This window comes from Achromobacter sp. B7, from assembly GCF_003600685.1.
In the GTDB taxonomy this organism is placed as follows: Bacteria; Pseudomonadota; Gammaproteobacteria; order Burkholderiales; family Burkholderiaceae_B; genus Achromobacter; species Achromobacter spanius_B.
The window spans coordinates 2,224,588-2,339,930 of the sequence record NZ_CP032084.1 but is presented as its reverse complement, the minus strand read 5'-3'; the positions used below and the strand labels follow the sequence as shown (position 1 = coordinate 2,339,930).

Genomic DNA, 115,343 nt, shown 5'->3' with positions numbered 1-115,343 from the left:
TGATCTCGTCCACGCCACGGCGCACCGTCGCCACCGTACGCGACAGGCTTTCCTGCATGCGCTTGACGGCAGCCATCAGCTGGCCGATTTCATTATGCGATTTGACTTCCACGCGGCTGGTCAGGTCGCCGGCGGCGATCTTGTCGAAGTGCTGGCCGGCTTCCACCAAGGGGCGCACCACCAGGCGGCCGAACAGGATGCGGCAGAACACCATCAACAGCAGGGCCAGGCCAACGGCGACGCCCACGGCAACCATGGCGCGGTTGAAGTTGGCTTCGGCCTGGTCGATCGTCGCTTGCTGCTGGTCGCCGATGTACTTGCTGAAGTCGCTGATCGCCTCGATGAAGGCGGCGCTGCGCGGCGTGCCGTATTCGTTGTTCACCATGTAGAACGTCGAATAGTCTTCGCTGCGCAGGGCTTCGACCATCGTGTCGACGCCGTCGTCAATGTACGAGCGATAGCGGCGCACCAGGTTCATCGACAGCTGGCGGCCGGTGTCGTCCTGAAGCATGTTTTTCTGGAAGTCCGAGAAGCGGCTGCGCACGCCCGTCAGCAGGTCCGTGGCGCCCTTGAGCGCGGCGGCTGCATCGCGTGCCGAGTTCTCGCCGCTGCCCCAGCCCGATTCCTGCAAGTGGCGCGCGGCCACCATCAGGCTGACGCGGGCGCGCAGCATGTCGCTGTTAATGACCTCGACCTGCTTGGCACGTTCGGTCAGCGCGTTGACTTCGCGAATGGACTCGTAATTGTGCTGCAAGAAGAATGCCGCCAGACCGCCGACGGCCGCGATCAAGATCGCGAAGAACGCCATGACCCACAGCAGCATCGTGCCGACGCGGGCGTCGCGCAGCCGTAGCTTGCGTTTCACCTTGGGTGCGCGCGCGGCCTTTTTCTTGCCGCCTTTGCCGGCCTTTGCGCCGGATTCGAGACTCGCTTCCATATTATTTCCCCATCCCTCAGGAACTGCTCTGACCAAATGAAAAACCACCTTGTGGACACGCCCTGTTACACGGCGGGTACATTCAAGGCGACGTACATTGCGGCGTGAGCCGCAATGCTCTCTACCGGATTTCCAGCGCTACTTGCCTTTCGGCGCCAACACGGCCGGTTCGCCCGGACCAGGTATGTAGATGGTTTGGACCTCGGGTTCGGCCACGGGCTGCGCCCAGTCCTGACGCACGTCGGGCATGGGCGCGGGGCCCAGCAACTTCTGGCGTTCCCAAGGTTCCAGCAGAATATTGGTGCTGTCGACCAGCCGCATCAAGCGGCCATCCGGGCCGAACTGCAACAGCGCTTCCTTGCGGCTGTACAGCCCATCGGCGACAAACGTGATCTTGAAGGACCAGAGGGCAAGCTGCGTGCCGTCGGTCTGTCTGTATAGCTTGTCAGGCGGCGCGGTGAGCGCGCGCGAGGCTTCTTCCAGCGTCGTCTGGCCCGGGGTCAGGGTGCCCAGCTTGCCCGGATCAAAGTTATGACCCGTGGCCGCGCAGCCGCCCAGCAACAACGCGATGGCGGCGGCCGCCAGAAGATGTCTATAGCCTCGCATACCTTACCTGTTCGCCGGCTGCGCCGGCATCAAAAAGATTCCCAGTCGTCGTCGGACGGCGCGGTACGGCGGCTCGGCGCGGGGGCCGGTTTGGCCTCACCTGCCGGGGCGGCGGCGCGCGGTGCCGGACGACGCACCGGACGTGTCGCGGTGGCGCCTTCAGCGGCGGCGGCCGGCTTGGCTCGCGTGGCATGCGTCAGGCGCACGGCCGGCGCGGCGCGCGTGGGTGCCGGCGCTTCGGCGGGCGCCTCGGGCGCGGCAGCCGGTGCGGCCACGCGCGGCGCGCGACGCTGCGGTTGCTGCTGCGCCAGCTGGCGAGCCGGCACTTCGATGACTTCACCCGCATTGATCTTGAACACGGCCACGGCCTGGACCAGGCGTTCGGCCTGCTCTTGCAGCGAACCGGCCGCCGCGGCGGCTTCTTCCACCAGCGCCGCGTTCTGCTGCGTCACTTCGTCCATCTGCGACACGGCGCGGTTGACCTGGTCGATGCCGCTGGACTGCTCGTCCGAGGCCGCCGAGATCTCACCCATGATGTCCGTCACGCGTTTCACCGACGCGACGATTTCCTGCATGGTCGCGCCTGCGCGTTCGACCTGCTGCGAACCCGCGCCAACCTTGTTGACGGAGTCTTCGATCAAGCCCTTGATTTCCTTGGCGGCCTGCGCGCTGCGCTGCGCCAGCGAGCGCACCTCGCCCGCCACCACCGCAAAGCCCTTGCCCTGCTCCCCCGCACGCGCCGCTTCCACGGCGGCGTTCAGCGCCAGGATGTTGGTCTGGAAGGCGATGCCGTCAATGACGGACACGATTTCCGAGATCTTGCGCGAGCTGGCTGAGATGTCGTGCATGGTGTTGACCACTTCCGACACCGCCGAACCGCCCCGCTCCGCCACGTCCGACGCGCTGGCCGCCAACTGGTTGGCCTGGCGCGCGTTGTCGGCGTTCTGCTTGACGGTAGATGCCAGCTGCTCCATCGACGCGGCGGTTTCCTGCAAGGAAGCGGCTTGCTGCTCGGTGCGGCTGGACAGGTCCGTGTTGCCAGCGGAGATTTCACGCGAGCCCACGTTGATTTCGTCTACACCACGGCGCACGGCCGACACGGTGCGCGTCAGGCTTTCCTGCATGCGCTTGACCGCCGCCATCAAATGGCCAATTTCATTGGACGAGGTGGCTTCCACGCGCACGGTCAGGTCGCCGCCCGCGATCTTGTCAAAGCTCTCGCTGACGGCGCGCAAGGGGCGCAGGATGACGCGGTTCATGAACAGGAAGGCGCCCAGCGACACGGCCAGGATCAACGCGGCCAGGCCCAGGTACACAAACGTCATCGTGGACGCCTGCGAGCGCGCGGCCTGCACTTCTTGTTCGCTGAAGGTATTGATGTTGCCGGCGAAATCGCTCAGCTGCTTGAAAAAAGCACCGCTGGCGGCGCCCGCCTTGGTGTTCTTCAGCGTCAGGTACGTCGCGGCGTCGCCCTTGTCCAGCGCGCCCATCATGGCCTGCAAGGCCCCCGAGAAGGCGTTGAACGTCGCAATCAGCTCGCCTTCCGCCGTCTTGCCCATGGTCGTGAGCTTGGGCACGGCCTTGAACGCTTCCATCTTCTTGTTCGCATCGCCGATCAGTTGCTGCACGGTGCGCGAGTTGTCGGCGGCGCCGTTCGCGTCGCCCGCCGCACGTTGCGCAGCGGCGATATCCGCACGGATCGTGGCGCGCAACATCTGCGTGTACGCGTCCTTGATCAGATTGCTTTGCTGCACGCTCAGCGAATCCAGCGCGTTGATCGTGACAGCACTGGCCTGCATGCTGTTCCAGCCCAAACCAATTGCAACCAGTGCGGCCAGGGCAACTGCCAACTGAGCGAGCATCAAGCCCGTGCGCACCTTCAGATTGCTAAACATGTTCCAAGAGTTCCGGTAGTCGTCCCGGCGGCACGCTGTGGCCGCCGGTCCGTAAAGGGGGGGTACTGTTCGTAATCGACTGCCTGTTCAATGCACTGACGTGGGTTGCGTCAGAAGGACTCCCAATCATCATCCGCGGGCGGCGGACGGCGGCTGGCGGCGGGCGCGGAGGGAGACGTTGCCGCTCCGCCCGCGCCGGCGCCATCAGCGCGCGTCGCCGGGCGGCGCAACGGGCGCACCACCGTGGCGGCGGTAGCCGCCGGCTTGGGGCGCGCCACCTGGGTCTTGCGCGGCGCGGGCGCAGGCGCGGCCGCCGGGGCGGGTGCGGGCTGCGTCGGCGCTTCGTATTCGTCGTCCGACTCTTGCGTTGCCGGTTCGGTAGCGGCCGGCATCGGCTTGGCCAGGCGCGCGGCAGAGGCGCGAGGGGCGGACGATGACGGGGTCGATGCGCGGGCGTGGGCCGAGGCGTGGGTGGAAGCTTGCGGCGGCGATTGCGGCGACGACACGCGCGGCGCGCTTTGCTGCGCGGCAAGTTGACGCGCCGGCACTTCGATGACTTCGCCCGCATTGATCTTGAACACCGCCACGGCTTCCGCCAGGCGTTGGGCCTGCTCTTGCAGCGAGCCCGCCGCAGCGGCCGCTTCTTCCACCAGCGCCGCGTTCTGCTGCGTGACTTCGTCCATCTGCGAGACGGCGCGGTTGACCTGGTCGATGCCGCTGGATTGTTCTTCCGACGCTGCCGAGATCTCGCCCATGATGTCCGTCACGCGCTTCACCGAGGCCACGATTTCCTGCATCGTCGCGCCTGCGCGTTCGACCTGCTGCGAACCCGCGCCAACCTTGTTGACGGAGTCTTCGATCAAGCCCTTGATTTCCTTGGCGGCCTGCGCGCTGCGCTGCGCCAGCGAGCGCACCTCGCCCGCCACCACCGCAAAGCCCTTGCCCTGCTCACCCGCGCGCGCCGCTTCCACGGCGGCGTTCAGCGCCAGGATGTTGGTCTGGAACGCGATGCCATCAATGACGGAAACGATTTCCGAGATCTTGCGCGAGCTGGCGGAAATGCCCTGCATCGTGCTGACCACTTCCGACACCGCCGAACCACCGCGCTCGGCCACGTCGGACGCGCTGGCAGCCAGCTGATTGGCCTGGCGAGCGTTGTCGGCGTTCTGCTTGACGGTGGACGCCAGTTGCTCCATCGACGCAGCGGTTTCTTCCAGCGAGGCGGCTTGTTGTTCCGTACGGCTGGACAGGTCGGTGTTGCCGGCGGAAATTTCCCGCGCGCCCACGTTGATCTCGTCCACGCCACGGCGCACCGTGGCCACCGTGCGCGTCAGGCTTTCCTGCATGCGCTTGATGGCGGCAAACAGCTGGCCGATTTCATTGGTGCTGCGCACGTCGATACGGCCCGTGAAGTCGCCACCGGAAATCTTGTCGAAGTGCTCGCCCGCCTGATGCAGCGGACGCAGCACGGTGCGGTTGATGAACAGCCAGCAACCCAGCGCCAACAGCAGCGAAATGGCCAGCAGCGCAATGGTGACCGTGCGCGAGATGCGGTGGTCGACCTCGGCCTGCACCACCAATTCGTCGGTGCGCGCATCGACAAACTGCAAGACGCCATACACGCCTTCGCGGAACGCCGTGTTGGCGGCGCCGCCGGCATCGTTCAGGTCCAGATAATCTTGAATGGCCAGGTTCGCCAGTGCGGCGGCCTGACGCTTGTAGACGTCTTCGAACTGCTTGTAGCCGGCTTCCAGCTTTTGAACCACGGCGTCCGAGCCCGGCATGCGGGGGTTTTTGCGGAAGGCGTCCAGCTGTTGGTTGCCTTCCTGCATCAGCGCGTCTGCGCGCTTGGCCTGCGAGGTGGCCTGCTCGGTCTTGCCCTGCTGCATGTCCATCAGCGAATTGGCCAGCAGCAAGCGGCCCCGCAGGAACGCGGCGTAGGCGCGATTGAGCTGGGTCGCCTGATTGGAATAGGCGTCATTGACCTGTTCCAGCTTGGCGTTGCTGGAATTGAGCCCCATCCACGCCACGCCGTTCGACGCGAACATGGCGGCCGTGAAGAGCAACAGCACCAGGACGATACAGGTGCGGACTTTCAAATTGACAAGCATGAAATACCCGAGCGTTAAGCAGCGTGAAACGACACAACCTACCCTGAACGCAACCACGGACGCCCCGGTCCTTGACCGGAAGCGTCCGAGAGTGGCGCACTAGGCCCAAGCCCTATCCTGGCCCCGCCTGGAAAACCTGCCGCTTATTTGCGGCTGAAAAGGCTGGATCCCTGGATGGTCAGGAACGCGCCGGACGCGGCTTGCAGCGCCACCTGGCGCAAGGCAAGCTGGCTGGTGCCGGCGTAGTAATCCAGATCTTCCAGGTCCGACAACGTCTTGGAATACGTCAGCCCCTTCTTCGTGCCGGTTGCGTCCAGCGCTTCCAGCTCGTTCATGCGGGCGCCGACCGAAGCCGCCACGGTCAGGACGTTGTCGTAGTTGTTCGACAACTTCTTGTTGGCCGTGGCCAGTTCGTTGTTCAGCTTGGCCAGGGCAACTTCATCACCGGCGATCGGCGAATCCAGCACCTTGATCAGGCTGTCCAGCGTGTTGAACATATCCAGGTCCGCCGACTGCACGGACTCGACATTGATGACATCGCCGTTGGCCGGCGTGCCCTTGATCACAACCGACACGCCACCGAAGTCGATGGCCGCGCCATCGGTATAGGGCGTGGCGGCGGCGGGCGGCGCGGGCGTGACGACGGGCGGCACGGGCGGGTTGGCATTCGGGTCCGTCGTGGTGACGCGGTAGCCCATGCTGCCCGTGGTGGGGTCCGCTTCGAACTGGACCTGGAAATTCTTGCCGATGTTGGCCGAACCCGGCGTGACCGACACCGTGCTGAACTGCGCCGTGCCGGTGTTGCCGTTGGCGGCGGTGCTGACGTAAGCCTGCGAACCGGGGTTGGCGCGGCCGAACACATCGCTGCCCAGATCGCTGGTGGACAACTGGCGCGATTGGTCTACCTGCACCGTGCGTTCGCCGGTGGCGCCGCTGTAGACGATCTTGCCCGTGGTGTCCTGCGAGTAAGGCACCACGCCGCCCTGATAGCCGGAGAACACGTACTGGCCGTTGCCGTCCGTACTGTTCGCCAGGCCCAGCAGTGCGTCGCGGGCGCTTTTCAGCGCGGTCGACAAGGCTTGGCGGTCGCTGTCGGCAAACGTGCCGTTACCGGCCTGGATGACGCGGGTGCGCACGTCCTGCAACGCGGTGGTGATGGACTCCAGGACGTTGCTTTCCTGCCCCAGGTTCGTCATGGCCGTGTCACGGTTCATGCCGTACGTGCTGTTCATGCTCTTGGTCTGCGCCACGCCGATGGACAGCGAGGCCGACAGGGGATCGTCCGCGGGCGTCAGAAACTTGCGACCGCTGCCGACCTGTTCAACCAGGCGGTTCATGTCGGATTCCTGAGCCATAATGCCGCTCAGGCCGTTCGCGTACATCATCGAGGTGCTCAAGCGCATGGTCCAACTCCGAATTGCTTTTTAGTCATCACAGTAAAGATCGCCTTAGCCGCGCAGGCCCAACAGCGTGTCGAACACGGTGCTGGCCACATCGATGATGCGGGCGCTGGCTTGGTACTGCTCTTGATAGATCGACAGGCTGACGTATTCTTCGTTCAGGTTCACGCCCGACACCGCCTGCTGGGCAGCCGTCGTCTGCTTGATCAGGTTGGCCTGCGCCGTGGCGGCCGTCTTCACCTGGGCGGTCTGCACACCCACCGTGTTCACCACCAGGGCGAACATGTCCGTCGTGCTCATCGTGCCGTGGCCCAACACCTTTGCGCTTTGCAGTTGCGCCAGCTTCAGGGCGTTCTTGCCGTTGGCGTCGCCGCCATCGGCGTCGGCCGCGGCCACTTTTTCCGGGTCGGTGATCAGCACGTTGATGTCACGCGCGGCATCGCGGGTGGGCGACAGCGACCACTTGTCGCCGGCTTGCGGCGGCGCGTCGATCGTCAGCGTCACGCCCATCTCGGCGTCCAGGTTCAGCGTGGCGTTCGGCGGCGTGCCGGTCGCGGGGCCGTTGTACACGCGCGCGCCTTCCGGCATGCGCAGCACCTGGTAGTTGGTGCCGTCGAACGAGATCTCGTAGTCCTTGGCGTTGATGTTGTTCAACGTGGTGAACTGGCCGGTCAGCTGCGCGTTGCTCTTGTTCGCGGTGTTGGGCACGCCCGTGGGCGAGCCGATACTGAAAAAGTCGGTGCCCGGGTTGCCGTTCTGGTCCAGGCCCTGCTTGTGTTGCTCGTTGAACGACAGTGCCAGGCCAACGGCCATCTGGCCCAGCTGGTTCTGCATCGTGTCCAGCGACGTCGCGCGAAACTGCAACAGGCCGCCCAGGCTGCCGCCCGTGACGTCGCTGTCGTTCATTTCAACGGCGACGGTCTTGCCCGAACCGGCCGGCAGCGTGTAGGCCACGACCGTGCGGCTGGCGTCCTTGGACGAGGCCACCGCTTGCAGCGGATACAGCGTCGTGCCCGACAGCAGCGACTGGCCGCCCTTGGTCAACGAAATATTGATCTTGTTGCCCTGCTCGTAGGTGGTGATGCCCACGATCTGGTTCAGTTCCAACACCGCCTGGTCGCGCTGGTCGAGCAAGTCGTTGGGGGGGCTGCCGTTGGCCTTGCCGGCCGCCAGCGAAATCTGCGTGTTCAGGTCGTCGATGCGGCTCAGGTAGCTATTGACCTGATCCACCGTCGTGGTGATCTGCGTGTTCAGCCCTTCACGCTGGTTCTGCATCTCGGAATAGGCCGAGCGGATCTGCGTGGTCAGGCTGTTGGCCTTGCCCAGCAGGTCGGCGCGGGCCGCCGGGTCGGCAGGCTTGCTGGCAACCGTGTTCATGCTGGTGAAGAAATCGGTCAGGCCCGGGGCGATGCCCACGGTGCGGTCGGCGAACAGATTGTTGATCTGCGACACCTGTGCAAACTGCGTCTGCAATTGCGCACCGCTGCCTTGCGCGCCGACCAGCTGCTTGTACAGGAAGCTGTCGTAGCTGCGCTCAACCGTGTCCACTTGCACGCCGCGGCCGATGTAACCGTTGGCGGTGGCTTGGGCGCCGGCGGTCGAGGTCAGGACGCGCTGGCGGTTGTAGCCGACCGTGGTGGCATTGTTGATGTTGTGGCTGGTGGTTGCCAGGCCGGCCTGGGCGGCGTTCAGCCCGCCCAGCGCTGTTTTGTACAAGTTCATGCTGACAATGCCCCGTATGTAACCGCAGCTGATATTTCTGGATACTCCAATAACGGCAGGAGATCGTCCAAATTTAGAGTCCTTCCAACATCTGGCGAGAAATTTCCACGTTGGAGGCCGCGCCGCGCAATTGGCCCATGATGCCGATTAGTTTTTGTGCGTAACGCGGGTCGGTTGCGTAGCCCGCGTCCTGGATCTTGCGTGCCGCGTCGATCTCGTTGCGCGCCTGGGTAACGGCCTCGTAGCGGGGGCTGTTGCCGATCAGGCGGGCGTAGTCCGAGAACGATTCCTCGTAAGAGGAATAGGCACGGAACGGCTGCGTCACCTTTTTGGCAACGCCGCCTTCGTATTCGGTGGTCAGCACGTTGACGACCTTGCCGTTCCAGCTTGCGCCTGCCTTGATACCGAACAGGTTGTAGCTGGTGCTGCCGTCCGGGTGCTTGATTTCGCGCTTGCCCCAGCCCGATTCCAACGCCGCCTGACCCATGATCAGGCGAGCCGGCACGCCGCTTTGCTGCGACGCCAGGTTGGCCGCGCGCGACATCTTCGACACGAAGTCCACCACGTGCTCGGGCGCGCCTTCGGCGGCGGCCAGCGCGCGGTCGCTGGGACGGTTGTTGCGCATCACGTTCAGCAGTGCCGACACCTCGCGCGAACCGCCCGTGCGGAAGTCCAGGTCGCCGCCCTGCCCGATCGCGCGCACCGCCTCGTCGGACATGTCCGCCGGCTTGCCTTGCTGCATCTGCGACAGGATGGATTGCGTCAGGCCGATGCCGGGCGAAGCCAGGTGCAGCGCCAATTGCTCGTCGGCCATGGACTGCATCATTTGCGTCTGCTGCGAATCGAACAGGCCTTCCTTGGGCGTGGCCTCGCGCATGCGCTTGACCATCATTTGCAGGAACAGGGCTTCGAACTGCTTGGCGACCTGCTTTTGCTGCTCGGTGCCGGCGGGGTCTTTCTTGACGTCGCGCTTCAGGTCCGACAAGCGGCCCATGTCAAAGACCGATTCCTGGCGGCCCGCGCCGCTTGCCGCATCTTGAGTAATCGCCATGGCCGTCAGATGATTTCCAGTTCGGCGCGCAAAGCGCCCGCGCTTTTCATGGCCTGCAAGATGGCCAGCAGGTCCTGCGGCGTGGCGCCCAGGGCATTCAAGCCCTTGACCACATCAGCCAGGTTGGCGCTGGTGCTTACGCGCTGCAACGAGCCGTTGTCCTGGCGCACTTCGATCTGCGTGTTGGGCACCACCACGGTCTGCCCTTCCGTGAACGGGGTGTCCGGTTGCGACACCTGGTTCTGGCGGTTGATGATGACCGACAGGTTGCCGTGGGCCACGGCCGCCTCTTCAATCATGACCGTGCGGTTCATCACGACAGAACCGGTGCGGGCGTTGATGATGACCTTGGCCACCGTGGGCGCGCGCGCCACCTGCAAGTCTTCCACTTGCGACAGGAAGCGCGCCTGCGAGGACTGCTCCATGGGCGTGCGCACCTGCACCACGCGGCCGTCCAGCGCGGTGGCCGTGCCTTGGCCGAACTTGCGGTTCAGGGCCTGCGCCACGTTCTGCGCGGTGCCGAAGTCGGTGTTGTTCAGTTCGACGTGGATGTAGCCGTCGCGCGAGAACGTGGTGGGCACGCCGCGTTCGACGATGGCGCCCGCGCTGATGCGGCCGCCGTTCAATTGGTTGATCTGCACGCTGGAGCCGCCGGCCGATGCGCCCGCGCCGCCGACCAGGATGTTGCCCTGGGCGATGGCGTAGACCTGGCTGTCCGCGCCCTTGAGCGGGGTCATCAGCAAGGTGCCGCCGCGCAGGCTCTTGGCGTTACCCATGGACGACACCACCACGTCCAGCGTCTGGCCGGGCCGCGCGAACGCGGGCAAGGTGGTGGTGACCATGACGGCCGCCACGTTCTTCAACTGCATGTTGCTGCCGGCGGGCACGGTGATGCCCAGCTGCGACAGCATGTTGGTCAGGCTTTGCTGCGTGAAAGGCGTCTGGCGAACCTGGTCGCCGCTGCCGTCCAGGCCCACGACCAGGCCGTAGCCGATCAACTGGTTGCCCCGCACGCCCTGGATCGAGGCCAGGTCCTTGAGCCGCTCGGCGTGCGCCGCGCCGGCGCCGGCCACCAGCCCTACCGCCACGCACACACGGGCGAACAGGGACAGCATGGCGGATATGGAGGTGGGTTTTGTCATGGTCAGAACGGCGAAGCAAGCAGGAAGAAGCGTTGCAGCCAGCCCATGGTCTGAACTTCGTCCATGACGCCCTTGCTGCGATATTCGATGCGGGCGTCGGCCACCTGCGTGGACGACACGGTGTTCGTGCCGGTGATGGAGCGCGGGTCGACCACCCCGGCGAAGCGTACGTATTCGCTGCCGCGGTTGATCGCGATCTGCTTCTCGCCAGCCACCTGCAAATTGCCGTTCGACATCACGCCCACGACCGTCGTGGTGATGGTGCCGGTAAAGGCATTGTTGGCGGTGCTGTCGCCCTTGCCCTGCGCCACGTTGCCGCCCTTGGCGTCGGTGTTCAGGTTGGCGCCCGCCCAGCTGTCCATGAAGGACGGCGCGGCGGCGATACCCAGCGTGGCCGATCCGGTGCGGTTCGTATTCGTCGCCACGTTCTTGGACGCATTGGTGCGTTCGTTCAGCACGATGGTGACGATGTCGCCCACGTTGCGCGGACGACGATCCTCGAACAACGGATAGTTGCCGTACGTGGTGGGCTGATAGATCGAGCCCGTCGGCTGCGCCATCGGCATGGGCGGCGGCGGCGGCGCGGCCGTGGTCGGCCCGGTCACGATGGGCTCGGGCGGGATCATGGCGCAACCGGCCGCCAGCATAGCCAGCGCCGCAGCGAATACCAGACGCAGGACAGACATGGGCATCACAGTTGGGTCAGGCGGGCCAGCATCTCGTCAGAGGTCTTGACGGCCTTGCTGTTCATTTCGTAGGCGCGCTGGGTCGTGATCATGTTGACCAGTTCCTCAGCCACGTTCACGTTGGACGTTTCAACGTAGTTCTGCATGATCGAACCCGCGCCGTCCACGCCCGGTTGCAGCAGGTTGGCGGGGCCCGATGCATCCGTTTCCAGATACAGGTTTTCGCCGATGCTTTGCAGGCCGGTGGGGTTGATGAAGGTGGCGATCTGCAACTGGCCGATCTGCACGTTCACGCCGGCGGCGCCGGGCTGGGTCACCGAGACGATGCCGTCCTTGCCGATGGAGATGGACAAGGCGTTGTCCGGCACGTTCATGGGCGGCTGGATGACGTAGCCGCTGACGGTGGTCAGCTGGCCGTTCTGGTCGCGTTGCAGGGCGCCGTCACGGGTGTAGCCCTGGGTGCCGTCGGGCAGTTCGACTTGCAGGAAGCCACGGCCGTTGATGGCGATGTCCATTTCGCCGCCCGTGTTGTTCAGGTTGCCGGCGGTGTGGATGCGCTCGGTGGCGGCCACGCGGGCGCCCGTGCCCAATTGCAGGCCGGACGGCAGTTGCGTGGCGTCGCCCACTTGTGCACCGGGCTGGCGCAGCGTTTGGTACATCAAGTCCTGGAACACGGCGCGGCCGCGCTTGAACCCGTTGGTGGAAACGTTGGCCAAGTTGTTCGAGATCACGTCCATGGAGGTCTGTTGACCTTCCAGGCCCGTTTTGGCAATCCACAACGAACGCATCATGATGAAGTACTCCTGGTGCCGCGGCAGCGCCGCGCGCGAAATTTGGGTTGAATCAGCGGCCGAGTCAGCTGACGGACAAGATGCCGTTGGCGCGTTCGGCGTTACGGTCCGACTGCTGGATCACCTGCATCTGCTGCTCGAAGCGGCGGGCGTTTTCAATCATGCCCACCATCGCTTTCATCGGATTGGTGTTGCTGCCTTCCAGCACGCCGGACAGCAGGCGCAGGCTGGGGTCCGCCGGCGCGGGCGGCGCGGGCTGGCCATTGACCGGCGCCAGGCGGAACACGCCGTCGTCGCCATGCACCAGTTGCGCGTTGTTCGGGTTGGCCAGCTTCAGGCGACCGAGGTTCAGAATATTGTTCGGGCCGTCGCCGGCGCCGATGGCCGTGATGGTGCCGTCGGACGTGATCGTCAGCGAGGCCTGGTCGGGCACATCGATGGGGCCGCCCTGGTCGGACAGCACCGGTTGGCCCAGCGAGGTCTGCAACAGGCCGTTGATGCCCACTTGCAGGCTGCCGCCGCGCGTATAGGCTTCGCCTTGCGGCGTCTGCACGGCGATCCAGCCGTTCTCACTGGCCAGTGCCACGTCCAGGTCGCGGCCCGTGGTCTGCATGTTGCCCATTTCAAAGCTGTTGCCCGGGGTCGAGGCCACCGTCGAAACACGCGTGGGCAGGCTCACTCCGTCCGTCACGGGAACCGAGCGGTACAGCGCGATCTGCTCGCGAAAGCCCGTCGTGTTCACGTTGGCCATGTTGTTCGAAATCGCGGCCTGCTGCTCAGTGATACGTGCCGCGCCATTCATGGCGGTGTAGATGATTCTGTCCATTGCCTATTCCGTCGGTGTCGTCGCGAGCCAGCTTTACTTCAGGTTCATCAGGACTTGCATGATTTCGTCCTGAGTCTTGATGGTTTGCGAGTTGGCCTGGTAGGTGCGCTGGGCAATGATCATGTTGACCAGTTCCTTGCTCATGTCGACGTTGGACGCTTCCGTCGCCTGACCCACCACCTTGGACATGCCGTTGGTGCCGGGCTGACCCAGGATCGGCTGGCCCGAGGCGGACGTTTCCGTCCACGCGTTGTTGCCCACCGGTTGCAGGCCTTGCAGGTTGGCGAAGTCGGCCAGCACGATGTTGCCGACCACTTGCGTTTCACCGTTGGTGTAGCTGGCCACCAGGCTGCCGTCGCCGCCGATGTTGATGCCGCTGAATTCACCGGAGGTGTAGCCGTCGGGCTTGGCAACCAGCTTGTAGTTGCTGCCGTACTGCGTGGTGCCGGTGTAGTTCATGGCGATGCTGATGGGGTCGGCGGGCGTGGTGGCGCCGCCGGGCTGGGCAAAGCTCAAGGTCACGACCGGGGCGCTGGTCAGCGCGCCGGCCTTGTTGAACGTGAACTGCTGGGGGGTGCCCCAGACGCCGCCCGCTTCGGTCGTGGGCGCCATGGCCTGGCCGTCCATCGTGTAGTAGACGTCGTACACGCTGTTGCCGGCGGCATCCGCCGGGCGCTTGACGAAGTACTGCATCACCTGGTGCGAGTTACCCAGCGAATCGAACACCGTCATGGGCGACGCGTTGGTGTAGCTGTTGGACACCGTGGGGTCGAACGGACGGCCGATTTCGGTGACGGCGGCGGTGTAGTTGACGTAGCCCGGAACCTGGCTGATGTCGCCAGCCGTGATGGCGCCCGTGCCATCGACCGTGATGACGTTCGGCGCCGCGCCGTAGTTACCGGCGGGCGGCGTCGCGCCCGACCACACCACCACACCCAGCGGATCGCGGGTGAACGTATATGCCGTGCCGCCCAGGGACACGCTGCCGTCGACGGCCGGGGCCGTGACGGTATCAACCGGGTAAACCACCTTGGCGTTGGCGTCCAGGTTGGCCACGGTCGTGCCGGTGGCGGTGGCGCGCGGCGCCACGTTGGCCGTCGGCAGTTGCAGTTCGACCGGGTTAGCGCCAATGGCGCCTGCGGGGTAGCCCGTCAGGCGGTAGCCCTGCGCGTTGACGATGAAGTTGTTCTTGTCGACCAGGAATTCGCCATTGCGCGAATACATCACCGCGCCGCTGGTGTCCGTCAGGCGGAACATGCCCTTGGCGCCGTCGATGGCGATGTCGTATTCGCCACCACCGCCCTGCACCGTACCGACGGTGAAGCGTTGATTGATGGCGGCGACCTTGACGCCCAGGCCCACGCGCGAGCTGGCGTACACGTCAGCAAACGAGGCCGTGGCCGACTTGAAGCCGACGGTGCCGGAGTTGGCGATGTTGTTGCCGATCACGTCCAGGTTCTGCGCAGCGGCGTTCAAGCCGCTTAGTCCTTGTCCGAAGCCCATGTTTTCTCTCGCTAATTAATGATGTGGAGCCGTCGCCCGTGCGCCGGCATCGATTCAAATCCGCCCGGTTCAGGCGCCGATAACCTTGCGCACGTCCAACATGCTGGTCTGGCCTTCCAGGCCCAGGTCCAGACGCAGTCCGTTCGTCGAGTAAGCCACGCTCTTGACCTGGCCGTAGCTCAGGACTTCCGCGTTCACCTTCTTGCCGTCGCCGTCGGTTGCCAGCACGGACACGGTGTAAGCACCCGGCTCCAATGCCACGCCGCCGTCGTTCTTGCCATCCCAGTTCAGGGTGTAGACGCCAGTCTTCTGTTCGCCCATTTCAATGGTGCGCACCACGGCGCCGTTCGCGTCGGCGATACGAACCTGGACCTTCTGCGCATCGCTTTGCAGATCCAGGCCGTAAGGGGTGACGACGCGCTCGGCGGCGTTGTCGCCGTCCACGCCGACCTTGACCTTGGAACCCGGGATCAACACGCCCTTGCCGATCATCGACACGGCGTTCATCGACTGGGACACATCGATCTGGCCGCTGATGGCCAGGATGGTGCTCTTCAGGTTGGTGATGCCTTCCACCGTTGCGATCTGCGCCATCTGCGAGGTCAGCTCGGCGTTTTGCATCGGGTTCAGCGGATCCTGGTTCTGCAGCTGCGTCATCAGCAGCTTCAGGAACTGGTCTTGCAGGCCCTGCGACGTAATGGAGCTGCCGGCGCCCGCCTGGGCCAGGCCCAAGCCGGTGGTGCTGGTGTTTTGATCGACGGTGGTCATGGATTCACTCTGAGCGGAAATTAGGATTGACCGATGGTCAACGTCTTTTGCATCAAGGACTTGGCGGTGTTCAGCACTTCGACGTTCGCCTGGTACGAGCGCGACGCCGCGATCATGTTGACCGTTTCGGCCACGGGATCGACGTTGGGCATGCTGACGTAGCCCTGGGCGTCGGCCAGCGGATGCTTGGGGTCATAGATCTGCTTGAGCGGCGACGGGTCCTGGATGACGCCGGCAACGCGCACGCCGCCAATCTCCTGCCCCATGGCCTGGCCGGCGGCCGGGTTGACCTGGAATACAACCTGGCGCGCGCGATACGGCTGGCCGTCCGGGCCCACCACGCTGTCGGCGTTGGCCAGGTTGCTGGCCGTGACGTTCATGCGCTGCGACTGCGCGCTGAGCGCCGAACCGGCGATATCGAAAATGCTCAACAAGGACATTGCCTGTTGCTCCCTTTATGGATCAATCCTGAATGGCGGTCTGCATGGTCCGGATGCGGCCGGAGATCATTTGCATCGTGCTCTGGTAGTGCAAGGTGTTGTCGGCGAACTGCACGCGTTCGATGTCCATGTCCACCGTGTTGCCGTCCATGCTGGGCTGGTAAGGCAAACGGAACAGCAGGTCCGTCGGGCCCTGCGACACGGCCTTGGCCGGAATGTGGCGCGCGGAGGTCAGCGTCAACGACGTATCGGCCAGGCGCTTGGAATCTTCCATCGCGTTCTGCATCGCCGTCTTGAAGTCGAAATCGCGGGCCTTGTAGTTCGGCGTGTCGGCGTTGGCGATGTTGGACGACAACACTTCCTGGCGCTGCGCGCGCAGTCCCAAAGCCTGCTGGTAGAACCGGAAATCTTCGTTAAGCCTGTCTAGCATCGTGGCGCCTTCGTGCGTTGCAATACGGATAGAGCACGGGACTTCGGACGCACCGTTATCCCATTGGATGACGGAATCATAGGGGCCGGCGGTGAAACACAATCAGCCAAATAACCCGCCATTTCTCATCCAATTCACGTATTGCCAAGCGGCTCGGACTCTTACAATTCAGTCATCATGAAAATCTCCGCACGACTTCTCCTCGCGCGCGCAAGCGGCCTTCTTGTCCTGGCATTGGCAGGCAACGAAGCCGCGCTGGCGCAAGACGCCGCCAGCCAGCCGCCCGAGGCCATCGTGAACGCGGCGCAAGACTATCTGCTTGAACAATTGGCCGGCCTGCCCGGGCAGCCCTCGGTGGCGATCGACCCGCCCAGGGTGGACCGCCTGGCGCCCTGCGACGCCATGTCCCCGTTTATGCCGTCGGGCATGAAGCTGCGGTCGCGCATGACGGTGGGTGTGCGATGCAACGCGCCCAAGCCCTGGACGACGTATGTGCAGGCCACTGTCAGCGTGCCCGGGTACTATTACGTCGCTTCGCGCATGATCGCGGCGGGCCAGGCGCTGACGCCGGACGACCTCTCCCCCCGGGACGGCGACCTGGTGTCGCTGCCGCCGGGTGCCATCACCGACCCGCAAACGGTCGTGGGCATGTCGGCCGCTTACCGCATCAACGCCGGCCAGCCGGTGCGTGGCTCGTCGCTGCGCAACGCGCAGTCGGTCATGCGGGGCGCCAACGTTCGGATCAACGCGCGCGGCAACGGATTCGTGGTCAGTAGCGAGGGGCAGGCACTGGACAATGCAGCGCCGGGCGCCACGGTGCAGGTGCGCACCGCCAGCGGCCAGGTGGTCAGCGGTGTGGTGCGTAACGCGGGCCTGGTGGAAATACAACTGTAGGGTCTGTTACAAATCGCGCGACACCATTGGGCAAGCTGCCCTAAAGTTCCTTCCGGCCCTGTCGTTACAGAGACAATAGTAGGCGTATCCGTCGCAAACCGACCCAGGACGCCCTGCGGAGAAAACCTTGAAAATCAATTCGACCACCAACCGGCCTCTTTCGGCCGACGCCGTGAGCCAGCGCCCGGATTCCGCGGTTGCGCAAGCCTATGGCGCAAGCACCCCCTCGGGCTCCAGCAGCTCGCAAGTGGCGTTGAGTTCGGCGTCGCGCAAGATGCTGGCCCTGCAAGACGGTTCGAACGACATCAACGTCGAGCGCGTGGCTGCCATCCGTGCCGCCATTGCCTCGGGCCAGTTGAAGATCGATACCGGCCGCATTGCCGACAGCCTGATCGCCAGTGCGCGCGATCTGCTGAAGTAATCCCGTCCACCGCCCTATCCTCCTTCGAAGCATGACCATGAACCCCGTCGACTCCCTCCAGGCCTGCATGCGTCAGGAAGACGCGCTGATTACCGAGTTTTCAGCCATTCTGGAAGAAGAGACCGAGGTTCTGGTCGGCCCGGGCAACGTCGGCGCGCTGCAAGCCATTACCGAACGCAAGTCGCGCGTGGCACAGCAGCTGGTTGACCTGAGCGGCACGCGCGACGGGCTGTTGGCCGAAATCGGCCTGCCCATCGGCCACGCCGGCACCGAACAGGCTGCCGTGCTGCATCCGCAGTTGTCGGGGATCTGGCAAGCGCTGTTGACCAAGTCGGCATCGGCGAACGAGATCAACCTGCGCAATGGGGCGTTGATCGATGTGCATCTGCGCTACACGCAGCAGTCGCTGGACGCGCTGCGCGACGTGAACGGCGCAGGCAGCAAGAACGCGACCTATGACGCGTACGGCCGAGGTGCGCGCGGCGCGCCTAATCGCAAACCGATCGTCGCCGGCTGATCCGGCGTATAGTCCCTGGCGCGGCATGCGCGCCAAAATACGCGAATTCTTGTGAAAAGCGCGCGGGATCCCTAACGGGATACCACGCGCTTTTTGCTGGACAGGAGTGCCGGGGCTTCGGCTGGGCTTGAGCCTGGCGCTGGGGCGCTGGGGCGCTGGGGCTTTGGGGCTTTGGGGCTTTGGGGCTTTGGGGCTTTGGGGCTTTGGGGCGCTGGGGCTCTGGGGCGCTGGGGCTTTGGAGCTTGGGAGCTTTGGGGCTTTGGAGTTTTGGAGCTCTGGGGCCTTGCCTTGGCTTCGGCCCTGGACTTCAGCCCCCCGCGGCCATCTCCAGCATGGCGAACATTTTCAGGATTGCCACGGGCAGCAGGCGGCCAGACAGCTTGCGTTCCGAGCCCATGATGCCGGACAGCGGGCCGCGCACGACGGCGGCGGACGGCGAATGCGCCATCTGCCAGCAGGCCGCGCCCAGTTGGCCGGCCATCAATGACTGGCGCGCCAGCGTGTGGGCGCCGTCGACGGCGGGCAGCGCCTGCCACGCGTTGGCCATGTAGCGGAAGCCGGCCTTGGCTTCGTCCTGCAATACCAGCCAGCGTGCGACGGTGGCGGCGTCGGCCTGGGACGCGGGCAAGTTGGTCAGCCCGAACAGCTGTACGGCAATTTCGCCGCTGACCGTATCGATCAGTCGCGCGCAGACCAGGCGGATCGGCGCGGTTTCGGAGCGGCCCGGCAGGGTGATTTCGGTGCCCGAGGCCCACAGCGCCAGCGGCACGGTCTGGCCGCCCTGCTCGCGCGTCAAACCGGGCATGTCGCCGGGCTGGCCCACGGGCAGATAGCCCACGCTTTTGCCGACGGCATTCAGATTGGTCGGGCATTCGTCCTGCACCACGCGCATGCCGCCCGGGCAGCGCGCCACCCACGAGGCGCCCTGCTCGCTTAACGACTGCCACAAGGCCGACGTGCCGGCCTCCAGCAGATGCACCATCGGCAGGCGCGGCAGCTGTTCGCCCAGCCAGCGCACGCGCGCTTGCAGCGCCGGGCCGGCATCCGCCAGACCCGCCGCGCCGGGCGCGAACGAGGTCAACATGCCGTGGGCCAACGCCAACTGCTGCGCGGGCGCGGCCAGGGCCACGCCCCGGTCGCTCATCAGCAGCGACCCCATCAACACACCACCCGGCAAACCTTCGCCCTTCATGCTGGTCTTGCCATGCATGGCCAGCAGATGGCGGTTGCAGGTGGCCGAAAATTCACGCCGCACCATGGCTAGCGGGTCGTCGCCCAACGCCGCCAGACTGGCGCCCGCGCCGTCGCCGACATAGTCGCGCCAGGACGCCCGGGCTTGTACGCAGGCCGGATCGCTGTCCAGCATGGCAATCGTGTCGTCCAGATGTTGTGCGGCGGCGATCGACGCCGATCCGCCTTGCGGGCGCAGGATGGCCGAGGCCAGCAATTGGCGGCGGCGGGCAGGATCAACGGCATCGGCCTCGCGCGCGGCCGGCACCAGCGACGCCAGGTCCGCCTCGCTGGGCGTGTACAGGGCGCGCGCGCGCTCGACCATGGCAAAGGCCCGGTCGATCAGCACGTCGGCGCGCGCCAGTTCCATATGTTCCGGCACCTTCTGCCCCACCGACATGTAGTGGATGGGCAGGCGGTGGCGGATGGCCGTGTCCAGCGCCGCGCCCAGGCGGGTGGCTTCGTCCAGCTTGGTGATGATGCAGCCGGCCACGTCTTCGCCCACGCCGTTGCGATAGGCGTGCGCCACTTCGTCCAGCGTGTCGCCCTGGCTGGCGGCGTTCAGCACCAGCAGGCGGCGCACGGGCTTGCCGGCGCTGGTCAACATCGCGGCCTGCTCGGCCACCAGGCGGTCGCGCTGGCTGATGCCGGTGGTGTCGATCAGCACGATCTTGCGGTTGCCCAGTTCGGCAAGAATACGGCGCAGTTCGCCGGCGTCGCGCACGGAATGCGCGGGCACGCCCATCAGGCGGCCGTAGATCTGCAATTGTTCCAATGCGCCGATCCGGAACAGGTCGGTCGTCAACATCGCGACCTGATCGCGGCCTTCGCGGGCTACGCAACGGGCGGCCAGCTTGGCCAGCGTGGTGGTCTTGCCGACGCCCGTCGGGCCGACCAGCGCGTACACGCCGCCGGCCAGGAATTCGTCTTCCGAGGCCACCACGGGCAGGTGGGTAACCAGTTCATTACGCGCCCACGCCTGCGCGGCGTCGGACGACAGCCCTTGCGGCAGGCGGTCCACCAGCGTGCGCACCAGCTTTGTGCTGAACCCGGCATCCAGCAGGCTGCGGAACAGCGCGGCGGCGGCGGCTTCACGAGTCGCGCCGGGGCGACCACCCCAAAGCAGTCCGTCCATCCGCGTTTCCAGCGCGCCGCGCAAGGCGCTGATGGCATCCTGCAAACCGGCCGTGGTGTCCGGAGGCAACGACGGCGGTGCCTGACGCAACGGCGCATCCGGCATGCGCGCCATGGACGGCGCGGGTGCGGACGCAGCGGCTGCGGTGACCGCGGCGCGCGCGGTGGTCGAAGACGCGGCGGGCGCGGCGGCCGGGGATGCGGCGGGCGCATAAGCGGCGGGTGCATTGGCCGACGATGCAGCATGCGCGGGGGCCGACGATGCGGGCGAATACGCGGCGGGTATCGCGGCGGAAGTCGCAGCGAGCGGCGACGCGGCAGCCATCGGCGTGGCGTGCGTCGGCGCGCCTGGACGGGCGGGTGCCAAGGCCGGCAGCTCGACGCGGGTCGCGGCGCCTACCAGCGGGGTGACCGGCGTGGAAGCCGGTTGCGAAGCAACAGGTTGCGCGGCCGACGATTGCGCAGTCGCGGGTTGCAGCGGCGTGGGATACGACGCCGCCAACGGCATCGCTGCCGCACTCGCCTCAACAGGCGAGCCTTCTTCTTCCGGCTGCGCCGACGACGCAAATGCCGATTGATACGCGGCAATCGAACGCGACGGGGTCGTGTAGCCGGGTTGCGGCATGGCGGGCGGCGCCGCCGTGTAGGGGCGCGCTTCTTGCCGCTCGGGCGCGGCGCCATAAGCTGCGGGGGACTGCGCGCCGTAAGGTGCAGTGGGCTGCGCGCCATAAGCTGCTGCGGGCTGCGCGCCGTAAGCTGCGTCGGGCTGCGCGCCATAAGGTGCGGCGGGCTGCGCGCCGTAGGGTGAGACCGCCGGCCCCTGCGGACGCGAACCCGAAGGCGCGGCAGCCGCGGCCCCGGACGCCCCGGCGTGCGACGACATATCGCGTTGCGGCGTGTCCGACGCAGAATCCTCGAACGCGCCGTCCAACGTGGCCAGCACTTCCACCCCGCCGTCCACGCTGCGGTTCGATACGATCAGCGCGTCCGGCCCCAGGGCCAGGCGCACCTGGCGCATCACGTCACGGCTATTGGCGCCTACAAAGCGGCTTATCTTCATTACCCATTACTCCCGCCGATCAGCGCGGTCACGCGGACCATGCGCTCATCCGGTATTTCCGTATTCGACAACACGCCCAGCTGCGGCAAATGGTGGCGCAGGAAGCGCGACAACGGCGCGCGCAAGACTGGCGACACCAGCAGCACCGGCGCATTGCCCTGCGCTTCCTGGCGCTCGACCGCCGCCTGCGTTTCGCGCAGCAGCGTGTCGGCCAGGCCGGGCTCCAGGCCACCGCTGGTCGTCATTGCCTGCGACAGCACGCGTTCCAGCTTCACGTCCAGCCCAATGACCCGCAACTCGCCTTCGCCCGGGAACCACTGCTGCGTAATCGCGCGGCCGAGCGAGCGGCGCGTCAGCATGATCAGTTCGTTGATGTCGGGTTGACCGCCCGTGGCCGCCGCCTGCGCCGCCAGGCGCGGGCCGTGCTCGGACAGCGTATCGATAATGGTGCGCATGTCGCGGATCGGCACTTCTTCCGACAGCAAGCCTTGCAGCACCTTCTGCAACGCCGTCAGCGACAGCGTCTTGGGCACCAGGTCTTCCACCAGCTTGGGCGCGTCGCGGCCGATGCGGTCCAGCAACTGCTGCACTTCCTGACGGCCCAGCAGGTTCGAACCGTGGCGGTGCATCAGGTGATTCAAGTGCGTGGCCACCACCGTGCCCGCGTCCACCACCGTGTAACCGGCCACCTGCGCCTGATCGCGCAAGCCCCCGTCGATCCACAGCGCCGGCAAGCCGAACGCCGGATCGGTGGTGGGCGTGCCCTTGATCTGGATGGTGACGCCGCCCGGGTCGATGGCCAGCCACTGGCCCGGCATCGCCACGCCATGGCCCACTTCCACACCGGACAGCAGGATGCGGTAATCGTTGGGCTTCAGCTCCAGGTTGTCGCGAATGTGCACGACAGGCGGCAAGAAGCCCACGTCCTGCGCAAACTTCTTGCGCAGGCTGCGGATGCGATGCAGCAGCTCGCCGTTCTGCGCGTGGTCCACCAGCGGGATCAGGCGATAGCCCACTTCCAGCCCCAGTTGGTCCACCATGGACACATCGTCCCAACTGGCTTCGGCGGCTGCCGCCTGCGCTTGTGTGATCGCGGCCGGCGGCACCACTTCCGCGGCCTGCGCAGCAGCCAGGCGCCGCTTGTGCAAGGCCCAGCCACCGTAGCCCAGCGCGCCAGCCAGCGTCAGGAACGCCACGTGCGGCATGTTCGGGATCAGGCCCATGATGCCGATGATGCCGGCCGTCAGGAACAGCACGGCCGGGTTCGAGAACAGCTGGCTCATGATCTGCTGGCCAACGTCCTGGTCGGTCGACACGCGCGACACCACCACACCGGCCGCCGTCGAAATCACCAGCGCCGGAATCTGCGCGACCAGGCCGTCACCGATGGTCAACAGCGTGTAGACGCGGCCCGACTCGGCCATCGACATATCGTGCTGGGCCACGCCCACGATCAGGCCGCCGATCACGTTGATCACCATGATCAGCAGGCCCGCAATCGCGTCACCGCGCACGAACTTGCTGGCGCCGTCCATCGAGCCGAAGAAGTCGGATTCCTGGGACACTTCGGCGCGGCGCTTGCGCGCTTCGTCTTCGCCGATCAGGCCCGCGTTCAGGTCGGCGTCGATGGCCATCTGCTTGCCGGGCATCGCGTCCAGGGTAAAGCGCGCGCCCACTTCGGCAATCCGGCCCGCACCCTTGGTGATAACGATGAAGTTGATGATGGTCAGGATCACGAACACGATGATCCCGACCGCAAAGTTGCCGCCCACCAGGAAGTGGCCAAACGCCTCGATCACCTTGCCCGCCGCGTCGGGGCCGGTGTGGCCGTGCAGCAGCACGACGCGGGTGGACGCCACGTTCAGCGACAGGCGCAGCAACGTTGCAAACAGCAGCACGGCCGGAAAGGCGGCAAAGTCCAGCGGCTTGCGCGTGAACATGGCCACCAGCAGGATCATTACCGACAGCGCAATGTTGAAGGTGAACAACAGGTCGAGCAGGAACGTGGGCAGGGGCAGCACCATCATGCCCAGCACCATCACGATCAGGATCGGACCTGCCAGAAGCCGCGCATGGCCGGCCCCGCTACTCTTCAACATGGTGAGCAAAGCGCTCATACCTTAGACTCCTTGTGCTGCGGTTTTTGCTTGCGGGTCCAGCTCGGCGGGCACGGCCAGGCGGGTCGGGGCCGTCGGTTGGACGCCCCATCCCGACCGCCACGAACGCAGCTGGAAGACCCACGCCAGCACTTCCGCCACCGCGGTATATAGCTCGGCCGGGATTTCCTTACCCAGGTCGACGTGTTGATGCAATGCGCGCGCCAACGGCGGCGCTTCCAATGTGGGAATGCGGTTTTCAGCAGCCAGTTCGCGGATCTTGGCCGCGATCAGGCCGGTGCCCTTGGCGATCACGCGCGGGGCGCCGCTTTTGTCCTCGTCGTACTTCAGCGCCACGGCGTAGTGGGTCGGGTTGGTCACGACCACATCCGCCTTGGGCACTTCCGACATCATCCGGCGCCGCGCCGCCTGGCGCTGCTGCTGCCGGATACGCGCCTTCACGTGCGGATCGCCTTCGCTTTCCTTGTGTTCCTGGCGCACATCCTCTTTGGACATGCGTAGCTTTTTCAAATGGCTCCAGATCTGCCATGGCACATCCAGCAGCACAATCACCAGCAGCGAGGACACGATCAACGCGCAGCAGATCGCCACCAGCGACAGCGCCTTGATCAGCGCGGCCGACGGGGCCACGTGCATCAGGCCCAGCATGTCGTCGTGGTAGCGCCAGATGACCCAGACGGCCACACCACCCACCAGCAACGCCTTGGCCAGCGCCTTGATCAGTTCCACCACCGTCTGCGACGAGAACATCCGCTTCAGGCCGGCGAACAGGCTCAGCTTCGAAAAATTGGCTTGCAGCGGCTTGCCGGAAATCACGATACCGCCCAGCAACACGCTGGACAGCACGGCCACCACCGCCAGCACGCCGAATACGGGCAGCAAGGCGGTCAGGGCGTGGCCGAAGCCGATCACGGCCTGCTCCACCATCACGCCCGGGTCCGTCACGATGCGCTGGTCGAAGGCCAGGCCGTTGTGCAGCACGCCGCTCATGCCCTGGTACAGCGAACCGCCCAGCGCCCAGATCACCCCGACACCGGCGGCCAGCATCATGAACGTTCCCAGTTCGCGGGAACGCGCAATCTGCCCCTCCTCGCGCGCCTTTTCCAGGCGCCTGGGAGAGGCTGCTTCTGATTTCTCGAGGTCGCTTTCTTCAGCCATGCTCTGCGGTGTCGTTGCGGCTCGCGGATTTTCGGATTACGAGCCGCCCGCCGAGATTCTAGGATCGCCCGGGGTTGGGCGATAAGCCAAGAAGCGGGAAGAAAGCGGCGCTATTCGCCGTTGCGCCCGATGGCGGGCGCGCGGCCCCCGTCCAGCGCTGCCTGGAAGCGCACGTAGTCCAGCCCGATACGGACGGCGCCCCAGTGTTCCGACCCCAGATAAAGCGGGACGGAAATGTCGTTGACGATCTCGCCGGTATCCCGAGAATAGGTCTGGAACAGCATCGCGCCGGTATTGGCCGCCAGCCGCGCGCCCACCGGATCGTCAAAGATGCGCTTGTGCCGCGACCGCGCGATGTCCTGCTGCGGGTCGCCCGTGGGCGGATGCGAAAAGCGCCCGTTGTGGGCCGGCGCATAGCCGCGCGCATCCACCACCAGCGTGTAGATGCCGCCCGGCACGGCGTCCAGCACCTCGTCCAGCAACTGCGTCAAGGCGTCGTCGATGGCCCGGTCGTAACGCGTGTGGTAGCGCGGCGGCTCGCTGCCCGCGATGCGCTGGTAATGGCGGTCGAACACATCCACGCCCCGGCGCCGGGCGTCGTCCAGCAAGCGCGTGGCCGCATCGCGGAAACTCTCGACCGCCTCGCACAACTGGTCAAAGGCAGTGCGGCCGGTGCGCACGTCCGCCAGCACTTCCTGCACGCTTTCCGTCTGGCGGCGGATGCGGTCGATCTCGTCCGACATGCTGCCCACCCGGCCCAGCACATCGGCGCTCAAGGCGGCGATGCGGCTCACTTCCTGGCTCATGCCGTGGTTGGTGGCGTCGACGTCGCCGATGGCCTGCACAACTTCGTTCACTTGCAGGTTCATGCTGCCGAAATCGCGCACGAAGCGTTCGAAGTCGGTGCAGGTGCGGTCCAGCACCGCGCCGGACGCGTCCACATCTTCGCGCAGCGTGCCGGTTTGGCGCTGGGTGGTGTCGACCAGGTCCAGCATTTCAACCGTATGCCGGCCGATATCGTTGGTCGCGGCGTTCACGCGCTCGGCCAGCCGCCCCACTTCGCTGGCCACCACCGCAAAGCCCCGCCCCGCGTCCCCTGCCCTGGCCGCTTCCACGCCCGCGTTCAAGGCCAGCAGCTGCGTTTGCAGGGCAATGTCCTTGATGAGCTTGCTGATGTCCGCGACCGAACGCGCGCGCAGGGTCAGCTGACCCACTACTTCGGTAAATGCGGCCATCTCGCGCGTCATGCGGTCGACCCGGGATTTGACGTCGGACAGCTCGGACAGCGCCGCTTCGGCCGCATGCAGGTTCTTGCCGGATACGTCGGCAATCTGGCGTGCATGTTCGGATGTGGATGCGGACAACGCGGCAATCTGCGCGCCGCTGTCCGCCAGCGCACCCGCCGCCCGCGCCTGCTCTTGCGCCAAGACCGAACAGCGCCCCGCCTGGTATTGCGTGCGGGCCGCGTTCAGCGCGATTTCAATGCTGGATTGCCTGACGGTGACCACGCGCCCGCGCATGCGCGACAGGAAACGATGCAGGGGAAATACCGCGGGACTTAAGGAAAAGGTGCGTTCCGACAGCGTGCCGTCGCCCCGGTTCAAGCGGCGTAACAGTGCCCACATGCCGCCGAGGCGGAATACGGATCTGGCCATGATGGACCTCCTTGTGCTGGCCCGGACCGCCTTCTGTGGGCGTCCGTTGCCTGGCGCGCGGCGCGCGCCTTGTCTCGTACTGCAAGGCCCCCCTGCTTATTCTTCTATGCACGCGCCGCCGGCGGCCAGGCCGGGCGGCGCGATGGGTCGATCAGAACCCCAGGCTGGCCAGCAGGTCGTCCACCTGGTCCTGGCTGGTGACCACATCGGTCTTGCCCTGCGGACTGATCTGCGGACCGTTCAACAGGCTGTTGGCCTCGTCGCGGCGTTCCTGCGGCACGTTGTCCAGCAGCACCTGCAACAGCTCGCGCTCAATCGCGCCGACCACGTCCATCATGCGCATGATGACCTGGCCCGTCAGGTCCTGGAAATCCTGCGCCATGATGATTTCCATCAGCTTGGACTGGGTCTGCTGCGTCTGCTTGGGCACGTCCGCCAGGAAGGCGCGCGTGTCCTTGACCAGTTCACGCGCTTCGGGCATTTCCAGCGGCTGGTCGTACCATTGTTGCCAGCGGCTATCCAGCGCCTGCGCCGAACGCGACATGCCGTCCTGGATGGGGCCGGCCTGCTCGGTGGCGTTCAGCACGCGGTTGGCGGCCTGCTCGGTCATCTGCGCCACATAGCGCAAACGATCGCGCGCATCGGGGATGGCGTTGGCGGCGTCTTTGATGGCCTGATCCAGCCCAAGCTCGCGCATGCTGTCGCGCAACATACGCGTCAACGAGGCGATCCGATGAATCAGGTCAGGATTTTCCCCAGCGGGTTCTACATGTTCCGTTGTGCTCATTGCACACCTCAGCCCGCAATTTTCTCGAAGATCTTGGTGAGCTTTTCTTCCAGCGTTGCCGCGGTGAAAGGCTTGACCACGTAACCGTTGGCGCCGGCCTGGGCCGCCGCGACGATGTTTTCCTTTTTGGCTTCAGCCGTCACCATCAGCACCGGCAACGAAGCCAGCGATGCGTCGGCGCGGATCTGCTTGAGCATTTCCAGGCCGTCCAGGTTGGGCATGTTCCAGTCGGACACGACGAATTGGAAGCCGCCGTTACGCAGCTTTTCCAGACCGATCGCGCCGTCTTCGGCCTCGTCGACGTTCTCGAAACCCAGCTCTTTGAGCAGGTTGCGGATGATTCGTCGCATGGTGGGGAAGTCATCCACCACCAGAATCTTGATGCCCTTGTCTACCATCTTTCACTCCAGAAGAAATTTGCTTGAGATCGATCGGGGTGCAGTCGCGTCACACGCGGTGCCCACGGTCGCCCAGGCGAGTCAGAATGCGTTCGCTAATCGCCGACAGCGTCACCACTTCGTCGGCTGCGCCAATGGCAATGGCCTCGCGCGGCATGCCGAACACCACGCAGCTGGCTTCGTCTTGCGCGATGGTGTGCGCGCCCGCGCGGTGCATGGCCAGCATGCCCGCCGCGCCGTCCTTGCCCATGCCGGTCAGGATGACGCCGATGGCGTTCTTGCCCGCGGCCACGGCAGCGGAATTGAACAACACGTCCACCGACGGGCGGTGGCGGTTGACCGGTTCGCTGGCTTCCAGTTCGATCACATAGTTGGCGCCGCTACGGCCCAGGCGCATGTGCGTGTCGCCGCCCGGCGCCAGATACACGTGGCCCGGCAGCACGCGGTCGCCATGGACGGCTTCGCGCACCGTGACGGCGCACAGCGCATCCAGCCGCTGCGCGAACGAACGCGTGAAGCCGGCGGGCATGTGCTGCGTAATAAGAATGGCGGGGCTGTCCGGCGGCAAGGGTTGCAGCACTTCGCGGATGGCCTCGGTGCCGCCCGTGGAGGCACCCACAATCACCAGCTTTTCCGAGCTGGCCAGCGGCCGGCGCAACATCGGCGCGGGCGCTGCCGCCGCGGCGTGCGGCGTGGGCGCGCGCAGCTTGGCGCGCGAGGCGGCACGGATCTTGTCGGCGATGATCTCGGTGTATTCCAGCAGGCCGTCGCGAATGCCCAGCTTGGGCTTGGTCACGAAGTCGATGGCGCCCAGTTCCAGCGCGCGCAGCGTGATTTCACCGCCGCGCTCGGTCAGCGACGACACCATCACCACCGGCATCGGCCGCAGGCGCATCAGCTTTTCCAGGAAATCCAGCCCGTCCATGCGGGGCATTTCCACGTCCAGCGTCAGCACGTCGGGGTTGTGGCGCTTGATCAGGTCGCGCGCCACCAACGGGTCGGGCGCGGTCGCAACCACTTCCATGTCCGGCTGGCTGTTGATGATTTCGGTCATCAGCCCGCGCACCAGCGCGGAGTCGTCTACACACAAAACGCTTATTTTTTTCATTGTTTGCTGCCTCGACCCGTTCAGGCCTTACTCGCACATTCGTAGACGGTCTGCCCGCGCAGACGAAAATCACGGCTGATGTAGGTGAAGTTCTCGGAGTGCCCCGCAAACAGCAGGCCGCCCGGCTTGAGCAGCGGCGCAAAGCGCTCCAGGATCTTCGCCTGTGTCGGCTTGTCGAAATAAATCATGACGTTGCGGCAGAAAATCACGTCGAACTTTTCGTTGATCGGCCAGCTGGGCGCCAACAGGTTCAACGTTTCGTACCGCACCATGTCGGCAATCTCGGGGCGCACGCGGACCTGGCCGGCGTTGGCGCCACGACCCTTCAAAAAGAAGCGGCGCAGGCGCTCGTCTTCCATCTTGGCCACGCGTTCGGCCGGATACACGGCGGCGCGCGCGCGGTTCAGCACGTTGGTGTCGATGTCGGTGGCCAGCACCGTGGACGAGGCCGCGCGCGGGCCCAGGGCCTCGACCAGCGTCATCGCAATCGAATAAGGCTCTTCGCCCGTGGACGCCGCACAGCACCACACCGACACCGGGCCGCCGCGCTTTTGGGCGAAGTCGGCCAGAATGGGAAAGTGATGCGACTCGCGGAAAAACGCCGTCAGGTTGGTCGTCAGCGCATTGACGAATTCTTCCCACTCGTGCGCGTCGGGCTCGTTTTCCAGCTGGTCCAGATAGCTGCCGAAGTCGTGGCGGCCCAGCGCGCGCAAGCGTCGGGCCAGGCGGCTGTAGACCATTTCACGCTTGTGCGTGCCCAGCGAGATGCCCGCGCGCGCGTGGATCATCTTGCGGACGCGGGAAAAGTCCGCGTCACGAAAATCGAATTGGCGGTCCACCGAGATGGACGGCGCCTGGGTTGCCGCAGTTGCCACGCGATTCCTCAGTGCCCAAGCGCAAACGCGTCAGGCGCTTGCAAACGAGAGTCTTCATCGGACGGGCGCGCCGAAGACAGGCGATGCGCCGGTACTTCGATGACTTCGCCCGCATTGATCTTGAACACCGCCACGGCTTCCGCCAGGCGTTGGGCCTGCTCTTGCAGCGAGCCCGCCGCGGCGGCCGCTTCTTCCACCAGCGCCGCGTTCTGCTGCGTGACTTCATCCATCTGCGACACGGCGCGGTTGACCTGGTCGATGCCGCTGGATTGTTCTTCCGAGGCCGCCGAGATCTCGCCCATGATGTCCGTCACGCGCTTTACCGACGCGACGATTTCCTGCATGGTCGCACCCGCGCGTTCCACCTGCTGCGAACCGGCGCCCACCTTGCTGACCGAGTCTTCGATCAGGCCCTTGATTTCCTTGGCGGCCTGCGCGCTACGCTGGGCCAACGAGCGCACTTCGCCCGCCACCACCGCAAAGCCCTTGCCCTGCTCGCCCGCGCGCGCCGCTTCCACGGCGGCGTTCAGCGCCAGGATGTTGGTCTGGAAGGCGATGCCGTCGATCACGGAAACGATTTCGGAAATCTTGCGCGAGCTGGCCGAGATGTCGTGCATGGTGTTGACCACTTCCGACACCGCCGAACCGCCCCGCTCGGCCACGTCCGACGCACTGGCGGCAAGCTGATTGGCCTGGCGCGCGTTGTCGGCGTTTTGCTTGACGGTGGACGCCAGCTGTTCCATCGACGCGGCGGTTTCTTCCAGGGACGCCGCTTGCTGCTCAGTGCGGCTGGACAGGTCGGTATTGCCGGCCGCGATTTCATGCGAGCCCACGTTGATTTCGTCCACGCCCCGACGCACGGTCGACACCGTGCGCGTCAGGCTTTCCTGCATGCGCTTCAAGGCGGCAAACAGCTGGCCGATTTCATTGGTGTTGCGCACGTCCACGCGCGCGGTCAGGTCGCCGCCCGCGATGCGGTCAAAGTGATGGCCGGCCTCTTTCAGCGGCAGCAGCACGCGGCGGCGCAGGAACACGTAGGTGGCGAACACCAGCAGCGCGGCGATCACGCCACCCGCACCCACGGCGATCAACACAAATTGGTAACGCACCTGCGCCACTTCGTGCGCGTCCAGCATCTTGCTGGCGCGCCAGAAATCAAAACCTTCGACGGCGCGGGCAAAGCGCCCTTCCAGCGCGTCCTGCACCGTCTGCACCTGCTTCTGGTAGGCCGGCATGTCGGCCTTTTCCAGCGCGGCGACCAGCGGGGTCAAGCCCTGCTGCACCAGCGCGGCGTACGACGCTTCGATTTCTTTCAGCGATTCGGCGGCTTCCGCTGGTTGCGGCAGGCTCTTGTAATACTCGTATTCCGCCTGGCCCTTGTTCATGGACGCCTTGGCGCGTTCCAGCAAACCGGTGGCTTCCGCCGACAGGCCCGTCGTCAGCAAGGTGGCCTGGCCCACGCTGCCCACGATGTCGGCATAGTTGGCGGTGGCGGCGCGGCCCAGGCCGCTCATCGTGTCCTTGTAGCTGTACACGACGCGGCCCACCGCGTCGTCCAGTTCCTGCGCTTGCTTGATCTGGGCAAGGGTGCCATTGCTGATGCGCAGGGACAACACGCCCAGCGCCGCCCCGATCACCAACATGAATGAGAAGAACGCCAGCACCCACAACAGGCTGCTGCGTATCGTCATGTTCGCGAAAAACTTGCGCATCTCAAGAACCACCCTTTGACTGCAATCGTTAAAGGAAAGCGCCACATCGGATTGAATATGGCGCCTCTACCCCGCGTTCCGGCCGGATTCCGATCAGGAAGCGACCTTCTCCACCAGCGCCATTTCATCGCTGGTCATCATCTTTTCGATGTCGACCAGGATCAGCATGCGCTCGTCCACCGTGCCCAGACCGGTCAGGTATTCGGTGGACAAGGTGGCGCCGAATTCCGGCGCCGGACGAATCTGGCCGGCGTTCAACATCAGCACGTCGGACACGCCGTCAACCACGATGCCGACAACGCGGCGATCCAGGTTGAGGATGATGACGACGGTCTGCTCGTTGTAGTCGACGCGACCCAGGTTGAACTTGATGCGCAGGTCCACGATCGGGACGATGATGCCGCGCAGGTTCGTCACGCCCTTGATGAACGTGGGAACGTTGGCGATACGGGTCACCGTGTCGGCGTCGTAGCCGCGGATTTCCTGCACCTTCAGGATGTCGATGCCGTACTCTTCGTCGCCCAGCGTGAAGACGAGGAATTCGCTGCCGACATCTTCGTTGCGCGCGGATTGCGCTTGCGGTTTGGCTGCCATGATTTTTTATTGCTCCATCAATTCAGAATGGCTTCGGGCTGCGACCAACGCTCACGGTTGGCGCGCGCAAGCGCAAATACGTCGACAATCAGGGCCACGCTGCCATCACCCAGGATGGTGGCGGCCGAGATGCCAGGCACCTTGCGGTAGTTGGATTCCAGGTTCTTGACCACCACCTGGTGCTGGCCGATCAGGTGATCCACCAGCAGCGCAAAACGGCGGTCTTCGGCCTGCATGATGACCGCGATGGCTTGCGTGGGATCGGTCTGCGCCTGCGCAACCGAGAACACGCGGTGCATCTCGACCAGCGGCAGGTATTCGCCGCGCACATGCATCACGCGTTCGTTGCCCGCCACCGAGTAGATCTGGTCGTTGGTCGGTTGCAGCGATTCGGTAACGTGGTTCAGCGGCAGGATGAAGGTTTCTTCGCCCACCCGAACCGACATGCCGTCCAGAATGGCCAGCGTCAGCGGCAGCACGATGCGCGTGGTGGTGCCGTTGCCCGGCTCGCACGACAGCTGCACGTGGCCGCCCATGTCCTGGATGTTGCGGCGCACGACGTCCATGCCCACGCCGCGACCCGAGATGTCCGTGACCTTTTCCGCCGTGGAGAAACCCGGCGCGAAGATCAACTGCCAGATTTCATCGTCAGGCGAATTTTCGTTGACGGCCAAACCTTGCGCCATCGCCTTCTTCAGGATCTTTTCGCGGCTCAGGCCACCGCCGTCATCGCTGACTTCGATGACGATGTTGCCGCCGTTGTGTTGCGCGGACAGCACCAGTTGGCCAACCGGGTCCTTGCCGGCCGCGATACGCTTTTCGGGCGTTTCGATGCCGTGGTCCAGGCTGTTGCGCACCAAGTGCGTCAGCGGGTCGATGATGCGTTCGATCAGGCTCTTGTCCAGCTCGGTCGCGCGGCCGTAGGTCTGCAATTCGATCTGCTTGCCCATCTTGCCGGCGATATCGCGCACCAGACGCGGGAAGCGGCTGAACACGTAGTCCATCGGCATCATGCGGATCGACATCACCGCTTCCTGCAGGTCGCGGGCGTTGCGTTCCAGCTGTTCCATGCCGTTGAGCAGGCGGTCGTGAAGCACCGGGTCCAGCGTGGACGCGGTCTGTGCCAGCATGGCTTGCGTGATGACCAGCTCGCCCACCAGGTTGATGACCTGGTCGACTTTCTCAACGCCCACCCGAATCGACGTGGATTCCTTGTCGGCATGCGCGGGCGCAGCCGGACGCGAGGCGCGGGCGGCGGCTTGCGTGATGGCTTCGGCCGCGGCGGCGGTGTCGGCGACCGACGGCACGGGCTCGGCGGCGACGGGCGCCGGGGCGGCTGCCGGTGCCGCTGCCACGGGTTCAGCCACGGGCGTGGCGGCCTGGGCGGCGGGCGCGGCTTCGCGGGTGATGGACAACTGGTCGCCGTCAACGATGAAGCAGCACACCGCTTCGATATCGTCCGGCGTGCACGTGCTGTCCATCCACACGGTCAAGGCGCCGTTGGCACGTTCGCTGGCGCGCACGTTGCCCAGGTTGCCCATTTCTTCGAGCAGCGACGCGGCGTCCTTGTCGGACACCTTGGTGATCCTGACCTTGAGCGGCAAGTCGCCGGCGTCAGCCGCCGGCGTCTGTACGGGTTCGGGCGCGGGGGCCGGCGCAGCGGCGACAGGCGCGGGCGCAGGGGCCACGACGGGCGCGGGGGCCGCCGGCGCGGCCACGGCCGCGGCGGGGTCCTTATGCTCCAGCGCCAACTGCCTCAATACGGCGCAGATACGCTCAAACACGGCTTCATCGGGCTCTTCGGAGGCCCGGTAGGCATCCAGTTGGCTTTTGAGCACGTCTTTCGTTTCCAAGAAGATATCAATCATGTCCGTGCGCAGCGCCATTTCGCCGCGACGGATTGCGTCAAGAAGGTTTTCAAGCAGGTGGGTGGTGCCCGCCAGCTGCGTAAAACAGCCGAATGTCGCCGCGCCGCCCTTGATCGAGTGCGCCGCGCGGAAGATGGCATTGAGCTGTTCAATGTCGGGAGACCCTACGTCGAGCTCCAGCAGCAGCTGCTCCATCTGCGCGAGCAGCTCATCCGCCTCGTCGAAAAAGGTCTCGTAAAACTGACTGAGGTCCAAACCAGAACTCATGACCCGTACGCCTTCATAAATGAACCTGCTTTACGCGCCGGCCTGCTCATCGAGCAGCTCGGTCGCCAATTCCACCAGCACATCGGGGTCGACCGGCTTGGACAGCCAGCCACAAACGCCCAGATCCCGAGCGGCCATCTTGCTACCCACATCGTCTTCGGTGGTCAGCACCAGCACCGGCACATCCAGGTACTGGTCCAGCTCACGCAGGCCTTGAATCAATTCAAGCCCGCCCTTGACGGGCATATTCCAGTCGCTGACCACGAGGTCCACCGGATGGCTCTTGGCCACCTCCAGCGCTTCCTGGCCGTTGCCGGCCGTCAACACTTTCCACCCCGCGCCCGTCAACGTCGCCTGGACGATCATCCGCATCGTCGCCGAGTCGTCCGCCACCAGAATCGTTGCCGCCATTGCTATCGAACCCCCTGAACCGGCGGCGCGTTCGCCGCTTCGCCTTGATTGGTTGCCGTCGCGGCCTGGGCGGCGGCTTGCACCGCCTCCACGGCCGTCCCCACCTCGCGAGCATCTTTGGCGCTTACGTCCGCGGCTGCGGCGTTCTCGTTTTCGATGCGCTTCTGGGTGTTCATATTGAGCACCACGAGGCTGATACGTCTATTAACGGCTGCATACGGATCATCTTTAACCAGACTCATGCTGGAAGACAGACCCTGGATGCGCATGACCTTGCTTTCGTTCATGCCGCCGGCCACCAATTCCTGACGCGAGGCATTGGCGCGGTCCGCCGACAATTCCCAGTTGCTATAGGCGCGCTCACCGCGCGCGTACTGCGAGGCGTCGGTGTGGCCCGAGATACTGACGCGGTTGGGCAGCTCGTTCAGCACCGGCCCCAGTTCGCGCAGGATGTCGCGCATGTACGGCTGCACTTCGGCGCGGCCGGTGGCGAACATCGGGCGGTTCTGGTTGTCGATGATCTGGATGCGCAGGCCCTCGGTCGTCAGGTCGATCAGCAGCTGCGGCCTGAAGCTTTTCAGGACGGGGCTGGTCTCGATGACGTTTTCAAGGCGGCGCTTCAGGTTTTCCAGGCGGTGCTGTTCGCGCCGTTCGGCGTCGCCCATGGGTTGCGATTCGACCCGGTTGCCCTGCCCTTTGCGCACATCGCCCTCGCTGCGCAAGGGGTCGCGGCCGCCGCCGGGCACGGCGCTGGTCTCGGCCGAGCTGCTGGGCCCGCCCGTGATCGCCACGCGCAGCGGCATGCGGAAGTATTCCGCGATGCCCTTGAGCTCTTCGCGCGGCACGATGCTGATCAGCCACATCACCAGGAAGAACGCCATCATCGCCGTGATGAAGTCGGCGTAGGCGATTTTCCAGCTGCCGCCATGATGCCCGCCGCCCTTGACCTTCTTGCGGCGGATCACCACACGGTGGTTGTTTACGGTGCTCATCGCCCGCTCCGTCAGGCCTTGCCGGTCGACTTGGTTTGCCGGACGTGCTCTTCCAGCTCACCAAAGGTCGGACGCACGGACGAGAACAGCACCTTGCGGCCAAATTCCACCGCCAGCTGCGGCGGGTAGCCGTTCATGCTGGCCAGCAGCGTGGTCTTGATGCATTCCAGCACTTTCATGGCCTCGTCATTGCGGCGCTCGACCCGCGAAGCCAGCGGCCCCACGAAACCGTACGCCAGCAAGATGCCCAGGAACGTGCCCACCATGGCCTTGGAGATCAGGTCGCCCAGGATGGCGGGCGGCTGGTCCACGGCGGCCAGCGCCTTGATCACGCCCAGCACCGCGGCCACGATACCGAAGGCCGGCAGGCCGTCAGCCATCTGTTGCAGCGCGTGCGCGGGCACTTCGCGTTCATGGCGATAGGTCTCGATTTCCTCGTCCATGAGCGTCTCGATTTCAAACGAGCTCATGTTGCCGCTGATCATGATGCGCAGGTAGTCCGTAATGAACTCCATGAGCTTCGCGTCTTTGGCAATGCGCGGATATTCGCTGAAGATCGGGCTGGAAGCCGGGTCCTCAATATGCGATTCGATGGCCATCAGGCCTTCACGGCGCGCTTTATTCAACAACACGTACAGCAGAGCCATCAGCTCCATGTACACGTCCTTGCTGTAGCGCGAGCTTTTAAGCGCGTCGGGCAGCGCCTTCTTGACCAGCATCAGCGATTTTTTGCTGTTGCCGGCAAGAAAAGCCCCAAAGGCCGCACCAAAAATCAGTGTCAGCTCGAAGGGCTGGTAAAGCGCGCCCAAATGGCCGCCCAGCGCTATAAAGCTGCCGACGACCGACACGATCACCACGAGAAAACCGATAACAATCAACACATCAGGCCCCTGCCAACGAAGTCTAAAACTGGCGTCAATGATCCCCTGTTCCCCCCGACCCAAAAAGGCGGGTTACGGGGAGTTTTCCAGGGCTTTTGATGTATTTGGACGCGCGCCTGGCGCGTCCGGGTCACGGACGGGCAGCGCCGAGCGCGGGCACCGGACGGGTGCCGGCACGGGCTTTGGCGGCCGCGCGCGTCTTGCCGGCGCGAGGAGGCGGGCGGCAGATCGCGCACACGAAATCCGAGTGCGGATCGTGGGCATGGGCGATGAAATGGCCGCCACATTGGCGGCAGGCGGACAGCTGGAGCATGCCGCTGTCAAAGAAGCGCACAAGCATCCAGGCACGGGTGAAGCTCAACACCGGTTCCGAGCTTTCGGCCGTGTCCAGGCCGGCGTTTTCCAGATAAAGGCGGTAGGCGTCGATGATGGCGCGAATGCCTTTGCTGCTGGTGCGCGCGTTCAAGAACGAATAAACGTTGTAGAACAGCGACGAGTGAATATTCGGCAGCCAGGTCATGAACCAGTCCACCGAGAACGGCAGCATGCCCTTGGGTGGCGAGCAGCCGCGGATTTCGCGGTACAAGCGTGCCAGGCGGTCGTGGCTGAGGCTGGTTTCAGCCTCCAGAACCTGAAGCCGCGCTCCCAGGGTAATCATGGAGCTGGCAAGCAGGATGTCGTCCGCTTCCTGAGATACGCTTTTGGAGGCCATTACACGAGTCCGAGTGGGTGTTGGAGCGGCCGTCAGGCCAGTTCTTCTACAGGTTGCTTGGCCAGCAAGATTGTTGCGTGAGCTTGTTGCAGCGCGCCGCCCAGAACATCATGGGTCAGGGCCGACAACAGGCTGTAGTCATCAAAGCGGAAACGGCACAGCAGCGAGCTCGAGCTGGCCAGCTTGACCAGTTGCGCCGGCGACAGGCGCATCAGGATGTCAGCGACTTCGTTGCTGAATCCCAAACGAAACATGGATGCTGCAAAGTCATCACGCAACATACGTTGCGCAAGTAACAGGTATGACAGATTCACTTCGCGAATGTCTGCCAGCAAAGAATTTTCGACTTGTTGCACGCCCTACTCCCTATCCCAATCCCACCCACGGGGGCTCGATAACCAAAAGCACCGGTGTCTTAGTGACACCTGATTGCTGCTGCATCCTGTTTTAATGCGAAATGTATCATTTGTTCGCAATTTAAGTAAAATTTACCACAGGTGATGTCATTTTCTATGACTTATATGACAAATCTTTGTTGATATTGCGCAACCTGTGAGTTTCGATACACATTGACATAGAAACTCGTGACGAATTTACGTCAATTTGGCAAATAAGCATTCAAAACGTTGCGTACTTCCAGGAATGAAATGTTGTGCAGTGCCGACAATGTCACCTTGCCGATCACTAAATCCTGGTCGCTTTAGCGCAGCCGCGCGTTTGTCGACAATGTCGCAAATTGACAACGTCTGACGATGCGTCACGATGGACACCGCCTGACATTCCCGCAATGCCCCACGCAGATGACAGCTTGGTCGAATATGCCCCGCTAGTGCGGAAGCTGGCCCTGCAATTGCTCGCACGGCTACCCGCTAGTGTGGAGCTCGACGACCTGATACAGGCCGGCATGATCGGCCTGCTTGACGCCGTAAGGCGCTATCAGGAAACGGCAGACGCCCAATTCGAGACCTACGCCACGACCCGTATTCGTGGCGCGATGCTGGACGAGCTTCGCGGCCAGGACTGGCTGCCCCGCAGCGTCCGCACCAAGGCGCGCAAGATCGAGCAAGCTATCCAGCAGCTTGAGCAGCGCCTGATGCGCGCGCCTTCCGAAGCCGAGATCGCCGCCCAGCTTGAAATGCCGATCGGCGAATACCAGTCGCTGCTGCACGACGCCCAAGGCGTGCAGATCGTGCATTACGAAGACTTCACCACCGAACCCGATTCCGCCTCCGGCCAATCCGACTGGACCGCCACGCTGAACCACGGCTCGGCCGGTGGGAACCCGCTGGATGCGTTACTGGCTGGTGATTTCCGTCAGGCGCTGGTGCAGGCGATTGATGCGCTACCTGATCGGGAGAAGTTGTTGCTGTCGCTGTGTTACGAGCAGGGGCTGAATCTGAAAGAGATCGGCGCCATCATGAATGTGACCGAGGCACGGGTGTGCCAGTTACGGTCGCAGGCCACGGCGCGGATCCGGGCGAAGCTGAAAGAGATGGCTTGGCAGGACCTGCCGCTGGAAGGGCAGATCGCGCAGATTATTTGATGGGCTCCGTAACGCAGTCGGCACTCGCCCCTGCGCTGCGGAAACCCCTGCAATTCTGGCGCTATTCGGCGCATTTGCGGTAGCGGCCCGCTGCTAGGCTATCGCCATCATTCACCTAGTTACCCGCAGGCCAGGCTACCCGCCGGCACAGCCTCTTTTCGCCCTGGAACCCGTTATGAATCATTCCGATGACCTCGTGCAGGCGCTTTCCGACGCCTATGACGAAACGCCTTACGAATCCTATGCTTTTCCGCTTACGGCGCCCGGCCACCTGCGTGCCGTGGCGGCGTTGTACGGCCTGAATGCGCCGGCGGTAGAGAACGCGCGCGTCCTGGAGCTGGGGTGTGCGGCGGGCGGCAACCTCTTGCCGTTTGCCGCGGCGCATCCGGGTGCGCACGCCACGGGCGTCGACCTGTCGGCGCAACAGATCGAGTCGGGCCAAGCGGTTATCAAGGCCATGGGGTTGAAGAACATCGACCTGCGCGCCATGAGCATTACCGACATCGACAAGGATTTCGGTCAGTTCGACTACATCATCGTGCACGGCGTATTCAGCTGGGTACCGCCCGTTGTGCGCGATGCCATCCTGCGCGTATGCCGTGAAAACCTGGCTCCCGATGGCATCGCCTACGTTAGCTACAACACCTACCCCGGCTGGAAAGCGTCCGACGTCGTGCGCGACGCGATGATCCTTAACAGCTTTGGTGCTGAAACGCCGCAGGATCGCCTGGTGCGCGCGAAGGACATGCTGAGCATGTTGGAAAATGGGCTGTCGAACACCAACCCGTTGCGCTCGGCGCTACAACACGCGTCGCGCCAATTGCGCAGGCATTCCGACTATTACCTGGTGCACGAGTATCTTGAGGCAGTGAATTCGCCCTGCTATTTCCTGGAATTTGCAGCGGCCGCACAACAAGCGGGCCTGGCTTATCTGACTGACGCCGAGCCGCAATCGTGCATGGCCAGCAATTTCGGCGACAACGTTGCCGTCATGCATAACGCGTTGGCAGCCGATGCCTCAAGGGAGATGCGCGAGCAGTATCTGGACTTCGCCGTAGGCCGCCAGTTCCGCAAGAGCCTGCTGATTCATGAGGAGCGCGCGCAGCAGATCCTGGAAACGCCCGAAGTCAACGTGTTTGAAAAAATGCACTTTGGCGCGCGTCTGACATCGTCCGCCGCTCCGGCCGGGGCTCCGTCCAAAGAACGTCACTACCGGACCGCGCGCGGCCGAGGCATCGCCAGCAGCGATCCCACCTTTGTCGCGGTCGCGGAAGCGCTGCGCCAGGCCTGGCCGCACGCACTCAGCTTTGCGGAACTGCTGGACGCGGCCCGCGCAAAAGCCAAGAAGTCGACCACGCCGGATGAGTTGACGATTGCGGTCCTGACCCACCTGGTCGTGTTCCTTAATGCAAACGCGCTGGAATACCGCCATGAACCGCTGGGCTATGTTGCGGATGCCGCGAAACCGCAGTGGATTCCCGGGCTTGCTGCCTTGAGCCGGCTGGCCGAGCAAGACGCCCTGCCCTTAGGCACCTATAACCTGTGGCATCAACATGTGCTGTTTCCGTCGGATGACATCGGCAAGTTCGTGATTCGCCACATCGACGGCCAGACCCCGGTGGCGGACCTGCGCACCAAGCTGCGTGATGCATTGGCCAGCGGAGACGTTGCACATCCTTCCGGCAAGTCGCTCAAGCGCGTGCGCAATCTGGACTCCATCGCCCAAACGCTGGTGGCCGAGGCCATGAGCAAGCTGCGCGCGAACGGCCTGTTGATTTAAAGCCTGCCTTGTTACAGGTGACGTGGCCACGGTTGGCCCTTAATTATTGGCCCGTCACCCCCCCTGTTTAGCGAGTAACCGAGTTTCCCAAGAGCAAAAATTTACGGATATCGAAAAAATGCCCTAAAGAATGTTTGGGCCCTGTCGTTATCCTGGCAACGGAAGAGTTTCAGCAACATCGTCGATACCTTCTCGTTACGTTTGGGCGGCCTAGCTGCCCGGTTTGAAGAAGCCTTTCTCTCTTGGGAGCCTAAACATGGCTGCAGTTATCAACACCAACTACTTGTCGCTCGTTGCTCAGAACAACCTGAACAAGTCGCAATCTTCCCTCGGTACCGCCATCGAACGCCTGTCGTCGGGCCTGCGCATCAACAGCGCCAAGGACGACGCCGCCGGTATGGCCATTGCCAACCGCTTCACCGCGAACGTCAAGGGCCTGACCCAAGCCGCTCGTAACGCCAACGACGGTATCTCGCTGGCTCAGACGACGGAAGGCGCTGCCTCCGAAATCAACACCCACCTGCAACGTGTTCGCGAACTGGCCGTGCAAGCCGGTAACAGCAGCTACTCGCAAGAACAGCTGAACTCGATGCAAGACGAAATTAACCAACGTCTGTCGGACATCGACCGCATCTCGCAACAAACCGACTTCAACGGCGTGAAGGTTCTGTCGGATTCGGCCAAGCCCCTGACGCTGCAAGTTGGCGCCAACGACGGCGAAACCATCACCCTGAACCTGTCGGAAATCAGCGTCAAGACGCTGGGTCTGGACGGCTTCAACGTGAACGGCAAGGGCGTGACCCAAAACCGTTCGGCTACCGTTACCGACGTGATCGCCCAAGGCGGCGCCCTGCAAGGCGACGGTTCCTACAAGGTCACCACGACGTTCCAAGCTGCTTCGGCCGAATCCGTGCTGGGCAAGCTGAGCGATGGCAACACGGTCGCAGTGGGCGGCGGTGCCACCTACACGTACGACGCTGCCAAGGGCAACTTCACGTTCACGAAGACGGTTGACACGACCGTTGCCGCTGACGTTACCGCCTTGGCCAACAAGATCAAGCCGACCAGCGGCACGGTGTCGGGCAGCTACGAAATCACGACGGGCAAGACCGCCACGTTCGACGTTGACGCCGCAGGCAAGATCACCATCGGCGGCAACGCTGCCTTCTTGAACGCTGATGGCGAACTGACCACCAACGACAAGAGCGGTGCTCTGACCCAAGCCACGCTGGACGACGTCCTGACCTCGGTCGGCACGGAAGCCAACAGCTCGGTCACCATCGGTGGCACGAAGTACAGCAACAGCAACACTGGCGAGCTGTCGTACACCGCCGTCGCTTCGACCGCTGACGTCCTCAGCGCCCTGGGCTCCTCGACCGCCGCGTCGACCGTGACCATGGGCTCGGGCATCACGTCCGCCTCGGTGACCTTCGCTACCGCCACGACCGACTCCGACAACACGTGGACCGACAACAAGGGCGAACTGACCAAGGTCCAAACGTACGACACGTCGTACAAGATCAACGCCGACACCGGCGAAGTGACCGTGGTTGGCGACAACAGCGCCACCGCCAAGGAATACGCCTCGGCTGCTGGCGCCAAGGTCCTGGTGGGTTCGGACGGCAAGCTGACGACCTCGACGACCTCGGCTGGCGACAAGACCACCGATCCGCTGAAGACGCTGGACGCTGCCTTCACGAAGCTGGACAAGCTGACCGGTGAACTGGGTGCCGTGCAGAACCGTCTGGAATCGACGATCTCGAACCTGAACAACGTGGTCAACAACCTGTCCAACGCTCGTTCGCGTATTCAAGACGCCGACTACGCCACGGAAGTGTCGAACATGTCCAAGGCTCAGATCCTGCAACAGGCTGGTACCTCGGTTCTGGCGCAAGCCAACCAAGTGCCGCAAACCGTTCTGTCGCTGCTGCGTTAATCAACCAGCAACGCCTGACGGAAGGATCGGTGATACCGCAAGGTTGAAACCGATCCACCCTGGCACTAGATCGCAGAAAAGCCGGCGCAAGCCGGCTTTTCTGCTTTTTGCTTTTGGGACCGTAGTCGGCAACATCCTCGATAGGCCCAGACGTCCCACGTGCGTTGTCATTGCCCAGTTTGCACTGCCCGTGATCGGAATATGCGTCGCAATCTCCGGCGCGCGATCAACCAAATATAGAAGGCCGCTTTTTGCCGCCTGCTCGCTTTTTTGAAACGCGTTGCGCACCCTCATAATTTGCCACCGCACCGCCTTTGTATCTATATTTTGCAGCCCCATGACCGCCACGCCTCCCGATCCCTTCGCTACGCAGCATGACAGCACCACGGATCCTGATGCCACGGCGCCCGTGGATGCGCAGACGCGGCGTCTGCGGGAAGAGAATCGCGCGTTGCGGGAATTGCTGGCGGCCCAGGTGCAGGCCGCGATGCCGCAGCCTCAGCCTAGTTGCCTGCGGCGTATCGGCTGGGCGCTGATCTCGGCGCCCGGCGCTGCGCTGGTGGGTTGGCGCGCCCTGTTGGGGCGGGATGAAGGCCAGCCGATGACGGGTCGGCGTGTGGGTTCCGCCACGTTGACCGTGCTGTACACGCTGGCAATCTATGGCGCCTTGGTGCTGCTGGTGGTGTCGTGGAATGCGCCTAACAACGGGATCACGGGCGCCAGGTCGGCCAGCCCGGTACGCGTGCCGTTGGCGCCGCTGCCGGCACTGCCCACGGAAGAAGCGCCCAGCGAATGGGAGACGACGAAGCCCGAGGCGGGCGTGTCCGTGGATGCGCCACAGACGGCTGCGCCAGCGCAATCAGCGCCGGCGGCAAGCGCCCCCGTGCCCTCCGCTACCAGCCCTGATGCCGCGTCCGATGCTGACGCTTCTGCGGCCTCTGGTGCCCCAGCTGCTGCCGGCACTTCTGATGCTGCTGGCGCTGCTAACGCCGCCGCTCCCGCAACTGCCGCCCCTAGCGCTCCGCGATCAATGCTGCGCATCACCGAAATTCCTGCCCGGAACCCGATGGCGTGGGTGGACGCACTGGACCGAGAACTGGCGCGTTGCGCCGAGCTTGGGTTTTTTGAACGTCCGGAATGCGCGTGGGCGGCTCGCAAGCAATACTGCGAACCGAACCATGGCTGGGGCGCGGTGAAGGAATGTCCGGCGCAGCCTTAAGGCCGCACACCGTACCGCAGCGATGTTGTCTTGCCCGATGCAGCGTCCAGCACCGTCCCTGTCACATCCCAGCCACGTAAAACACCCACAATCTTTTGCACAAGAACCGCAAACCTGCGCAATAATGCGACATGTTTGAAGTAGGTTAGCTAATCGAGCCAAGCCGATCGACCCCAGCTTATCGACCCAAGCGATCGACCCAAGCTTATCGACCCAGCCGTATCGCCTGCCGCAAGCACTCTTCCACAAGGACACAAAGACCATGGATTCCATCAGCAGCACCGTCAACGCCGCACTGGCTTTGCAAGACGTGAACCTATCGCAGGAAATCCAGGCCCGCGTGCTGAAGAAGGCGCTGAACGCGCAAGCCGATACCGCGCTGACGCTGATGCAGTCGGTGGCCCCGATGGCCGTTGACGCCACGCTGGGTTCGCGCATCAATACGCACGCCTGATATCGCACGCCTGATATCACACGTCGGATATCGCAAGCCTGATATGTCCCGGCTGATATCCCACCCCTGATATCCACCCCTGCCCCGGACGCCGGACGCCACGCGGCGGCATCCCAAAAAAATAGCGCTGGTCCTTTTACAAGGCCAGCGCTTTTTGCATTGCGGCGTCATCGCGTGCGACGACGTATGCGGCGATGTATGCGGCGACGTGTGCAACGACAACCGTCGCAACACGCTACCCCCACACACTACTTCTTCTTCATCGGCGGCAAGTCCGTGCAGACGCCTTCCGCCACTTCCGCCGCCATGCCCACCGACTCACCCAGCGTCGGGTGCGGGTGGATGGTCTTGGCGATGTCGACGACGTCGGCGCCCATTTCCACGGCCAGGGCCAGTTCGCTGATCAGGTCGCCGGCGTGGGTGCCCACGATGCTGCCGCCCAGGATGCGATGCGTTTCCGCGTCGAAAATCAGCTTGGTGAAGCCTTCGTCGCGGCCGTTGGCGATGGCGCGGCCGGAGGCGGCCCACGGGAACACGCCCTTCTCGATCTTGATGCCTTGCTTCTTGGCTTCGTCTTCGGTCAGGCCCACCCATGCCACTTCCGGATCGGTGTAGGCCACCGACGGAATGACGCGCGCGTCAAAGAACGACTTCTGGCCGGCGGCGGCTTCCGCTGCCACGTGGCCTTCGTGCACGGCCTTGTGCGCCAGCATCGGCTGGCCGACGATGTCGCCAATGGCGTAGATGTGCGGCACGTTGGTGCGCATCTGGCGATCGACCTCGATGAAACCGCGGTCGGTCACGGCAATGCCCGCCTTGTCGGCGCCGATCTTCTTGCCGTTGGGGCTGCGGCCCACGGCTTGCAGAACCAGGTCGTAGCGTTGCGGTTCCTTGGGCGCGCCCTCGCCTTCGAACGTGACGTAGATGCCGTCTTTCTTGGCTTCGGCGCCCACGGTCTTCGTCTTCAACATGATGTTGTCGAAGCGATAGGCGTTCTTCTTCTGCCAGACCTTGACCAGGTCGCGGTCAGCGCCTTGCATCAGGCCGTCCAGCATTTCCACGACGTCCAGGCGGGCGCCCAGCGTGGAATACACCGTGCCCATTTCCAGGCCGATGATGCCGCCGCCCACGATCAGCATCTTCTTGGGTACTTCACGCAGCAGCAGCGCGCCGGTGGAGTCGACGACGCGGTCGTCCTTGGGCATGAAGGGCAGCTTCACCGACTGGCTGCCGGCGGCGATGATGGCTTGCTTGAAGCGCAGCGTCTGGCTCTTGCCGTCGGCCGACGTCACGGTCAGGTGGTTGGCATCGGCGAATTCGCCCACGCCCGTCACCACGGTGACCTTGCGAGCCTTGGCCATGCCGGCCAGGCCGCCGGTCAGCTTGGCGACCACGCTGTCCTTGTAGCCGCGCAGCTTGTCCAGGTCGATCTTGGGCTCGCCGAAGCTGATGCCGTGGGCAGCCAGCTCGCGGGCTTCGTCGATGACGGCAGCGTTGTGCAAGAGCGCCTTGGACGGGATGCAGCCCACGTTCAGGCAGACGCCGCCCAGCGTGGCGTAGCGCTCGACCAGGACCACGGACAGGCCGAGGTCGGCGGCGCGGAAGGCGGCGGAATAGCCGCCGGGGCCCGCGCCCAGCACCAGCATGTCGTATTCACCGTCGGCTGAACCCTTGAAGGTGGCTGCCGTCGGCGCAGGCGTCGCGGACTTCGGGGCTGGCGCCGCAGCAGCCGCAGCTTGCTTGGGTGCCTCAGCGGCCTTGGGTGCTTCCTTGGCGGCCGGCGCGGCGGCGGCATCCGCCGCCTCCACTTCCAGCACGACCGCGCCTTCGGCAACCTTGTCGCCCACCTTGACCGCAATGGATTTCACCACGCCGCCTTGCGACGCGGGGATTTCCATCGACGCCTTGTCCGACTCAACGGTGATCAGGCTTTGTTCGGCCTTGATCGTGTCGCCCACGGCGACCAGCACTTCGATGACTTCCACTTCCTTGAAGTCGCCGATGTCCGGCACTTTGATTTGAACGGTATTGCTCATAGGGCTCCCCGTTTACAGCGCGATGCGGCGGAAGTCGGCCAGCAAGGCGCCCAGATAGGCGTTGAAGCGGGCAGCGGAGGCGCCGTCGATGACGCGGTGGTCGTACGACAGCGACAGCGGCACCATCAGGCGCGGCACGAACTGCTTGCCGTCCCAGACGGGCTTGTGCGCCGAACGCGACACACCCAGGATGGCCACTTCGGGCGCGTTGATGATCGGCGTGAACGACGTGCCGCCGATACCGCCCAAGGACGAAATCGAGAAGCAGCCGCCCTGCATTTCAGCGGGCGAGATCTTGCCGTCGCGCGCCTTCTTGGACAGGTCCGTCATTTCTTGCGCGATCTGCAAGATGCCCTTCTTGTCGGCGTCGCGAATCACCGGCACGACCAGCCCGTTGGGCGTGTCGGCGGCGAAACCGATGTGGTAGTACTGCTTGAGCACCAGGTTGTCGCCATCCAGCGACGCGTTGAACTCGGGGAATTTCTTCAAGGCGGCGACCACGGCCTTGATCAGGAAGGCCAGCATCGTGACCTTGATGCCCGACTTCTCGTTTTCCTTGTTCAGCGTGACGCGCAGCGCTTCCAGGTCGGTGATGTCCGCTTCGTCGTTGTTGGTGACGTGCGGGATCATGACCCAGTTGCGGTGCAGGTTCGCGCCGGAAATCTTCTTGATGCGCGACAGCGGCTTGGCTTCGATCGGGCCGAACTTGGTGAAGTCGACCTTGGGCCACGGCAACAGGCCCAGCGCAGCGCCATCGGCCGAACCGCCGGCTGCGGCAGCCGGTGCAGCGGCCAGCGCCTGCTTGACGAAACCGCGCACGTCGTCGGCGGTAATGCGTTCCTTGGGACCCGAACCCTTGACCTTGCTGAGGTTTACGCCCAGCTCGCGCGCGAACTTGCGCACGGACGGGGACGCGTGGGGCAGTTGGCCGGGCTTCAGGTTGGGGTCTTCCAGCGCGGCGGCGGGTGCCGGGCGCGAAGCAGGAGCAGCAGCAGGCGCTTCAGCCTTGGATTCTGCTTTCGCTTCGGTCTTAGCTTCGGCCTTGGCTTCCGGCTTGGCGTCGGACGTGGCAGCAGGGGCAGCGCCGGCGTCGCCTTCAACGACGACCACCACCGAACCCTTGGCCACCTTGTCGCCAACCTTGACCTTCACTTCCTTGACCACGCCGCCTTGCGAGGCCGGAATCTCCATCGAGGCCTTGTCGGACTCCACGGTGATCAGGCTTTGCTCGGCCTTGATGGTGTCGCCCACGGCGACCATCACTTCGATGACTTCCACTTCCTTGAAGTCGCCGATGTCCGGCACTTCGATATTGACCGGGCCGCTGGCAGCGGCAGGCGCGGCGGCTTGCGCCTTGGCGGCGGGGGCAGCGGCAGCAGCCTGCTTCGGCGCTTCCTTGGCAGCGGCCTTGGGGGCCTCTTCCTTGGCGGCCGGGGCGGCGCCCGAGCCTTCGGCTTCGGCTTCCACTTCCAGCACGACCGCGCCTTCGGCAACCTTGTCGCCCACCTTCACAGAGATGGACTTCACCACGCCGCCTTGCGACGCGGGAATTTCCATCGACGCCTTGTCGGACTCGACGGTGATCAGGCTTTGTTCGGCCTTGATCGTGTCGCCCACCGCCACCAACACCTCAATGACTTCCACTTCCTTGAAGTCGCCGATATCGGGAACCTTGATTTGCACGATGTTGCTCATGTCTCTTTACCCTCAGGCGTATTGCGGGTTGGCTTTGTTCGGATTGATGCCGTACTTCTTGATGGCTTCCGCCACCTTGGCCATCGGAACCTTGCCTTCGTCTGCCAGCGCGCGCAGCGCGGCGACCACGACAAAGTGGCGATCCACTTCGAAGTGCTCACGCAGCTTGGCGCGGAAGTCCGAGCGGCCGAAACCGTCGGTGCCCAGCACCTTGTATTCGCGGCCCTTGGGCACGAACGGACGGATCTGGTCGGCAAAGAGCTTCATGTAGTCGGTCGACGCGATGATCGGGCCTTCCGTCTTGGCCAGCTGTTCCGTGACGTAAGCCACTTGCGGCTTTTTCTCGTCGGGGTGCAGCATGTTGTGGCGCTCGGCGTCCAGGCCGTTGCGGCGCAGTTCGGTGAAGCTGGTGACGCTCCACAGATCCGATGCCACGCCCCAGTCGGCGTCCAGCAGTTCCTGCGCAGCCATGACTTCGCGCAGGATCGTGCCCGAGCCCATCAGCTGCACGCGGTTCTTGCCCTTGCCGTGCGTCTTCAGCTTGTACATGCCCTTGATGATGCCTTCCTCGTCGCCCTGGGTCAGACCGGGCTGCGGGTAGTTTTCGTTCATCACCGTCAGGTAGTAATAGACGTTTTCCTGGTCTTCCACCATGCGCTTCAAGCCATGCTGGATGATCACGGCCAGCTCATGGCCGAACGTCGGGTCGTACGACACGCAGTTCGGGATGGTGGACGCCAGGATGTGGCTGTGGCCGTCTTCGTGCTGCAAGCCTTCGCCGTTCAGCGTCGTGCGGCCGGCAGTGCCGCCCAACAGGAAGCCGCGCGCCTGCATGTCGCCCGCCGCCCAGGCCAGATCGCCAATGCGCTGGAACCCGAACATCGAGTAGTAGATGAAGAACGGAATCATGATGCGGTTGTTCGAGGAATACGACGTGGCCGCCGCGATCCACGAGCTCATTGCACCCGCTTCGTTGATGCCTTCCTGCAGCAGCTGGCCGTCGGCCGACTCCTTGTAGTACATGACCTGGTCCTTATCGACCGGGATGTACTTCTGGCCTTCCGGGGCATAGATGCCGATCTGGCGGAACAGGCCTTCCATACCGAAGGTACGCGATTCGTCGGCCAGGATCGGCACCACGCGCGGACCCAGTTCCTTGTCGCGCAGCACCTGGTTCAGGATGCGAACGAAGGCTTGCGTGGTGGAAATTTCACGGCCTTCGGCAGTGGGTTCCAGCACGGCCTTGAAGGCGTCCAGCGCGGGGGCCTTGAGCTGCTCGTCGGCCTTGGCGCGGCGGCGCGGCAGATAGCCGCCCAGCGCGGCGCGGCGCTCGTGCAGGTACTTCATTTCGGGCGAATCTTCGGCCGGCTTGAAGTACGGCAGGTCTTCCAGCTTGTCGTCCGGAATCGGGATGCCGAAGCGATCGCGGAATTCGCGGATGGATTCGAGTTCCAGCTTCTTTTGCTGGTGGGTCGGGTTCTTGGCCTGGCCCACGTGGCCCATGCCGTAGCCCTTGATGGTCTTGGCCAGGATGACGGTGGGTTGCCCGGTGTGGCTGGTGGCGGCGTCGAACGCGGCGTACACCTTGTGGGGGTCGTGGCCGCCACGGTTCAGGCGCCAGATGTCTTCGTCGCTCATGCGCGAGACGGCTTCCAGCAGCTTGGGGTGCTTGCCAAAGAAATGTTCACGGACGAACTTGCCGTCGTTGGCCTTGTACGCCTGGTACTCGCCGTCCACGGTTTCTTCCATGATCTGGCGCAGGATGCCTTCCTTGTCGTGCGCAAGCAGCGGATCCCAGTAACCGCCCCAGATCAGCTTGATGACGTTCCAGCCGGAACCGCGGAAGTCGCCTTCCAGTTCCTGGATGATCTTGCCGTTGCCGCGCACCGGGCCGTCCAGGCGTTGCAGGTTGCAGTTCACCACGAAGATCAGGTTGTCGAGCTTTTCGCGCGCGGCCAGGGCGATGGCGCCCAGCGATTCCGGTTCGTCCATTTCGCCGTCGCCGCAGAATACCCAGACCTTGCGGTTGCTGGTGTCGGCAATGCCGCGGGCGTGCAGGTACTTCAGGAAGCGGGCTTGATAGATGGCCATCAGCGGGCCCAGGCCCATCGACACCGTCGGGAATTGCCAGAAATCCGGCATCAGCTTCGGGTGCGGGTAGGACGACAGGCCCTTGCCGTCCACTTCCTGGCGGAAGTGGTTCAGCTGTTCTTCGGTCAGGCGGCCTTCAAGGTAGGCGCGGCCGTACATGCCGGGCGACGTGTGGCCCTGGAAGTAGACCAGGTCACCGCCGTGGTTTTCGTCTTCGGCGTGCCAGAAGTGGTTCTGGCCGCAGCCGATCATGGTGGCCAGCGAGGCAAACGATGCGATGTGGCCGCCCAGGTCGCCGCCGTCCGGCGGGTTGTGCTTGTTGGCCTTGACGACCATGGCCATGGCGTTCCAGCGCACATACGAGCGGATACGCGTTTCCAGTTCCAGGTTGCCCGGATGCGCGGGCTCCAGGCCCGGCGGAATCGTGTTGACGTAAGCGGTATTCGGCGAGAACGGGATGTGGGCACCCGAACGACGCGCTTCGTCGATCAGGCGTTCCAGCAGGTAGTGCGCGCGCTGCGGCCCTTCGCGATCAAGGACTGCCGCCAGGGCTTCGAGCCACTCCTGGGTTTCAAGGGTGTCTTCGTCGTTGGCAGCCTGCGGGGCGCCAGCCTGGGCGAAAGAGGACATCGTGTGTCTCCTGTTGGGGTTCGTCGTGACCACACCCGCTTGATGGTTCAACTCGCGGACTCTGCATGGTAGCCGGGATCATCCGGGCTACCATGTCAGGCATGGGTCGGGGTGTTTTTCTAGAGACCTGCTTTGGGTCGGTTCCCTATCAGCCGGCATTCTAAGAAAGAAGATTAACCGGTCGCAAGGAAAATTTCATGTTGCGGTACGGCATTTCATAATGCGAAATGTTGACCATCCGCTGAACGGCCTCTGACGCGTCTTTTTATGGCCTAGGCCAAAAGCAGGGCTTGATTCCCGGCAATTCCCGCCCAACACGCACTAAAATGCGCGGTCTATCTGGCCCGAATTCCATGTCCAGCGCGCCCAAGTCCAATATTCCTACGCCGTTCCACGATCACGCCCGCACTCGCCGCCGCGGCGTGTATTGGGTCACGCCTGTCATGGTGCTGATCCTGTACATCTGTGTGATGGGGGTGTTCTTCTGGCTGCAACGCATTCATGACGATAGCGTCATGTTTGTGACGATCGACCAGGAAATGCGCCAGCAGCGCCTGATATGGGTGGTGCTGGCATTGTCCTGCGTGATCGTCATCAGCCTGTTGATGCTGTGGCGCTATACCCGCTTTCGTTCCACCGCCGAAGCCGCGCTCATCGCCGAGACCGGCTTTCGCCGCGCTATGGAAAATTCCATGTCCACCGGCATGCGCGTGCTGGATATGGAAGGCCGCATCGCCTACGTGAACCCCGCGTTCTGCCGCATGATCGGCTGGAACGAAGCCGACCTGATCGGCCGCAGCCCGCCCTTTCCTTATTGGGTGCCCGGCCGCCATGAACAACACCAGCACACGCTGGACGTCCTGATGTCGGGCAAGACGCCCAGCAGCGGCCTGGAAGTGGAAGCGCAACGGCGCGACGGGTCGCGCTTCACCGCGCGCATGTATGTGTCGCCGCTGCTGGACCCGAACGGCAACCAGATCGGCTGGATGACGTCGATGACCGACATCACCGAACCCAAGCGCATCCGCGAAGCCCTGACCGCCGCGCACGAACGCTTCATGACGGTGCTGGAAGGCCTGGACGACGCCATCTCGGTCACGGCGGACACCCACGACGGCCTGGAACTGCTGTTTGCCAACCGCACCTACCGCCGCGTTTTCGGCGCGCAGACGGGCGGCCACGACGAACTGCTGGCCGGCCGCCGTGGCCGCTTCACCGATGAATCCGTGGAAGTGTTCGCGCCGTCGGTGCAGCGCTGGTTTGAAGTGCACCACCGCATGCTGGCCTGGACGGACGGCCGCCGCGTGCGCATGCAGGTGGCGCGCGACATCACCGAGCGCCGTGGCCACGAAGAAGCGTCCCGCGTGCAGCAGGAAAAGATTCAGCTGACCAGCCGCCTGACGACGATGGGCGAAATGGCCTCGTCGCTGGCGCACGAACTGAACCAGCCGCTGACGGCCATCGCCAACTACAGCATGGGCGCGGTGGCCTTGGTCAAGGCCGGCCACACCAGCCCCAACATGCTGCTGCCCGCGCTGGAAAAAGCCGCGTCGCAGGCCGAACGCGCGGGCAAGATCATCAGCCGCATCCGCGAATTCGTGAAGCGCAGCGAGCCGCGCCGCCAACGCGTGGCTATCGGCCGCATTGTCGACAACGCCATCGGCTTTGCCGAAATCGACGCCCGCAAGCGCCGCATCCGCATCGACAGCTTCGTGCCGTCGAATGCGCCCGACGTGCTGGCCGACCCCATCCTGATCGAACAGGTGCTGTTGAACCTGCTCAAGAACGGGCTGGAAGCCATGGAAAACAGCGAATCGGACGAATTGAAAGTCGCCGTGATCCTGCACGAGCAACATATAGAAGTGGCCGTGGTGGACCGCGGCCATGGCCTGGCCGAGCCCGAACGCCTGTTCGAACCGTTCTTCAGCACCAAGACCCAGGGCCTGGGCATGGGGCTGAACATCTGCCGTACCATTATTGAATCGCACCATGGCCGCCTGTGGGCGGACCCCAACCCCGCTGGCGGTACTATTTTCCGCTTTACCCTGCCCTGCGCTGCTTCCCAGCCGCAGGCCCAGAATGATCAGTCCGAGGAGTTGCACGCATGAACACGCCCCACCTGTCGAGCACGGTATTCATAGTTGACGACGACGAAGCGGTCCGCGATTCGCTGCGCTGGCTGTTGGAAGCCAATGGCTATCGCGTTCGCGCCTATGCCAGCGGCGAATCCTTCCTGGAAGACTACGACGCCAGCCAGATCGGCGTGCTGATCGCCGACGTGCGCATGCCCGGCATGAGCGGCCTGGAACTCCAGGAGCAGCTTATCGCCCGCAACGCGCCGCTACCCATCGTCTTCATCACCGGCCACGGCGACGTGCCCATGGCCGTTTCCACGATGAAGAAAGGCGCCGTCGACTTCCTGGAAAAGCCCTTCAACGAATCGGACCTGCGCGAGATCGTTGCGCGCATGCTTGAGCAAGCCACGCAGCGCGTGTCCAAGCACCAGGCCCAAAAGGACCACGAAGCCATGCTGGCACGCCTGACCGCGCGCGAGCAGCAGGTGCTGGAGCGCATCGTCGCCGGCCGCTTGAACAAGCAGATTGCCGACGACCTGGGCATCAGCATCAAGACCGTCGAGGCGCATCGCGCCAACATTATGGAAAAACTAGAAGTGACTACCGTTGCTGATTTGATGAAAGTGGCCTTGGCCAAACCCGAGGCGCATGCATGACCGCCAGGATTATTGACGGCGCGGCCCTGTCGCTGCGCATTCGTGAAGAAGTCGCCCAGCGCGTCGCCACCCTGGCGGCCAAGGGCACGCGCCCGGGTCTGGCCGTGGTGCTGGTGGGCGCGGACCCCGCGTCCCAGGTTTACGTGCGCAACAAGGTTGCCGCCTGCGAAAAAGCCGGCCTGCATTCTGTCAAGGAACAGTACCCGGCCGAGATGACCGAGGCCGAACTGCTGGCCCGCATCGCCGTGTTGAACCAGGACCCCACCATCCACGGCATCCTGGTGCAGTTGCCGCTGCCCAAGCACATGGATGCCCACAAGGTCATCGAAGCCATTTCGGCCGAGAAGGACGTGGACGGCTTTCACATCAGCAACGCCGGCCTGCTCATGACCGGCCAGCCGCTGTTCCGCCCCTGCACGCCCTACGGCGTGATGAAGATGCTGGAATCGGAAGGCGTGACGCTGCGCGGCGCGGAAGCCGTGATCGTCGGCGCCAGCAACATCGTCGGCAAGCCGATGGCCATGTTGCTGCTTGCCGCCGGCGCCACCATCACCATCTGCAATTCCAAGACGCGCGACCTGGCGGCCCAGACCCGCCGCGCCGACGTCCTGGTGGTGGCCACCGGCAAGCCCGGCATGATCGACGGTTCGATGATCAAGCCCGGCGCCGTGGTCATCGACGTGGGCATCAACCGTGGCGAAGACGGCAAGCTGTGCGGCGACGTGGACTTCGCGTCCGCCAAGGAAGTTGCCGGCGCCATCACGCCCGTGCCGGGTGGCGTGGGCCCCATGACCATCGCCATGCTGCTGGTCAACACGGTCGAAGCCGCCGAACGCGCGGCGGGCTGACACGTTCCAGACCCATCACAAGGGCAATGCGCAGGCCGCCAACGGCTGCGCGTTGCCCTTGCCGCATGTGGGCTTGACTGCCCTTGCTTTCGGGCGGATCGTCCCTATCTGATCCTTATGTCTTTGCGGCCCCGCGTGCCTTCGTTGGGCACCGTGCTGGGTCCGCCCCCCGCCTTTTCACATCCCGATCCCGGTAACACCATGACCCAGAACCCCTTGCTTGCCCCCGTTTCCGATCTGGTCGACTACGCGGCCGTCAAGCCCGAGCACATCGTGCCGGCCGTGGAAGAACTGCTGGGCATCGCCCGCAAGGCCGTGGACCACGCCGCCGATGCCGCGCTGGCGCCCACCTGGGAAGCCGTGGTGGAACCGCTGGACACCGCCTCTGAACGCCTGTGGCGCGCCTGGTCGGTGGCCGGCCACTTGAACGCTGTCGTCAACACGCCCGAACTGCGCGAAGCCTATAACGCCGCGCTGCCGCTGATCACCGAATTTTCAACCTGGGTCGGGCTGCACGAAGGCCTGTACCAGCAATACCAGCGTCTGGCCGCCGCGCCCGACTTTGCATCGTGGTCGCCCGTGCGCCGCCGCATCGTCGACATGGCGCTGCGCGACTTCCGCTTGAGCGGCGTGGAATTGCAAGGCGCCGATCGCGAACGCTACGCGCAGATCTCCGACCGCGAAGCGCAGGCGTCGCAGAAGTTTTCCGAGAACGTGCTGGACGCCATCGACGCCTGGTCGCTGCTGGTGGACGATGAATCGCGCCTGGCCGGCATCCCGGCCGATGTGCTGTCCGCCGCCCGCGCCGCCGCCGCAGAAGACGGCAAGACGGGCTGGAAGCTGACCCTGAAAATGCCGTGCTACCTGCCCGTGATGCAGTACGCGCAAGACCGCACGCTGCGCGAAGCGCTGTATCGCGGCTACGGCACCGTGGCATCCGAACAAGGCGATGCCAAGTTCGACAATTCCCCCCTGATCGAAGAGCTGCTGTCGCTGCGCGCCGAAGAATCCGGCCTGCTGGGCCTGGGCACCTACGCCTCGCTGCGCTTGCAGACCCGCATGGCGCGCGACGCCGGCGAAGTCACCGTCTTTTTGCGTGACCTGGCCGCCCGCGCCAAACCGTTTGCGCAACGCGACCTGGCCGAGCTCAAGGCCTACGCCACGGGCGAACTGGGCCTGGACGAGCTGCAACCCTGGGACGTGGCCTTTGCTTCGGAACGCCTGCGCGAATCGCGCTATGCGTATTCCGAAGACGAAGTGAAGCAGTACTTCACCGAACCGCGTGTGCTGGCCGGCCTGTTCGACGTCATCGAAAAACTGTTCGACGTGCGCCTGACCGAAACGCCCGTCTCCACCTGGCACAGCGACGCGCGCGGCGTGCGCGTCGAGCGCGCGGATGGCGGCTTGATCGGCTATCTGTACCTGGACCTGTATGCCCGCTCGGGCAAGCAAAGCGGCGCCTGGGTCGACAGCGAACGCGCCCGCCGCGTCGTCGCCGGCCACGTGCAAACGCCCGTGGTCTACCTGACCTGCAACTTCTCGCGCCCCAACGGCGACCGCGCCGCCGTGCTTACGCACGACGACGTCATCACGCTGTTCCACGAAACCGGTCATGCGCTGCACGCGCTGCTGTCCGAGGTGGACGAACCCGGCGCGGCGGCCTTCGCCAGCGTTGAATGGGATGCTATCGAACTGCCGTCGCAGTTCATGGAGAACTTCTGCTGGGAATGGGCCGTGGTGCAAAAGCTGTCGGCGCACGTGGACACCGGTGAGCCGCTGCCGCGCGCGCTTTACGACCGCCTGGTCGCCGCGCGCAATTTCCAAAGCGGCATGCAGGCGGTGCGCCAGATCGAATTTGCCCTGTTCGACATGTTGATGCACGACCGCCCCAACGGCGCCACCATTACGGAAGTGCTGGCGCTGTTGCAGGAAGTGCGCCAGGAAGTGGCCGTGCTGTTCCCGCCGTCGTGGCATCGTCTGCCGCACGCGTTTTCGCACCTGTTCGCCGGCGGCTACGGCGCGGGCTACTACAGCTACAAGTGGGCGGAAGTGCTGTCGGCCGACGCGTACGAGGCCTTCGAGGAAGCCGCGGCCAAGCAGCCGGGCAACCCCTTGGGCACGCTGGACCCGGAAACCGGCGCGCGCTTCCGGCGCGAAGTGCTGGCCGTGGGCGGCTCGCGCCCGGCGGCCGAATCGTTCGCCGCGTTCCGCGGCCGGGAGCCTCGCATCGACGCCCTGCTGCGCCACAGTGGAATGAGCGGCAGCTGATCGCCCTGCCCCGCGCAAAAAAGCCCGCAGCGGTTGCAATCCGCTGCGGGCTTTTTTGCGCCTGCGCCTAGGGCTACGGCTACGGCTAGGGCTTCGACTTCGGCTTCGACTTCGACTTCGACTTCGGCTTCGACTTCGCTTCGCCTTTCCCCGTCACCTACGCCTGCGTCTGCGCAGGCACCGGCTCGTCCGGACGACGCGCCGACACCACCAGCCAGCGTCCATACACCGACTGATCCGACCCGGCCTGCTTCCAGAATCGACGCACGTCTTCGTTCTCGGCCCCCTTCACCCGGCCTCGGTAATACAGGCGCGACGGCACGGCCAGCAGACGCTCGATCATGCGCTTGGGCTTGGGCTCGTTGACTTCATGCAGCGTAATGTCCGTGTAGCCGTAATGCGTCAGCAGCAGGTGCAGTTGCGGAAAGCTGAACGGAAAATACGCGATGTAATCCACGCCGCGCTGCTTGCCCACCATGGGACGAAAGCCGGAATGAAACCCGCGCATCAGAAATTGCCACCTTGACCGCAGATACCACGTATTCGGCGTGGTGACGATCAAGGTACCGCCCGGCCGCAGCGCCTGGTACAGGCTCTGCGCCAGCACGCCCGGGTTGGTCATCAGGTGGATCGCCTCGCAGCACACCACCGCGTCGTAGGCGGTGTCCACCTTCAGGGGCGTGTCCAGATCGTGCTCGGTGACTGACTGATAGCCGGCGTCGGCGGGCGGAAATTCCCACAGGCCTACGCCGTCCACGGCAATTTGCCGGCTGCCCTGGGCCGAGAGCATATCGCCCAGCCAGCCTGTTCCGCAGGGCGCGTCCAGCACGCGGCCGGCGTTGCGGTTATGCAGGATGTCGATTACTGCGGGGTAATACGGGAACAACGGATAACGAATTGCCGTGCCGGATGCCATATCCACGTTCAGGACCTTCCTGTAGCTGCGTTACTGACGAGGCTCTGAATATAGACCGCGCGCATCGTCGATGGAATGACTTTGCGACATCTAAAACACACTCCCCACAAAGCTTCACAAATCGGCCCGGGGCCCCAGGCCGAAGCGGATGTTTGCGCCAGGACAAGAACCGGGCGCGCCCAACGCCCCGTGCCCCTGGCCGGCCGCCGGCCCGCCGCATCCATGCAGGTAGAATCAACGGGTTTGACCGGCTTGATCCGGGACGGATTGCTCCTACAACTCTTTCGGCCTTTCCTGAGACTCATGCGACACCTCATTACCGGCCGCGCCTGGCGTGGTCTGCTGTTGGCCCTTTGCGTGTTTCTTGCCGCCTGCGGCGATCGGAACGTGGACTGGACGCTGTACAACGTCAAGGGGCATCTGCCCGACCTGAAATTCTCGCTGCCCGGCGCGGGCGGCAAGACCATCAGCAGCGACGACCTGAAGGGCAAGACGGTCATGCTGTTCTTCGGCTACGCCAGTTGCCCGGACATCTGCCCCACCACCATGGCGCAGTTGACAGCCGTGCTGCAAAACCTGGGCGACAAGGCCAAGAACGTGCGCATCGTGTTCGTCAGCGTCGACCCGCACCGCGACACGCCCGACATCCTGCAAGCCTACGTCAACGCCTTCAACAACAACGCCATCGGCGTGACGGGCGACGAAAAACAGATCGCGGACCTGGCTCGGCGCTACCGCGTGGCCTACCAGATTGAAAAGCCGCGCCCGGGCGACGACGCCGACATGTACGAGGTCACGCACAGCCGTGGCGTGTACATTTTCGACAAGGACGGCCACGCGCGGCTGCTGGCGTCTGACACCGACAGCGTCTCGGCGCTGACCAAGGACGTCGCCCAACTGATCGACATTACCTCCTGATCCGGACACCATCCAGGCCCGATTGCCCGACTTGTTGCATGGCCGCGCCACATACCAGTTGTTACAGCCGCCCCCCAAAAAGCGTGAGTATCATCAGTGCACATCGCCCCCTTTTTATTAAAGCAAGGAGTATGCGCATGAGCATTATCATCATGATCATCGTCGGGTTCATCGTGGGCTTGATCGCCCGCGCCATCATGCCCGGAGACCAGAACATGGGGATCATCATGACCACCATCCTGGGTATCGTCGGCGCCGTGGTTGCCGGTTTCCTGGGTCAGACGATGGGTTGGTACGCAGAGGGCGAACCGGCTGGCTGGATCGCCTCGGTTGTGGGCGCCATCATCGTGCTGTTCGTGGTTGGCCTTGTCGCCCGCAAGCGCACCTGACGCCCTGCCAGGCAAGCATCAATAAAAAACGGGCCGATCTTTCGATCGGCCCGTTTTGTTTTTGGCGAGTCCGTTGCGGTTACGAACCCGAGCCTGCGCTCGCGCCCCCGCCCGACCCCTGCGCGGTCGTAGCCGTGACCGTGCGCTCGGTCCAACCGCCGCCCAGCACCTTGTACAAGGTAACCAAGTTGGACAGCCGGGCCAGCCGCGTATCCACCAGCGCTTGCTGCGACGTGTACAGCGAACGCTGCGAATCCAGCACGCTCAGGTAGTCGTCGATGCCCTGGCGGAAACGCTGGTCCGACACGTCGTAGGCGCGCTGGTTGGCGTCCACCAGCAGGCGCTGCGCCTGGATCTGGTCGTCCAGCGTGCCGCGCCCGGCCAAGGCGTCGGCCACTTCACGAAAGCCCGTCTGAATGGACCTTTCGTACTGCGCCACCTGGATGTTCTTCTGCACCTTGGCCAAATCCAGATTCGCTTGCAGCGAACCGCCGGCGAAGATCGGCACGGTGATCTGCGGCACGAAGCTCCACGCGCCCGAACCGCCTTCGAACAAGCCGCCCAGGCTGGCGCTGGCGGTGCCCGCCTGGCCGGTCAGGCTGATGGTGGGAAAGAACGCCGCGCGCGCCGCGCCGATGTTGGCGTTGGCGCCCTTGAGCTGATGTTCGGCCGCGCGGATGTCCGGGCGGCGCGCCAACAGATCCGACGGCAAGCCGGCCGGCAAGGTCGTGGGCAACATGCCGTCATCCAGCTTTACGGCCTGGTCCAGCGCCGCCACCATTTCCGGCGACATCGGCTGGCCCACCAGCAGCGTCAACGCATTGCGGTCCTGCGCGGCCTGACGCGTGTATTGCGACAGGTTGCGCTGGGCCGTGCGCAGCGACACTTCCGCCTGGCTCAGGTCCAGCGCCGTGGACAGCCCCTGGTCGTAGCTTTGCTGCGTGAGCTTGAACGAATCTTCCTGGCTCTTTAGCGTGTCACGCGTCAGGCCCAGCAATTCCTGGTCGGCGCGCAAGGTCAGATAGGCATTGGCCACTTCGGCAATCAGCGTCAGCTGCGTGGCCGTGCGCGTTTCGTCCAGCGCCAGATAAGACTCCAGCGCCTGGTCGCTCAGGCTGCGGATGCGGCCGAACAGGTCCAGTTCCCAGGCCGACAGTGCGGCGCCCACCTGGTAGTTGTGGCTGGTGGTGGCGCTGCCGCTGGGCGACAGGTCGGCCGGCGTGCGCTGCGCGGTTTCCTTGCCGGCCACGCCCACGCTGGGCAGCAGGTCGGCACGCTGAATACGGTACTGTGCACGCGCCGCTTCCACGTTCAACGCGGCCACGCGCAGGTCGCGGTTGTTGGCCAGCGACAGTTCGATCAGCTGTTGCAGCAGCGGGTCGCTGAAGAAGTCGCGCCAGCCGACGTCGGCGGTGGACATGCCCTGCGCCAGCTGCGAGCCATCGGCCTTGTAGGCATCGCCCGTGGGATAGTTGGCGCTGACGGGCGCGTCGGGCCGTTCGTAGGTCGGGGCCAGCGAGCAGCCCGCCAGGGCCGCCGCCAGGGAAACAGACAACAAGGTTCTCATCTGAAGTTTCATTACGGTTGTCCTTCGGCGGACACTTCCTGCGAGCCGTTGGCGCTGGTGTCGTGCTTGTCTTGGTTTTCGCTCATGCGCTTGACCTTGAACACGCGCAGCATGATGACGAAGAAGGCCGGAACAAAGAAGATGGCCAGGAACGTGCCGGTCAGCATGCCGCCGATCACGCCCGTGCCGATGGCGTTCTGGCTGCCCGAACCGGCGCCCGACGAAATCGCCAGCGGCGTCACGCCCAGGATGAACGCCAGCGACGTCATCAGGATGGGGCGCAAGCGTTGGCGGGCGGCGTGGATGGCCGACTCCGTCAGGCTTGCGCCAGACTCGAAGTGTTCCTTGGCAAATTCCACGATCAGAATCGCGTTCTTGGCCGCCAGCCCCACCGTGGTCAACAGCCCCACCTGGAAGTACACGTCGTTGGACAGCCCGCGTGCCAGCGTCGCCAGCAGCACGCCGATAATGCCCAGCGGCACCACCAGCATCACCGCCGTCGGGATGGACCAGCTTTCATACAACGCGGCCAGGCACAGGAACACCACGATCAACGAAATGGCGTACAGCGCCGGGGCCTGCGAACCGGACAGGCGTTCTTCGAACGACAGCCCCGTCCATTCAAAGCCCACGCCCACCGGCAGCTTGGCCGCCAGCTTTTCCATTTCTTCCATGGCCGCGCCCGAGCTATAACCCGGCGCCGCCTGGCCCTGGATGTTGTAGGACGGCACGCCGTTATAGCGGTTCAGCTTTTGCGGGCCGAAGCTCCACGTGGCTTTCGAGAACGCCGAGAACGGCACCATGTCGCCCGCATTGTTGCGTACGTACCATTTGTTCAGGTCTTCCGGCAGCATGCGCGAGGACGCCTCGCCCTGCGCGAACACCTTCTTCACGCGGCCCCGGTCGATGAAGTCGTTGACGTACGACGACCCCCACGCCGTGGCCAGCGTGCTGTTGATGTCCGACACGGCCACGCCCAGCGCACGCGCTTTTTCGCGGTCGATATCCAGTTGGTACTGCGGCGCGTCTTCGATGCCGTTGGGACGCACGCCCACCAGCACCGGGCTCTTGGCGGCTTCGCCCAGCAGCTGGTTGCGCGCGGCAAGCAGCTTTTCGTGGCCCACGCCGGCGCGGTCCATCAGCTGGAAGTCAAAGCCGGTGACGTTGCCCAATTCCATCACGGACGGCGGCGGCACCACGAACAGTTGCGCGCGGCGCTCGGTCTTGCCGAAGTGCGCGTTGGCGCGCGCCGCCACGGCGCCGGCCTTGAGCCTGGCGTCGCCGCGTTCTTCCCAGTCGCGCAGCTTGATGAACAGGATGGACGCGTTCTGGCCACGGCCGCCGAAGTTAAAGCCGTTGACGGCGAACACCGATGTCACGGCGTCCTTTTCCTCGGTCAGCAGGTACTTGGTCGCGTCGTCGATGACGGCCTTGGTGGCTTCGGCGGTGGCGCCGGCGGGCGTCTGGATCTGGGCGAACAAGATGCCCTGGTCCTCGGCCGGCAGGAAGGCCGTGGGAATACGCGTGAACAGCCAGCCCATGGCAATGACCAACGCCAGGTACACGATCATCAGGCGCTTGGTGCGGTTCAGCCCGCGCGCAACGGTATTGGCATAGCCGTTGCTGCTGCGCTCGAACGAGCGGTTGAACCAGCCGAAGAAACCCTTCTTCGTACCGTGATGGCCCTTGGGGATCGGCTTGAGCAAGGTGGCGCACAAGGCCGGCGTGAAGACGATGGCAACCAGCACCGACAACACCATCGAGGACACGATCGTGATCGAGAACTGGCGGTAGATCACGCCGGTGGAGCCGCCGAAGAACGCCATCGGGATGAACACGGCGGCCAGCACCATGGCAATACCGATCAGCGCGCCCGTGATCTGGCCCATGGATTTGCGCGTGGCCTGCTTGGGCGTCAAGCCCTCTTCGGCCATCACCCGCTCCACGTTTTCCACCACCACGATCGCATCGTCCACCAACAGGCCAATGGCCAGCACCATGCCGAACATCGTCAAGGTGTTGATGGAATAACCGAACGCGGCCAGCACGCCGAACGTACCCAGCAACACCACCGGCACGGCCAGCGTGGGGATGATGGTGGCGCGGAAGTTCTGCAAGAACAGGTACATCACCAGGAAGACCAGGATGATGGCTTCGACCAGCGTCTTGAACACTTCATGGATCGACAGGCTGACGAACGGCGTCGTGTCGTACGGATAGACGACGTCCATGCCCGGCGGGAAGTACGGCTTCAGATTGTTGATGGTGTCGCGCACCGCCTGCGCCGTGTCCAGCGCGTTGGCGCCCGGGGCCAGCTTGATCGCCAGGCCCGAGGCGGGCTTGCCGTTGTAGAAGCTGTCGATGGCGTAGGTCTGCCCACCCAGTTCAATGCGCGAGACATCGCCCAGACGCACTTGCGAGCCATCGGCGTTGACCTTGAGCAGGATGCGGCCGAAGTCTTCCGGCTTCTCCAGGCGCGACGGCCCGATGATGGTGGCGTTCAATTGCTGCCCGCGCACGGACGGCAGGCCGCCCAGCTGGCCGGACGACACCTGCACGTTCTGTTCCTTGATCGCCGTCACCACGTCCACCGTGGTCAGCCCGTAGTTCACGAGCTTGGCCGGGTCCAGCCAGATCCGCATCGCGTACTGCGAGCCGAACAGCTGGAAGTCACCCACGCCCTGCGTGCGGCTGATGGGATCCTGCACGTACGAGGCCACGTAGTCGGCCAGGTCGTCCTTGGTCATCGTGCCGTCGGTGGACACGAAGCCCGCCACGATCAGGAAGTTCTTCGTGGCCTTGGTGACGCGGATACCCTGCTGCTGCACTTCCTGCGGCAACAAAGGCTGCGCCAGCGCCAGCTTGTTCTGCACCTGCACCTGCGCCGTGTCCGGGTTGGTGCCCTGCTTGAACGTCAGCGTGATGGACATGCTGCCGTCGGAATTGCTTTCCGACGAGATGTACTGCAAGCCGTCCAGCCCGTTCATCTGCTGTTCGATGACCTGCACCACGGTGTCCTGCACGGTTTGCGCGGACGCACCCGGGTAGGTCACCGCGATGCCGATCGCGGGCGGGGCGATGTTGGGGTACTGCGAGACCGGCAATTGCAGGATGGACAGCGCACCGGCCATCATCAGCACAATCGCGATCACCCACGCGAATACCGGCCTATCGATAAAAAACTTTGCCATGCAAGGCTCCCTGATTACTGCTTGGCCGGGGCGGCATTGGCCGCCTGCGGCTGCTGTGCGTTGGCGCCAGCCTCGGTAGCGACGACTTCGACGCCCGGACGCACCATTTGCAAGCCTTCCACGATCACCTTGTCGCCGGCGGCCAGGCCGTCGGTAACCAGCCACTTGTCGCCAATGGCGCGGTCGGTCGTCAGTTGGCGCAGCTCGACCTGGTTCTTGTCATTGACGACAAGCGCCGTCGGCAGGCCACGCTGGTTGCGCGTCACGCCGCGTTGCGGCACCAGCAGCCCGTCGGCGGCCACGCCGTCAGCCAGCCGCGCGCGCACGAACATGCCGGGCAACAGGCGCCGGTCGGGGTTCGGGAACACCGCGCGCAACGTGATGGAACCGGTGCCCTGGTCCACCGTGACTTCCGAAAATTGCAGTTTGCCGGTCTGCTTGTATTGCGAGCCGTCTTCCAGGGTCAGCGACACCAGCGCGGCTTGTTCGCCATCGGCCTTCTTCAGCTGGCCGCTGGCCAGCGCGTCCTGCAAGCGCAGCAGCTGCACGCTGGACTGCGTCACGTCGACGTAGATCGGGTCAATCTGCTGCACCGAGGCCAGGGCGGCGGTCTGGTTGGCCGTGACCAGCGCGCCTTCGGTCACCGCGGAACGGCCGATGATGCCGTCGATGGGCGACAGCACCTTGGTGTAGACGAGGTTGATGCGCGCCGTATCCAGCGCGGCCTTGGCCGACAGCACATCGGCCGCCGCCTGGTCGCGCGACGCCACGGCGTTGTCGTAGGTCTGTTGGCTGACGGCGCGCGTGGCCACCAGCGGCTTGTAGCGTTCGGCCAGCAAGGCGGCCGTCTTCTGCTGCGCCTGGGCGCGGGCCAGCGCAGCCTTCTGGCTGTCGAGGCTGGCTTGGTACAGCGCCGGGTCGATCTGATAGAGCTGCTGGCCGGCCTTGACCTCGCCGCCTTCGGTGAACAGGCGCTTTTGCACGATGCCGTTCACCTGGGGCCGCACTTCGGCCACGCGGAACGCGGACGTGCGGCCCGGCAGTTCGGTGGTCAGGGAAACGGGTTGCGTGGTCAGGGTCACCACGGTCACTTGCGGTTTGCCCGCCTGCGGTGCGTCTTGTTTCTTGCCGCAAGCGGCCAGGGTGAGAGCCGATGCCGTCAGCGTGAGCACTGCCGCGCTGCGCCACATAGCGCTTTTCTTATTCATAGATATTCCCGATTTCCGACAAAAAAGGAGCCCGCCTCCGCCCACGATAAGGGGGAGGTCTTGTGCATCGAATGGGTGGATTGGCATTGAAAACGCAAGAGGGCTTTATTGCATTGCTGCATTGCAGAACCCGCATTCTGAGTTATCCCGCCCCAGAAACAAAGGGGCGGATAAAGAAAACATCATTCCATTTATGGGACAATTTCCCACACCAAGTCTGTGAAAGAATCTCGACATGAAACGCTTACAAGGCATGGAACTCTTCGTCGAAGTGGCCAAGACACGTAGTTTTAGCCGCGCTGCAGCAACGCTGGGCGTGCCGAAATCGACCTTGTCTCGCCAGGTGGCCGAATTGGAAAAATCGGTGGGGCTGCGCTTGTTGAGCCGCACCACCCGCAAGGTGGAGCTGACCGATGCCGGGCGGCTGTACTTCGAACGCTGCCAGCGCATCGTGGCCGAGGCGCAGATCGCCCATGAAGAACTGCAAAAGCTGGTCGACACGCCGGCCGGGCCGCTGCGGGTCAACATGCCCGCGGATTTCGGCACCGACTTCCTGGCTGAATCGTTCATGGAGTTCTCCCGCCGCTATCCCGACGTCACGTTTTTCCTGGACCTGGCAAACCCGGACCACGCCTCGCGCGTATTCCAGACCTGCGATATCTCAATCGAAATCGGCGACCTGCCCGACTCGACGCAAATCGCCCGGCTGCTGGGCATGCTGCCCGCCCACCTGTATGCCTCGCACGACTACCTGGAAAAACACGGAGAACCCAAACATCCCAGTGACTTGACTCGCCATGAGTGCATTGAGTTCCGCGCGGAAGGCGCGGGCCGCGTCACGCGATGGCCGCTCAGCAACGGCGATCAGCACATCGAATTCACGCCGGGCAACCGGTTTTCGGTCAACGGCGTCGCCATGGCGCGGCGGCTGGCCATGCTGGGCGCGGGCATCGCGGTGCTGGTGGGCGGCCAGACGGCTGAACAGCAATCAGGGCAGTTGCGGCGCGTATTGCCGGACTGGCAACTGGGCCCCTTCCCTGTCTATGCCGTGACCGAGACGCGGCTGCTGCCGGCCAAGACCCGGATCTTCATCGAATTCCTGATGGAGCGCCTGGGCAGCAACGGGCAAGCGAAGGATACGCCCGCCTTCATGAAATAACGGCAAGTTCGAAACAGACTGAAAAATCTGCTGACGCCCGAATTCACTTGTCGGCCAGAAAGAACAGCCCGGGCGGGCCCAGGCTGACTAGATGCTGAACGACAGCGGGGTTAAAAGCCCTCGTCGTCGCGCAGATACCGCCACTGCCCCAGCGGCAGGTCGCCCAGCGACACGCGGCCGATGCGCACGCGCTTCAGGCCCACGACTTTCAGCCCGACCAGTTCGCACATGCGGCGGATCTGGCGTTTCTTGCCTTCGCGCAGAACGAAGCGCAGCTGGTCGTGGTTTTGCCAGCGCACATGGGCGGGCTTCAGCGCCTTGCCGTCCAGCGACAGGCCGTGATTCAGCAGTTCCAGGCCACGGTCGGGCAAATCGCCCTGCACCCGCACCAGGTATTCCTTGTCCACGCTGGAGTCTTCGCCGATCAGGTGCTTGGCGATGCGACCGTCTTGCGTCAGCACCAGCAAGCCTTGCGAATCGATGTCCAACCGCCCCGCCACCGCCAGGCCGTCCAGGTGCGCGCGTTCAAAGCGCTGCGGATGGCGGTCGCCGGCAAAACGCGAGCGCGAGTCGATCAACGCCACGGCGGGCGTATAGCCTTTTTCGGCCTGGCCCGACACATATCCCACCGGCTTGTTGATCAGGATGGTCACGCGCGAGGTCTGGCGCGCCTGCGCGGCGCGCTCTAGCGTGATGACCTGATCCGGAAACGCCTTGGCGCCCAGTTCGGACACCACTTCGCCGTCCACGCGGACCCAGCCGCGTTCGATATAGCTGTCGGCCTCGCGGCGCGAGCAAAGTCCGCGCTCGGACATGAGCTTGGAGATTCGTACTTTTTCCATGGCCGGTATTGTATGCGTTGGCGAGCCGCCCTTCGGGCTTGGCATAATACGCAGCCATGATGAAACCCGCCGCCCATCTCCCCCCGCTTGCTCCCGGCTGGCTGGCCGTCGCGCCACCCGTCCTGCCCCCCGCCATGCGCCACTGGCTGTTTCGCCCCGGCGCCCTGACCGCCGGCCTGCGCCAGGTAGGCCAGGTGCGCCTGCGCGTGCTGGCCGAATACGCCGACGGCGCGCCGCCCGACGAAGCCCGCGCCATGGGCATCGCGCCCGGCTCGCCGGTCTGGATCCGCGAAGTGCTGATGTCGGTGAACGGCGTGGACAGCGTGCCCGCCCGCAGCCTGACGCCGCTACGCGCATCGCATGGCGCGTGGCAAGGCATGCGCCGCCTGCTGACGCGGCCGCTGGCCGACATGCTGTATCACGACAGCACCGTCATCCGTTCCCGCTTTGCCTGCCGCCGCCTGGCCTCGCCCGTGCCGTTCTACGCCACGGCGCGCGACGTGCTGCCCACCGACGGCCACTCGCAAGACGCCCACCGCGTGTGGGCAAGACGGTCCGTCTTCTGGCGCCAGGGCCAGCCGCTGCTGGTGGCCGAGTGCTTCCTGCCCGGCTTCTGGGACGTGATCGCCGGCCAGCCCACGCCCCCGCTGGTGCCGCATCAGCGCACGGCGCGATAACAGTAGCCGCCAGCCACGCCGGAACCGCCTGGCGCTATTGCTCGCAACCGTCGGCGCCGCGTTTGCCCAGATAAAGCTCCACGGCGCTTTCCACCGTTGGATGGAAATGATCGTCGCCAAAAATTTCCGCCAGCTCGAAGCGCTTGAGCTTGTCCCGCACCGGATCCTTCATCTCGGCAAAATGCAGTGCCGCGCCTTCCTTGGACAGATGTTGGGCAAGTTCGCGCAACATGTCCGCCGCGGTCACGTCAACGCTGGTGACGGGTTCGGCCGCCACCACCACCCGGCGCACCGGCGTGGGCGAGGCATCGACGGCTTCCAACAGCCGTTGCTGAAACAGCTCGGCATTGGCGAAGAATAGCGGCGCGTCCCAGCGAAACAGCACCAGGCCGTCGATCAGTGCGGCATCTGGATAGCGCTTCAAGTCGTGATAGCCGCGCAAGTTGGGCACACGCCCCAACACCGCGAAATGCGGCCGCCAGCCATCCCACAGAAACTCGATGATGGCGATGACGACCGCCAGGCCGATGCCGGGTATCGCCCCAAACGCCGCCACGCCGGCAAAGCACAACATCGACAGCCAGAACTCCCATTGCTGGATGCGGTGGATACGGCGCAGGTCCTTGATTTCGAACAGGCCGATGGCCGCGGCGATCACCACGGCGGCCAACGCGCTGTTGGGCAGGTAGCGCAGCAGGTCAGGCGCCAACAACAGCAAAAGCGCCACGGCCGCCGCCCCGACCACGCCCGTCAGCTGCGTGCGCGCACCCGCCGCTTCGGCCACGGGCGTGCGTGATGCGCTGCTGCTGATCGGAAACCCCTGGAAGAATCCCGCCGCCAGGTTGGCCACGCCCAAGCCCACCATTTCCTGATTTGGGTCGACATGGGAGTGCGTGCGCGCGGCGTAGGTTCGCGACAGCACGCTTGTATCCGCGAAGGAAATCATCGCCACCGCGCCGCCTCCGACGATGATGGTGAGCCAGTCCGCGTTATCCAGCCATGGCCAGGTGAATGTCGGCAAGCCCTGCGGGATCTCGCCCAGCACTTTTACGCCGTGAACATCCAGCCGAAAAATGCTGACCGCCAATGTGGCCAGGACAACGGCGACCAAGATGCCGGGCACGCGCTTAAAACGCTTAAGCAGCAAGATCGTCACCAAACTGGCCGCCCCTACCGCGAAGGCATAGCCGTTGGTTTTGCCATCGGCCACTGCCCGCCCCAATTGCCACAGCTCGCGCAAGGGGCCGCCGCCTTCGATCGGAATGGCGAACAATTTCGGCAGCTGGCTGACAAGCACGGTGAGCGCAATGCCGTTCATGTAGCCATAGCGTATGGGCTTGGACAACAGTTCGGTGATGAACCCCAGGCGCAACAAGCCCAGAACGATGCAGACCAGCCCGGCGATAACGGCCATCAGGCTGGCCGCGGCCACCGCGCGCACGGGGTCGCCCCCGGACACGCTCAGCACCACCGCAAGAATGGGCGCGGCCAGCGCCGAATCCGGCCCCAGCACCAGGATGCGGCTTGGCCCAAAAATGGCATAGGCCAGCAGCGGCACGATGGTGGCGTAAAGCCCGTAGATGCCCGGCACGCCCGACGCCTCGGCATAGGCGATGCCCACCGGTACCAGCATCGCGGCCAATGCCAGGCCCGCCGCCAGGTCGTTGGGAAGCCAAGCCGCTTGATATGACCGTAGTACAGACAGCCCGGGCATCCAGCGCGTAACCGCCGAGTCGACGGGGGCAGGCGTGGGCGAGGATGCGGGCATGGTGGGCAACGGTCCGTCGCGGGGTCGATCAGTAAAGCAGCCAGACGATCACCGTTCCCCACGTCGTGATCAGAATGTGTCCGAACGCCACCGTGCCGGAATACCCGATGACCGCGACCGGGCTCTGTGATTTTTCCTGCACCGCGGCAAGCCCGGCCGTCATCGTTTGTGCCCCGGCCAGCGCGCCCAGCAGCAACAGGGGCTCAAGCCCCAGCACGTAGCGCCCGAACAGCAAGCCGACAAACTGCGGAACCATCGTGACCACGATGCCCGCCAGAAAAATCGTCAGCCCGACTTCTTGAAGCGCTTGCACGAATACCGGCCCCGCCTTCAGCCCGATCATCGCGACAAAGCCCGCCAACCCGATGGACTTCATGAATTCAAGGGCGCCATGGGATATGCGCCCAAACAAAGGCCTGGCGGAATTTCGCCAGCCCACCAGCAGCCCAAGAATCAGTGTCCCGACACTGCTGCCAATGGCGATATGCATGCTGCCGATGGGCAGCACCAGCGACGTCCCCACCACCGCGCCGACGAATATGCCGAATCCCAGCGCAACAAAGTCCGTGGCGTTCAATTCCCGCACGATGCTGCCCATGCGCTCGGCCACGCGTTCAACCGCGGGCTCAAGCCCGACGATACTGAGCACGTCGCCGCGCAACAGCACCGTTTTGGAACCCACCGGTATCTGCACGCCGTTGCGCCGGATGTCGCGAAGGAACACGCCGCGCACTTCCTGGGCCTGCTCCGCAATCTGAGCCACTGTCTTGCCGACAAGCGCAGGGTTGGACAACACGACGTCGTACATCGCGCTTGGAATATCCAGCAGTTCGCGGTCTGCCTGTTCGACGGCGTGGCCGTCCAGCCATTTCAGTATCACTTCGCTTTTGCCCGAGACCGCCACCACGTCGCCCGCGCGCAGGACCGTCGTGGGCTCGACGGCAAGCAAGCTGCCGTCACGCCGGATGCGTTCCACGAACATCCGGTCCGGGGCATATCGCGATTCGACCAGCGCAACGCTATGGCCCACGGCGGGGTGGTCGGGCTGAAGAAGATAGGCGCGCAAGTCGAATTTACGCCACGCCGAAGCCACGCCGGCTTTCTGACGCTGTATGCCGTACGCCTGCTCAAGCCGCGCGCCCTCCGCCTTCAGGTCCACGCGCAATAGCTTCGGCCCCAGGCTGGAGCAGAACCAGATGATTCCGAACGTCCCGAAGATGTAGCAGAGCGCATCGGCAACGGCGATCTGGCTGATCAGGCGATCCTTCTCGGCAGCGCTGATGGGAAGATTGCGGATGGCTTCACTACCCGTGCCGATAGCGGGCGACTCGGTCAAGCCGCCGGAGATCAAGCCCACGGCATAACCGAGTTCCAGCTTCAGCAAGAGCGCCAGCGCCCAGGCCGTGAGCAGCCCCGCAACGGGTATGACGACGCCCAGCACCGCCCACCGCCAGCCGCCATCCTTCATGCCTCGAAAGAAACTTGGCCCCACCGAGTAGCCGATTCCGAACATAAACAGCAGGAAGAGCACCTGCTTGGCGGTGTCGGATACCGGTATGAGAAAGAAATAGCCGATCAGCAACCCCGCCAGCAAGGAGCCTGTCACCGGCCCAAAGCCGACCCCGCGAATCTTGAATCCGCCGACCCAATAGCCCAGGCCGATCGCCAGGAAAACGGCAAGCTCGGGGTAGCGCTGCAGCAAGTTGCCTAAGAAGTCCATGGCGTTCGGCCCTCGAAAGACGACGTTCTGGACCCCCGACCTACCACCTCCGGGGAAGCCCCCTCAAGTGCGAAACCTGCATGGCATTGTTGCTACCGACGGATCGCAAAGTCCATGCTATATCCGGCAAAATTCCGTCAGACCGGGGATCGGCCGCGTCCGTGGGTGTGCGCGCCGCCCAGGCCGGCCAATCACGGGTTTGACGCCGAACCGATCAGCGGTCCGCGCGATCATCCGATACTGCCGGCACCGCCGGCGCCGTATACCATTGCGCCGGCGCCACCACCTTGGGCTCGTCCGGGTCCCCTTCGTAGGCAGGCGTCATGATCTGCACGCCGTATTCGTTGAAGACGTCAAGAATGTGGCGGTGCAGTTCGGCATAGGTCTTGGCGATTCTTTGCGTATCGCGGGTGTAAGCGTTCAGCTCGTAGGTAACCGCAAAGTCTCCCAGCTTGGTCAGCAGCACGAAGGGGCCGGGCTCGGCCAGCACCACCGCGCACCGCGCGGCCGCGGCGTGGAGCATGGCTTCAACCTGCCGCCACGGGACTTCGTAGCCGATGCCGACACTGGTGTGAAGAATCAAGCCTTGGGAGGCGGCCAGCGAGCTGTAGTTGGTGACGTCGCTGTTCAGGATCTGGGAGTTCGGAATCGTGATTTCTTCATTCTTGTTCGTGCGGACGTGGGTCACCTGTAGGCGCACCGACACCACTTCCCCCACCACGTCACCCACCTTCACCCTGTCCCCCACCTTGAACACGCGTCGATAGGTCATCAGATAGCCGGCGATAAAGTTGGAGATTGCCGTGGAAGATCCCAGCGACACCACCAGGCCGATGAAGATCGAAATGCCCTTGAACGCGGCAGTCTCGGAACCGGGGATATACGGGTATGCAACGATCAGCGCAAACGCCAGGATCAATATCCGCGCAAGCTTGTAGGTGGGGATGGCCCATTCCGGCTCGAATTGGGCGAAGCTCACGCGCCGGTGTTCGACCGCATCGAAGAAAGTGCGGACCCGTCGCAGCGCGAAACGGGCCACGTAATAGATAAGGACAAGGATAAGAATGTCGGGGATCACCGCGGCCGCGGATTTTCCCAGCCTTTCTGCGGTGCCGGTGGCCAGGTCGAACAGGTCGTTGGAAAGCGAGCGCGTCCAGGGAAACAGCGCAAGCACGTATTGCAGGTACGCATACACCGATATGACGATGGTGGCGGCGCCCACCGCCAGCACCAGCGCGTGCAACGCCTTCCAGATGGTGTCCGATCGCAACAGCTCGAATGACTGGATATCCACCGCGCGGACGCGGCTTTTCAAAAGCCGGGACACCGCCTTGTCCAGCCAGCGGTTAAGCAACAGCAGAACGGCGATACCCAGGGCCAGCAATACCGTTGCGCCGGCACTGTAAAGGCCGGACCTGAGCAGGGCTTCGGTGCCGCGCGCCCGCCGGAAGTCGTCTATGGCTTGCCGGATTCGCAGCAGATGCAACGCCGCGAGATTGTCACGGGTAGTTTGTTCAAGCTGGGCGTCGGCGTCGCTGACGATGATCAGCGCGGTTGCCCCCGCCATGATGACGGTGCCGTTATCAACGGGCTCGGTCCGAAGGCCGGCGCTTGAAAACGAGGTATCCGCCGCGACCTTCGTGATTCTTTCCCGGATGGCCTCGGCGCGCCGCTCGGCGGGAAATGAGGACAGCCCTCGTACCCGGAAGAGCACCTGGCCGTCCACCTCGACCGGGGCGGTCTCAAGCGCCAGCTCAAGGGGAGAGGGTTCCGGACGCGCGTCCTCTGCCCCAGCGGACAGTGCAGGCGTCAGGATCAGCAGCAACACAGCAAGAATGGAGACTCGGATGATTCCAGTCATGATTCCCTCTCGCGCCGATGCCGCCGTCTTCGTCTTGCGATGACGGCGTTTGCCTGGCCAGCACGATAGTTGGCCCGGCGGTTGCAGCGAATCCATCTTAGCGCTATTGATCCGCGAAATGCGATGCGCTTTGGGGAATTTATGATCGGGCCGCGCGCGTGGCCTACCCTTGCCCTAGCCCTCGTACTGTCGCCCCTGCTCCAGCAGTTCAGGCGTACCGATCACCGCGTTCAAGCCGTCAAAATCCAGCATCCGGTCCTGCCATGGCGCAGTCGTGCCGTGCTGGCGCAGGCTGCCGTAGTAAGCCTGCAACGTGTGCGCCACGGCGCGCGCCGTGCCGCCGGGAAAGATGACGATGCGAAAGCCCAGGGCGGTCAGCGCGTCCGCGCTTTGCACCGGCGTCTTGCCGCCTTCCACCATATTGGCCAACAGCGGCACGCGCCCGGCAAATCGGTCGCAGGCCGCCTGCATCTGTTCTGGCGTGCGCAAGGCTTCAATGAACAGCGCGTCGGCGCCGGCTTCAAGATAGCGCTCGGCGCGGTCCAGCGCGGCCTCCAGCCCTTCAACCGCCACCGCGTCGGTGCGCGCCAGTATCAGCGTGGACGCTGACACCCGCGCGTCCACGGCGGCGCGCAGCTTGCCGCACATCTCGGTCGCGGGTATCACCGCCTTGCCATCCAGATGCCCGCAGCGTTTGGGAAACGTCTGGTCTTCCAACTGGATCATGGCAGCGCCCGCGCGTTCGAAGCCGCGCACGGTGCGCTGCGTGTTCAACGCGTTGCCAAAGCCCGTGTCGGCATCCACGATCACCGGCGTGGCGACGCGTTCGGTGATCCGAGCCAGCGTGTCCTCGACCTCGGAATACGTGGTCAGGCCGATGTCTGAACGGCCCAAGCGGGTGTAGGCGATGGAAGCGCCCGACAGGTACAGCGCGGCAAACCCGGCCTGCTCGGCGATCAGCGCCGACAGGGGGTCGTAGATGCCGGGGGCCAGCACGGCGCCCGCTGCCAATTGCGTTTTCAGGGTTTGCTTCATGAGGGTTCCTGTACAAGTTCGTGCCCCAGCAGCGATGCGGCGGTCGCGGCGGCGATATAGCCGCCCGCCACCGCACTGAGCAATCCGTTGCCGGACAGATAGCCCGACACGTCGTTGCCCGACACGCCGCGCGCGGCGCCACCGGCAGCCAGCAAATTCGGCAGCGCCTGCCCATCGCGGGTCAACACGCGGCATTGCGCATCGATATCCAGGCCACCTTGCGTATGAAACAGCGCGCCCGTGACCTTGACGGCGTGGTACGGCGCTTGCAGCGTGCGTTCAAAGCGGCGGCCAAGGGGGTCCGCCCCATCCGGGCCGACGGCTTGCAAGGTCTGTTGCAACACGCCGGCATCGCAGCCGATCAGCGCGGCCAGGGCGGGCAGATCCGCACAGGTTTTCACTGCTTGGCCCGCTTCGGCCGCCACAAAATCCGGAAAGCCACGTGCCAATGCCAGCGTGCGGTCGTCGAACACGTTCCAGGCCACGCCGCCCGGCTGGGACAACACATGCACGGCGGCTTCGGAATAGCCCTGCGTTTCGTCATGAAAGCGCCGACCATCGCGATTGATCTGCACCCCGCCGTCCATCATGACGGCCCAGGAGATCAATGTGCCTTGCGGTGTCGCCCAGGACCCGTGCCCCTGGTAGGCGCCCAGGTCGGCCAGGCGTGCGCCCAAGGCCTTGCCCCATTCGATGGCGCTGCCGTCGTTGCCGACGTGGCCGCCGTAGACGGCCTGGCTCATGGCGGGCAAATGCTCGGCCACCATGGCCGCGTTGCCGCCAAATCCGTTGCAGGCCAGGATCAGCACCTGGCAGCCGATCACGTCCACGGACCCGTCCGGCCGTTCGCAGCCCACGGCGGTGATGCGGCTGCCGGCGTCCACGCCGCCACGGTCGCCCTCGCCCGCTTCCACCCAGATGTCGCGGGCCAGCGCGCGCGTCAACAGATGCGCGCCCGCGGCCGTGGCGGCGCGTTCCAGCGCGGTCACCAAGGCCACGCCCGTGCGTTCCGGCAAGGCATGCATGCGACGCGCGCAGTGTCCCGGATACAGGAAACCGTCCAGGACCTCGAACGCCAGGCCATGTCGCGCCAACATATCCATGGCCGGGGCCGCCGCGCCCGTGTAGGCGGCAACCAGATGCGGCGCGGCCGTGCCGTGGGCCTTGGCCTGGATGTCGGCGGCGAAACGCGCCGCGTCATCATCGATGCCGGCGGCGCGCTGCACCGCCGACCCCGCTGCCGGAATAAACCCCGAGGACAACGCCGACGAGCCACTGGGCGCGGCGTCGCGTTCGATCAACACGGTTTCAATGCCCGCCTGCGCCAGCCGCAGCGCGGCGGTCAGCCCGCAAGCGCCCGCGCCGATGATCAGCACCGGCACCTGCATCATTTCGGCGTCCGAAGGGCCGCCGGGCTTTCCGCGTTTGACGACAGCCGCGCTCACGACGCCAGCCTGCCGATGAAATCCTTGCACGTGATCACGTCCGCCACCGTGCGCAGGTCCGCCAGCGCGGCATCGTGCATGGCGGGCGTGGGCGCGGCGCAGCCGTCGGCCAGCACGGTCACGTGATAGTCGCGCATGTGCGCATCGCGGGCGGTGCTGGCCACGCCGCCGTTGGTGACGATGCCCGCAATCACCACGCTGGAGATGCCCGCGCGGCGCAACACCCAATCCAGCTGCGTTTTGAAGAAGGCCGAATACGCCACCTTCCACACCGCCACGTCCACCAACCCGTCCAGCTCGGCCACATTGGCCTGCCCCGTGGTGCCGGCCGCGAAATCGCCTTTGGCCAGGAACGGACGCAGTTGCTTCAAATGCGGCGAGATCATGGGCTCGCCGTGCGCGTCGGGCCACAGCGTGAACTGGCTGGCCGCCACAAAGCCGCCTTGCAACTTCAACGCGCGGGCAACGGGCGCCACGCGGGCCGGCAAGGCCCGCGCCTGTGGGCTGACCGCGCCGCCCCGATCGTAGGCGCCGCCGGGCGCCAGGAAATCGTTTTGCAGATCGATCACCAGCAAGGCGGTGGTACGAGGGTCCGGAACCTGCATGCTTGTCTCCTAGGCGTCCTGCCGGGTAATCAGCAAATTGCCCAACGCGTCGACGCGGCCGGCAAAGCCCGGTTCGATCCAGATGGTGGTGTCGGGCTGTTCAAGAATCGCCGGGCCGGCCACCTCGGCGCCTACCGGCAGGTCCAGCCGCGCATAGCGCACGGCGTCGCGCCACTGGCCCGCGTGAAACACGCGCTGCGTGCCCAGCGCGGCCGGCATGTCGCGGCAGGTGGGCGCCAGCAGCGACAAATCGAACTTGGGGCGCTGGCCGATCCGCGCATAGCGCAGGTTCAGGATGCGCACGGCGATGCCGCTCAAGCTGCGGCCGAATGCGGCGCGGTAGGCGCGGTCGAAGGCCGCTGCAATGCCTGGCCGGGTCAATGCATCGCGCGTGACTTCCACGCAGACGGTGTGGCTTTGGCCCACATAAAGCATGTCCAGTTCGATGCTTTCACGCACGCCTTCGAATGCCACGCCCGCCGAATCCAGGCGTTCCTGGCAGGCCGCGGCCAGGGCATCGATACGCGCCAACAGGTCGTCGGTATCCAGCGCGTCCAGCGCGGTGTTCAAGGTCTGCACGCCGTCGTGCCGCATGTCGGCCATGACGCAGCCCAGCGCGGACGTCACGCCCGGGTAGCGCGGCACGATGCCGTGCGCGGCGTCCACTTCATTCATCATGGCGCACACATGCAACGCGCCCCCGCCCCCGAAAGGCATGTACGCGAACTTGCGCGGATCGTGCCCGCGTTCGATGGACACCACGCGTATCGCGCCGGCCATCTTGGCGTTGGCCACGGTCAGGATCGCCTCGGCGGCCGCGTGCACCTCCAGGCCCAGCGGTTTGGCCACATGGTCTTCGATGGCCGCGCGCGCCAGCTCCACGTTCATGGTGGCCAGCAGGCCGCCGCCCAACGGCCGCTCTGCCGAGATGCGGCCCAGCAGCACATTGGCGTCGGTAACGGTGGGCCGGGTATTGCCGCGCCCATAGCAGGCCGGGCCCGGAACGCTGCCCGCGGATTCCGGCCCCACCTGCAACAGGCCGCCCGCGTCCACGCTGGCGATCGACCCGCCGCCCGCGCCGATGGTCTCGATCTGGATCATCGGCGCGCGCACCACCATGCCGAAGTCGATCACGGTCTGCGCCGACAGCGAGGCCTCGCCGCCCGCCACCAGCGACACATCGAACGAGGTGCCGCCCATGTCGCCGGTAACGACGTTGGGAAAGCCGGAAGCGCGCGCAATCGCCGCGCACGCAATCACGCCCGCCGCCGGGCCCGACAGCGCGGTGCGCACCGGCACGTCGCACGCCGTCTGCCGCGACATCACGCCGCCATTGCTCTGCACGACCAGCAGCTCGCCGTCAAAGCCGTGCTCGCGCAAATCGGATTCCAATCGCGTCAGATAACTGCCCACCACCGGCTGCAACGCGGCATTGAGCACCGCCGTCGAGCAGCGTTCGAATTCGCGAATCTCGGGCAGCACTTCGGTGGCCGCCGTGACATTGGCGTTGGGCCAAATCGCGCGCACGCGCGCCACCGCCTGCGCCTCGTTCACCGGGTTCGCATACGCGTTGACGAAGAACACGCACACGGCCTCGCAGCCCTGCTCCAGCAGCGCGCGCGCCGCGGCCTCCACCTGGCCCAGGTCCACCGGCGTATGCACGGTGCCGTCGGCCAGCACGCGTTCGCTGACTTCCAGGCGCAGGTCGCGCGAGACGACCGGTTCGTAATTGCCGCGCAGGCCCCAGGTCTGGGGTCGGTCGCGGCGGCGCATCTCCAGCACGTCGCGGAATCCCGCCGTGGTGATGATGCCGGTGCGCGCCACCTTGCGCTCCAGCAGCGCGTTGGTGCCCACGGTGGTGCCATGGACGATGGTGTTGATGGCGCCCGCGCCGTCGGCCACGCGCGCAATGCCGTTCATGAAGCCACGCGCTTCTTCGCCGCGCGTGGACGGTACCTTGACCACGCGCGCCGTGCCGCCTGCCTCGTCCAGCACGAACAGGTCCGTGAACGTGCCGCCCACGTCCACGCCCACCACGAGCCCCCGCGACGCGTTGTTGCCTGGGACGAAACCCCGATCTGCCGTGCTCATGCCAACTGCTCCTTCTTGTTGCCGGCGATATCGCCCACATAGCCCATCTTGCGGTCGTGTTCACGCGCGGCCGTCGTGCGGCCGGCAGGATCGCCGTAGCCGCCACCGCCCGGCGTTTCCAGCCGCACGCGGTCGCCGCGCTGTAGCTGAATGCCCAGCATCTTCGAACTCATCGGCGGGGATGCCCATTGCCCGTCCTGCTGATACCGGAACACGTTCAGTGCAGCCTGGCCGCCGCCCGCGATGCCCTTGGGCGCGCTGCGCCCGCGTTCCCCGAAGATGAACGCTTCGGCGCTGTCTTCCAGCAATTCGATTTCATAGATGGCGCCCAGCCCGCCGCGATGCTTGCCGTCGCCCGCCGAATCCGGGCGCAGCGCCCACTGCGTGAAGCGGACGGGATAGGCGGCTTCCAGGATCTCCAGCGGTGGAATGGTGGCGGTGGAAATCGGCGCATTGCCGTGGCTCAGCCCGTCGCCATCGGCGTGCCCGCCGTGCCCGCCACCGAAAAAGCTGAACATCACCCAGCGCTGCCCTTTGCGCGCGGCGTCGCTGCGATAGCCCGCGATGGACAGCGCATTGATCGTGCCGTAGGCCTGGGCCATCGCGCGCTCTGGGGCGGCTTGCGCCATCGCGCAGAAGATCACGTCGATCATGCGCAGGATGGTTTCGGTATAGCCGCCCACCGGGCGCGGCCGGTCGGCCGAGATGACCAGGCCGTCGGGCAACACCACGTCCACCGCGTCCAGCACGCCCGCGTTGGCCGGCACGTCGGGAAACAGGTGCTTCAGCGCCACGTAGCACGCGGCGATGGCAGTGGCGCGGGAGATATTGACGGGCCCCGCGCAGGCGGGCGACGTGCCGTTGAAGTCCAGCGTCAGCCGGTCACCATTGATCGACAGCTTCAGCGCGATGCGCAGCGCCACGTCGCGCACACCGTCGTTGTCCAGCATGTCTTCGAACGCGTAGTCGCCGTCGGGCAGGCGCGCGATGTGGTCGCGCATCAAACGACGCGCACGCTGGCGCAAGGTGTCCAGCGACTCCAGCACGGTGGCGTCGCCATATTCGTCCAGCAGCCCGTCCAGACGCCCCGCGCCCAACTCCAACGCGGCCAATTGCCCGTTCAGGTCGCCCCACAAGCTGTCCGGCAAGCGGGTGTTGGCCTTCAGGATGGCCAGCACGTCCAGGTCCAGCACGCCCGCGCGCACGATGCGCACCGGCGGGATCTGCACCGCCTCTTGCCAGCATTCGGTGGCGGCCGGGTTGTAATTGCCGGGCACCGCGCCGCCTACGTCGTGCCAATGCGCGGCCGACGCCAGAAAGCAGAACAGCTTCTGGTCGCGGAACACCGGACGCACCAGCTTGAAGTCGTTGGCGTGCGTGCCGCCTTCGTACGGGTCATTGAACAGCCAGACGTCGCCGTCCACCATGCCGCCGCGTTCGGCCGCCACCTTGGCCGCCGCCTTCACGGCAAACGCCATCGCGCCCACGAAGACCGGCAGGCCGGACTTGCCCTGGATCAGCGTGGCGCCCGTGGCCGCGTCGTACATGCCGTGGCAGGCGTCGTGGGCCTCGGCAATGATGGGGTTGAACGCGCTGCGGTACAGCGTCGCGTCCATCTCATCGGCAATCTGTTCCAGACGGCCCTTCAGGACCGCCAGGGTGACGGGATCTAGCATCGTGTTCTTCCTAGGAGGTTTGGCGCTGTTTCAGCAGATTCAGCAGCCCGCCGGCCCGCACCATGTCCATCAGGAAGTCAGGTACGGGCTCGCAAGGCAATGCAGCGGGGTCGGCGGCTTGGGCGCGGCCGATACGCCCGGCGATGGGGTCGAACGTGATGCGTTCGCCTTCGGCCAGCGCATCCGCCTGCGCGCAGGTCAACAGCAACAGGCCGACATTGAAGGCGTTGCGAAAATACAGGCCGTTGAAAGACGGGGCGATGACGGCGGCCACGCCCAGGCGCACCAGCGCCGATGCGGCTTGCTCGCGCGAGGAGCCGATGCCGAAGTTGTGCCCGGCCACCAACACGTCGCCCGGCTGCACCCGCGCCGCGAATTCCGGGCGGACGCGTTGCAGGCAGTGGCGCGCGATTTCGTCGATGCCGAACTTCATGTAGGCGCCCGGGGCCAGCGCGTCGGTGTCGATATCGGCCCCCACGCGCCAGACGCGATGGGTCGATGTGGCGGGCGTCGACGTGGTCCGCCCCGCGCCGGCTTCGACGGCGGTGGAAGTTGTTGCAGTGCGGTCCGTCATGCCATCACCTCGCGCGGGTCTGCAATGCGGCCGGCAACGGCCGAGGCCGCCACGGTGTAGGGCGACGCCAGGTAAACCCGCGCCGTCTCGGAGCCCATGCGGCCCTTGAAATTGCGCGCGGTGGTGGAGATGACGCTGGCCCCGTCGGGAATGGACCCGCCATAGCCCGCACAGGCCCCGCATGAAGTGGCCAGCACCTCTGCGCCGGCGTCTTGCAGCACTTGCATCACGCCTTCCTGTTCGGCCTGTTGCTGGTCCAGGCGGCTGGCCGGCGCCACCATCAGGCTCATGCCCGGCGCCAGGCGGCGACCGCGCAAGACGCTGGCCGCGGCGCGCAGGTCCTCAAGCTTGGCGCCCGTGCACGCGCCGATATAGGCCACTTGCACCGGCACATCGCGGTACTGGTCCACGTCGCGCGCGTTCGCCGGGCTGTGCGGCGCGGCCACCTGCGGCGCCAGCAAGGCCGCGTCAAAGTCGTGCCATTCAGCGTCGGCGTCCGCGTCGCTTTGCCAGCGCGCCAGGTCCAGGCTGTCGGTCACCCCCGCCTTGCGCAAGTAGGCGGCCGTGGTCTCGTCCGGCGCGATCAGGCCCACCTGCGAGCCCAGTTCGGCGCTCATGTTGGACAGGGTCATGCGTTCCTGCATGGGCAGCGCGCGCACGGCCTCGCCGCAGAACTCCACGGCTTGGTAGCGCCCGCCGTTCATGCCGTAGCGGCCAATCATGTGCAGCATCATGTCCTTGGCGGTCACGCCGGCGGCCAGCCGCCCGTTCCAGCGCATCATCAACGTTTGCGGCACCTTGACCCAGATCTTGCCGGTGACGGCCACGCCCAGCATTTCGGTGCTGCCGATGCCGAACATATACGCGCCGAACGCACCGCCCGTGGGCGAATGCGAATCCCCGCCCACGCAGAACATGCCGGGGCGGATGTGGCCATGCTGCGGCACGACCACATGGCAGATGCCAACCGAGTCATACACATTGGGCAGTTGCTGCCCCGCCGCCCAGTCGCGCGCAATGCGCACGATGCGGCGCGATTCGTCGTCGGATTCGGGCACGTAGTGGTCGATGACCAGCACGATCTTTTTCGGGTCCCACAGCGACGCGCCCAGCTCTTGCAGCATGGGCTGCAAGCGGCGCGGCCCGCTGGAGTCATGGAACATCGCCAGGTCCACGGCGCAGGTCACGATTTCGCCCTGCTGGACCGAGGCACGTCCGCAGGCGGCGGCGATCAACTTCTGGGCCAGGGTCTGCGGTGAGCGCTGCGGTGAATCCTGGGGCCGGAGGGCTTGGTCAACAACAGGCATCGCTACATCCCCAGATAGGCCCGGCGCACGTCGTCGCTGGCCATCAGTTGCGCACACGATCCGCTATAGCGCACCGCCCCGTTTTCCATCACATAGGCGCGCTGCCCGGTTTCCAGCGATTGCCCCACGTTCTGCTCGACCAGCAGAATTGCCAACCCATCGGTGTGCAGGCGCTGGATCAGGCCGAACAGTTCTTCAACCATCAAGGGCGACAGGCCCAGCGAGGGTTCGTCCAGAATCAACAGGCGCGGTTCGGCCATCAGCCCGCGTCCGATCGCCAGCATCTGCTGCTCACCACCCGACATGGTGCCGGCCAGCTGCGCCAGCCGTTCGCGCAGGCGCGGAAAAATATCCAGCACCTTGTCCAGGTTGGCCGTGCGATGCTCGCGCGCCCGGGTGAACGAACCCAGTTCCAGGTTTTCGCGCACGCTAAGGTTGGGAAAAATGCGGCGGCCTTCAGGGACCTGGATCAGCCCGGCGCGCACCACGTCACGGTAGTGCCTGCCGGTCAGGTCGTGACCGTCAAAACGCACCGACCCGCCCCAGGGCTTGCACAGCCCGCAGACGGTGTTGTTCAACGTGGATTTGCCGGCGCCGTTGCTGCCCAGCAGGACGACGATTTCACCTTCGCCCACCGCCAGGTCCACGCCGCGCAGCACTTCCATGCGCCCGTAGCCCGCCCGCAAGCCGGTCACTTCAAGCAGCGCGCTCATGCCGGCGCCCCTTGTGCGGCCAGCCGCGCGGCCGCGCCATGCCCCAGGTAGGCCTCCACCACCGTCGGGTCGCGGGTGACTTCGCCCGGCGTACCGGACGCAATCAAACGCCCCTGCGCCAGCACCCACACGTGTTCGGCCAGACTCATCACCGCGCGCATCACGTGTTCGATCATCAAGACGGTAACGCCATCGTCCACCAGCTTTTTCACCACCGGAATCATCTCGTCGATCTCGCTTGGATTCAGGCCGGCCAGCACTTCGTCCAGCAGCAGCAGGCGCGGGCGCGTGGCCAGCGCGCGGGCCAGTTCCAGCCGCTTGCGCCCGGCCACGGTCAAGTCGGCGGCGGGCTTGTCCAGCACCTTGTGCAGGTTCACGCGCGCGGCCACGTCTTCGGCGGCGGCCAGGGCGGCGCGCCGATCGCGCAGGCGCAGATGCGCGCCCACGGCAATGTTCTGGCGCACCGTCTGCGCACCGAACGGCTGCACGATCTGGAAAGTGCGGGTCAGGCCCAGCTGCGCGGATTCATGCGGTGCGCGTCCGGTGATGTCTTGCCCGGCAAAGCGCACCGACCCGGCGCCCGGTTTCAAAAAGCCGGACAGCAGCGCAAACAGCGTGGTCTTGCCTGCGCCGTTGGGGCCGACCAGCGCGGTCAACGAGCCCTCGGGCACGGCCAGGTTCACGTCCTGAACGGCCTTCAGGCCGCCGAACGAAATCGAGAGATTGCTGGCTTGCAAAAGGATGTCAGGCACGGGCGCGCTCCTTGCCGAACAGCCGGCCCAACGATTGGCCGCTGCCACTGATGCCGCGCGGCAGGAACATCACGATCAAAATCAGCACCACGCCGTAGATCACCATGCTGATGCCGGGCAATTCACCAAACAGATTGCGCGTCAGGTCGGCCAGCCCATGCAGGGCGACGGCGCCCAGCACCGGCCCCCACAACGTGCCCATGCCGCCCACGATGGCCCCCACCAGCGCTTCCACCGATACGGCGGAACCGAAGGCGATGCCCGGGTCGATGTACTGGAACACCTGCACATAGAACGCGCCCGCCGCGCTCATGAACGCCGCCGACAGTGCAATGCCGCCCAGCTTCACCCGCAAGGGGTTCACGCCGATGGCCCGCGCGGCGTCTTCGTTGTCGCGCACCGCTTGCAAGTACGCGCCAAAGCGCGAGTGCCGCAGCCACGCCGTCACCAGCAACGCCAGCACCACAAACGCCAGCAGCAGATAGATGTAGCCCCGGCGCGACGCAAACTGCATGTTTGCCGCGCCCTCTTGCAACGGCACCATCAGCCCCACCCCGCCGCCCGTGAAGGACGCGGACAAGGCCAGGATGCGAAACACTTCGGCAAACGCCAGCGTCACCAGGGCAAAGTAAGACCCCTTCAGGCCGTAGCGAAACGTCAGCCCGCCCACCGCCAGGCCGACCAGCGCACCCAGTGCAATCGCCACCGGCAACGCCAGCCACGGATTGATGCCGAAGTTCAATTGCCCCAGCGCTTGCGCATAAGCGCCCACGCCGAAGAACAGCGCATGGCCGAACGACAGCTGCCCGCCATACCCGCCCAGAATGTTCCAGGCCTGCGACAGCAGCGCGGCGTACAGCGACATCATCACGAACGTCAGCAGCACGCCCGACTGCGCAAACGTTGCCAAGGCGGCCAACGCAAGGCCGAACAGCGCGATGGCGCAAAGATCCCTATTCATGTTCAGCCCCTCGCCCCGAACAGCCCCTGCGGGCGAAACAGCAGCACCGCGATAAAGATCGCGAAGATGCCCATCTGGCCTAACGAATCGCCCAGGAAGAGGCCGCCGATGGATTCCACCACGCCGATCAATAGCCCGCCCACCAGCGCCCCCACGAAGCTGCCCATGCCGCCCAACACCACGATCGTGAAGGCCACCAGCACGAAGCCGCTGCCCACCTGCGGGTTCACGTAATAGGCCGGCAGCAGGAAACAGGCCGCCGCGCCCAGGCAGGCCATGCCGATGCCGAACGACAGCGCATAGACTTTTTCCACGTCGATGCCCATCAGCTTGGCGCCCTGCTTTTCGCGCGCCACCGCGCGGATGGCGCGGCCCAGGTCGGTGCCGCGGATGATCCAGAACAGCACCGTCGCCACCGCCAGCGCGCCGAAGAACGCAATGACCTTGGGCAGCGCGATCATGGCCGGGCCGATTTCAAGCGTGGACAGGGTGTAGGCGGTGTCGATGCTGCGCGTGTCGGACTTGAACCACACCAGCGCCAGGTTCTCAAGCACGATGGCCAGGCCCAGCGTCACCAGCAGGATGTTCTCGTCCTTGCCATGGCTGGCCCGGTTGATGACGAAGCGCTGTAGCGCATAGCCCAGCCCGAACATGCCCGCCACCACCAGGGGCAGCGCGGCATACGGGTCGATACCCAGCCGGTCCTTCAGCAGATAGACGGCGTACAGCGCCACCATCAGCGCGGCGCCGTGGGCGAAATTGATGATGTGCAGCACCCCGTAGATCAGGGTCAGCCCCAGGGCGATCAGCGCGTACACCGCGCCGGTCGTCAGGCCGTTCAGCACCGACGAGAAAAGGATGGCCGGGTCCAGCATGCTTGCGCTCAGCCCTTTAACGGAAAAATCGCGTCGGCCTGGCGATACTCCGCCGGGATGATCACCTTGATGTCGCCGCCGATCACCTGCGTCAGCAGCGGCTGCGCGCCCGTGTTCTGGCCGTTGACGAACTTGGTCGGGCCGTAGGGCATCAGGTTGTCGTGGAAGGTGCTGGCGGCCAGCGCGTCGATGATCGCGGCGCGGTCGGCGGACTTCGCGCGTTCGATGGCATCCGCCAGCAATTGCACCGCCACGTAGGTCATGAACACTTCGTAGCTGAAGTACGCGCCCTTTTCCTCGACGCGCGCCTTCAACGGCGCGACACGCGGGTCTTTTGGATTGAACCAGTGGTTGCAGTCGATGATGCCGTTGGCGATATCCGGAAATTCCTTCAAGAACTTGTAGCTGGACGCCGCGCCCCCCAGCACCGAATAAATCGCCTTGGGCTGCACCTTTTGCTGCTTCATGGCGCGCAGCAACAGCGCGTATTCGTTGTAGTAATTGGCGGGGATGACGATGTCCGGATTCACGGACTTCATGCGCAGCACGATGTTGTTGAAGTCGCGCGTGGGGTTCGGGTGCTTGACCACTTCCTTCACGTCAAAGCCGTGCTGCGGCAACGACTTGGACAAGAGGGCCGCCGTGCCGGTGCCGAACAGCGAATCCTCGTGCACGATCATCACCGTCTTGGCCGGCTTGCCGGCCGCCTCGTTCAACGCCACCAGGTCGGTAATGGCGCGCTCGCTGCAAGCCCGGTAGCCCGGCCCGAAGCGGAAGGTGTTCTTGAGCCCGCGCTCGACAATCTGATCCGCCACGCCCACGTCCACCACATGCGGCAGGTTGTACTTGGCCGCCGTCTGCGTGGTGGCCAGGCAGATCGCGGACGCATACGCGCCGACGATGGCCGACACGCCCGCCTCATTCATCTTTTCCACCTCGGCGGAACCGGCCTCGGGGCGCGACTGCGCATCGCCCAGCACGGCGGACAGCGGCGCGCCACCCAGGGACTTGATGCCGCCGGCCTTGTTGATGTCTTCAATGGCCAGCAGCGCGCCCAAGCGGCATTGCTGGCCCGAATACGCCAAGGCGCCCGTCACCGGATGCAGCACGCCGATCTTGACCGGCGCGGCGCCTTGCGCGCGCGCCACCCAGGGCGCGGACAACAGCGCCGTGGCGGCGGCGGAACGATAGAGGAAGGTGCGGCGCGAATTCATGGGTGATCTCCGAAGGGTTCAATGAAATTGGGCCGACAGCTCTTCGCTGACCCAGACCTTGGCGTCGATGCTGCCGACGCGCGACAGCTGCAATTGGTATTGGTATCGGTCGGGCCGGTACAGGCCCTGCAACAGCTGGACGGGGCGATCATTCACGTCGCGCACGACTCGCGTCACGGCCAGCAGCGCCGAACCCACCGACACATCCAGATGGCGCGCCACCTGCGCATCGGCCAGACGCGCCGAGATGGTCTGCGTGGCGCCGCCAAATTCCACGCCGGCCGCTTCCAGCAGCATCAGCAAGGGCTCGCGTTCCAGGTCTTGCCGCGTGAAGTCGGCCACCGCTTGCGGCACGTAGGTGGTGATGTGGGACAGCGGCCCGGCCTCGGTGCTGCGCACGCGCAGGCTTTTGTGAACGGGCGCACCCGCGGGAATGCGCAACGACTCGGCCACCGTTGGCGGCGCGGACACGAGCGTGCTGTCCAGCACCTGCACCGAGGTGCGCAGGCCCATGTTGACGATGTTCTCAAGCAGCCCGGTCAGGTGCGCCTTTTGCGACGCATTGGCGGCGGGCACGGCCTGCGCGGCGGGGGACGCGCGCAACGGCCAGGTGCCCAACCCGGGGCGGCGAGACACCAGCCCGTCGGACACCAGCATCTCCATCGCCTTGCGGATGGTGATGCGGGCCACGTCGAACTGCGCCGCCAGCGCGTGCTCGCCCGGCAGCCCGTCCTGATCGAAACGACCTTCTTGCAATTGCTCGCGCAACACAAGGTAGATCTGGTGGTACTTCGGCAGAGGCAGTGTGGTTCCCATGCCGGAAACTCTAGGGGTGTCCTAATGTACCGTCAATGGAACAAATAGCCGGATGGGTTGTTCTATCGGGAAAACACCGAGGTCGGGTTCGAGCGACCCCGCCTCGAGCCCGCCTCGGTCCCGGCTCAATACCGCCTCAATACCGCCAGCGCACGTTCAACGACCCTGCATGTTCCCAGTTGCCGCCGCCGTACTGGCCGCTGTAGTTCAAGCCCAGCGTCGCATTACGCGACACGGCCACTTCCCCGCCCAGTTCGGCGATGGCGGCGTTGCGGGCGATGGGCGCGCCCGACACCGTGAACGCTTGCCCGCCATCGAACGCCATGGTGGACCGCGGCAGTACATCGCCCAAGGCATGGCGCCAGCCCAGCGTGGCTTGCAAGCGCGCTTCGGCACCCGCCAACGAGACGTTCGTTTGCGTGCGCACGCCCAGCGTGCTGCTGGTCTGCTTGTGGCTGCTGCTTTGGCCGCTAAGCGCCGCCGAGCCGCCCGACTCGCTGAAGCTGCGGCTGCGCAAGTCGCTCCAGGCCACGCCCGCGAAGGGTTCCAGGGTGGTGCGGTCGGACAAAGGCAGCGCATAGCCCAGCTCGGTAAAAAGCTGCGTCGTGCTGGCGCCGTAGTCGGCGGTCAGCTTTTGCGAGGCGCCGGCTACCGAGGCGTAGCGCTCGCTGGCGACGTCGTGCCAGGTGTAGGACGTGCCGACCAGCAGGTTCAGCTTGCCCGAGCCGGCGTCAAACGATTTGCCGCCATAGACAGCGGCGCTGTAGCCGGACACGTCCGCCTTCGAGGCGCGGTCGTCGACGCGGATCTTGCTGTCCGTGTAGCCCAGGGCCGCACCCAGCCGCCATCCGCTACCCACGGCATGGTCGGCGCCCACAAACAACCCGCCGGTGTGCTGACGCACTTGCGCCGTGTTGTCCGTGGCGTTCTGCGTTTGCCAATTGCCAACCAGCTCGGCCCAGGCGGGCTGCGCGTTTGACGACGGCAAGGCAGAGGCGGACAGCGTGCCGCCCGCCTGCGCCGTGGGAGACCCCGGGCGCATGCCGGCGTTCAGGTTTGCGCGCAGGTGCGACAGCGGCAGCGTGCGCGTCGTGCCGGCCGAACCCATCAGGCTGGACGCGACGCTGGCGTGCGCTTCGCCGGACAGGCTGTTGAACGCGGCGGGCGGAGCGCCGTCGGGCAAGGTCAGGATGTACTCGTGCAGCGCATTGCCGGCTGGCAGGCTGTCCAGCGCGTTGGCGACGGCGCGCTGGTTGCCGGTGCGCGCGGCGTCGGCAAAGGCAATCGGACGGCTGGGCGGGGTGGGCGCAGCCGGCTCGGTGGGTGGGGTTGGCAGGTGCGCGCAAAAATTTAGGGATCGCGGCCAGGTTTTTATCGAAGGTCGCCTGCCAGACCTGTCGCCAAGAAACCGCCGTCCCCGCCGAACTCGGCGGTATCATCGCTTTCCTATGCGCACCCGTCCCCCCTTCCCCCTTTCCGCCCCCCGCCCCTGGCTTTGGCGCATCGGCATGTTCGCCTTGGTCGCATGGTTCGCGCTGGTTGCGGGCGTGGTCCGGGCCGAGTCGTTTGACCGCCAGCTTGAGAACCAGCGCTACCAGCAATGGCTGACCGACTTCCGGCAAGACCTGCAAACCTTGCGGCAGTCGCCAGACCCGAGCAACGCCGACATCGACAAGATGTTTGCCAAGACGCTGGTGCCAGGCTCGCGCGCGACGCAGCTGGTCAAGTCATTGGCGAAGGCGCCGGGCGGCAGCACGCACGGTGAAATTCGCTTCGTGGGGGTCCAGCGGGTCTTCATGGGCGCGTTGGCCCAATCGGTGGTGGCCGGCGATGGCGGCGTGTACCCCGACACGCACGACACGTACAAATTGCAGACCTTGCGCGTGCGCTACATGCACGTGGACGGCGGCGGAAGGCTGGAGCGGTATTTCAATAACCCGGAAATCTTCACGCCCTACCGGCTGCCGGACAACGGCGTGTATGCGCGTAATGCTTACCCGTTCCTGTTGTTCGAAGATAGCCAGGGCGGGCTGCGCCTGGGCGGGGTGTCGAAGGAATTCTGGGATCTGGTGAAGTTCATGGACTCGCTGCAATATGCATAAGCCGCCCAGTAGCCTGCCTATGCCGCACAGTTTGCACACCCCGCGTACTTCGCACCCCCCGCATATTTCGCGCAGCCCGCCTATTTCGTGCACCGCGCACGTGCGGCCCATCCCGCGTTTGTTGATGCTGTTGTGCGCGGCCGCGCCGATGTTCTTCGCCGCCCCGGCCCACGCCGCCTGCGGCCCGACCGAGACCGACTTCTCGGTGCCGTCCACCCTGCCCGCCGTGCCGGTCACCCTGGCGCTGGACGATGAGCGCGTGCTGCTCGGCAAGCGCGGAGAACGGGTGCCGACCAACGGCAGGCTGGCCTGGATAGACGACAGCGGCGACCTGATGCCGCACACCTGGGCGGACAAGGTCGACTGGTCCGCGTACCGCGCCGGCAACAAGGTGGCGGGCTCCGCGCCCACGCGGCTGTACTTCGACGCCGACGGGCGCCTTTGCCGCATAGAGCGCTATCGGCCAATACGCGGCAAGGCCGTGCTGGACGGCGGCTTTACGCTGGCGTACGACACCACCGGCGCATTGACGGCGTATACGGAATACGGCGAGGCCGGCGCATCCGGCGATCAACCCTACCAGCCAACGCGTCGCGCGTGCGTGCAGCGCGACGCCCAAGGCCGGCTGACGGCGTTCATCGACGACGGTTGTAGCCTCGGCAGTGCCGGCAGCACTGCCAGCGCCACGACCGGCACCGCCGCCGGGGCCAGCCGTCACTATGTGCGCGATGCGTCCGGCGGCTTGCTGCGCGTGATCGATCTGGCGTCACCGGGGCAGCCCGTGGCCGTTCAGACCGTGGATGCGCAGGGCAAGCCCGGGCCGCGTTACGTTCTTCAGACCCTTGGCGACTTCGCGCCGGGCGGCGATACGCTGGCCGCCTATGCCGCGCCGCCCGGCAAACCGTCTGATCGATTGTTCCCCGTGCATCGCGATGCGCTGGCGGCGCTGCCCGTCGACGTGCCGGACAACCCGTGGCTCGTTGTCCGCATCAAGGACGACGTGCCGCTGGACGACGACATGCTGTCCTGGGACCCCGACGCGCAGATCGTGCTGGCCGAAGGCGCGCAAAGCACGCCCGGTGGCGCGATCCTGACGCCGGCTCAACAGCAAGCGGTATGGCAAGCGATGGGGGAACACCCATGGCGCGTGTACTTCTACCGGGACCCGGCAAGCCGCGTCATGCTGCTGCCCGCCATGCCGCCGGAAAAATGGAAGGCATGCAGCGACCCGGCCAACCCGGCCCCCGACGCCTGCGCAAGCTGAGGATCGGCCCGCCCGGGCAATCAGCCCTTGCCCGGCCGCGTATCGACTGCCAAACACAGCAACGCCGTCACCAAGGCCAGCGCCACATGCCCCACATACAGCGGCGAAAACGCCGCATGGTTCACCGCGCCGTGCCCCAGCAACAGCACCGTGATCGCCACCCCCATCACGCCGCCGATCTGCCGCGTGGCCTGGTTCACGGCGCTGCCCACCGCGTAGTGCTGCGCCGGTAAACGGCTGACCGCCGCCGCCGACAAGGACGGCAGCACCATGCCCACGCCGATGCCGCTAAGCAACAGGCCCGGCAACCATTGCGTCAGATAAGCCGGCTGCTCGCCCGGCACCAGCAAGAACCACAGGCCGCTCGCCGCGTAGATCAGCGCCCCCGTCACCAGGAACGGCCGATGGCCCAGACGCGCGGCCAGCCGCCCCGTCAGGATGGCCGTGGGCACCACCAGCAAAGGCCCCGGCGTTACCGCCAACCCGGCACGCGGCAGGCTGTACTGCCACACCCCGGTCATGTAGAAAAAGAACGCAAAGAACATCATCGCGAACGCGATGCCGAAGCTCAACGTCGCCAGGTTCACGTAGCGATACGTGCGATGCGAAAACAGCGACAGGTCCACCAGCGGATGCGGCGTCGCCCGCGCCCACGCCACGAACGCGCCCAACGACACCACGCCCACCGCCGCCACCACCCCCAATTCCAGCCGGCTCCATGAAGGCGATTCCGACTGCACCGTCGCCAACGCCAGCGCACCCACCGCCAACATCAACAACGTCATGCCCACGCCATCCACCCGGCGGCGCGCGTCCGGCTTGACCGATTCACGCAGCAGCCCCGCCCCAAACCACAGCGACAGCGCGCCCAACGGCAAGTTGATATAAAACGCCCACGGCCAACCCGCCGCGTCCACCACGAACGCCCCCAGGCTGGGGCCGACCGCCGCCGCCAGACCACCCACCGCGCCCCACAGGCTGACCGCCACCGCGCGCTTGGACACCGGAAACGCCGCCAGCACAATCGACAGCGACGCCGGCGTCAACAACGCCGCGCCTATCGCCTGCAACACGCGCGCGGCAATCAGCCAGCCCACGCTGCCCGCCAAGCCACACGCCGCCGACGCGGCCAGGAACAACACCACCCCCATCATGAACATGCGCTTGCGCCCATGCGTGTCCGCCAACCCGCCCGACGGAATCAACATCGCGGCGTACACCACCGTGTAGGCGTTCAGCACCCACGACATATCCGCGGCGGACGCCTCGGGAAAGCCCGCCCGCAACGCGCCGAACGCCGCGTACAACATCGTGCCGTCCAGCGACACCAGAAACACCGCAATGCTGGCCACCCAGAACACCGGCCAGGGCGACGCCGCCACCGGTTCGGCCGCGGGCGACGTAGAAGAATGAGTCGTAGCGTGCATGACAGCCTTAGCCCCGCGCCTGCAAGTACACCGCCGGCTCGGCGGACAAGCCCTGCTTGACCTGACGCGCCACCGCATCGGCCAGCACTTCCTCGGCGCCCTTTTCCAAGCCGTCAAACGCTTGCACCACGATGTCTTGCGGCGTGGACTTCGGCGCGTCGATGCCCTTGGTGAAGTCGGTATCGACAAAGCCCATGTGCAGCCCCAAGACCTGCGTCCCTTGCCCACGCAGATCATGACGCAGCCCGTTCGTCATCGCCCACGCGGCTGACTTGCTCATCGCATACAAACCCAGCGGCTGCCCATTGACCCAGCTGGCCACCGACAGCACATTCAGCAACGCCCCGCCACCATTGGCGCCCAGCACCGGCGCAAAGGCCTGCGCCACACGCAATGACCCGTACAGGTTGACCTCCAGATGACGTTGGGCCGATTCGATTGCATCCGCATCCAGAAAACCACCCAGCGCCGCGATGCCCGCATTGTTGATCACCAAAGTCACGTCCGTGGCCAGCGCCGCTGCCGCCGCCACATCGGCCGCGTTCGTCACGTCAAGCTTGATGGCCTGGACGCCCGGCAACGTCACCATGGACGGGTCCCGCGCCCCGGCGTAGACCTTGCGCGCCCCCCGCGCCAACGCTTCGCGCGCAAACGCCAGGCCAAGCCCACGATTGGCGCCGGTAATCAAAACGACTGCATTCTTTAAATCCATGATGATTTCTCGATAAGGCCTGCACACCGCTGGTGACAGAAGGCACAAATATGACGATCATCATATTTGTGTCGGGTAAAAAGGCCGCGCATGGCGGCCCTTGGAAATGTGGGATTCAGTGCGCCGGGCCGACTGCCTTGCGCTCGTACTGATCCAGAATCGATTGGCGCGCCGACGCCAACACCGCCCGCCCGTCATCGTTATCGCCCAACGCACGCGCCAGCTGCAACGCGCCCACCATCGTGCTGGTCACTGCCACAGCCGCATGCTCGCCCGCCTCCGCCGGCAACACCGCCCGCACCGCTTGTATCAGGCGCTGCACACGCACCGCCGACACCTCGCGCACTTCGGTCGACTGACGCGGCATCTCGGAGGCCAGCGCCGCTACCGGGCAGCCGCTTTCGCAGCCTTTCAGATGCGCATCGCCCAGATACGCTTCCACCCACGCACGCAGCGTGCTGGCCCCCTCGGCCTCGCGCCGGGCCACGCTTTGCTTCATCCGCGCCGCGCCGTCGCTGCCCGCCCGCTCCATCGCAGCGGCCAGCAACGCATCCCGCGATGGGAAGTGCGCATAGAACCCGCCATGCGTCAGCCCCGCTTCCTTCATGATGTCCGCCACGCCCACCCCGGCGTACCCCTCTCGCCGGATCGCGCGCGCGGCGGCGTCAACGATCCGTTCGTGGGAAAGCGCTTTGCGGTTGGATGGGCCAGGCATGATCGGGCTTCTGAAATATGATGGTCGTCATATTAATCCCGCAAAAAAGCGGCGAGCAAGAAAAATCGCCGGAAAATGTGTAACGCCGGGTTCAGGCGCAGCGCTTAGCGCCACACCTCGGGCTCGATGCTGACCTCGCCCTTGTCGGCCGAGAAATACACGATGCCATCAGAAATGTTTGCATTCAGCTGCATGGTGCGTTCCGCCAGCTTCGCCAGCGCCCGGCTCTGCTCCGAAGGCAGATTCACCACCTTCAGGTTGCGCGTGCGTTCCAGCTTGTTGCGCACGCCGTCCCACCAGATCTTGCTGGCAGACCCGCCGTAGCAATAAACGATGACCTCGTCCGCGCGCCCACAAGCGCGCAAGATGCGCCGCTCTTCCGGCTGCCCGACCTCGATCCACAGCTTGACCGCCCCCGTCAGATCCTTGACCCACAGATCGGGCTCATCGGTATCGCTCAGCCCTTTGGTAAACGCCAGGTCTTCCTGCGCATGCAACGCAAACGCCACCAGCCGCACCATCATCCGTTCATCGGTCTCGGAGGGATGACGCGCCACCGTCAGCGCGTGGCTGCCGTAGTAGTGGCGATCGGTATCGGCAACGTTAAGTTCGGCCTTGTAGATAGTGGCGCGCAGGGCCATGGCAAAAATCCGTATAAGAAAGGGCAAATAGCGTGAAGCCCGCCATGATACCGCCTGCGCACATTCGTCAATAAACCCCGACCGAATGCCGGGCCACAAAATGCCCCTCTCCGACGGCCACCAACGGCTCCACCAACGGATCGTCCCCCAGCTTTCTCATCGGGCTGGGAATCTCATCCACCAGCAACGACCTCTCGCGATGCCGCCTTTGCGGATCCGCGATCGGCACCGCCGCCATCAGCTTCTTCGTATAGGGATGCTGCGGATTTTCGAAGATCGCCCGGCGCGGTCCGATCTCGACGATCTGCCCCAGATACATCACCGCCACCCGATGGCTAACGCGTTCCACCACCGCCATGTCGTGCGAGATAAAGAGGAACGACACCCCCAGTTCCCGTTGCAGATCCAGCAGCAAATTCACGATCTGCGCCTGAATCGACACATCCAGCGCCGACACCGACTCGTCGGCAATCACCACCTTCGGGTTCAGCGCCAATGCCCGCGCAATGCAGATCCGTTGACGCTGCCCGCCGGAGAACTCATGCGGATAGCGGTCGATCATTTCAGGCAGCAAGCCGCACTTATCCATCAGCCAGCGCACCCGGTCTTGCGCCGCCTTGCCCTTGGCCACGTTATGAATCAGCAGCGGTTCCATAATGGAATAGCCCACCGTCATGCGCGGATCCAGCGACGCAAACGGGTCCTGGAAAATGAACTGAATGTGCTGGCGCAGCGTCTGCATCGCGCTACCGCGCAACGCCCCGATATTCTTGCCGTCGAATTCAATCGTGCCGCTCTTGCTCTTGACCAGCTGCAACAGCGACCGACCCGTCGTCGTCTTCCCGCAACCCGACTCACCCACCAGCGACAAGGTCTCGCCCGGGTACAGATCGAAGCTGACCTTCTCCACCGCATGCACGCGCTTCTGCACGCGCCCCAGAATGCCGCCCGTGATGTCGAAACTGGTCGTCAGATCCCGCACCTTGAGCACCGGGCCATTCTCGCGGCGCACCGTTGACGGCGCCGCCACCGGCGCATCCACCAGCGCCGCCGGGTTTGCCACATGCGCCGCCTCTTCCACCTTCAACAGCGGAAACGGCGCCGGCTCATCCGTGCCATGCATCGCGCCCAAGCGCGGCACCGCCGACAACAACGCCCGCGTATACGCATGCCGCGGCCGCGCAAAAATCTCGTCCGAGCCGCCCTCTTCCACCTTGTCGCCGCGATACATCACCAGCACACGGTCGGCCACTTCCGCCACCACGCCCATATCGTGCGTGATGAAAATCACCCCCATGTCCATCTCTTCTTGCAGCTGACGTATCAGTTGCAGAATCTGGGCCTGAATCGTCACGTCCAACGCCGTCGTCGGCTCATCCGCAATCAGCAATTGCGGCTTGCACGACAACGCCATCGCAATCATCACCCGCTGCCGCATGCCACCCGACAACTGGTGCGGATAACGGTCAAGAATCGCGCGCGCCTCGGGAATTCGTACCCGTTCCAGCATCCGCAACGTTTCCGCCCGCGCCGCCGCCGCGTCCAGCCCCTGGTGCAACTGCAACGCCTCGGCAATCTGGTTGCCCGCCGTAAAGCTGGGGTTAAGCGACGTCATCGGCTCCTGGAAAATCATCGCCACGTCCGCGCCACGCACCCGTTGCAGCGTCGTGTCGGGCGCATGCGCCAGGTCCAGCACCTCGCCGTTGCGGCGGCGCAGGAACATATCGCCATTGACGATCTTGCCACCGCCGTATTCCACCAGCCGCATCAGCGCCAGCGAGGTCACCGACTTGCCCGAACCGGACTCGCCCACAATCGCCAGCGTCTCGCCGCGATCAACGTGGAACGACACATTGCGCACCGCTTCCACCGTGCGTTCGGGCGTCTTGAAGCGCACCGTCAGGCCGCTGACATCAACGACGCGTTTGGGATCCATTGTTGCCATAGTCATTACTTTTCCTGACGCGGATCGAGCGCGTCGCGCAACCCGTCGCCCAACAGATTGAAGCCCAGCACCACCAGGAAAATGGCCGACCCGGGGAAGATCGACATCCAGGGCGCCTGGGTCATGAAGTTCTTGGCCGTGTTCAGCATCGAGCCCCACGACGGCGTCGGCGGTTGCAGGCCCAGCCCCAGGAACGACAGGCTGGCCTCGGCAATGATCGCCGTGGCGATGGTGATCGTGGCCTGCACGATCAGCGGCGGCATCACGTTCGGGAACACGTGCCGGCCGATGATGCGCAAGTCCGACGCGCCCAACGCCCGCGCGCTTTGCACATAGTCTTCGTTCTTGACGGCCAGCACCTGCCCGCGCGTCAAGCGCACAAACTTCGGCGCGGCCGACACGCCGATGGCGATCATCGCGTTTGTCAGGCTGGGCCCGAGGAAGGCGGCCAGCGCAATGGCCAGGATCAGGAACGGAATCGCCAGCAACGCCTCCGTGGCGCGCGAAATGATGCTGTCCGTCCAGCCACCGAAGTAGCCGGCGGCCAAGCCAAACGGCACCCCGACCACCAAGGCGATCAACACCGACACCAGGCCCGCCATCAACGACGCCCGGGCGCCATAGACCATGCGGCTGAAAATGTCGCGACCCAGCTCGTCCGTGCCCAGCCAGTACGACGCCGACGGCGCCTTGCGGATGGTGGTGAAGCTGGTCTGCAAGGGGTCGTGGTTGGCGATGAAAGGCGCCAGCACGGCCAACAGCACAAAGAACGCGACGATGGCCAGGCCCAGCATCGCGATGTGATTACGTTTGAATTTTCCCCAGGCGCGGTTGCGGCTGCGGGGCGGCGTGACGGCAGCGGCCGTTGCAGTATTTGCGCTCATGAATGCCTCAGGCGGGGATTGACCAGGATGTAGAGAATGTCGGCCAGCAGGTTCATCAGAATGAAGCCCACCGCCACGCAGAGCACCACGCCCTGCACCACCGCGTAATCACGCGTGAACACCGCGTCCACCACCAGCTTGCCGAAACCCGGAATCGTGAAGACCTGTTCCGTCAGCACCGCACCGGCCAGCAATTCGCCGAACAGCAGCGTCACCAGCGTCACGATCGGCATCAACGCATTGCGCAGCGCGTGACGCAACACTACCTGGCGCGGCGACACGCCCTTGGCGCGCGCCGTGCGTACGTAGTCAGCCGACAAGGCTTCCAGCATCGACGAACGCGTATGCCGCATCAGGTACGCCGCGATGGCCGTGGACAGCACCAGCGACGGCATCAGCATGGTCTTGATCGACAACCAGAAATCTTCGGCGGGCGACACATAGCCCGATGCCGGCAGCAGCTTCCATTGCACCGACACCACCATGATCAGGATGATGCCCAGCCAGAAGTTGGGTATCGACATGCCGGAGAGCGCCGCGATGTTCGCCCCCATTTCAATCGGCTTGCCCTTGCGCACCGCGGCGACGATCCCCATGGGAATGCCGACCAACAGCGCAAAGAACATCGCCATGGCGGCCAGTTGCAAGGTCACCGGCAGCTTTTGCGCGATCAGCGTCGTGACCGGCACGTCGGTGCGCAGCGACTTGCCCAGGTCGCCTTGCAGCACCTGCCCGGCCCACGCCGCGTACTGCATCGGCAAGGGGTCGTTCAGGCGGTATTTGTCGCGCAGATAATCCAGGACGGCCGGGTCGCGCTCTTCGCCGGCCAGCGTCAGCACCGGGTCGCCCGGCAGGATTTTCTGCAGCATGAAGACGATCATCGACACCAGTATCAGTGTCGGTATCGCGACGATCACGCGGCGCAAGATAAGTTTGAGCATGTGGGAAAAACCGTATAACAGGAACGGCGGACGGCATCAGGCCTGCATCACCTGGCGCGCGTCCGCCGCAAAAAGCCAAAGGACGCGTTGCCGCGTCCAACGCGCGCGGCAGCCCTGGGGCCGCCGCGCCTCGTTCTTACTTCTGAGCGAACGTCACGCCCTTCAGGCGGATCATGCCATCCGGGTACGGCGTGAAGCCCTTGACCTTCTTGCCCATCGCGAAGGGCCACGGCTGGTAGTAGTTATACACGCCGGGCAGCTCGTCCTGGATGATGGTCATCGCCTGCTCGTAGATGGCCTTGCGGCGCGTCTCGTCAGGAACGGTGCGCGCTTCGTTCAGCAGCTTGTCCACTTCCGGGTTGCAGTAGTGGCCGTCGTTGAGCGCGCCCTTGCACGTCACGAAGGCGTAGATATTGCCGTCCGGGTCCACCCGGCCCGACCAACCCAGCATGACGATCTGGAAGTTGCCGCCCGACGCTTCCTTTTGCAGCGCCGCGTACTCCGTGGGGCGCAGCGACAGGTCAAAGCCCGCCTCGGACGCCATCGCCTGCACAATCTCGGCAATCGACGAGGTAGTCGTGTTGTTGCCGAACACCAGTTCCGCCTTCACGCGATCCATGCCGGCCTGCTTGAGCAGCGCCTTGGACTTCGCCACGTCGCGCTGGGTGACGGGGAATTTGTCGCTGTGATAGGGGCTTGCGGGCGGGAACGGCTGCTGGGCGGGTTCAAAGATGCCGCCGCCGGCCACTTCGTTGATGGCGTTGCGGTCGATGGCGTACTGGAACGCCTGACGCACCAGCTTGTTCTTGAACGGGTTGTCTTCGGCGCGCTTGCCGTTGCCCACGTTGAACATGAACTGCTGGAAGCCCAGGCCGGCCACCGGCGCGAACGTCAGGCTGGCGTCGGTCTTGACTTGGGGCGCGTCGGACGGGTTCAGGCGTTCAAGCATGTCCAGGTCGCCCGCGCGCAGGTTCGACAGGCGCACCGTCGTGTCGGGGATCGGCAGGAACGTGACGCGCTTGAACGCGTAATCCTTGGCGTCGTAGTACTGGTCGAATTTTTCCAGCACGATGCGGTCGTTCTGGATGCGTTCAACGAACTTGTACGGACCCGAGCACACGGGCTTGCGGCCCACGGCGGCCACGTCGGCGTCGGTGAAGGTCTTGGGCGACAGCATCATGCCGGCGCGGTCGGACAGTTGCGCCAGCAAGGTGGCGTCCGGCTTCTTCAAGGTCAGCACCAGCGTCGTGGCATCAGGCGCGTCCACTTTTTCAACCGAGCCCAGTTCGCCCTTGCGCAGGCTGTCCGGCAGCGTCATCGCGCGTTCCAGGTTGGCCTTGGCGGCCGCGGCGTCGAACTTCGAGCCGTCATGGAACAGCGCGTCGTCGCGCAGCTTGAACGTCAGCACCTTGTTGTCGGGGCTGAACGACCACGAGGTGGCCAGTTGCGGCACAAAGTGCAGCTTGGGGTCGATGTCCACCAGCTTGTCGCACAGCGACGTGAACACGATGCGGCCCACATAGGTGCGGGCGCGGTGCGGGTCCAGCACGTCCGGATCTTCCTGCAGGCCGATGCGGATGTTCTGCGCGCACGCGGCGCCGGCGGCAAGCGCCAGCAGGCTGGCGCCGAAGGTCAAGGTCAAGCGTTTCATTGTGAGTTTTCCCCTTGTAGCTTGCGAGCGGTTTGGTCTTAGAAGCCGACCGCCTGGCCGTCGCGACGGCTGTCGCTGGCGGCGACGTAACCCAGTTCGTTGTCGTTTTCCGACATGCGCCAGATGAATTGGCCGGCGCCAAAGTCCATGTACGGATCGTCAACGGACTTCAGAGCATGCCCCAGGTCTTTCAGGCCCGCAATGGTGGAAGCCTTCATATTGGTCTCGATGTCCAGCGTGAAGTCGCGGTTGACCTTCCAGCGCGGCGCGCAGCACGCGGCCTGCGGGTTCTGGTGGTAGTCGATCATGCGCACAACCGTCTGCATATGGCCTTGCGGCTGCATGTCGCCACCCATCACGCCAAAGCTCATCACCGGCTTGCCGCCGCGCGTGAGGAAGCCCGGGATGATGGTGTGGAACGGGCGCTTGCCGCCTTCCACCACGTTGGCCGACTTGGGATCCATCGAGAAACCCACGCCCCGATTCTGCATGCTGATGCCCGTGCCCGGCACGACCACGCCCGATCCGAAGCCCATGTAGTTGGACTGGATGAACGAAATCATCATGCCGTTTTCGTCGGCGGCGGTCAGGTAGATCGTGCCGCCTGCATGCGGGCGGCCCGCTTCGAAATGGGTGGCCTGGTCCAGGCGAATCAGCTTGGCGCGGCTGTCCAGGTAGGCGTCCGACAGCATCTGTTCGGGCGTCACCTGCATGGCGCGCGGGTCGGCCACGTACTTGTACAGGTCGGCAAACGCCAGCTTCATGGCTTCGATCTGGATGTGCTGCGACTGCACGGAATCCACGGGGATGTCCGACATATCGAAGCGTTCCACGATGCCCAGCGCGATCAGCGCGGCAATGCCCTGGCCGTTCGGCGGGATCTCGTGCAGCTCGTAGCCACGGTACGACTTGGAAATGGGCTTGACCCAGTCCGGGCGGTAGTTGCGCAGGTCTTCCAGCGTCATCGCGCCGCCGCATTCCTTGCTGAAGGCGGCGATGCGTTCGGCCAGCTCGCCTTCGTAGAAGTCGCGGCCCTTGGATTCGGCGATGCGGCGCAGCGTGTTGGCGGCATCCGGAAAGCGGAAGTGTTCGCCGACCTTGGGCGCGCGGCCCTCGGGCATGAAGGCGGCGGCATAGCCGGGCTGCGACTTCAATTCGTCAGCGGCGGCGGCCCACTTGTGCGCCACCACCGGCGGCACGGCATAGCCGCGCTCGGCAATTTCGATGGCGGGTTCGAACAGTTGTTCAAACGGCAGCTTGCCCAGCTTTTCGTGCAGCGCGGCCCAGCCGGCCACCACGCCCGGCACCGTCACGGCGTCCCAGCCGCGCTTGGGCTGGATGGCCAGGCCATCCGGGCCCGTGCCGTACTTGGCCTTGAAGTATTCGGTATTCCAGGCTGCCGGGGCCACGCCCGACGAATTCAGGCCATGCAATTCCTTGCCGTCCCAGACGATGGCAAAGCAGTCGCCGCCCAGGCCGCAAGACACCGGTTCCACCAGCACGATGGTGGCGGCGGCGGCAATGGCCGCATCAACGGCGTTGCCGCCCTTGAGCAGCATGCGCAAGCCCGCCTGGGCCGCCAGCGGGTGCGACGTGGACACCACGTTGCGCGCGAACAGCGGAATGCGTACGGAAGGATACGGATTGACCCAGTCGAAGGTTTTCATGGCTTGTCTCTAAACGGTCTGAACGGTTAAGCAGGCGAAGGTACTCTCGTGATCTAATTAAATCAATTTGATTTTTTGTTCCGTCATAAAAGAAATTTTTATGGATCACGGCGATGAGCACCATCCGGTTTTTACGCACTTTCCTGGCCGTCGCGCACCATGGCTCTTTTTCCGAAGCGGCCGAGCAGGTGGCGCTGACCCAGGCCGCCGTCAGCTTCCAGATGCGTTCGCTGGAAGCCGAACTGGGCCGGGAACTGTTCGACCGTAGCGGCCGACTTGCCATTCTTAACGCAGCTGGCCGCGAATTGCTACCCGAAATCAAGCATTTGCTGGATTTATACGACCGGATGCGGCTGCCCCGAACCGTGCCGGGCGAACTGGCCGGGTCGGTGTCAGTGGGCAGCATCGTGTCCTGCATGGGCACCTTGTCCAAGGTCGTGTCCGGGCTGAAAAAAGCGCACCCCAAGCTGGACGTGCGCATTTTGTCGGGCAAGGCCAGCGAACTGGCGGGCAAGGTCGAAGACGGCGAGCTGGACGCGGCCTTTCTGGTGGAAGCCGGCCGCAAGATGGCCAGCACGCGCTGGACCCCGCTATATGAAGAACAGCTGGTGGTGATTGCGCCGGCGTCAGCCACCGGCAAGGACGCCCGCCAGGTGCTGGCCAACAACCCCTTCCTGCGCTTTGACCGCACGCAGCGCACCGGGTTGCAGATTGACCGGGTGCTGCGCCGCCTGGCGGTGCCGATCAATGAATTCCTGGAACTGAACGCCATCGAAACGCTGGTGGAACTGGTGCGCCAGGAAGTCGGCGTCACCCTGCTGCCGCTGATCAACGGGTCCAACTGGCAGCACAGCCCCGAACTGCGCATTCTGATGCTGCCGCAAGATTTAGGCCCGCTGTCGCGGGCCATCGGGATGCTGGAGCGGCGCGAACACGCGCGCCAGAGCATTACGGCGGCGATCTGCGAAGCCTGCGCCACGGCCTTCCGGGCGCGCGAACCGCAAACCGCCGCGTAAGGCTAGTTACATGCCCATCGCCGGATCGGTGACGGACGGCTTGCCCGTTTCGACGCGGCCGGCGAAGCGGCGCAGGTAGGACGGGTCTTGCGCCAGGCGGGCGGTGAAGTCGTACCAGTGGCCGCTGCCTTCCAGCGCCCAGTGTTGTTCGACCTTGCTGCCGGCCGGCACGGTCAGCGTCCAGCGCTCGTTATTGCTGTAGTAGGCGTTGGGCGTGACTTCGAACGTGCAGGCGTCCTTGCCGCTGTTGATGAAGCTGACATAGACGTCGCCATTGGCGATGTCATAGCAGACACGGATTTCCGGGTCCAGCTGCGACGTGCGGGCCAGCGCCAGGTCGCCCGCGAAATGCCGGTGATAGCCGTTGGGGCCCAACACCCACAGGTCGTACTTGCCGCCGTCGGCCGCCGTGTCCCAGCTGCCTTCCAGCTGCTTGCCCGGTTCCACGGTATAGCGGCGCGGCAGGCGGTCCAGGTGCAGGCGGTCATACACATGAAAAACCGCCGCCTGCTTGCCCGTGTTGGAAAACAGCAGCCACATGTTGCCGGTGGTGGGCTGGCTGCGGCCGCTGGTGTGCAGCTCGTAGGGCAAGGCGCGCGAATAACGCACGCCCTGCTCCTGCACCGGCTTGGCCTGCGTCGTCGTGTCGGGCAAGGGCACGGCGGTCAGCGCCTGCTGGTCGGCGCGCAACTGGTCGGCGCCGGACCGGGTCAGGATATTCAGGTCGGGCAGCTTTTCATCGTTGGGCGTGGCGAAGTTGAAAGCGGACGTCAGGTCGCCCAGCACGGCGCGGCGCCACGGGCTGATGTTGTCTTCCGGCACCCCGAAGCGCGCTTCCAGGAAGCGCAGCACCGAGGTGTGATCGAACGCCTGCGAATTGACCCAGCCGCCACGGCTCCACGGCGACACCACGTACATCGGCACGCGCGGGCCGGGGCCATAGACGCGGTTGTCGGCCGCGTCCTGCGCCGAGGCGTGCGTGTGGCGATCCAGGTCGGTGTTGACGGTGGACGCGCCGGCCATCGAGCCGTCGGGGTTCAGCGACGGCGCGGCGGGCGACGGCACGTGGTCGAAGTAGCCGTCGTTCTCGTCGAAGTTGATCAACAGGACGGTCTTGCTCCAGACGTCGGGGTTGGCCGTCAGCGCGTCCAGCGTTTCCTGGATGTACCACGCGCCCTGCACCGGGCTGGACGGGCCGGGGTGTTCGGAATACGTGGCGGGCGCCACGATCCACGACACCTGCGGCAAGGTGCCGTTGTTGACGTCATCGCGCAGCGATTGCAGGAAGCCGCCGTCGGGCATGGTGTTGGCCGTGCCCTTGTACAAGGGGTTGGCGCCGTCCATGCTTGGCGTCCAGGCCGGGTACGGCGAACCGTCGGCGGCGTTGCCCGCCTGTTCGTTGGCGCGGCGGTATTGCTGGAAACCGGCCAGCGAGTTGTCGCCGAAGTTCTCGGGCAGGTTCTGGTAAACCTTCCAGCTGACGCCGGCCTTTTGCAGGCGTTCGGGATACGTCATCCAGGTCCAGCCGGTGGTGGACGCGCCGAGGCTGTCCCACTGGTTGCGGGTCGACGGGCCGTTGCCCTGCGCCAGCGGATCGTTGGTGCCGGTCCACAGGAACAGGCGGTTGGTGTTGGTGCCGCCGTGGGTGGAACAGTGGTAGGCGTCGCACAGCGTAAAGGCTTCGGCCAGCGAAAACTGGAATTCCACCTCTTTCTGGCGGTAATAGCCCATGGACTGGTTCTGCTTGTAGCGCGGCCACTGATCCATGCGGCCGCCGTCCCAGGCCATCTGCGCGTCCATATAGTCGTGCGGCGTGCCGGACACGCGCTGGGCATTGCCCTGCGTGCTGTCCAGGTGATACGGCATCACCACGCGAGTGCCGTTGGTCTGTTCCCACACCGAACGGTTCTGCGGCAGCGGGATCGTCATGCGGTCGCCAAAACCGCGCACGCCCTTGTACGTGCCGAAGTACATGTCGAACGAGCGGTTCTCCTGCATCAGGATCACCACGTGTTCAACGTCGTTGATCGTGCCGGTGCGGTTGTTGGCGGGAATGGCCAGCGCGCGGCGGATGGCCGGCGGGAACATCGACAGCGCGGTCAGGCCGGCAGTGGATGCGGCGGCATTGCGCAGGAAGCGGCGCTTGCCGGCGTGGATCGGGTCTTTTTCGGACTTCACGGATGCTATTCCTAGTGATCGATAAGAAGCGCGGCTCAGGGCGCGCAACGCAGTTCGGGCTTGGCCGGGGTCGGCGGCGTCACCGGCGTTTCGGTGCCGCCGTTGCCGGGCGTGCCGGCGCCGTTATCCGGCTTGCTGTCATCGCCGTCGTCGCCGCCACACGCGGCCAGGGCCGCGGTCAACATCAGCACCGCGCCGGCGCGCACGAAACCGCGCAATATCAGGGACTTGCTCATGGTTTTTCTATCCTTGCCACATCAGGGAAACAGGTCGGAAACGGACTTGCCGGACAGCGCCAGGGACTTCACTTCCGTCTCGGTCAGGGCGCGCGACCAGAAGGCCAGGTCGTCAAAATTCATCGTGTACGGGCCCTTGGTGCCGGCGCAGCAGATGCCGTAGGTGCCCTTGCCGTCTTCGTTCAGGCCGATGTGCGGACCGAACAGGCCGGCCACTTGCGCCAGGTTCACCGAGCCCGTGGTCACGTTGCGCCGCAGGAACCCGATTTCGCTGTCGTACACGTACGCCGTCATCATCTTGGCGGGCTTGTCGATGGTCATGGCGATGTACACGGGCTTGTTCGGCGTGAACTTGATGCCGTTGATATCGGCGCGCACGCCGCCACCGGCCAAGTTGAAGCGCAGCTCGGGGCCGGCCCACTGGGCGATGGTGATACCGGGGTTGCCGCCCGAGTTGTAGTCCTTGTTGCCCAGGATCGAACGGTCGTTCGCCGTGCCGTCCGACTGATACCAGAAGCCGATGGTGAACACGGACACGCTGTCGAGCATGCCTGCCGGGTAATCGAGCTTGAACGCGCCCAGGGCGGCCGAGCCACGCTCGTTCTGGAACATCTTGCCGAACACGCCGCCGTCCGCGAATGCGGGCGCCTGCACACCGTCATACGGGGTGATCGCGCCGCCGCCTGCTGCAACGTCGGTCAGGTTGCCTTCAAACGGAAACAGCATCGTCAGCCCCGTGCGCAGTGACGCCAACAGCGGCACCGGCTTGGCATACACCACCGACGCATGCGTGGCGCTGCTGGCGCGGCCCGCCGACACGGTGTAGTTCAGCGTGTGCACGCCTTCCGTGTCGAACGTGAAACCGCTGTCGGTATAGGTGGCGTCGGTGCCGGGCAAGCGCGCAACTTCCACGCCGTCGCGGCTGACCACGATCTGGCCGTCGGGTTCGCCCACGCGCACCCAGGACAGCGTCACGCTCTTGTTGTCCATGGACGTGCGGGCCGACAGGCGGCGCAGCGCCAGGGCTTCGGACAAGGGCGTGCCCGCCATGTCGTACTGGCCGGCGGCGGGCAAGGCGCCCAGGTGCGCCAGCATCGTGGGGGCCACGTCGGCGGCGCTGGGCAGCGCGTACCAATTGCTGTCCCACGCGCCGTCGAACGAGGCGTCATCCGCGCTGCCGCCCAACATTGTCGGCTGGTTGCTGGCCAGGAAGATGGTCTTGTTCGGGGACAGGGGCAGGCCATCGGCCACGCCGGTCTTGCCCAGGCCATGGCTGGAGGCCACCACCATCAGCCAGTTCTCGTTCGGATGCGCGGCGCGACGCTCGGCGATCTGCTTGGCCAGCACGCCGATGGCCGCGTCCGTCTGGCGGATCACCGCATCGTAGTTACCGGTAAAGCCGTTGTCCGAGGCCGCGCGTTCGGGTGCGCCGAACTGCGCAACCACCACGTCGTAGCCTTCGGTGATGCGGTCGCGCGCTTGCGAAGCCACGCAATCGTCCACGCCCGCGCAGTCCGTCAGGGTTTGCAGGTAGCCCGCGTCGCGATCGCCGCCGACCAGGCCGGCCAGCAACGGCGAATTGAAGGCGCCGGCCGTGCGCGCCTCGGGGTGCGCCAGCTTGATGCGCTGGAACAGGCTGGCCGCCTTCATCCCCTGCCCGGCCACGTTGGAGCGCACGCCGTGTACGTCCGCCCACTGGCCTGTCAACAAGGTGGCCCAGCCGGGCGCGGACAGCGTCGGCTGCTGCGTCACGTCGCCGGTCACGCCGCCCGTCCAGGCGCGGGTTGCGGTCAACTGGCCGATGTTGGCCAGGGACATGTCGGCCACGCCACGGCGCATGGCGTCATAGGTCAGGCCGTCCACGCCGATGAACAGCACCTTGTCGGCGCGCGGCGCGGCGGGTTCGCTGACCGGCGGTTGCGTGGGCGGCGGCGGCGCGGTCGTGCCGTCATCGTCGTCATCACTGCCCCCACAGCCGACCAATGCGCTGGTGGCCAGCAACATGGCGCACCATTTTCTCCAATCCATTGTTCTCATGCTTCTCTTCTCGTTTCATGAACACGGTTTACGCTGCGCACAGTGTGGCGAGCGAACGTGAAAGGCCCATGAAACAAAGAGCAGAAAGCTTGATCGACGGATCAGGAATTTTTGCAAGGCGGCGGGCGGCGCCGCCTTGCCACGGACTCAGGCGTTGATCTTCACCGCCGTCAGATATCCGACCGAGGCGCCCCGGCCGTTGCGGTACTTGGCCTTGACCAGCGGCTCCAGCACCGGGCGCACCACATCATGCACGTCGTTCCAGTCCGCCGTGTGCTGAAAATTGCTGGTGATGTAGGTCCAGCCATTGATGTCGTCCACCGCGTGCAGCCCCGTGGATTCCGCCGCCACCGGGCAGGACAACAGGCGCGACAGCACCCGCGTATCGACGTTGAACGCCCACAGGAAACTGTTGACGCGGCCCATGCTGTCTTCGCCCACGAACAGCGTGCGCAGTTTCTCCGAGAACTTCAGGTTGTCGGGGTTGGATATCCGGTCGCTGCGGTGGCGGTTGCCCAAGGCGTCGGGCGCGGCCAGCATCGCGCCCACCAACTCGGGCACCGCGCCCATGTCCACCGGCACCCACTCGCTGTCGATGCCCTGCCCGTCCGTATCCACTTGCCCGGCTTGCAGCCGCAGTTGATAGACCGCGCCCGCGTCCGGGCCTTCTACGTGCAGGTGCGGCGAGGTGCCGTCCACCATGGACGTTTCGATGTGCGCCATCGCGGTGTACGCGATCTTGTCCTGGGCGTTTACCGTCGTGCCCTCCATCTTGGTGAAGGCCAGCGTGCCGCCCACCAGTGCCGCGTAGCGGTGCGTTTCCAGGAATGCCGCGGCTTGGCGGCGGCCGGGCTTCAGACGCACCCAGTTGTTCTTGCCGTCAAACCGAATGCGGGTGTAGGCGGCATTCTTGGGGTCCGCCGTGCGCACGTCCATGATGTCGGCGGCGACCAGGTCGTCGGCCAGTTCCTTGACCTCGGCGCTGGTGGCATGGCCCAGCCGGATCCAGGTCAGCGTCCCGGCGCCGGGCCCCGTGCCTGATGTCTGCGTCCAGCGGGCCACGTACAGCGTGCCCGAGGACAGATCCGCGCGGCGGTCCGCCACGAACATGAACAGCCCGCCGTTGGTGGCGTCGTCGCCCATCAAGGCGGTGCGCTGGTCGGGCATGATCTGCACCAATTCATGCGAGATGCGGCCCATGCAGTAGTGTTTTTTGATGCTGCCGGTGCCGTCCGGCTGCACGGTGATTTCGGGCAGGTGGCCGTAGTGATAGGGGTTGGCGCGGCGGGCGTCGCCATACAGGTGGCGGCTGAACGCGCGGAACGACGCCGAGGTGCGCGCCGTGGTGGCGTCGGGCTCGTATTCTTCGCTGGACAGATGCGTGTTCCACGGCGACAGGCTGGCGCCACAGGTGACCCACAGGCCATGCACGGGCGCGGTGTTCACGTTGCTGTAGCGCACCGGGGTCAATTGGCCGGTTTGCAGGTTTTGCGACAGCGTCAGCACCGCGATGGGCGATGGCAGCCGCGCCCACATGTCCTGGCCGGCCCGGTCGCGCGACAGATATTCGAACTGCACGACGGCGTAGACGGTGGCGGTTGCCGGTTTGGTGACGGTGGGCGGACCCGTTGCGCCGTCGGCCTCGCCAAGCGGGCCGGCCAGCGTCAGCAGCGACATGCCATCCGGGCAGTCCGAAAAGAACGGGCGCGCGCGGCCGGGCACGGACGTATCCATGATGGGTGCGCCATGGATGTCCAGATAGCCGCCCGCCAGCACCATGCCGCCCTTGCCGTCCGGCACGCGGTCGCCGGTCATGAAGAAAGCCTCGTAGCCCAGTTGCACGCGGCGCCGCGAGCCATCGGCAAAGACCAGGTCCATCGCGGATTCCACCGTCGTGCGCGCCATGCCTTCCGGCTCGGACAGGCCGGGCGCGGGCATGGAGATGAATTCGGCGGATACGAACGGCGCGGCGCCCGGCGTGGCGACGGATGGCCGGGCGATGGGTTTGGTGCTTGCCAACGCGGGGGTGCCGTCCTCCGAGGCTCGCGCGGGGTGGCCGGCCAACAACCCGGCCAAGCCCGCCGCGCTTGTTGCGCCTGCGGCGCCCAGCGGCAGCATGGGCGCGCCGGCCAGCATCTTCAATAGTCGGCGACGCTCTGTGTGATCAGGATTTTTCATGTGAACGCTCCCAGGTTCAAAGCCGAACAACGAACCGGCAATGCGCGCACAGACACTGGCGAAGGTGCAGGTGCAGGCGCAGGTGCAGGTGCAGGTGCAGGTGCGGGTGCAAGTGCAAGTGCGGGTGCAAGCCTAATTGCACGCCCGACCGCAACGCCACCGCAACGCCACCGCAAACGCAATCACGCCTGGCAGCGCATGCCGGAAGACGCATCAACTGCATCAGGCAAGCCTGACGCCGCCGAGTGTAGGAGCGAGCCGACGCGGACATGGCCGGCGTTACACCTGTGAAATGATTGCCGATGCCCACAATGCATAAGGGACCGGCTAGCCGGTCCCTTATGTCTTCCCTTACGCCGCGCGGCATCCCGATGGGCGATGCCGCGCCCCGGCGTGCGGGCTATTGGCGGTTGCGTTGCGCCTGGCGCTTACGCGCCGATCTTCACGCCGGTCAGGTAGCCCACCGCCGCGCCAAAGCCGTCCTTGTAGTTGGCCTTGACCAGCGGCTCCAGCGTCGGGCGCACCACCGCGTGCACGCTGCCCCAGTCGGCCGCGTGCTGGAAGTTGCTGGTGATGTAGGTCCAGCCATTGATCTCGTCCACCGCCTGCAAACCGGTGGATTCCGCCGCGACCGGGCACGACAGCAACCGCGACAAGGCCTTGGTGTCGATGTTGTAGGCCCACATGAAGTTGTTGACGTGGCCGCCGCTGTCCTCGCCCACGAACAGCGTGCGCAGCTTTTCCGAGAACTTCAGGTTATCGGGGTTCGAGATGAAGTCGGCGTTGTGCGTGTTGCCCAGCGCGTCGGGCGTGGCCAGCGGCTTGCCGATCAGTTCCGGCACGGCCGCCATGTCCACCGGCACCCATTCGCTGTCGATGGCGCCGCCGTCGGTATCGGCCTGACCCGCTTGCAGATGCAGCTGGTACACCGCGCCCGCCGAGTTCGCTTCGACCTTCAAGCCCGGCACCTTGCCGTCGATCATCGACGATTCAATGCGCGACATCGCGCTGTACGCGATCTTGTCCTTGGCGTTGACGGTGGTGCCTTCCATCTTCGTGAAGGCCAGCGTGCCGCCCACCAGCGCCGCATAGCGGTGCGTTTCCAGGAACGCGGCGGCCTGGCGGCGGCCGGGTTGCAGCTTGACCCAGTTGTCCTTGCCGCTGTAGCGGATCTTGGTGAACGAGGCGTCGGCCGGGTCCGTCGTGCGCACGTCCATGATGTCGGCGGCCGTCAGCTGGTCGGCCAGTTCCTTGACCTCGGCGCTGGTCGCATGACCCAGCTTGATCCACTTCAACGTGCCGGCGCCCGGGCCCGTGCCCGACGTCTGCGTCCATTGCGCCACGTACAACGTACCTGCCGACAGATCCGCCGCACGGTCGGCCACGAACATGAACAGGCCGCCGTTGGTGGCGTCGTCGCCCATCAGCGCGGTGCGCTGGTCCGGCATCATCTGCACCAGCTCGTGCGAGATGCGGCCCATGCAGTAGTGCTTCTTGATCGTGCCGGTGCCATCCGGGTGCACCGTTACTTCCGGCAGGTGGCCGTAGTGGTACGGGTTGGCCTTGTTGGGGTCGCCATACACGTTGTTGCTGTAGGCCTGGAACGAGGCCGTCGTGCGCGCCGTGGTCGCGTCAGGCTCGTATTCTTCGCTGGACAGATGCGTGCCCCACGGCGACAGGCTGGCGCCGCAGGTGATCCACAGGCCATGCACCGACGAGGTGTCCACGTTGCTGTACTTCACCAGGCTGAGCTTGCCCGTATTCGGGTCTTGCGACAGCGTCAGCACGGCGATGGGCGACGGCAGCAAGCCGTACATGTCGTTGCCGGCCTGGTCCATCGACTGGTATTCAAACTGCACCACCGCGTACACGGCGTTGCCCGCCACGCCCGGCACCGTGGTGGGCGCGGACAAGGCCAGCAGCGAGGTGCCGTCGGGGCAGTTCGAGAAAAACTGGCGCGCGCGGGCGGGCACCGAGTTGTCCATGATGGGCGCGCCGGCCAGGTTGAAATAGCCACCCGCGACGGTGGTGCCGCCCTTGCCGTCGGGCACGGTGTCGCCGGTGATGAAGAACGGTTCATAGCCCAGCTGCACGGTCCGCTTGGAGCCATCGCTGAACGTCAGCGCCATGGCGGAGCTGACGGTCGTGCGCGCCATCAGTTCGGGGTTGGCCAGCGTGGGCGCGGCCATCGGCGTGAACGATGCCGACGTGAACGTCACCGGTGCGGGCTGCTGCGTGCCGGGGCCGGGATTGGGCTGCGGATTGCCCGTGGCGTCATCGTCATCATCGTCGCTGGAATTACAGCCGGCCAGCAACGCAGCCATGCTGACGCCGCCAATCGGCAGCATCGGCGCGCCTCCCAGCATCTTCAGGAGTCGGCGGCGATTGGCTTGATTCGTGTCTTGCATGCGGGTTCCCATTGGATCGGATGAATGCCCGGCCATTGACGCCGAGCGGTGCCCGCATGCTAGATAGGCGGCGTGTAATCACAATGACAGAAAGCTGTACGCAAGCTGAATCGACACAGCCTCTTCGGCATCGCGCGATTGTCACGAAGCGCCGCTATAGTCAGGCGCGTTGCTTCACCGATTCGCCGCATCGCCGCTTCACCGCATCACCGCATTGCCGCATTACCGCTTCACCGTTTCACCCCATCACCGCATTGCCGCATTACCGCATCGCCGCATCACCGCTGCACCGCTGCACCGCTACCCCGCTTCACCGCTTCACCGCTTCACCGTTCCATCGCTTATCCGTTCCACCGCCTAACCGCCCAACCGTTTCGTGTCCGCCATGCCTCTGTCGTTTCCCCCCACCCTGCCCTCCGCCCCCGCCGCGCTGCGCGTGATTGCCATGCTGGCATTGGCCGCCGGCTTGGGAGTGTGGGCGTCGATCTTGCTGGCCCCGCGTCCGGGCGCGCTGCCGCCCGCCGTGTCCGCGGCCCCGCCGCGCGCGGCCGACAACACGCCGGTGGCGCTATGGTTTGGCAAAGATGAAGTGATGCGCACGCAGATCAGCGTGCTGGGCCTGATCGCGGCCGGCCCGGATGGGGCGGCGGTGCTTAGTGTGGATGGTGGCCCGCCACTGGCGTGGCGCGCCGGCGCCGAAGTGGCGCCAGGCATCGTGCTGCGCGATATCGCAGTAGACGCCGTGACGGTCGAGCAAGGGGGAAGATTGAATCGCCTGGCAACGCCCGCCGCGTTGGCCGCGCCAGCGGGCATTACGCAGGGAAAAGAATGATGCGGGGTTGCAGACCCGGCGGCGCGTCCTTACCGCGCCCGCCGATCAGCGCTTACGGCCTGCGGGACGCCCCATCTGCTTGCGTCCCGCCATGTTCGACAGGGAAGATCCCGTCGGCTTTTGCGTGGCGGCAGCCAGCTTCTTCTGTTGAAGCGCCTTTTCAACCAACGCTGCCAAACCAGTCGAAGACTTCTCTTTTGTAGCCATTACCGCTCCTTGTAGAAGGGCCATGGTAGCAGGCGCGCCGTTTGCACCGCATTACTGTCATATTTCATGTCCACAATCCCGGGCTTCTACTAGAAGACCGGAGTCGTAAAGTGCGTCAGTTACCGCGCGGGCTTGCCCGTCAGCAAGGTTTCACCCTGATCGAGATCATGGTGGTGATTGTGATCATGGGGATCCTGGCGGCCTTGATTGTGCCGCGTGTGCTGGATCGCCCGGACCAGGCGCGCCAGGTGGCGGCGCGGCAGGATATTGCGGGCATCATGCAGGCGTTGAAGCTGTACCGGCTGGACAACGGCCGCTATCCGAGCACCGCGCAGGGCCTGCGCGCGCTGGCTGAAAAGCCGGATGGCGCGTCGAACTGGCGCGGCTATCTGGACAAGCTGCCCAATGACCCTTGGGGCCATCCGTATCAATACCTGAGCCCGGGCGTCAAGGGCGACATCGACGTGTTCTCGTTTGGCGCCGACAACAAGCCCGGCGGGGAAAGCGGCGATGCCGACATTGGTTCCTGGGAACTCTGAACGCGGCTTCACGCTGGTCGAGGTGCTGGTGGTGCTGGTGATCGTGGCCATCGCGGCCAGCATGGTCAGCTTGTCGATTGGCAAGCGCGACAACGGCCTGCGCACCGATGCGCAGCGGCTGGCGGACGCGTTCACCGTGGCGCAGAGCGAGGCGCGCAGCGATGGCCGGTCCATCCGCTGGTTGGCCGGCAACACCGGCTGGTCGTTTGAACGCGCGGGCCGCCCACCCGGCCCCAGCGCCCAGGAAAACGTGGTCGTGCCAGTGGATCGCCTGGAAGGCGACGACATGCTGCGCCCGCAAACCTGGCGCGCGGGTGCCGTGCAACTGCGGCTGACGCCCGATCGCCCGTTGGTGTTCAACACCGAATGGGTCGCGGATCCGATCACCCTGACCCTGCACGCGGGCGATGCCACGGTCACCCTGCAACGCGACGCCGCCGGCCGTTATGAAATCCACTAGATTTTCCCGCCGCGAGGTCGAACGATGCGACGTGGACGTTCCCACGGACGGGGACGCCTTGCCGGATACGGGCGGCTCGCCAGAGGCCGCCGCCGCCCTCGATATGCCCCGCGCCATCCCCCCCCGCGCGCGCCGTGAACGCGGCTTCACGCTGATCGAGGTGTTGGTGGCGCTGGCCATCATCGCCGTGGCGATGGCCGCCGCGCTGCGCGCCACGGGCGTCATGACGGCCAACAACCGCGCCTTGCAGGACAAAACGCTGGCCCTGCTGGCCGCGCAGAATGCCTTGACCCAATTGCGCCTGGAACAAAGCCTGCCGCGCGCCGGCTCGCAAACCGTGCCCTGCCCGCAAGGCGGGCGCGCGTTGCAGTGCGAACTGGTCTTTACCAATTCCATGAACCGCAGCTTTCGCCAAGTGTCGGTCAACGTCCACGACGCCGGCTCCGCCCGCCCGGACGCCGTGCTGCTGCAATTGGACGGCCTGCTGTCCAGCCTGCGATGACGATGCAACGCCCCATTTCCCGCGCCGCCCGCCAGGCGGGCTTTACGCTGATCGAAGTGCTGGTCGCGTTGGCGCTGATGGCGCTGGTCAGCCTGATGGCCTGGCGCGGGCTGGCCAGCGTGTCCAGCGCGCGCGACTGGATCGAGCAGCAAGCCGAAGACACCGACGCCATCGTCCGCACGCTGGGGCAGATGGCGCGCGATGTGGAACTGTCTTATTCCGGCCCCGGCTTTGACGCAGCAGGCAAGGACGCCGTCACGCTGACCAGCGGCGTGCGCCTGCTGCGCCAAAACCAGGGCGGCCAGACGCTGGAACTGCTGCGCCCCGACCCGGACGGCAACGGCCTGTGGCAACGCGTGCAGTGGCAGGTGCGCACCGACGGCTTGTGGCGCGTCAGCGGCCCGCCCGCGCCGCGCAGCCCGCTACCCGCCGCCGTCAATGGCGTGCTGCTGCTGCCTGGCGTCAAGACATTGAGCCTGCGCGCCTGGGTACCCGGCGTGGGCTGGGCCAACGCCAACGCCAGCTTCGGCGCGCCGCCCACCGGCATCGAAATCGCGCTGGAACGCGGCGCGCCCGGCCAGCCGCAACGCTACACGCGCATCCTGGAGCTGCCATGATGCGCCACCGCGACACGCAGCAAGTTGCCCGCCCACGCGGCCCGTGCACGCAGCAACAGGGCGCCGCGGTGATCAGCGCGCTGATCATCGTTGCCATTGTTGCCGCCTTGACCACCAGCCTGTTCCAGCGCCAGACGGCCAGCACGCGGCGCGTGGAAAACGAAATGGCGCGCGTGCAGGCGCGCGTCATGCTGGCGGGCGGCATCGATTGGGCGCGCCTGGTCATCCGCGATCACGGCAAGCGCGAAGCCACGACGCGCGGCGACCAGATCTGGGCCACGCCGATCCTGGACACGCGCATCGAGCGCCCGGGAGACGATCGCGTCGCCGTGTTCTCGGGGCGCGTGCAAGATGAACAGGGCAAGTACAACCTGAGCAACCTGGCGCGCAATGGCGTGCCGCAACCCGAGCAGGAAAAGGTGTTGCGCCGGCTGCTGGCCGCGCAGCAACTGCCCGATACGCTGGCGCCGCGCATCATCGACATCATTGCCATGGCGCAGCCACCCGCCCTGCCCGCCGATGCGCCGTCCGCCCCCAACGGCCAACCCGCCACCGCGCCGGACGCGCGCGCGCCGCTGCCGCGTGGCGTGGATGACATCGCCGCGCAGCTGGGCCTGGAACCGACGGTGCGCGACGAGATGCGCCGCACCATGACCGTGCTGCCCATCGCCACCAGCGTCAACGTCAATACCGCGCCCGCCGAGGTCATCGCGGCGTTGGTGCCCGGCCTTTCGCTGGGGCAGGCGCGCGCGCTGGCGGGCGAGCGGGATCGCGGCAACTGGTTCAACAACGCGGGCGACTTCGGCAACCGTCTTGCCGGCACCGGCGTGGACGCGCCCGCCCCCACCGTTACCACGGCCAGCGGCTGGTTCCTGGCCAGCGGCACCGTCGTCTACGAACGCGCCCGAGTCGCCATGCAAGCCTTGGTGCGCAGCGCCCCGCCCGCTGCGCCCGACACGATATGGACAAGAGAAACCCCTTGAAAAACGCCTTGCGCATTGCGCTTGCCCCTCTGGACGAATTCAGCGCGGATTCGCCGCTGCCCTATGCCTGGTTCGACCGGCGCGGGCGCTGCGCGCAGCAGGGCGAACTGCCCTTGCACGCCCTGGGCAACGCCTATCCCAACGCGGTGTGCGAAGCCGTGCTGCACCCGCGCGACGTCATCGCCACCACCATCCGCATTCCGGCGGTGCCGCGTGCGCGCTTTGCCGCCGCCGTGCACGGCGCGCTGGAACCCCTGGTGTTAAGCGATCTGGAGGCGCTGGCCATCGGCTTCAGCCCGCGCGCCGCGGATGGCGGCGTGGCACTGGCGTGGTCGCCGCGCGAACCGGTACGACGCGCCTGGGCGTTGTTGAGCACGCACGGCCTGCGTGTCGACGCGCTGATTGCAACGCAGACGCTGGGTACGACAGTGGCCGGTCCGTCCTCAGAGCCGTCCGCCCCGCCTTCCTCGACCCAGTCCTCGACCCTGTCCTCCCCCGCTTCTTCCGCCTTCGACGCCAATCTATCCGCCACGCCCTTGCGCGATCCGGCCGACCCGCGTTGGCTCGCGCCGTCGCCCTCGTGGTCATTGG

General features: G+C 65.1%; 97 protein-coding genes (2 of these 97 only partly in view). 26 read left to right on the top strand and 71 right to left on the bottom strand.

What is annotated here, in order from left to right; translation table 11 throughout:
* From DVB37_RS10500 to flgB, 15 genes are all read right to left on the bottom strand, one after another.
* A protein-coding gene (locus DVB37_RS10500; RefSeq protein WP_046807734.1) for a methyl-accepting chemotaxis protein crosses the window boundary here: on the bottom strand, positions 1-937 show its 5' portion. Its footprint begins 794 nt before the window's first position; only the first 937 of its 1,731 coding nucleotides appear in the window; the start codon lies at positions 935-937; its stop codon lies beyond the left edge, outside the window.
* Positions 938-1,075: 138 nt separating this feature from the next.
* Complete coding sequence (locus tag DVB37_RS10495) at positions 1,076-1,543, bottom strand: hypothetical protein (protein ID WP_046807735.1); 468 nt, start codon at positions 1,541-1,543, stop codon at positions 1,076-1,078.
* 29 nt (positions 1,544-1,572) lie between these two features.
* Positions 1,573-3,438 carry a methyl-accepting chemotaxis protein gene (locus DVB37_RS10490; protein WP_120154999.1) on the bottom strand — a complete coding sequence of 622 codons (1,866 nt, stop codon included), beginning with the start codon at positions 3,436-3,438 and terminating at the stop codon, positions 1,573-1,575.
* 110 nt (positions 3,439-3,548) lie between these two features.
* On the bottom strand, positions 3,549-5,549 hold the full coding sequence (locus tag DVB37_RS10485; RefSeq protein ID WP_120154998.1) for a methyl-accepting chemotaxis protein: 2,001 nt from the start codon (positions 5,547-5,549) through the stop codon (positions 3,549-3,551).
* A gap of 143 nt (positions 5,550-5,692) precedes the next feature.
* Positions 5,693-6,952, bottom strand: coding sequence for a flagellar hook-associated protein FlgL (gene flgL / locus DVB37_RS10480; RefSeq protein ID WP_120154996.1), 1,260 nt, complete (start codon positions 6,950-6,952; stop codon positions 5,693-5,695).
* A 45-nt stretch (positions 6,953-6,997) separates the two neighbouring features.
* Positions 6,998-8,671, bottom strand: a complete 1,674-nt coding sequence (flgK, locus tag DVB37_RS10475; protein WP_046807739.1) for a flagellar hook-associated protein FlgK — start codon at positions 8,669-8,671, stop codon at positions 6,998-7,000.
* A gap of 73 nt (positions 8,672-8,744) precedes the next feature.
* Entirely contained in the window at positions 8,745-9,722 is a 978-nt protein-coding gene (gene flgJ / locus DVB37_RS10470; RefSeq protein ID WP_046807740.1) for a flagellar assembly peptidoglycan hydrolase FlgJ, read from the bottom strand.
* Between the two features lie 5 nt (positions 9,723-9,727).
* On the bottom strand, positions 9,728-10,864 hold the full coding sequence (locus tag DVB37_RS10465; protein WP_046807741.1) for a flagellar basal body P-ring protein FlgI: 1,137 nt from the start codon (positions 10,862-10,864) through the stop codon (positions 9,728-9,730).
* A gap of 2 nt (positions 10,865-10,866) precedes the next feature.
* Complete coding sequence (locus tag DVB37_RS10460; RefSeq protein WP_046807742.1) at positions 10,867-11,556, bottom strand: flagellar basal body L-ring protein FlgH; 690 nt, start codon at positions 11,554-11,556, stop codon at positions 10,867-10,869.
* Entirely contained in the window at positions 11,556-12,341 is a 786-nt protein-coding gene (gene flgG / locus DVB37_RS10455) for a flagellar basal-body rod protein FlgG (RefSeq protein WP_006219047.1), read from the bottom strand. Before flgG ends, DVB37_RS10460 begins: the two co-directional genes overlap by 1 nt.
* Before the next feature lie 64 nt (positions 12,342-12,405).
* Positions 12,406-13,167 (bottom strand): flagellar basal body rod protein FlgF, encoded by a 762-nt coding sequence (locus DVB37_RS10450; protein ID WP_046807743.1) that lies wholly within the window; start codon positions 13,165-13,167, stop codon positions 12,406-12,408.
* Positions 13,168-13,200: 33 nt separating this feature from the next.
* Positions 13,201-14,670, bottom strand: a complete 1,470-nt coding sequence (locus DVB37_RS10445; RefSeq protein ID WP_120154994.1) for a flagellar hook-basal body complex protein — start codon at positions 14,668-14,670, stop codon at positions 13,201-13,203.
* Positions 14,671-14,739: 69 nt separating this feature from the next.
* Positions 14,740-15,438 carry a flagellar hook capping FlgD N-terminal domain-containing protein gene (locus tag DVB37_RS10440; RefSeq protein ID WP_046807745.1) on the bottom strand — a complete coding sequence of 233 codons (699 nt, stop codon included), beginning with the start codon at positions 15,436-15,438 and terminating at the stop codon, positions 14,740-14,742.
* Positions 15,439-15,458: 20 nt separating this feature from the next.
* A complete protein-coding gene (gene flgC, locus DVB37_RS10435) occupies positions 15,459-15,878 on the bottom strand; it encodes a flagellar basal body rod protein FlgC (protein ID WP_046807746.1) in 420 nt (139 codons plus the stop codon).
* A 22-nt stretch (positions 15,879-15,900) separates the two neighbouring features.
* Positions 15,901-16,308 carry a flagellar basal body rod protein FlgB gene (gene flgB / locus DVB37_RS10430; RefSeq protein WP_006219042.1) on the bottom strand — a complete coding sequence of 136 codons (408 nt, stop codon included), beginning with the start codon at positions 16,306-16,308 and terminating at the stop codon, positions 15,901-15,903.
* Positions 16,309-16,485: 177 nt separating this feature from the next.
* Here flgB and flgA point away from each other — a divergent pair, with 177 nt between their 5' ends.
* The 3 genes from flgA to DVB37_RS10415 all read left to right on the top strand — a co-directional run bounded on the left by flgA (position 16,486) and on the right by DVB37_RS10415 (position 18,140).
* The gene (flgA, locus tag DVB37_RS10425; RefSeq protein ID WP_046807747.1) at positions 16,486-17,202 is read left to right on the top strand and encodes a flagellar basal body P-ring formation chaperone FlgA; all 717 of its coding nucleotides are present in this window, start codon (positions 16,486-16,488) and stop codon (positions 17,200-17,202) included.
* 127 nt (positions 17,203-17,329) lie between these two features.
* On the top strand, positions 17,330-17,623 hold the full coding sequence (gene flgM, locus DVB37_RS10420) for a flagellar biosynthesis anti-sigma factor FlgM (RefSeq protein WP_046807748.1): 294 nt from the start codon (positions 17,330-17,332) through the stop codon (positions 17,621-17,623).
* Between the two features lie 37 nt (positions 17,624-17,660).
* On the top strand, positions 17,661-18,140 hold the full coding sequence (locus DVB37_RS10415) for a flagella synthesis protein FlgN (RefSeq protein WP_046807750.1): 480 nt from the start codon (positions 17,661-17,663) through the stop codon (positions 18,138-18,140).
* A 307-nt stretch (positions 18,141-18,447) separates the two neighbouring features.
* On the opposite strand, the gene flhF is transcribed toward DVB37_RS10415, so the two are convergent.
* The 16 genes from flhF to flhD form a co-directional block, all read right to left on the bottom strand.
* Entirely contained in the window at positions 18,448-21,564 is a 3,117-nt protein-coding gene (flhF, locus tag DVB37_RS10410; protein ID WP_120154992.1) for a flagellar biosynthesis protein FlhF, read from the bottom strand.
* On the bottom strand, positions 21,564-23,681 hold the full coding sequence (gene flhA, locus DVB37_RS10405) for a flagellar biosynthesis protein FlhA (protein ID WP_120154990.1): 2,118 nt from the start codon (positions 23,679-23,681) through the stop codon (positions 21,564-21,566). Before flhA ends, flhF begins: the two co-directional genes overlap by 1 nt.
* 3 nt (positions 23,682-23,684) lie before the next feature.
* Positions 23,685-24,839 carry a flagellar biosynthesis protein FlhB gene (gene flhB / locus DVB37_RS10400; protein WP_046806442.1) on the bottom strand — a complete coding sequence of 385 codons (1,155 nt, stop codon included), beginning with the start codon at positions 24,837-24,839 and terminating at the stop codon, positions 23,685-23,687.
* 110 nt (positions 24,840-24,949) lie between these two features.
* Positions 24,950-26,494, bottom strand: coding sequence for a methyl-accepting chemotaxis protein (locus DVB37_RS10395; RefSeq protein ID WP_370512769.1), 1,545 nt, complete (start codon positions 26,492-26,494; stop codon positions 24,950-24,952).
* A gap of 151 nt (positions 26,495-26,645) precedes the next feature.
* A complete protein-coding gene (gene cheZ / locus DVB37_RS10390) occupies positions 26,646-27,281 on the bottom strand; it encodes a protein phosphatase CheZ (RefSeq protein WP_006219034.1) in 636 nt (211 codons plus the stop codon).
* Between the two features lie 8 nt (positions 27,282-27,289).
* Positions 27,290-27,679, bottom strand: coding sequence for a chemotaxis response regulator CheY (gene cheY, locus DVB37_RS10385; protein ID WP_006219033.1), 390 nt, complete (start codon positions 27,677-27,679; stop codon positions 27,290-27,292).
* Positions 27,680-27,728: 49 nt separating this feature from the next.
* On the bottom strand, positions 27,729-28,787 hold the full coding sequence (locus DVB37_RS10380) for a chemotaxis response regulator protein-glutamate methylesterase (protein WP_120154987.1): 1,059 nt from the start codon (positions 28,785-28,787) through the stop codon (positions 27,729-27,731).
* A gap of 20 nt (positions 28,788-28,807) precedes the next feature.
* Entirely contained in the window at positions 28,808-29,662 is an 855-nt protein-coding gene (locus DVB37_RS10375; RefSeq protein WP_046806440.1) for a CheR family methyltransferase, read from the bottom strand.
* Positions 29,663-29,670: 8 nt separating this feature from the next.
* The gene (locus DVB37_RS10370; RefSeq protein WP_120154985.1) at positions 29,671-31,374 is read right to left on the bottom strand and encodes a methyl-accepting chemotaxis protein; all 1,704 of its coding nucleotides are present in this window, start codon (positions 31,372-31,374) and stop codon (positions 29,671-29,673) included.
* A 93-nt stretch (positions 31,375-31,467) separates the two neighbouring features.
* Positions 31,468-31,968 carry a chemotaxis protein CheW gene (cheW, locus tag DVB37_RS10365; protein ID WP_006219029.1) on the bottom strand — a complete coding sequence of 167 codons (501 nt, stop codon included), beginning with the start codon at positions 31,966-31,968 and terminating at the stop codon, positions 31,468-31,470.
* Between the two features lie 17 nt (positions 31,969-31,985).
* Complete coding sequence (gene cheA, locus DVB37_RS10360) at positions 31,986-34,103, bottom strand: chemotaxis protein CheA (protein ID WP_120154983.1); 2,118 nt, start codon at positions 34,101-34,103, stop codon at positions 31,986-31,988.
* 30 nt (positions 34,104-34,133) lie between these two features.
* Positions 34,134-34,514: a response regulator gene (locus DVB37_RS10355; RefSeq protein ID WP_046806437.1), complete on the bottom strand. Its 381-nt coding sequence runs from the start codon at positions 34,512-34,514 to the stop codon at positions 34,134-34,136.
* A gap of 2 nt (positions 34,515-34,516) precedes the next feature.
* Positions 34,517-35,506 carry a flagellar motor protein MotB gene (gene motB, locus DVB37_RS10350; RefSeq protein ID WP_104144971.1) on the bottom strand — a complete coding sequence of 330 codons (990 nt, stop codon included), beginning with the start codon at positions 35,504-35,506 and terminating at the stop codon, positions 34,517-34,519.
* 11 nt (positions 35,507-35,517) lie between these two features.
* Complete coding sequence (gene motA / locus DVB37_RS10345) at positions 35,518-36,387, bottom strand: flagellar motor stator protein MotA (RefSeq protein WP_046806435.1); 870 nt, start codon at positions 36,385-36,387, stop codon at positions 35,518-35,520.
* A 130-nt stretch (positions 36,388-36,517) separates the two neighbouring features.
* Complete coding sequence (gene flhC, locus DVB37_RS10340) at positions 36,518-37,099, bottom strand: flagellar transcriptional regulator FlhC (protein WP_046806434.1); 582 nt, start codon at positions 37,097-37,099, stop codon at positions 36,518-36,520.
* 32 nt (positions 37,100-37,131) lie between these two features.
* Positions 37,132-37,455 carry a flagellar transcriptional regulator FlhD gene (flhD, locus tag DVB37_RS10335; RefSeq protein WP_046806433.1) on the bottom strand — a complete coding sequence of 108 codons (324 nt, stop codon included), beginning with the start codon at positions 37,453-37,455 and terminating at the stop codon, positions 37,132-37,134.
* A 431-nt stretch (positions 37,456-37,886) separates the two neighbouring features.
* On the opposite strand from flhD, the gene DVB37_RS10330 reads away from it, so the two are divergent.
* The 5 genes from DVB37_RS10330 to DVB37_RS10310 all read left to right on the top strand — a co-directional run bounded on the left by DVB37_RS10330 (position 37,887) and on the right by DVB37_RS10310 (position 44,031).
* Complete coding sequence (locus tag DVB37_RS10330) at positions 37,887-38,642, top strand: RNA polymerase sigma factor FliA (protein WP_046806432.1); 756 nt, start codon at positions 37,887-37,889, stop codon at positions 38,640-38,642.
* A 175-nt stretch (positions 38,643-38,817) separates the two neighbouring features.
* A complete protein-coding gene (locus DVB37_RS10325) occupies positions 38,818-40,422 on the top strand; it encodes a methyltransferase regulatory domain-containing protein (RefSeq protein WP_120154981.1) in 1,605 nt (534 codons plus the stop codon).
* A 256-nt stretch (positions 40,423-40,678) separates the two neighbouring features.
* Positions 40,679-42,358 (top strand): flagellin, encoded by a 1,680-nt coding sequence (locus DVB37_RS10320; protein WP_120154979.1) that lies wholly within the window; start codon positions 40,679-40,681, stop codon positions 42,356-42,358.
* Positions 42,359-42,695: 337 nt separating this feature from the next.
* Complete coding sequence (locus DVB37_RS10315; RefSeq protein WP_120154977.1) at positions 42,696-43,577, top strand: hypothetical protein; 882 nt, start codon at positions 42,696-42,698, stop codon at positions 43,575-43,577.
* A gap of 262 nt (positions 43,578-43,839) precedes the next feature.
* Entirely contained in the window at positions 43,840-44,031 is a 192-nt protein-coding gene (locus DVB37_RS10310) for a putative motility protein (protein ID WP_104144959.1), read from the top strand.
* A 248-nt stretch (positions 44,032-44,279) separates the two neighbouring features.
* Here DVB37_RS10310 and lpdA read toward each other — a convergent pair whose 3' ends face one another.
* Genes lpdA through aceE form a run of 3 tightly spaced genes read right to left on the bottom strand, consistent with a single transcriptional unit; the run spans position 44,280 to position 50,483 of the window.
* Entirely contained in the window at positions 44,280-46,067 is a 1,788-nt protein-coding gene (gene lpdA, locus DVB37_RS10305; RefSeq protein WP_120154975.1) for a dihydrolipoyl dehydrogenase, read from the bottom strand.
* Between the two features lie 12 nt (positions 46,068-46,079).
* Complete coding sequence (aceF, locus tag DVB37_RS10300; protein WP_120154972.1) at positions 46,080-47,762, bottom strand: dihydrolipoyllysine-residue acetyltransferase; 1,683 nt, start codon at positions 47,760-47,762, stop codon at positions 46,080-46,082.
* A 12-nt stretch (positions 47,763-47,774) separates the two neighbouring features.
* Positions 47,775-50,483 (bottom strand): pyruvate dehydrogenase (acetyl-transferring), homodimeric type, encoded by a 2,709-nt coding sequence (aceE, locus tag DVB37_RS10295; RefSeq protein WP_046806424.1) that lies wholly within the window; start codon positions 50,481-50,483, stop codon positions 47,775-47,777.
* Positions 50,484-50,836: 353 nt separating this feature from the next.
* Between aceE and DVB37_RS10290 the strand changes: the two genes are divergently transcribed.
* The 4 genes from DVB37_RS10290 (at position 50,837) to DVB37_RS10275 (ending at position 56,330) form a co-directional block, all read left to right on the top strand.
* Entirely contained in the window at positions 50,837-52,591 is a 1,755-nt protein-coding gene (locus DVB37_RS10290; protein ID WP_120154970.1) for a PAS domain S-box protein, read from the top strand.
* On the top strand, positions 52,588-53,214 hold the full coding sequence (locus tag DVB37_RS10285; protein ID WP_006219003.1) for a response regulator transcription factor: 627 nt from the start codon (positions 52,588-52,590) through the stop codon (positions 53,212-53,214). The genes DVB37_RS10290 and DVB37_RS10285 overlap by 4 nt, the downstream gene beginning before the upstream one ends.
* Positions 53,211-54,062 carry a bifunctional methylenetetrahydrofolate dehydrogenase/methenyltetrahydrofolate cyclohydrolase FolD gene (gene folD, locus DVB37_RS10280; protein WP_120154968.1) on the top strand — a complete coding sequence of 284 codons (852 nt, stop codon included), beginning with the start codon at positions 53,211-53,213 and terminating at the stop codon, positions 54,060-54,062. The genes DVB37_RS10285 and folD overlap by 4 nt, the downstream gene beginning before the upstream one ends.
* Before the next feature lie 201 nt (positions 54,063-54,263).
* Entirely contained in the window at positions 54,264-56,330 is a 2,067-nt protein-coding gene (locus DVB37_RS10275) for a M3 family metallopeptidase (RefSeq protein WP_120157442.1), read from the top strand.
* A gap of 157 nt (positions 56,331-56,487) precedes the next feature.
* Here the strand turns inward: DVB37_RS10275 and DVB37_RS10270 are convergent, their stop codons facing one another.
* Entirely contained in the window at positions 56,488-57,246 is a 759-nt protein-coding gene (locus DVB37_RS10270) for a bifunctional 2-polyprenyl-6-hydroxyphenol methylase/3-demethylubiquinol 3-O-methyltransferase UbiG (RefSeq protein ID WP_205571617.1), read from the bottom strand.
* Positions 57,247-57,549: 303 nt separating this feature from the next.
* Here DVB37_RS10270 and DVB37_RS10265 point away from each other — a divergent pair, with 303 nt between their 5' ends.
* Together DVB37_RS10265 and DVB37_RS10260 are read left to right on the top strand one after the other, a co-directional pair.
* A complete protein-coding gene (locus tag DVB37_RS10265) occupies positions 57,550-58,164 on the top strand; it encodes an SCO family protein (protein WP_046806421.1) in 615 nt (204 codons plus the stop codon).
* Between the two features lie 137 nt (positions 58,165-58,301).
* Positions 58,302-58,553, top strand: a complete 252-nt coding sequence (locus DVB37_RS10260; RefSeq protein ID WP_046806420.1) for a GlsB/YeaQ/YmgE family stress response membrane protein — start codon at positions 58,302-58,304, stop codon at positions 58,551-58,553.
* Between the two features lie 79 nt (positions 58,554-58,632).
* Here DVB37_RS10260 and adeC read toward each other — a convergent pair whose 3' ends face one another.
* The 3 genes from adeC to DVB37_RS10245 are packed head-to-tail and all read right to left on the bottom strand — an operon-like array spanning position 58,633 to position 64,501.
* Entirely contained in the window at positions 58,633-60,132 is a 1,500-nt protein-coding gene (gene adeC / locus DVB37_RS10255) for an AdeC/AdeK/OprM family multidrug efflux complex outer membrane factor (RefSeq protein WP_120154966.1), read from the bottom strand.
* Positions 60,132-63,311 carry an efflux RND transporter permease subunit gene (locus DVB37_RS10250; RefSeq protein WP_120154964.1) on the bottom strand — a complete coding sequence of 1,060 codons (3,180 nt, stop codon included), beginning with the start codon at positions 63,309-63,311 and terminating at the stop codon, positions 60,132-60,134. Before DVB37_RS10250 ends, adeC begins: the two co-directional genes overlap by 1 nt.
* A gap of 14 nt (positions 63,312-63,325) precedes the next feature.
* Positions 63,326-64,501 carry an efflux RND transporter periplasmic adaptor subunit gene (locus DVB37_RS10245; protein WP_104144953.1) on the bottom strand — a complete coding sequence of 392 codons (1,176 nt, stop codon included), beginning with the start codon at positions 64,499-64,501 and terminating at the stop codon, positions 63,326-63,328.
* Positions 64,502-64,772: 271 nt separating this feature from the next.
* Between DVB37_RS10245 and DVB37_RS10240 the strand changes: the two genes are divergently transcribed.
* Positions 64,773-65,678 carry a LysR family transcriptional regulator gene (locus DVB37_RS10240; RefSeq protein ID WP_046806416.1) on the top strand — a complete coding sequence of 302 codons (906 nt, stop codon included), beginning with the start codon at positions 64,773-64,775 and terminating at the stop codon, positions 65,676-65,678.
* Positions 65,679-65,788: 110 nt separating this feature from the next.
* On the opposite strand, the gene DVB37_RS10235 is transcribed toward DVB37_RS10240, so the two are convergent.
* Entirely contained in the window at positions 65,789-66,520 is a 732-nt protein-coding gene (locus tag DVB37_RS10235) for a pseudouridine synthase (protein ID WP_046806415.1), read from the bottom strand.
* A gap of 56 nt (positions 66,521-66,576) precedes the next feature.
* Here DVB37_RS10235 and DVB37_RS10230 point away from each other — a divergent pair, with 56 nt between their 5' ends.
* Positions 66,577-67,197 (top strand): chorismate lyase, encoded by a 621-nt coding sequence (locus DVB37_RS10230; RefSeq protein ID WP_046806414.1) that lies wholly within the window; start codon positions 66,577-66,579, stop codon positions 67,195-67,197.
* Positions 67,198-67,231: 34 nt separating this feature from the next.
* On the opposite strand, the gene DVB37_RS10225 is transcribed toward DVB37_RS10230, so the two are convergent.
* From DVB37_RS10225 to DVB37_RS10145, 17 genes are all read right to left on the bottom strand, one after another.
* Positions 67,232-68,965, bottom strand: a complete 1,734-nt coding sequence (locus DVB37_RS10225; RefSeq protein ID WP_120154962.1) for a SulP family inorganic anion transporter — start codon at positions 68,963-68,965, stop codon at positions 67,232-67,234.
* A 28-nt stretch (positions 68,966-68,993) separates the two neighbouring features.
* On the bottom strand, positions 68,994-70,685 hold the full coding sequence (gene aspT, locus DVB37_RS10220) for an aspartate-alanine antiporter (RefSeq protein ID WP_120154960.1): 1,692 nt from the start codon (positions 70,683-70,685) through the stop codon (positions 68,994-68,996).
* Positions 70,686-70,899: 214 nt separating this feature from the next.
* The gene (locus tag DVB37_RS10215) at positions 70,900-72,642 is read right to left on the bottom strand and encodes a mechanosensitive ion channel family protein (protein ID WP_240434081.1); all 1,743 of its coding nucleotides are present in this window, start codon (positions 72,640-72,642) and stop codon (positions 70,900-70,902) included.
* Positions 72,643-72,720: 78 nt separating this feature from the next.
* The gene (locus DVB37_RS10210; RefSeq protein ID WP_120154957.1) at positions 72,721-73,581 is read right to left on the bottom strand and encodes an oxaloacetate decarboxylase; all 861 of its coding nucleotides are present in this window, start codon (positions 73,579-73,581) and stop codon (positions 72,721-72,723) included.
* Positions 73,578-75,026, bottom strand: coding sequence for an FAD-dependent oxidoreductase (locus DVB37_RS10205; protein WP_120154955.1), 1,449 nt, complete (start codon positions 75,024-75,026; stop codon positions 73,578-73,580). The genes DVB37_RS10210 and DVB37_RS10205 overlap by 4 nt, the downstream gene beginning before the upstream one ends.
* Positions 75,023-75,631: a cysteine hydrolase family protein gene (locus tag DVB37_RS10200; protein WP_120154953.1), complete on the bottom strand. Its 609-nt coding sequence runs from the start codon at positions 75,629-75,631 to the stop codon at positions 75,023-75,025. The genes DVB37_RS10205 and DVB37_RS10200 overlap by 4 nt, the downstream gene beginning before the upstream one ends.
* A gap of 9 nt (positions 75,632-75,640) precedes the next feature.
* Positions 75,641-77,722 (bottom strand): hydantoinase/oxoprolinase family protein, encoded by a 2,082-nt coding sequence (locus tag DVB37_RS10195; RefSeq protein ID WP_120154949.1) that lies wholly within the window; start codon positions 77,720-77,722, stop codon positions 75,641-75,643.
* On the bottom strand, positions 77,719-79,398 hold the full coding sequence (locus DVB37_RS10190; RefSeq protein ID WP_120154947.1) for a hydantoinase B/oxoprolinase family protein: 1,680 nt from the start codon (positions 79,396-79,398) through the stop codon (positions 77,719-77,721). The genes DVB37_RS10195 and DVB37_RS10190 overlap by 4 nt, the downstream gene beginning before the upstream one ends.
* 10 nt (positions 79,399-79,408) lie before the next feature.
* Positions 79,409-79,972, bottom strand: coding sequence for a 3-isopropylmalate dehydratase (locus tag DVB37_RS10185; RefSeq protein ID WP_120154945.1), 564 nt, complete (start codon positions 79,970-79,972; stop codon positions 79,409-79,411).
* A complete protein-coding gene (locus DVB37_RS10180; protein WP_120154943.1) occupies positions 79,969-81,279 on the bottom strand; it encodes a 3-isopropylmalate dehydratase large subunit in 1,311 nt (436 codons plus the stop codon). Before DVB37_RS10180 ends, DVB37_RS10185 begins: the two co-directional genes overlap by 4 nt.
* 2 nt (positions 81,280-81,281) lie before the next feature.
* On the bottom strand, positions 81,282-81,992 hold the full coding sequence (locus DVB37_RS10175; RefSeq protein ID WP_104144944.1) for an ABC transporter ATP-binding protein: 711 nt from the start codon (positions 81,990-81,992) through the stop codon (positions 81,282-81,284).
* On the bottom strand, positions 81,989-82,744 hold the full coding sequence (locus DVB37_RS10170; RefSeq protein ID WP_046806405.1) for an ABC transporter ATP-binding protein: 756 nt from the start codon (positions 82,742-82,744) through the stop codon (positions 81,989-81,991). Before DVB37_RS10170 ends, DVB37_RS10175 begins: the two co-directional genes overlap by 4 nt.
* Positions 82,737-83,705, bottom strand: a complete 969-nt coding sequence (locus DVB37_RS10165; protein ID WP_104144943.1) for a branched-chain amino acid ABC transporter permease — start codon at positions 83,703-83,705, stop codon at positions 82,737-82,739. Before DVB37_RS10165 ends, DVB37_RS10170 begins: the two co-directional genes overlap by 8 nt.
* 2 nt (positions 83,706-83,707) lie before the next feature.
* Positions 83,708-84,580, bottom strand: a complete 873-nt coding sequence (locus DVB37_RS10160) for a branched-chain amino acid ABC transporter permease (RefSeq protein ID WP_120154941.1) — start codon at positions 84,578-84,580, stop codon at positions 83,708-83,710.
* 8 nt (positions 84,581-84,588) lie between these two features.
* Positions 84,589-85,794 carry an ABC transporter substrate-binding protein gene (locus DVB37_RS10155; RefSeq protein ID WP_120154939.1) on the bottom strand — a complete coding sequence of 402 codons (1,206 nt, stop codon included), beginning with the start codon at positions 85,792-85,794 and terminating at the stop codon, positions 84,589-84,591.
* An 18-nt stretch (positions 85,795-85,812) separates the two neighbouring features.
* Complete coding sequence (locus DVB37_RS10150; RefSeq protein WP_120154937.1) at positions 85,813-86,610, bottom strand: GntR family transcriptional regulator; 798 nt, start codon at positions 86,608-86,610, stop codon at positions 85,813-85,815.
* A gap of 136 nt (positions 86,611-86,746) precedes the next feature.
* Entirely contained in the window at positions 86,747-87,814 is a 1,068-nt protein-coding gene (locus tag DVB37_RS10145; RefSeq protein ID WP_240434140.1) for an autotransporter outer membrane beta-barrel domain-containing protein, read from the bottom strand.
* A gap of 304 nt (positions 87,815-88,118) precedes the next feature.
* Here DVB37_RS10145 and DVB37_RS10140 point away from each other — a divergent pair, with 304 nt between their 5' ends.
* The gene (locus tag DVB37_RS10140) at positions 88,119-88,712 is read left to right on the top strand and encodes a hypothetical protein (protein WP_240434080.1); all 594 of its coding nucleotides are present in this window, start codon (positions 88,119-88,121) and stop codon (positions 88,710-88,712) included.
* A gap of 19 nt (positions 88,713-88,731) precedes the next feature.
* Positions 88,732-89,976 (top strand): hypothetical protein, encoded by a 1,245-nt coding sequence (locus DVB37_RS10135; protein ID WP_240434079.1) that lies wholly within the window; start codon positions 88,732-88,734, stop codon positions 89,974-89,976.
* A gap of 20 nt (positions 89,977-89,996) precedes the next feature.
* On the opposite strand, the gene DVB37_RS10130 is transcribed toward DVB37_RS10135, so the two are convergent.
* From DVB37_RS10130 to ggt, 9 genes are all read right to left on the bottom strand, one after another.
* A complete protein-coding gene (locus tag DVB37_RS10130) occupies positions 89,997-91,403 on the bottom strand; it encodes an MFS transporter (RefSeq protein ID WP_120154930.1) in 1,407 nt (468 codons plus the stop codon).
* A gap of 7 nt (positions 91,404-91,410) precedes the next feature.
* Positions 91,411-92,115, bottom strand: coding sequence for an SDR family oxidoreductase (locus DVB37_RS10125; RefSeq protein ID WP_046804622.1), 705 nt, complete (start codon positions 92,113-92,115; stop codon positions 91,411-91,413).
* Between the two features lie 115 nt (positions 92,116-92,230).
* Positions 92,231-92,830, bottom strand: a complete 600-nt coding sequence (locus tag DVB37_RS10120; protein WP_120154928.1) for a TetR/AcrR family transcriptional regulator — start codon at positions 92,828-92,830, stop codon at positions 92,231-92,233.
* A 104-nt stretch (positions 92,831-92,934) separates the two neighbouring features.
* Positions 92,935-93,471, bottom strand: a complete 537-nt coding sequence (locus tag DVB37_RS10115) for a YaeQ family protein (protein ID WP_046804620.1) — start codon at positions 93,469-93,471, stop codon at positions 92,935-92,937.
* Positions 93,472-93,538: 67 nt separating this feature from the next.
* Entirely contained in the window at positions 93,539-95,407 is a 1,869-nt protein-coding gene (locus DVB37_RS10110) for a dipeptide ABC transporter ATP-binding protein (RefSeq protein ID WP_120154926.1), read from the bottom strand.
* Positions 95,408-95,421: 14 nt separating this feature from the next.
* Complete coding sequence (nikC, locus tag DVB37_RS10105; RefSeq protein ID WP_046804619.1) at positions 95,422-96,300, bottom strand: nickel transporter permease; 879 nt, start codon at positions 96,298-96,300, stop codon at positions 95,422-95,424.
* Entirely contained in the window at positions 96,297-97,241 is a 945-nt protein-coding gene (locus DVB37_RS10100) for an ABC transporter permease (protein ID WP_046804618.1), read from the bottom strand. The genes nikC and DVB37_RS10100 overlap by 4 nt, the downstream gene beginning before the upstream one ends.
* Before the next feature lie 136 nt (positions 97,242-97,377).
* Positions 97,378-98,892, bottom strand: a complete 1,515-nt coding sequence (locus DVB37_RS10095) for an ABC transporter substrate-binding protein (protein ID WP_046804617.1) — start codon at positions 98,890-98,892, stop codon at positions 97,378-97,380.
* A 38-nt stretch (positions 98,893-98,930) separates the two neighbouring features.
* Complete coding sequence (gene ggt / locus DVB37_RS10090) at positions 98,931-100,559, bottom strand: gamma-glutamyltransferase (RefSeq protein ID WP_046804616.1); 1,629 nt, start codon at positions 100,557-100,559, stop codon at positions 98,931-98,933.
* A 113-nt stretch (positions 100,560-100,672) separates the two neighbouring features.
* On the opposite strand from ggt, the gene DVB37_RS10085 reads away from it, so the two are divergent.
* Positions 100,673-101,575, top strand: coding sequence for a LysR family transcriptional regulator (locus DVB37_RS10085; RefSeq protein WP_120154924.1), 903 nt, complete (start codon positions 100,673-100,675; stop codon positions 101,573-101,575).
* A 6-nt stretch (positions 101,576-101,581) separates the two neighbouring features.
* Here the strand turns inward: DVB37_RS10085 and DVB37_RS10080 are convergent, their stop codons facing one another.
* The 5 genes from DVB37_RS10080 to DVB37_RS10055 form a co-directional block, all read right to left on the bottom strand.
* Positions 101,582-103,753: a phosphocholine-specific phospholipase C gene (locus DVB37_RS10080; RefSeq protein WP_046804614.1), complete on the bottom strand. Its 2,172-nt coding sequence runs from the start codon at positions 103,751-103,753 to the stop codon at positions 101,582-101,584.
* 35 nt (positions 103,754-103,788) lie between these two features.
* Positions 103,789-103,989 carry a hypothetical protein gene (locus tag DVB37_RS10075; protein ID WP_046804613.1) on the bottom strand — a complete coding sequence of 67 codons (201 nt, stop codon included), beginning with the start codon at positions 103,987-103,989 and terminating at the stop codon, positions 103,789-103,791.
* Between the two features lie 21 nt (positions 103,990-104,010).
* Positions 104,011-105,993 carry an alkaline phosphatase family protein gene (locus DVB37_RS10070; RefSeq protein WP_120154921.1) on the bottom strand — a complete coding sequence of 661 codons (1,983 nt, stop codon included), beginning with the start codon at positions 105,991-105,993 and terminating at the stop codon, positions 104,011-104,013.
* 180 nt (positions 105,994-106,173) lie between these two features.
* Positions 106,174-108,204: a PhoX family phosphatase gene (locus tag DVB37_RS10065; protein ID WP_120154919.1), complete on the bottom strand. Its 2,031-nt coding sequence runs from the start codon at positions 108,202-108,204 to the stop codon at positions 106,174-106,176.
* Positions 108,205-108,632: 428 nt separating this feature from the next.
* A complete protein-coding gene (locus DVB37_RS10055; RefSeq protein WP_120154915.1) occupies positions 108,633-110,612 on the bottom strand; it encodes a PhoX family phosphatase in 1,980 nt (659 codons plus the stop codon).
* Between the two features lie 385 nt (positions 110,613-110,997).
* Here DVB37_RS10055 and DVB37_RS10050 point away from each other — a divergent pair, with 385 nt between their 5' ends.
* The gene (locus DVB37_RS10050; protein WP_120154913.1) at positions 110,998-111,444 is read left to right on the top strand and encodes a general secretion pathway protein GspC; all 447 of its coding nucleotides are present in this window, start codon (positions 110,998-111,000) and stop codon (positions 111,442-111,444) included.
* A 45-nt stretch (positions 111,445-111,489) separates the two neighbouring features.
* Here the strand turns inward: DVB37_RS10050 and DVB37_RS28310 are convergent, their stop codons facing one another.
* Complete coding sequence (locus DVB37_RS28310) at positions 111,490-111,651, bottom strand: hypothetical protein (protein WP_006218955.1); 162 nt, start codon at positions 111,649-111,651, stop codon at positions 111,490-111,492.
* Positions 111,652-111,761: 110 nt separating this feature from the next.
* Between DVB37_RS28310 and gspG the strand changes: the two genes are divergently transcribed.
* The 6 genes from gspG to gspL all read left to right on the top strand — a co-directional run.
* Positions 111,762-112,190 carry a type II secretion system major pseudopilin GspG gene (gspG, locus tag DVB37_RS10045; protein WP_046804609.1) on the top strand — a complete coding sequence of 143 codons (429 nt, stop codon included), beginning with the start codon at positions 111,762-111,764 and terminating at the stop codon, positions 112,188-112,190.
* Positions 112,162-112,650, top strand: coding sequence for a type II secretion system minor pseudopilin GspH (gene gspH / locus DVB37_RS10040; protein ID WP_046804608.1), 489 nt, complete (start codon positions 112,162-112,164; stop codon positions 112,648-112,650). Before gspG ends, gspH begins: the two co-directional genes overlap by 29 nt.
* Positions 112,651-112,753: 103 nt before the next feature.
* Positions 112,754-113,152, top strand: a complete 399-nt coding sequence (gspI, locus tag DVB37_RS10035; protein WP_046804650.1) for a type II secretion system minor pseudopilin GspI — start codon at positions 112,754-112,756, stop codon at positions 113,150-113,152.
* A complete protein-coding gene (locus DVB37_RS10030; protein WP_120154910.1) occupies positions 113,149-113,769 on the top strand; it encodes a prepilin-type N-terminal cleavage/methylation domain-containing protein in 621 nt (206 codons plus the stop codon). Before gspI ends, DVB37_RS10030 begins: the two co-directional genes overlap by 4 nt.
* Positions 113,766-114,752, top strand: a complete 987-nt coding sequence (gene gspK / locus DVB37_RS10025) for a type II secretion system minor pseudopilin GspK (protein ID WP_240434076.1) — start codon at positions 113,766-113,768, stop codon at positions 114,750-114,752. The genes DVB37_RS10030 and gspK overlap by 4 nt, the downstream gene beginning before the upstream one ends.
* Positions 114,749-115,343, top strand: the 5' portion of a protein-coding gene (gene gspL, locus DVB37_RS10020) for a type II secretion system protein GspL (protein ID WP_240434075.1). 494 nt of this gene lie beyond the right edge of the window; only the first 595 of its 1,089 coding nucleotides appear in the window; it begins with the start codon at positions 114,749-114,751; its stop codon lies off the right edge, out of view. Before gspK ends, gspL begins: the two co-directional genes overlap by 4 nt.

Coding starts and splice junctions, on each gene's coding strand:
- DVB37_RS10495 (WP_046807735.1), bottom strand. CDS start 1,543: ATGCGAGGCTATAGACATCTTCTGGCGGCCGCCGCCATCGCGTTGTTG.
- DVB37_RS10490 (WP_120154999.1), bottom strand. CDS start 3,438: ATGTTTAGCAATCTGAAGGTGCGCACGGGCTTGATGCTCGCTCAGTTG.
- DVB37_RS10485 (WP_120154998.1), bottom strand. CDS start 5,549: ATGCTTGTCAATTTGAAAGTCCGCACCTGTATCGTCCTGGTGCTGTTG.
- flgL (WP_120154996.1), bottom strand. CDS start 6,952: ATGCGCTTGAGCACCTCGATGATGTACGCGAACGGCCTGAGCGGCATT.
- flgK (WP_046807739.1), bottom strand. CDS start 8,671: ATGAACTTGTACAAAACAGCGCTGGGCGGGCTGAACGCCGCCCAGGCC.
- flgJ (WP_046807740.1), bottom strand. CDS start 9,722: ATGGCGATTACTCAAGATGCGGCAAGCGGCGCGGGCCGCCAGGAATCG.
- DVB37_RS10465 (WP_046807741.1), bottom strand. CDS start 10,864: ATGACAAAACCCACCTCCATATCCGCCATGCTGTCCCTGTTCGCCCGT.
- DVB37_RS10460 (WP_046807742.1), bottom strand. CDS start 11,556: ATGCCCATGTCTGTCCTGCGTCTGGTATTCGCTGCGGCGCTGGCTATG.
- flgG (WP_006219047.1), bottom strand. CDS start 12,341: ATGATGCGTTCGTTGTGGATTGCCAAAACGGGCCTGGAAGGTCAACAG.
- DVB37_RS10450 (WP_046807743.1), bottom strand. CDS start 13,167: ATGGACAGAATCATCTACACCGCCATGAATGGCGCGGCACGTATCACT.
- DVB37_RS10445 (WP_120154994.1), bottom strand. CDS start 14,670: ATGGGCTTCGGACAAGGACTAAGCGGCTTGAACGCCGCTGCGCAGAAC.
- DVB37_RS10440 (WP_046807745.1), bottom strand. CDS start 15,438: ATGACCACCGTCGATCAAAACACCAGCACCACCGGCTTGGGCCTGGCC.
- flgC (WP_046807746.1), bottom strand. CDS start 15,878: ATGTCCTTGTTGAGCATTTTCGATATCGCCGGTTCGGCGCTCAGCGCG.
- flgB (WP_006219042.1), bottom strand. CDS start 16,308: ATGCTAGACAGGCTTAACGAAGATTTCCGGTTCTACCAGCAGGCTTTG.
- flgA (WP_046807747.1), top strand. CDS start 16,486: ATGAAAATCTCCGCACGACTTCTCCTCGCGCGCGCAAGCGGCCTTCTT.
- DVB37_RS10415 (WP_046807750.1), top strand. CDS start 17,661: ATGAACCCCGTCGACTCCCTCCAGGCCTGCATGCGTCAGGAAGACGCG.
- flhF (WP_120154992.1), bottom strand. CDS start 21,564: ATGAAGATAAGCCGCTTTGTAGGCGCCAATAGCCGTGACGTGATGCGC.
- flhA (WP_120154990.1), bottom strand. CDS start 23,681: ATGAGCGCTTTGCTCACCATGTTGAAGAGTAGCGGGGCCGGCCATGCG.
- flhB (WP_046806442.1), bottom strand. CDS start 24,839: ATGGCTGAAGAAAGCGACCTCGAGAAATCAGAAGCAGCCTCTCCCAGG.
- DVB37_RS10395 (WP_370512769.1), bottom strand. CDS start 26,494: ATGGCCAGATCCGTATTCCGCCTCGGCGGCATGTGGGCACTGTTACGC.
- cheZ (WP_006219034.1), bottom strand. CDS start 27,281: ATGAGCACAACGGAACATGTAGAACCCGCTGGGGAAAATCCTGACCTG.
- cheY (WP_006219033.1), bottom strand. CDS start 27,679: ATGGTAGACAAGGGCATCAAGATTCTGGTGGTGGATGACTTCCCCACC.
- DVB37_RS10380 (WP_120154987.1), bottom strand. CDS start 28,787: ATGAAAAAAATAAGCGTTTTGTGTGTAGACGACTCCGCGCTGGTGCGC.
- DVB37_RS10370 (WP_120154985.1), bottom strand. CDS start 31,374: ATGCGCAAGTTTTTCGCGAACATGACGATACGCAGCAGCCTGTTGTGG.
- cheW (WP_006219029.1), bottom strand. CDS start 31,968: ATGGCAGCCAAACCGCAAGCGCAATCCGCGCGCAACGAAGATGTCGGC.
- cheA (WP_120154983.1), bottom strand. CDS start 34,103: ATGAGTTCTGGTTTGGACCTCAGTCAGTTTTACGAGACCTTTTTCGAC.
- DVB37_RS10355 (WP_046806437.1), bottom strand. CDS start 34,514: ATGGCGGCAACGATTCTGGTGGCGGACGACTCGGCGACGATGCGGATG.
- motB (WP_104144971.1), bottom strand. CDS start 35,506: ATGAGCACCGTAAACAACCACCGTGTGGTGATCCGCCGCAAGAAGGTC.
- flhC (WP_046806434.1), bottom strand. CDS start 37,099: ATGGCCTCCAAAAGCGTATCTCAGGAAGCGGACGACATCCTGCTTGCC.
- DVB37_RS10330 (WP_046806432.1), top strand. CDS start 37,887: ATGCCCCACGCAGATGACAGCTTGGTCGAATATGCCCCGCTAGTGCGG.
- DVB37_RS10325 (WP_120154981.1), top strand. CDS start 38,818: ATGAATCATTCCGATGACCTCGTGCAGGCGCTTTCCGACGCCTATGAC.
- DVB37_RS10320 (WP_120154979.1), top strand. CDS start 40,679: ATGGCTGCAGTTATCAACACCAACTACTTGTCGCTCGTTGCTCAGAAC.
- DVB37_RS10315 (WP_120154977.1), top strand. CDS start 42,696: ATGACCGCCACGCCTCCCGATCCCTTCGCTACGCAGCATGACAGCACC.
- DVB37_RS10310 (WP_104144959.1), top strand. CDS start 43,840: ATGGATTCCATCAGCAGCACCGTCAACGCCGCACTGGCTTTGCAAGAC.
- lpdA (WP_120154975.1), bottom strand. CDS start 46,067: ATGAGCAATACCGTTCAAATCAAAGTGCCGGACATCGGCGACTTCAAG.
- aceF (WP_120154972.1), bottom strand. CDS start 47,762: ATGAGCAACATCGTGCAAATCAAGGTTCCCGATATCGGCGACTTCAAG.
- aceE (WP_046806424.1), bottom strand. CDS start 50,483: ATGTCCTCTTTCGCCCAGGCTGGCGCCCCGCAGGCTGCCAACGACGAA.
- DVB37_RS10290 (WP_120154970.1), top strand. CDS start 50,837: ATGTCCAGCGCGCCCAAGTCCAATATTCCTACGCCGTTCCACGATCAC.
- DVB37_RS10285 (WP_006219003.1), top strand. CDS start 52,588: ATGAACACGCCCCACCTGTCGAGCACGGTATTCATAGTTGACGACGAC.
- folD (WP_120154968.1), top strand. CDS start 53,211: ATGACCGCCAGGATTATTGACGGCGCGGCCCTGTCGCTGCGCATTCGT.
- DVB37_RS10275 (WP_120157442.1), top strand. CDS start 54,264: ATGACCCAGAACCCCTTGCTTGCCCCCGTTTCCGATCTGGTCGACTAC.
- DVB37_RS10270 (WP_205571617.1), bottom strand. CDS start 57,246: ATGGCATCCGGCACGGCAATTCGTTATCCGTTGTTCCCGTATTACCCC.
- DVB37_RS10265 (WP_046806421.1), top strand. CDS start 57,550: ATGCGACACCTCATTACCGGCCGCGCCTGGCGTGGTCTGCTGTTGGCC.
- DVB37_RS10260 (WP_046806420.1), top strand. CDS start 58,302: ATGAGCATTATCATCATGATCATCGTCGGGTTCATCGTGGGCTTGATC.
- adeC (WP_120154966.1), bottom strand. CDS start 60,132: ATGAAACTTCAGATGAGAACCTTGTTGTCTGTTTCCCTGGCGGCGGCC.
- DVB37_RS10250 (WP_120154964.1), bottom strand. CDS start 63,311: ATGGCAAAGTTTTTTATCGATAGGCCGGTATTCGCGTGGGTGATCGCG.
- DVB37_RS10245 (WP_104144953.1), bottom strand. CDS start 64,501: ATGTGGCGCAGCGCGGCAGTGCTCACGCTGACGGCATCGGCTCTCACC.
- DVB37_RS10240 (WP_046806416.1), top strand. CDS start 64,773: ATGGAACTCTTCGTCGAAGTGGCCAAGACACGTAGTTTTAGCCGCGCT.
- DVB37_RS10235 (WP_046806415.1), bottom strand. CDS start 66,520: ATGGAAAAAGTACGAATCTCCAAGCTCATGTCCGAGCGCGGACTTTGC.
- DVB37_RS10230 (WP_046806414.1), top strand. CDS start 66,577: ATGATGAAACCCGCCGCCCATCTCCCCCCGCTTGCTCCCGGCTGGCTG.
- DVB37_RS10225 (WP_120154962.1), bottom strand. CDS start 68,965: ATGCCCGCATCCTCGCCCACGCCTGCCCCCGTCGACTCGGCGGTTACG.
- aspT (WP_120154960.1), bottom strand. CDS start 70,685: ATGGACTTCTTAGGCAACTTGCTGCAGCGCTACCCCGAGCTTGCCGTT.
- DVB37_RS10215 (WP_240434081.1), bottom strand. CDS start 72,642: ATGGATTCGCTGCAACCGCCGGGCCAACTATCGTGCTGGCCAGGCAAA.
- DVB37_RS10210 (WP_120154957.1), bottom strand. CDS start 73,581: ATGAAGCAAACCCTGAAAACGCAATTGGCAGCGGGCGCCGTGCTGGCC.
- DVB37_RS10200 (WP_120154953.1), bottom strand. CDS start 75,631: ATGCAGGTTCCGGACCCTCGTACCACCGCCTTGCTGGTGATCGATCTG.
- DVB37_RS10195 (WP_120154949.1), bottom strand. CDS start 77,722: ATGAGCACGGCAGATCGGGGTTTCGTCCCAGGCAACAACGCGTCGCGG.
- DVB37_RS10190 (WP_120154947.1), bottom strand. CDS start 79,398: ATGCTAGATCCCGTCACCCTGGCGGTCCTGAAGGGCCGTCTGGAACAG.
- DVB37_RS10185 (WP_120154945.1), bottom strand. CDS start 79,972: ATGACGGACCGCACTGCAACAACTTCCACCGCCGTCGAAGCCGGCGCG.
- DVB37_RS10180 (WP_120154943.1), bottom strand. CDS start 81,279: ATGCCTGTTGTTGACCAAGCCCTCCGGCCCCAGGATTCACCGCAGCGC.
- DVB37_RS10175 (WP_104144944.1), bottom strand. CDS start 81,992: ATGAGCGCGCTGCTTGAAGTGACCGGCTTGCGGGCGGGCTACGGGCGC.
- DVB37_RS10165 (WP_104144943.1), bottom strand. CDS start 83,705: ATGAATAGGGATCTTTGCGCCATCGCGCTGTTCGGCCTTGCGTTGGCC.
- DVB37_RS10160 (WP_120154941.1), bottom strand. CDS start 84,580: ATGCTGGACCCGGCCATCCTTTTCTCGTCGGTGCTGAACGGCCTGACG.
- DVB37_RS10155 (WP_120154939.1), bottom strand. CDS start 85,794: ATGAATTCGCGCCGCACCTTCCTCTATCGTTCCGCCGCCGCCACGGCG.
- DVB37_RS10150 (WP_120154937.1), bottom strand. CDS start 86,610: ATGGGAACCACACTGCCTCTGCCGAAGTACCACCAGATCTACCTTGTG.
- DVB37_RS10140 (WP_240434080.1), top strand. CDS start 88,119: ATGTTCGCCTTGGTCGCATGGTTCGCGCTGGTTGCGGGCGTGGTCCGG.
- DVB37_RS10135 (WP_240434079.1), top strand. CDS start 88,732: ATGCCGCACAGTTTGCACACCCCGCGTACTTCGCACCCCCCGCATATT.
- DVB37_RS10130 (WP_120154930.1), bottom strand. CDS start 91,403: ATGCACGCTACGACTCATTCTTCTACGTCGCCCGCGGCCGAACCGGTG.
- DVB37_RS10125 (WP_046804622.1), bottom strand. CDS start 92,115: ATGGATTTAAAGAATGCAGTCGTTTTGATTACCGGCGCCAATCGTGGG.
- DVB37_RS10120 (WP_120154928.1), bottom strand. CDS start 92,830: ATGCCTGGCCCATCCAACCGCAAAGCGCTTTCCCACGAACGGATCGTT.
- DVB37_RS10115 (WP_046804620.1), bottom strand. CDS start 93,471: ATGGCCCTGCGCGCCACTATCTACAAGGCCGAACTTAACGTTGCCGAT.
- DVB37_RS10110 (WP_120154926.1), bottom strand. CDS start 95,407: ATGGATCCCAAACGCGTCGTTGATGTCAGCGGCCTGACGGTGCGCTTC.
- nikC (WP_046804619.1), bottom strand. CDS start 96,300: ATGAGCGCAAATACTGCAACGGCCGCTGCCGTCACGCCGCCCCGCAGC.
- DVB37_RS10100 (WP_046804618.1), bottom strand. CDS start 97,241: ATGCTCAAACTTATCTTGCGCCGCGTGATCGTCGCGATACCGACACTG.
- DVB37_RS10095 (WP_046804617.1), bottom strand. CDS start 98,892: ATGAAACGCTTGACCTTGACCTTCGGCGCCAGCCTGCTGGCGCTTGCC.
- ggt (WP_046804616.1), bottom strand. CDS start 100,559: ATGAAAACCTTCGACTGGGTCAATCCGTATCCTTCCGTACGCATTCCG.
- DVB37_RS10085 (WP_120154924.1), top strand. CDS start 100,673: ATGAGCACCATCCGGTTTTTACGCACTTTCCTGGCCGTCGCGCACCAT.
- DVB37_RS10075 (WP_046804613.1), bottom strand. CDS start 103,989: ATGAGCAAGTCCCTGATATTGCGCGGTTTCGTGCGCGCCGGCGCGGTG.
- DVB37_RS10070 (WP_120154921.1), bottom strand. CDS start 105,993: ATGTTGCTGGCCACCAGCGCATTGGTCGGCTGTGGGGGCAGTGATGAC.
- DVB37_RS10065 (WP_120154919.1), bottom strand. CDS start 108,204: ATGAAAAATCCTGATCACACAGAGCGTCGCCGACTATTGAAGATGCTG.
- DVB37_RS10055 (WP_120154915.1), bottom strand. CDS start 110,612: ATGCAAGACACGAATCAAGCCAATCGCCGCCGACTCCTGAAGATGCTG.
- DVB37_RS10050 (WP_120154913.1), top strand. CDS start 110,998: ATGCCTCTGTCGTTTCCCCCCACCCTGCCCTCCGCCCCCGCCGCGCTG.
- DVB37_RS28310 (WP_006218955.1), bottom strand. CDS start 111,651: ATGGCTACAAAAGAGAAGTCTTCGACTGGTTTGGCAGCGTTGGTTGAA.
- gspH (WP_046804608.1), top strand. CDS start 112,162: ATGCCGACATTGGTTCCTGGGAACTCTGAACGCGGCTTCACGCTGGTC.
- gspI (WP_046804650.1), top strand. CDS start 112,754: ATGCCCCGCGCCATCCCCCCCCGCGCGCGCCGTGAACGCGGCTTCACG.
- DVB37_RS10030 (WP_120154910.1), top strand. CDS start 113,149: ATGACGATGCAACGCCCCATTTCCCGCGCCGCCCGCCAGGCGGGCTTT.
- gspK (WP_240434076.1), top strand. CDS start 113,766: ATGATGCGCCACCGCGACACGCAGCAAGTTGCCCGCCCACGCGGCCCG.